The sequence below is a fragment of the Acinetobacter sp. Z1 genome (assembly GCF_024296945.1).
Taxonomy (GTDB): domain Bacteria; phylum Pseudomonadota; class Gammaproteobacteria; order Pseudomonadales; family Moraxellaceae; genus Acinetobacter; species Acinetobacter beijerinckii.
In genome coordinates this window covers 2,421,729-2,537,071 of the sequence record NZ_CP101115.1, presented here as the reverse complement: position 1 = coordinate 2,537,071, position 115,343 = coordinate 2,421,729, and the positions used below count along the sequence as shown (strand labels likewise).

Genomic DNA, 115,343 nt, shown 5'->3' with positions numbered 1-115,343 from the left:
AGTTAATATTAATAACTTGGCAGCCGTTCCTTCGATTGTCTTTGGTTTGCTTGGTGCTGCAATTTTCATTGGTTGGATGCAACTTCCACTTTCAGCTCCATTGGTCGGTGGTTTGGTATTAAGCTTAATGACCTTGCCGACAGTGATCATTACTACACGTGCATCATTAAAAGCAGTTCCACCTTCGATTCGTCAAGCAGCTCTTGGTTTAGGCGCATCAAAAGTGCAAACTGTTTTTCATCATGTATTGCCATTAGCTTTACCAGGCATCATGACAGGTTCAATTATTGGTGTAGCACATGCATTAGGCGAAACTGCTCCTCTATTATTGATTGGTATGAGTGCTTTCGTAGCAAGTGTTCCTGCAACACCGTTAGATCAAGCAACAGCATTACCAGTTCAAGTATATTTATGGCAGGGCAATGAGTTGCGTAACTTCTTTGAAGGAAGAACGGCAGCAGCGATTATTGTGTTATTAGCATTAATGATCGGTTTAAACAGCCTTGCAATTTGGCTTCGTAAGAAATTTGAAGTGCGTTGGTAGTTGAGGAGAGTACAATGAATACGATTGATATTATGAACGCCGTAGAAAAGGATAAATCAGTGAATCCACAGCAAAAAGAATTTACCTCATCTGAAGCTCAAGTTAAGCAATCTGATACTGCATTTGTTGCTCAGTTTGAAACGGCTTCATCGAATAAAAAGCCAAAAACGAGCGAAGTTAAAATCAGTACCAAAGATGTGCATGTTTACTATGGTGAAGCAGAAGCAATTAAAGGTATTGATTTAGATGTTTATAAAAATGAAGTGATTGCATTCATTGGACCATCTGGTTGTGGTAAGTCGACTTTCTTGCGTACCTTAAACCGTATGAACGATACGATTGATAGCTGTCGCGTTACAGGTAAGGTGACATTAGATAATCAAGACATCTATGATCCAAATCTTGACGTTGTATTACTTCGTGCTCAAGTCGGTATGGTTTTCCAAAAGCCAAATCCATTTCCGAAGTCAATTTTTGATAATGTTGCCTATGGTCCTAAATTACATGGACTAGCACGTGACAAGTATGACTTAGAAGAAATTGTTGAGAACAGTCTACGTAAAGCTGGTCTTTGGGATGAAGTCAAAGATCGTCTTAGTCAACCGGGTACAGGTTTATCTGGCGGTCAGCAACAGCGTTTATGTATTGCACGTACCATTGCGGTGAGCCCTGAAGTGATTTTGATGGATGAACCGTGTTCAGCATTAGATCCAATCGCAACAGCTAAGATTGAGGAGCTTATTTCGGAGCTTTCAGAGCAATTCACTATTGCGATTGTAACGCATTCGATGCAACAAGCAGCTCGTGTTTCTGATCGTACGGCTTATTTCCACTTAGGTGATTTAATTGAAGTAAACTCAACGGAAAAAGTCTTTACTCAACCAGATCATCAATTAACTGAAGCATATATTACGGGTCGTTTCGGCTAATAAAAAGTGAATTAGAAAAGAGCCTTCGGGCTCTTTTTTTGTTATATAGATGAAAATGAATCTATTTTGCAAAAACGCTATTGAATTTTAATTGCACAGACCGCATGTTAGTCCAATAAAGACGAACTCAAAGAGCACATATTTTATGTTATTCCATTTACCTAAATTTCCTGCTGAAATTCGTATTAGTCATTTAAATGCACGTGTGAATGAACAAAGAAAAAGAATCGCACAAACAACTGCATCTCGTTTGGAATTATTACAACTTATGCAACAGCTCGCTAAAGAAGCGAAAGTGCGTAAGAAAAATGATAAAAAAATATATGTACTCGATTTTAAAGGTGATATACAGGCATCAGCTGTAGATACAATTCGTGAAGAAATCACGTTGATTTTAGCAACTGCAAAAGCAGGGCATGATCGTGTTGTAGTTCGTTTAGAAAGTCCAGGTGGAATGGTACATGGCTATGGGTTAGCGGCTGCTCAATTGGTTCGTTTACGTGATGCAGGTTTTAATGTCACTATTTGCGTAGATAAAGTTGCTGCAAGTGGTGGCTACATGATGGCATGTATTGCGAATGAAATTGTATCTGCGCCTTTTGCTGTGGTTGGATCAATTGGTGTGGTTGCGCAAGTACCAAATTTTAATCGTTTATTGAAACAGCATAATGTTGATTTTGAGCTGTATACGGCTGGTCAATACAAGCGTACCGTAACGATGTTTGGCGAAAACACAGCTGAAGGTAAAGCGAAATTTGAAGAAGAGCTACAACAAACGCATGTATTGTTTAAGCATTTCATTGAAAAATATCGCCCACAGCTCGACGTTGAAAAGGTCGCAACAGGAGAGCATTGGTATGGTGAAGATGCTCTTACGCTAAACTTAGTTGATAAATTACAAACTTCAGATGAATATTTATTAGGTTTATTGTCTCAGCATGATGTTTATGTGATTAATACCCGTAAACGCCCAACATTTGGCGAAAAGCTTGGTTTACAAGCTGCGCAAATGGCTGAAACTTTAATACCTACTGTTTTAGGAAAAGTTGCTGATACACTTTCGAAAGCCAACAGTACATTAGTACAAATGCGAGATCCAAAGTTTTAAGCTTCAATTTTGTATTTTCAAAACCAGTCTAAAGTGACTGGTTTTTTATTTTTAGAACTGTATATTTTAATTCAGTATGTTTGTTATTTGAACATATGGTCAGTTAAACAAACTTGACAAAATTTTTAGAGGAATCGATTGTTGTTACTTCGATCATTTGATATTTTAACTGACAGATTAATTACTTAACGATTCATTAATCCATAATTTTTAAAAAATAAAATTGATCAGTGAGCATAATAATGACAAGAATTGTTGTTTCTTCAAAGCAAAACTTGAATATTTTACAAGATGGACAAATCAAAAGCGTGGTTTTAAACCAAGCCTCTATTATTCAAGTGAGTGTCAATCAACAAGATATTAAATCAATTGTTAAACAAGGCAATGACCTCATTATTACACTTAAAAATGGTGAAAAAATTGTAGTTAATGATTTTTTTAATGATGTAAATATAAGTAAACATACTCTTGCCTTACAGCAAACCGATGGAACGTATGCCGTTGCTCAATTTGATGATGCTGGCAAATTCATGCGCTATTCTCCTGCGACTCAATTATCTCAATTTGCTTATACAGAGGCACCTACACAGGTTGCTATCACACAGAATGATAATTCAGATGTGGGTATTAGTAAGGCACAATTAATTAAAGTGGGTTTAGTTGCTTTAGCAGCTGAAGGTGTATATCTATGGGCAGTGAAAGATGATGATAAAGATGATCAACCTAAAGAAGTTGATCGTACCGCACCTGTAATAAAAGCTACTTTATCTCCTGATGATTCGCAAACAATTTCAGTTAAATCAGAAGCAAATGTTAAAATTCAAATTGTTGATGTAACTGGAAAAATAATTGCCAATGGGCAAACAGATGCACAAGGAAATTATACATTCAAACTTGCTGAGCCATTGTCTGCTGGAAGTAAGCTTATAGTAACTGCCACTGATAATGCTGGTAATTCAGCAAAAAGTGAAGTGAGTGGAACAAAGGATTTAACAGCACCAGATGCGCCAAATGCTCAATTAAATGCTGATGGAACGATTCTTACTGGTAAAACAGAATCAAAAGCAAAAGTTTCTTTGTTTGATGCCGATGGAAATTTACTAGGTACAGTAACAGCAAACACAGATGGAATATATTCTATCAAAGTTTCTCCTGCTTTAACCAGTGATAAAGGGGGAACCGTGATTGCGGAAGATGCTTTTGGTAATAAATCAAACCCATCAAAAGTATTTGCTGGTAAAGATACATTAGCTCCTGACCAACCTTTAATTGAAGTGAGTAAAGAGGGAAACTCTATCCACGGTCGTGCAGAAGCAAATGCAAAAGTGAATATTAAAGATGCTGATGGAAAAATTATTGGAACAGGTGTTACTGATGCACAAGGTAAATTTGAAATTACTATTTCCCCTGCATTAACAACAGGTCAGAAAGGCTCGATTATTATTGAGGATTCTGCTGGAAATCAGTCTAAGCCTTTGGAAATTACCACAGGAAAAGATACCATTGCACCAGATAAGGCAACTGCACAATTAAATGCAGCCGGTGATTCGATTACAGGTACTGCTGAAGCAAATGCAAAAATCCAAATTAAAGATTCAGCTGGAAAATTGATTGGAAGTGGTACAGCAGATGCTCAGGGTAAATTTACGATTACGATTTCTCCTGAATTAACTGAGAAAAAAACAGCAAAGATATATGTCACAGACGCTGCAGGGAATTCTTCAGATGCAACAGAGATTGTCGGAACCAAAGATATAACAGCACCAACAAAACCTACTGTTCCTAAATTATTTGATGATGTTGGTGATATTAAAGGTGAAATTAAGGTCGGTGGAACAACAGATGATCTCAAACCAACAATTTCTGGAGGGGCAAATTCAGCAGAACCAAAAGCCTTAATAACGATTTATGATAATGGACAACCTATTGGAGTTGTGACGGTAGCAAATAATGGCAGTTGGAGTTTTAATATCGTTAACGATTTGAGTTTAGGTCTTCATAAGATTACATTGACTCAAACGGACGCTGCTGGAAATACCAGTGAATTGAGTGATCCTTTTATATTTACTGTAGTTGCACCAACAGCTTCTATGATGTTTCATACTGATGAGACGTCATCAAATGCTATAGAAATGCTGTTAAGTGATCATGTTGGATTGAATGGAATTGAATTAAATCTCAAGTCAGATCCACAGCCAACAGTGCTTGAAAATATTTCTGTACATGATCTTTTGTCATCTTCAAATGATTCATTAAATGAAATAGATACATTGCTCAGTCAATTTAGCCCAAATAATTCAGAATCTGTAGGTAGTGTAAAATCAAATTCAGCAGCTTTTGATGACTCACTCAGTGTGAAATCAGATTTAATCGAACAAATGGATATATTGCAGCACGCAATCGTTTAGAATTTTTATATCGATAAATTAAAACTCTTATTTTGCAATAAGAGTTTTTTCTTTGTAAAGTTGAAATATCCCGATTAGGATTGCGCCAATAGTAGCAAGGAACATATCTTTATGAGCATCCCAAACATCACCTTGTTGACCATTGTAGTTTTCTGCATCCTCAGGCGATAATCCGATTGCAATCCACCATTCAATTAACTCATAGAACATACTTGATGCCATAACAAATTGGATCACTAGCAGAAATAAAGTTAAAGTTTTGGCATTTGGTAACCAAACCTGAAAACAACGATAAAAAAATGGATAGAGTAATAGACCATAAGCAAAATGAACAAGTCGATCATACATATTGCGCGACCAACCCAAATATTCATTGAGATTAAAATTAAATAAACTGATCAACCACTCGTTATAAGGGACATAGGAATATAAATAGTGCGCACCAATGATATGAATCAATAAAAATAAAAGATATAGACAAAAACTAGGAAAAGATATGCCTATTTTCCACATTGTTATAACCAATACAGCCAACATAAAGACTGTACCTATTTGATGTAACAAATACGCTTCGAACTCAAGAGGGTGAATGCTAGCTAAAATTATGGTAAATGAAAGAACTAACAAAGTGATGTAATGTTTTAAGGTTAGTTTTTTTTCTATCATGTTAAGTCCATAAACAATCAAGCAAGTTAAGTGTATTTATTCACCGGCCTCAATTGCAATAGATTGATTGGTAGGTGAAATACCGCCTAAAGCCTGACAAGCTTGTATATATAATTGATACTTTTGTTGTACAACTTCATCTAATGGCATGTCAAAGAGATCTTCGCCATTTTTGTATTGTTCTACATAATGAGATGCTTTTTCTTTGTTCGCTGCGAGTGTTTGTTGATAAAAGTTAGATATCGACGAGGCGCCTAATTGGCTCGTTTCGATATTTTTACATTCAAAATCTTTTAGCAATTTTTCTGCACGTTTAACTTCGCTAGACTTACCAAAAATGCAACCTGTTAAACTTATAAAGACAATAAACAGCAGAAAAAACTTCATAATATTTTAAGTAAAATTTTAAAGATCCTATTATTGTATATAAGATTAATTTTATAAATGCGCTATTTATGTCTAACATGATAAAAAAATTAAATATTCAACTCCATTAAACTATTCGTATAAACAATAAACACAATAAGGCTAAAATTATGAACATTCGAAAAGCAGAACAAAGAGATGTCAACGAATGTGTCCCATTGATTTACAGCGCGGCAGTGCCATTGTTTGATCATATTTATAAATATAAGTACATCAGTGCAGAGGATTTTATTCGTAAAGAGTTTTTATCTGAGCGAGGCTACACTAGTTATAAATTACATTGGGTGGTCGAACATAAAAATAAAGTAATTGCTGTAGTTGCATGTTATGGAAAGAATGATCTGCTGCATATGGATCAGGGAAGTTTGAAAAATATCTGGATAACTTATAGGTTTGGATTTGCTCGGGTTTTGTCTAGAGCTTTGCAAGCAGGCTCTGTTATAACTAAGCCAAGTGATTCATGTTTGCATATCGCTAATTTTGGTGTTCATCCAAGTTATCAAAGTCAGGGTATTGGCTCCTTATTGCTACAGCATTTGAAAGTATTCGCTCAGCAACATGGTCATATTGCTTTGTGTCTAGACGTATCTCAACAAAACATAAGAGGACAGAAGCTCTATGAGCGAATTGGTTTTAAGGTCGTCAAGCAAACCATGTTTAAGGGTACAAATAACGATATCATTCCTAATAGTCGACGCATGGAATGGTTATTTTAAAAACGCTAATTTGTAATTACAGTATATAATGGTATTCAATCAATTGATAAAAAATATTTTTTAGCTGTTATGCTATGGTAATGAATAATCTAAATTTTAAGCAAATAATGCGGTGCTTTGTATTCGGACTATTAATGAGTTTTGCTTTAGATGTAAATGCAGAAAACTACAATTTTTTTGAAGAGATAGCCAATGATGATGAGATGTTCGATGCTGCTTATCCGCAAATGAAAACTGATTACTCTGCGTTGCATAATCAGTTTTTTCAAGATGAGCGTTGGAAAGTCTATAATTATACTGCCTATCAAACCAATCAGTTTAATCAAAAAATGTTAACTGGTGAGACCAATAATCTATCTCTAGATGATTTTTCGATTTCGCTTGGTTATGGCATTGTTTATCAATTAAATAGCGCCAATCGGATTGGCTATGAATATCTTTCAAGTTTTCCTTTTGATCGCGGGCAGCTCATCCGATTTTTTTGGTTACGTGTTTTCTAAATTATTTTTTGATAAAGACCTGCTCGTACGACACCTGCTTTTGTTTCTTTGATTTTTTTCCATGAATTTGGCAGTTGGAGCAGGGTGAGTTCTCGATCAGCTTCGACATAAATATATGCTTTATCAACGATCAAAGGATCAGCTAATTCTGCCAACTCTTGCCAAAGATCAAGACTATACGGGGGGTCAAGAAAAACGACGTCATACGTACCGCTTAACTTTTTTAAAGCTTGTTGTGCAGTTGATACGATAAGCTGACAATTCTCATTTTTAAATAATTGAATATTTTGCTTTAAGAATCGCGCTTGCGTTGTATCAGGTTCAATCATCGTGACTTGGCTAGCACCGCGTGATAATGCCTCGAATGCGAGAGCACCAGAACCAGTGCATAAATCTAACACATGTGCATTTTGTATGTCCCACATGAGCCAGTTAAATAAAGTTTCCCGAACACGATCAGGAGTTGGACGTAAACCATCAATCTCTGCAAAAGTTAAAGTACGTCGCTTGAACTCACCACCAATGATTCTGAGTTGATTTTTCATTATTCAGAGTCTCCATTAGTTGGTGTTGTTTGAACAGCGGCTGTAGAACTCACAGGACTGGATGCTGGCGTATTGTTGCTTGAAGCTAAATTAGCATTATTACTATTTGATAGTTCACCGGGTTTAATACCAGCCGTCATTAGACCACCACTTACTTGGTGATTTGTTGGGCGAATCGGATTCTTCTTGCGAGTCACTAACCAATAATCAAAAATAGGACGAGCAATTTGTGCGGCTGAGCCACCATGTTTACCATTTTCCCAAACCACTGCAATTGCGATCTCAGGATTATCGGCAGGAGCAAAGCCAACAAATAAGCCATGATCCCATTGTCTTGAAGAAAGAGCTGCCTCGTTATAACGTTTGCCTTGAGCAATACTTTTGACTTGCGCAGTTCCTGTTTTACCAGCTATTGAATATTGCAGTCCACCTTTAATACCTCGTCCCGTACCTGATTGAATAACATCAATCATTGCTTCATGCATATTGGTCCAGTCTTGCTCTGTTCCGTTGAATTGGATTTTGCCATCTGGTGCATTATGTACGGTGAATTTTTTTGAGCCTTTAGTATCACGAAGCACGTGAGGTGTAACATGTGAACCTTTATTTGCTGTGATCGCTGTCGCCATCGCAAGCTGTAAAGGGGTTGCTGTAAATGCGCCCTGACCAATACTGACTGAAATGGTTTCGCCTTTTAACCATTTCGAATTTCGTGTTCTCATCTTCCATTCAGGGCTTGGATATAAACCTGAACTTTCACTTGGTAAATCAACACCAGTTTTTTCTCCAAAACCGAATTGACGCATCCAATCATTCATTTTTTCTATACCCATCCGATAAGACAAGATATAGAAATAAGTATCACAAGACACGACCTGAGCTTTGTGTAAGTTCACAGCCCCGTGACCACTCTTTTTATGGTCACGAAAGCGATGGCTATCACCTGGCAGTGAAAAATAACCCGGGTCAGAAATTGCAGTGCCCCAATCGACTAAACCATAATGAATCCCACCAAGACCAAACATTGGTTTAATCGTTGAACCTGGAGGATAAGCACCTTGAACTGCACGGTTATAAAGCGGTTGATCTAGATTGTCACGTAAACCACTATAATCTTTTGTGCTGATGCCTGTAACAAATAGATTGGGGTTAAAGCTCGGACTTGAAACCAAAGCTAAAATTTCACCCGTACGAGGGTCCATCGCAACAATGGCGCCTCGACGATCAACTAATTGTTGAGCTGCAATAGTTTGCAAACCAAAATCAATGGATAAATATAAGTCATTGCCACGAACAGGGGATTGCTTACCTAAATTACGCAGTACATTTCCATGTGCATCAGCCTCAACCGATTCGAAACCTGGTATGCCGTGCAATAACTCCTCATAACTCTTTTCTGCACCAATTTTTCCAATCAGATTGGTACCTGCGTATAAATCTTTATCAATTGATTTAAGTTCTTTGTCATTAATTCGCCCGACATATCCAATCACATGCGCAAATAGCTCACCATGTGGATAGTAACGTGTCATTTGAGTTTCAATTTTTACGCCCGGAAATGCATATTTAACTTCACTAAACTTGGCAATATCTGCTTCAGTTAAGTTGAGTTTGATTGCAATCCGTTCCGTTTTTCGGGCAGTTTTAACACGACTTTTGAAACGTTCTACATCTTCTTGAGATAAATTTAAAATAGGAGTTAAACGAGAAATTGTTCCATCAATATCGCTGACATCTGCGCGGCTTAGAGTGGCTGTGAAAACAGGATAATTATCTGCAAGTAAAACCCCATTACGATCATAGATATAGCCACGAGCTGGAGGTAGAGGTTGCAGTCGAATACGGTTCTTATCAGAAGCTGTTGTAAAATCGTCATAGTGCACAATTTGCAAATATGCATAGCGACAGATAAGTAAAAGCAAGAAAATTACAACAACAAAAATAGCAAATAGAATTCGACCCTTATAAATGCGCTTTTCTTGCTGCATGTTTTTTAAAGGAAAGTGCTGTTTCATAAGGCGTCGACTTAATTACAAGATAGAGGAAATAATGCCGAGCATTTTAACGTAAGTTGCACGTTCATACTGTAGAATTTTCAACTGTTCATAAAAATGATACTGCGACAGCTTTTGACTTTGCAGACATTAAAATAGTACGGTCTTGTATATTAGAAGCAAAATAATTCTGTTAAAGTCACAAACTGTTTGAAATAGGATTGTCCAATATACACTCTTAGGGAAAATGGAGAAAATAATGAGAAAATTTCAAGTCTTACTGGCGGTTTTAGCTTTCACTGGTTTCGCTCATGCTGAAGAAAATGCATATATGCCTGAAGCGAAACTAACTGGGGCGAATGTTTCAACATGGAATATTGGTGCAGGTTTTACTAAAAAATTACTACATGCAAATCTTGAATGGGTGAATCCATATGGAATTGCTTATGCAAAAGCTGGTGCATTTCTAAATGATGAAAATCCAGCAGGTGGTCAAGTTGGATTCCGTTATCCATATCATTTAACAGGCACGGATAAAAATGGTTATTACATTGGTGCTTATGCTGGACATATTGAAAGTAAACAAATTGATGGTGAAGAAAAAGCACGCTTAGGTGCAGGTGTTGATCTTGCATATGTTTGGTTGAATTCAGAACGTATTAGTACTTTTAGTGTGGGAATTGGTGCTGGCGAACGCATGAAAAATGCAAATGGAGATCTTATTGAAAAGACCGAGCCAACACTTCAGTTCTCTTATACCTTAAGTTTTGGTTTATAGCAGGTGAATTACTTATTCACTTCGTAAGCTGAAATCTATTAATAACTTTGAGAGTCATGCATGTTTGATTACGTCAATGAATTGTGGCAGATTTTCTTAGCACGTCCAGATTTTTGGGCAGTTCTCAGTATTATACCTGTGACTGCTTTTGTGACTTGGGCACACGTGTGGATGGCCTTGAAAATGGTTTTCTACCCAATTAAATTTTGGGGATTCCATTTAGGGCCATTACCTGTAGGTTGGCAAGGAATTGTACCTCGTAAAGCAGGACGTATTTCAGGCATTATTACTGACAATACATTATCAAAATTAGGTTCGTTGCGTGAATTTCTAGAGGCAATGGATCCTGAAGATATGGCAATGATCATTGGTGAGCAAGTTGGTTTTGAGCTTGAACACCTGATTGATGAGGTTATGATTGATCGTAATGCTGTTTTGTGGGAAAACTTACCATTCTCAATCAAACGCCGTATTTATGCTCAAGCACAGAAACAGTTGCCAAATACTTTAAGGGAACTTGTGACTGAGTTGACCATGAACGTAGAGTCACTTGTTGACATGCGTGAAATGGTAGTGAGCCAAATGGAAGGTGATCGACGTTTAATGGTACGTATGTTCCTTAAAGTTGGTCAAAAAGAAATCAATTTTATTTGGCACATTAGTGCATTGATTGGGATGTTCTTCGGTATTTTCCAAATGATTGTTTGGTTTGTTGTGCCGTGGCATTGGACAGTTCCATTTTGGGCAGCAATTTGGGGTTTCTTAACCAACTGGATTGCAATTTGGATGGTATTCAATCCGATTGAACCGCACTATATACGTTATCCTCAGCTCTTTCGTTTGACTAAAGATCATAAATTTCCTTGGGTTGTACCTGTATTAAAAATTGGTACATACAACGTTCAAGGTGCGTTTATGAAGCGCCAAGAAGAAGTTTCAGATGTCTTTGCCAGTGTGGTGACAGAAGACTTAATTACGTTGAAATCAATCATGACGGAAATGATGTACGGCAGTAAAAAAGATAAAACTCGCCGTATTGTCAAGCGTCATATTAACGAAATTATGGAAACCCCATTAGTCAGAACCTCATTGCAGCTATCATTAGGTCCAAGAGAATATGCTAGACTCAAGACCGACTTGATTGATCGCTCAATTGAAATTACTATGGGGCCAGTATGTGACCCAGCTCTGAATGCAAGTCGTGCGCAGAAGATCTTTCAAATGTTTAGAGACCGCATCCGTGAACTAACGCCGAAAGAGTTCCAAAATTTATTGCGGCCTGCATTCCAAGAAGATGAGTGGATTTTGATTGTTTTGGGTGGAGTAACTGGCTTTTTTGCAGGTTTGATTCATCTATTTGTTGCTTTCTTATAATTAATTTGATGTTGGTTGAGCAATAAGTCTGTATTATATTGCTCAATTTAAGATTTATTGTTTTTAAATGAGGATGTTCTTTTATGCGCATTATTTTACTCGGACCACCTGGGGCAGGTAAAGGTACTCAAGCTCAGTTGATCTGTAAGCGCTACAATATCCCACAAATTTCAACCGGTGATATGCTCCGTGCTGCGATTCGTGAAGGAACTGAACTAGGTCTTAAAGCGAAAAGTGTAATGGAGTCTGGTGGTTTGGTATCAGACGAACTCATTATTGGTTTGGTACAAGAGCGTATTGCTCAACCTGATTGTGTAAATGGTTGTATTTTTGATGGTTTCCCACGTACGATTCCACAAGCTGAAGCTTTAGAAACAGCGGGTATTTCAATTGATCATGTGATTGAAATTGAAGTTCCAGATGAAGAGATTGTTCAACGTCTTTCAGGTCGTCGTCAGCATCCAGCTTCTGGTCGTGTTTATCATTTGGTTTATAATCCACCTAAAGTAGAAGGTAAAGATGATGAAACGGGTGAAGATTTAGTTCAGCGTCCAGATGACCAAGAAGAAACAATCCGTAAGCGTTTAGGATCATATCATAGTGAAACTGAGCAATTAGTTGGTTTCTACCAAGGTCGTGCAGTTTCTGGTGAGAATGCACCGACTTATAATAAATTGAACGGTTTGCGTGCAATTGAAGAAGTTCAAAACGAATTATTTGCGATTTTGGATAAATAATCTGAATTGTTAATATTAAAAAGGGCTCTACATATGGAGCTCTTTTTTTATTTGGAGCTGATCATGCTAAAGTTTGTGCTTATTATCGTGGTGATATTGAGTGTCCTTTTACTATTGTTTTTATTATATCAAAGCCAAAAAATGCTTCGTCATGTGCAAAAGCAACAGGCATTGGAAAATAAGCAAAATGGTAGACCTCGTCAGCTACATCCAAAATTACAACAAAATAAAAAACCTCAGGATTAACTGAGGTTTTTTATTGCAATTGATTTGACAGCACCAAATTCAAAACGATCAGGCCAATTACAAACATCGGATACGATACACTCTCCACATTTAGGCTTGCGTGCTATACAACAATAACGACCATGTAAAATTAACCAATGATGCGAATCGATAATAAATTCTTTAGGAATCACTTTAATTAAACGATGCTCAACCTCGAGAACATTTTTACCTACTGCCAAACCAGTTCTGTTACCGACACGAAAAATATGCGTATCAACTGCCATGGTCGGTTGTCCAAAAGCAGTATTGAGTACCACATTCGCTGTTTTACGTCCTACACCAGGTAAAGCTTCTAGTTGCTCACGTGTTTTTGGGATTTGACCTTGATATTGGTCTACAAGAATTTGGCAGGTTTTGATCACATTTTCGGCTTTGGAATTATATAAGCCAATGGTTTTGATATATTCTTTTAACCCATCAATTCCAAGCTTCAAAATAGCTTGAGCGGTATTAGCAACAGGATAGAGTTTATCTGTTGCTTTATTTACACTGACATCGGTCGCTTGAGCCGAGAGCAAAACGGCAATCAGTAACTCAAAGGGAGATGAGTAATTCAGTTCAGTCTGTGGATGCGGTCTTTGTTCACGTAAACGTTCAAAAAAAGTCTGAATTTGCTTTTTAGTCATATTCTTTACGGGCATTTAGATGTCCTGCAATTCATTTAAACGTTGTTGTAAAGCAAGCAATTGAACTTGTTTTGATTCATCGGCGCGAACGCTCAGCTGCTTTTCAAGCTTCTTGATCTGCGTGCGTAATTTCGCTAGCTCAATTGTCGTTTTTGCATCCAGTACTGGGCTATCTTTAGGTTTATCTATCAAAGTAATGACCGGCACATTGTTTTGCGATTGAGAGAATTGAGCAAAAAGCTCAACATCTATTTCAGCCCGTACAATTGGTCCTTTGCGATTTAAGCGTTGTTTTTCTTCACGTTGGATGTGTGCGTAATAGCGGTGTCTTAAATCATCCTGTTCAGCTAAACGTTGTTCAGCTGTTGGAATAGGTTTAGGGTCAGGAATCAAGTCAATACAATCCACAGGACAGGGTGGAATACATAATTCGCAGCCTGTGCATAGATCAGTCAAAATACTATGCATTAATTTACCACTACCAATAATGGCATCGACAGGACAGGCACTAATACATTTGGTACAGCCGATACATTCATCTTCTCGAATCACCGCTTTGATTCGTTGTGGTCGACCATCGAGTTGAATATCCCAAACACTGGGTTCTGCTGTTAAATTGGGTCGGTCTAATAATGCTGCCAAAGCATCAGCAACAGGTTGTCCACCAGGCACACATTTATTCGCTTCTTCTCCCTCAGCAATTGATTTTGCATATGGTAAGCAGCCATCACGATGCCCACATAAACCACACTGTGTTTGTGGCAAAAGCTGATCGATTTGGACAATAAGTGCATGTTGTGCAGTAGGTGACATGTATTGGAGTTGACTGGCGCAAAACTGGGTGCTCAGTATAGCAAATAATGCTTTAACACGGCGGAAGCAATCTAAATATATGCGATGCATATGGATACACTTATTGCTTAAAAATAGTGCTAATAATGTGTTATTTTAGTGCGTATTTGTATATAAGTCGATCTTTATAGCCAGAAATCAATCGATTTTTCTCATTTGCGGAGTGTTGTATAGATATTTATTATATAAATAACGAATATTTACCAATATAAGTTTTTGATTTTTAATAATAATAGTGAGTTTGTGTAAAAATAATATTGTGATGAAATCGCAATCTGTATTTAATATATGCAAAATCCTGTTTTGGTGCATTTTTAGCACCAATATAAAACACTTACTCGGGGGTGGATGTTGAAATACAGTAGCTTAAATGACTTTCTCAATTATGTTAAAGCTAGAGATCCAGATCAACCTGAATTTTTGCAAGCTGTTGAAGAAGTAATGACCAGTTTATGGCCATTTATTCAGAAGAATCCGAAATATGCTCAATATGCTTTATTAGAGCGTTTAGTAGAACCTGAACGAGCGATTCAATTTCGAGTCTCTTGGATGGATGATCAAGGCCAAACGCATGTGAATCGAGCTTTTCGTGTTCAATATAACTCAGCTATTGGTCCATTTAAAGGTGGAATGCGTTTTCATCCTTCAGTAAATTTATCCATTTTAAAGTTTTTAGGCTTTGAGCAAACTTTGAAAAATGCCTTAACCACACTGCCAATGGGTGGCGGTAAAGGTGGTTCTGACTTTGATCCTAAAGGTAAATCTGAAGCAGAAATTATGCGTTTCTGCCAAGCATTGATGCTCGAATTATATCGTCATTTAGGTGCAAATACGGATATTCCTGCTGGTGATATTGGCGTCGGTGGTCGCGAAGTGGGATACATGGCAGGTATGATGAAAAAGCTAAGCAATGACACGGCTTGCGTTTTCACGGGGAAAGGTATTTCGTTTGGCGGTAGTTTGATGCGCCCAGAGGCAACAGGCTATGGAGCAGTCTATTTTGCTGAAGAGATGCTAAAAACACGTGGTCAAAGTTTTAATGGCAAAACGGTTTCTATTTCGGGTTCTGGAAATGTCGCACAGTTCGCCGCAGAAAAAGCCATGTTCTTAGGTGCAAAAGTTGTTAGCTTGTCGGATTCGAATGGTACTGTCTATTTAAAAAATGGTTTTACTGATGAATTACTTGCAGAAATTATGACCTTGAAAAATGTCAAGCGGGGGCGTGTTTCTGAGTTTGCTTCAAAGCATGGATTTGAGTATTTCGAAGGTAAAACACCGTGGCATATTCCTGTGGATATTGCATTACCTTGTGCTACACAGAATGAACTGCTAGCTGAGGATGCAGAGCTACTTATACAAAATGGGGTAATCTGCGTTGCAGAAGGTGCCAATATGCCCTCTACACTCGATGCAGTTGAAAAGTTCATTGCTGCTAAAATTCTTTATGCTCCAGGTAAAGCATCGAATGCAGGTGGTGTAGCGACTTCTGGATTAGAAATGTCTCAGAATGCCTTACGTCTTGGCTGGAGTCATGGCGAAGTAGATGAGCGTTTGCATGCAATTATGAAAGATATTCATGCGAATTGTTTAAAATATGGCACGCAAGAGGATGGTACGGTAAATTATGTTGACGGCGCCAATATTGCTGGATTTGTAAAAGTTGCAGATGCCATTCTCGCGCAGGGTATTTATTAAAAATCTCCCAAAATCCCACTTTAATAAAGAGGGACTTTGTATAAAAAATCCGATGCAATTCACTTGCATCGGATTTTTTGAAAGCAATTAATTAAGGTTTTTTAACAATTTCTTGTTCAACAACCATATCTAACACATCAGCGAGACTCGATTGGTCAGCAGCAGGATTTTTAATTTCAAAACGCTTAACTCGTACAATCACACGTTGATTTGGATTGTGTTCAAAGCCTTCAATTTGACCGTAATAAAGTGACCAGTCTTTATCTGCATAAGTTTTGATGCCTTTGTCATCATACTTAATCTCACGAACTTGCATACAAGTTTGTGGTGCAACACCAACACAAGATTTAGTTTCAGGCGCAATTTCTAGGAAAACTGTTTTACCTTCAGACTGATACTTCGCTTCAGCTGTCATTTTTCCGACAAATGTGTATTTTTGACCATTCGCATCATTGATGGTTAAAGTTGGTTGATCTAAGTTCGTTGCGTTCACTTCAAATGGAATTTGACGTTTTTGTAAAAGAGTTCCTGCGAATTGCTCTTGTTTCATAAGTGCTGGATCACATGCCATCATTGTTGATGCACCATCACCTGTCGCGATCAAACCATTTTCAATTTTCCATGATGTATTTAAGCGATTACAACCTGTATCTACAGATAAGCGATCGTTGGCTAAGAAGCTTAATACGATTGGACGTTTGGTATCAGCAGGTTGATATGACCAAGTGTAGTTGGTTAACACGTTGCTATTCGTCACTTTTGCACCTGTAAATACGTGTTTTTGCCCTTTGCTATCAGTTACAGTCAAGATTGCTTGACCATTCGTCGTACTGATTTGAAATGGAACTTTTTTATCACTGAAAATATCAGCAGATAAACGTTCTTGTTGCATTAAATCATCTGCACAAGCCATTTTTGTTGACATAAGTGCCGAAGTTACAATGTTATTGCCTTCGACTTTCCAAGTACCACCTTGACCATTACAACCTGTTTGAATAGCAAGTCTTTGATTATCATTAAAAGATAAAACTAAGGGTTTTGAAGCTTTAGAACCTTGATAAGTCCAGTTATATTCAGCTAAAGTTTTTGCACTCGATGTTGTATTTATTTGAGAAATTACACCGTCAGTTACATTTTGTACGCTTTGACACGCCATTAAAGAAAGGGGAAGTAAGGCAAGAACTAAATATTTAATTTTCATATTTAAGACAACAGTAAATAAATAACAGTAATAAGCTTAAAGTATTCTTAAAAAAAGAAAATGTAATCCGTTTAGTGGTTAAGTGTGTTAAATGTATCTAATTGTAAAATTTAAAAAAGTATAGCAATTTAATAGACTTATTTAAAGAATATAAATAAGCCTATCATTTTTCTCTTTAAGCATGAGAATTAATCAAAACGATAAATATCCATGCCAAGTGAGCCCATTGAGAAACTACTATGAACAATATTAAATCGGTGACCCGTACCCATTGCAAAAAAAAGTGGTGCCAAATGTTCAATAGTCGGATGATTGTGTTGAATAAAAGGAAGTGATGGCCAATCTAACACGCCATCATAGTCTTGATGGCTAAGCTTACTAACAACTGTATTTCTAAACGTACTTGCCCAATTTGGTACATCTGCATCAGCTTGCCATGAAAGCTCAGCAAGATTATGGGTAATACTACCAGATCCAATCAACAAAATTTGTTGCTCACGTAAAGGGGAGAGAACCTTTCCAATTTTATAAATCTCATCAGCATTCATGTTCATGGGCAATGAAATTTCGATTACAGGAATATCTGCTTCAGGATACATGTGCAGCAAAGGCATCCACACGCCATGATCACGTGGGCGAGTACTATTTGCATGTGCTGAAAGACCAGCATTTTCAAATAAACTGAGTATTTTTTCTGCAAGTTGAGGTTCACCAGCGGCTGGGTAATGAATTTCATAAAGTTCAGGTGGAAAGCCACGAAAATCATGCCAAGTTCTTGGTCGAGTTGATGTACTGACCTCTAATGCTTGGCTTTCCCAATGGGCAGACATCACAATAATCGCTTGAGGTTTAGGGAGATTGGTACTCAAACGATATAATGCTGGTCCAACTTGCTCAGGATCAAGTGCAAGCATCGGTGAACCATGAGAAATAAATAATCCTGGTAAAGTTTGCACATTCATAACTCAATACCTGATTTGAAATACAGCTTTATCGTGACAAATTCATATCAATATTGACAGCCCTTTAATCTCAACAGATTGTTCTATAATCAGAACAAATCATAATGATCTAAGCGCGATGATATGGATGGTTGTGATTAATACTCATCGCTCGATATAACTGTTCAATGAGTAGAATACGAACCATTGGATGCGGCATGGTTAATTTTGAAAGTGACCAATGCCATGCCGCTGCTTTACGTACGGCATCTGAATGCCCATCCGGACCACCAATCGCGAGCGCAATATCATGACCTTCAAGCATCCACTGCTTCATGGTATCCGCTAATTTCTCTGTACTCAGTTCTCGACCGCCCACTTCCAATGCGATTAAAATTTCATTGGATTTGAGCGTATTTAAAATACTGTCGCCTTCAATTTGACAGTATTTCAAAATATCAGCTTCAGAATCATTTTTGCCACGTTTCGCCATGGGCAATTCAATAACTTGAGTTTGTACAAACGGCTGAATACGTTTGAAATAGTCCTCAAATCCAGTTAAGACCCATGCTGGCATTTTTTGACCAATGGTCAGAATACGAATTTTCATAAAATAGATAGGGTAAAAAATTATTCAGATTATAAACCCTAGCGATAGGTCGTGCGCTTAGTTCACGCTTTAAGTTGTCATAAAAAATACAAAGAGCGTATTTAGACTAAGAATAAAAAACGCAGCTCAAAAGAAGATGAGCTGCGATCAAAGAGTCATCTGTCTGGAGTTCAGATGGCTCTAGAAAAATGAGTTCACAAGTCAAATTAATCTTTATTTTTATCGACTCTATTTCATTATGCAATATATTGGTTGTTTTTCAATCAAATTGTGTAACAAAAAAAGAGAGCCGAAGCTCTCTTAATTTTATTGAGTAGAAGACTTAATGGCGTGCAGCCTTTGGCTCTTCTACTTGTTTTACAATTGGAGTCTTAGGTAATGGCTTAGGGGTATCCGTTAATGCTAAAGGTAGGATTTCATCAATACTCTTCACAGCTTTGATTTCTAAACCTTCTTTCACATTTTCTGGAATTTCAGCTAAGTCACGTACGTTGTCTTGTGGAATAAATACCAGTTTTACCCCACCGCGGTGAGCTGCAAGAAGTTTCTCTTTCAAGCCACCGATACGCATCGCACGACCACCTAAACTTGTTTCACCAGTCATCGCAATATCTGGACGAATTGGAATGCCTGTAAATGCTGAGACAAGCGCCGTTGTTAGTGCCAAACCAGCAGATGGTCCATCTTTTGGTGTTGCACCCTCAGGTAAATGAACATGGATATCGGTTTCTTCAAAACGAGTAGCTTCGATTCCAAGGTCATCCGCGCGAGTTCTTACAACAGTCATTGCAGCAGTAATCGACTCTTTCATGACATCACCGAGCGAACCCGTCGTAATGAATTTACCTTTACCTTTTACAGCAGCGACTTCAATTGTTAATAATTCACCACCCACTGATGTCCAAGCCAAGCCATTTACACGACCCACTTGTGCTTCATCTTCTGCAATACCAAAGTCAAACTTATGTGGACCTAAGTATTCTGGAAGATTCGCAGAGGTAACATCAACTTGTAAGTTTTTAGACTTCTTACTTACAGCTTCTTTGACGACTTTACGAGCAATTTTAGACACTTCACGTTCTAAGCTACGTACACCTGCTTCACGTGTATAACGTTGCACGATGTCACGGATCGCTTCTTCGTGGACGCTTAACTCTTTTGCACGTAAACCATTGTTCTTGATTGCTTTCGGAACAAGGTAGCGTTCAGCAATATTCACTTTTTCATCTTCGGTATAACCCGGAAGACGAATCACTTCCATACGATCTAACAACGCTTCAGGAATATTCATACTGTTTGCAGTACAGATGAACATCACTTCAGAAAGATCAAGATCAAGATCTAAATAATGATCGTTGAACTTATTGTTCTGTGATGGATCAAGCACTTCAAGTAGGGCAGAAGCTGGATCACCACGGTAGTCTTGTGCCATCTTGTCAATTTCGTCGAGTAAGAACAATGGGTTCTTCACGCCAACTTTTGTTAAAGACTGCACGATTTTACCTGGCATCGCACCAATATAAGTACGACGGTGACCACGAATCTCAGCTTCGTCACGTACGCCACCAAGCGCCATACGAACAAATTCACGACCTGTTGCTTTTGCAACTGACTCACCAAGTGAAGTTTTACCTACACCAGGAGGGCCAACTAAACATAGAATCGGACCTTTGAGTTTTTTAACACGAGACTGAACCGCCAAGTATTCAACAATACGATCTTTAACGTCATCTAAGCCGTAGTGATCTGTATCAAGAATCTCTTGAGCTTTCGCAAGGTTAATACTCACTTTGCTCGCTTTATTCCACGGCGTATCTAAAATTACTTCTAGATAGTTACGTACAACAGCCGCTTCACTGGATGCTGGTTGCATTGCTTTAAGCTTACGGAACTCAGCTTCAGCTTTTTTACGTACGTGTTCAGGTAAATCAGCTTCAGCAAGACGTTTTTCTATTTCAGCAACGTCATCTTCAGCACCGCCATTCATGTCAGAAAGCTCACGTTGAATGACTTTCATTTTTTCATTTAGAAAGTATTCACGTTGGTTCTTTTCCATTTGACGTTTTACACTGTCGTGCAAGGTTTGTTCAATTTGCTGTTCAGCAGATTGATTCATCAAATAGCTCATGAGCTCTTGCAAATGAGCTTCAAACTCGTCGTGCTCTAAAAACTTTTGTTTCACTTCAATATTTAAAGGTACACGAGTTGCGACGAAGAACATAAGCTGTAATAAGTCTTCGATTTTATTGGCCGCTGCAACAAGTTCACGTGCATTACGTAGTTTCGCTTCTGCATATTGAGCGAATAAAGTGCGTAATTCATTTAAACGAGTTTCTTGAGCTTCTTGATCCAATGGTAATGTAATTGGACTGAGGCTGTGCTCAGCAGTTAAGTATTCTTCACCATCAATAATGCGCTCTAATTTAGAACGATGTAGACCTTCAATCAGTACTTTGATGCAGTTTTCATCATTCTCATGATTCACCACTTGTACGATTTTAGCCACAGTTCCATATTGGTAGAGATTATCGTGATCAATTTCTTCTGTAAGCGAATCTTTTTGCGCAACTACAAATACTAGATTGTCACCGTTACGAGCTACATCCACTGCATTGATCGATTTTTCACGACCCACAAATAGCGCAATTTGCATGTGCGGATAAACCACAACATCACGTAATGCTAATAGTGGTAATACACTTGGAACCTGTGGCTCTAAGCTAGTTTCGTTATTTAAAATATATTCAGACATGAGCACTCCTAATGAGTGACAACGGTGTTGCCATGTTTTTATAGTGATGTGCATTTAAAAAATTACAAGGGTTTTTGCTAAGAAATTATTAAAAAAAGACTAAATTGCTCGGAATTTTTATAAAAACTCTTAAAATTTATGCAAATTATCTTAGAAATCATAACGTTTTTCTGGCGTTAACAAACTATCTAGTGGCTGATCCCATTTTTGTCTCATTATGGTCTGATCAATATATTGAAATGTGTGTGCAATGCCTAGGCGAAATGGTCGATGAGGTGCTGTTGCTAAAGTACGATCATAGTAACCACCCCCCATACCAATTCTTGTCCCTACATGATCGCATGCGACTAAAGGCATAATCAGTAAATCTAGTTTTGATACATGATAACCACGATTTTCCATCGGTTCTTTCATCCCTAATGGGTGATGTGAAAAACGCTTACTAAAATATTGATGTGGTGTGATTTTGACCCATACAAGTGTTTGGTTCATGTTGCAAATCATCGGTAGATAAACTTTTTTTCTATGTCTAAAACATAATTCAATGATTTTTTTAGTGTGAACTTCACCAAATGCATGTAAATACAAGCCAATTTTTTGGGCAGATTTGAAATGAATGAAGTATCTGAGTTGATTTAGTATGGCTTGTTCGATGTTTGCATGCTCAAAACGGTTTAAGCATTTTCTTTTTAATCGAATATGTTTTCTAAGCGTTTTTAAATGACTGTTCATATTCTTGGAATGTTAAATAAATTCAAGGATTGTATATTATTAGGGTGTGTTGACATTTCATAGCGGTAGCCAAATAAATATACAGGCTAAAGCAACTGAATTTTCGTAGTTCCGCTTTAGCTTGTCATAACGTGTTGCAATTCCCCTAAATTGCTTGAGTCTAGCAAAGGTATTCTCCACTAAGTGCCTGATTTTATATAAGTGCCAGTCCATATAATCATTGTTCGATCGTGTATTGGATTTCTTTGGAATATTTGCTTTAGTCGCTGTTTTTTCTATCTGCTCTCTCAATAATTCTGAGTCATATCCTTTATCTGCACAAAGCACATCGGTATCTTTTAAATCAATGCTATCGACTAATGCAGGTGCAACACTCACATCATGGGTGGTGCCATCATGAATGAGAAATTGGATTGGGTTCCCATTTGAATCCACAGCTAAATGGATTTTAGTACTGTTTCCACCGATGCTTCTTGAAATAGCTTGATCCTTGAGTCCTGTAGCATGTTGATGTGCTCGAATATGGCTAGCATCAATAAACACCCATTCTAGATCAGCATGTTTTGATAATAATTTAAATATTTTTAGTAGCTTATTATCTTTAGACCACCTGGTGAATCGTTTAAATATGGTGTTGGACTTACCAAAAGATTCAGGTAAATCTCGCCAAGGACAACCTGTTCTAATTCTATAGAGAATGGCTTCAATAAAATTTCGAAGATTATGTTTGAGGTAGATCCCCAAATTGTGGACAATAGATTTCAGCTTTAACCAGTGTTGATCATTCAGCATTGTACGAGTCATAGCGAGGAGTAAATTTGGTTTGGCGATTGAATTTTACTTTCTCGCTATTTTTTTGCACAGCAAATGTCAACAGACCCTAATTAATTTTGAAAGTATTTTTTTTGAATGTTTAAAACACAGACCAAACAAAGAACAAATTCCCATCCTAATTTAAGTTAGAGTAAGATAGTCTCCAAACATCAAGTCATTAAAAACTGATAAGGAATAATATTATGCAGCAACAAGTCATCATTGTCGGTGGAGGTATGGTTGGACTCAGCCTTGCTTTGATGTTGGCAAAATCTAATATCGCAGTAAAGTTATTAGAAGCTGTGAAATATCCGAATTTCGATGATGAAAATGTTGCGCCTTATCATTCTAGTTTTGATGCGCGTAATACCGCATTGTCACGCCGTAGCGTACAGATTTATCAAAAATTAGGCTTATGGGAAGCTTTACAGCAACATGCGACACCAATTCTACAAGTACATATTACTGAGCAGGGCAGCTTTGGTAAGGCTCGCTTAGTCGCAGAACAAGAAAAAGTAGAAAGCTTTGGGCAAGTGATCGAGAATGCTTGGTTAGGTCGTGTGTTGTTGACTCAAGTGCGTCAGCAACCTCTCATTGAGTTAATTGATGGTGTGCAAGTCACGTCTCTAACCCAAGATTCAGATGACGTGCAAATTCAAGCGATGCGTAACGGTGAATATATTCATTCATTAAAATCCAAGTTGGTAATTGCAGCTGATGGTCGGGATTCCTTCTGCCGTCAAGCGATTGGTGTGGGAGTTGACGAACATGATTATGACCAAGTGGCGATTGTGACTACCGTACAGACTTCTAAACCACATCAGCACGTTGGCTTTGAACGCTTTAGCGCATTGGGGCCATTGGCATTGTTACCATTACCGGGTGAATACCGTCGCTCAGTGGTTTGGCCTGTAAAAAAAGGCACTGAAGCAGATTGGTTGGGTGAAGAAAATGATCAGCACTTCCTTGATGCCTTACAGGAAACCTATGGTGATCGTGCTGGAAAATTTGAGAAAACAGGCAAGCGCTTTAGCTATCCATTGGCTCAGGTTTTGGCACATAAGCAGGCGGTTGGTCGTGTGGTGCTAATGGGTAATGCCGCACATACGGTTCACCCAGTGGCAGGGCAAGGTTTTAACTTGTGTTTGCGTGATGCAGATGTGTTGGTTCGTTTCCTGATGGAGCAGTTAGCAAAATCAGAGGATATTGGCGCGCCTGAAAATTTATTGGCCTATGAACAATCCCGTTTAAAAGATCAGCAACGAGTGATTAAGTTCTGTGATTCAGTGGTACGTGGTTTTAGTAATCAAAATCCAATTCTCAAGTTATTACGTAATACAGGACTGATCGCATTTGATGTGATTCCTGGGGTTAAGCCTTTGGTTGCCAACTATGCAATGGGGCTAAAAGCATGAGTGAGCTGTTAGATGTTGTGATTGTGGGCGGTGGCTTAGTCGGTGGATTAACCGCTTTATTGTTGGCCCAAGGCGGTGTACAAGCGACGGTATTGGATGCTGCACCTGTGCTAGATCAAGAAAAGACATTGGCTGTAATGAATCCTCGAGTATTGGCACTGAGTCAGGCGACGATTCACTTACTTAAAACAGTCGATGTTTGGGATGATTTAGCACGTCAAATGCCATATTCAGGCATGCAAGTCTGGAATAAAAATGGCTATGGTGAAATTAATTTTGGCCATGCCTCTGAACAGCAACCTCCGCCAGATCAAGCTTTAGGTTCAATGGTTGAGCCAAGCGTTTTGAATGTCGCGATTCAACAAAAAATGCTGCAACGACTTAAAGACTATCGTACTCAAGTCAAAGTTATTCGGATCGAACAAATTCCACAAGGTTGGTCTATTCAATTGGCGGATGGAACAACATTGAAAACCAAGTTACTCATTGGTGCTGATGGTGCGAATTCTTTTGTGCGTGAACAAGCTTATATTGATTTAGATGTATTGGATTACAAGCAAGCTGCGATCAGTTGTGCAATTAAAACTACTCAGCCGAATCAATATGTAGCTCGTCAAATTTTCCTACCGACAGGTCCACTGGCATATTTACCAATGGCGAGTTTGGATTCACAAGAGAATGGTTATTGGCAGTCGATTGTTTGGACTTTACCTGATGATTATGCCGATGAGTATTCAGCACTGACTGATCAGGATTTTATGCGATTGCTCACTCAGGAAAGCCTGCAAATGTTGGGTGAGGTCGTTGATGTTCGCTCTAGAGCACAATTTCCACTTAAAGCGCGTGCAGCGCAGCGCTATATCAAATCAGGCTTGGCATTGATTGGTGATGCTGCCCACGTCATTCATCCTTTAGCTGGACAAGGTGTGAATATTGGCTGTCTAGATGCTGCGGTACTGTGCGATGTGTTACTACACGATTTAAAGCGTGGTGCATGGGCAAACGATCAAACTTTATTACGCTACGAATACCTGCGTAAAGGGCAGAATGATGCGATGATGCATAGCATGTCTGTGATTGGTTGGTTAGAAAGTTCGGAGCTATTTCCATTTGTTTGGGCAAGAAATTTTGGGCTGAAACAGGTTGAACAATTCGATTGGTTTAAAGATCGCTTTATGAACCAAGCCAATGGATTAGTGGCATTACGAGACACAAGATACGCTTGTTAAAAAAGAGTAGATATTTTTTAAACAATCATTTATAAATCAGAGTGAATTTGGTTATAAAATACACAATTTTGCAAATATTTTGCTTTGATAAATGTGAAGAGCTTGCTAAATTTCACCAAGTTCTGATGACCAAATAACGATGATGAGAGTTTAGTCATTGTGGGGAGAGTAATATGACGGAAATGAATGATTACGACGAAAACACAGAAGATTCTGCTGTAGACGATGAAGAGGCGAAAGCCGCAGAAAGTGGTGCTGATAATGAAGAATCAAGTGCCAATGATGCTGATCTTGCTGAAGCAGAAACATTGACTGTCACTGCAAAGCAGAAACAACGTCAAGCTTTAGAGGACGAAATAGCTGCATTTCTTGCACGTGGTGGACGCATTACAGAAGTTCCACCAGGCGAAAGCCAAGAATAAGTTTAAATAGATTCAAAAAGCATCACGATCGTGGTGCTTTTTCTGTTGCTCAAAGACTTAGATTAGAGAAGCAACGATGTAGCAATACTCCACATGATACAGCCAATAATAAAGTCTAAAATTTTCCATGCTTTTGGGTTAGTGAATAGCGGTTTTAAGAATTTAGATCCATAACCTAAACTAAAAAAGAACATCCATGAGGCAACGATACTGCCTAAAGCAAAACTCATTTTATCCTCAAATTGAGTAGCTAATGAGCCAATAAGTACAATGGTATCTAAGTAAACGTGAGGATTTAACCATGTAAATGCAAGCCCAGTTAAAAGTACTTGGGTTAATGTTTGATGATGATTTTGGTTGAGTTGCATACTGTGAGTCGTTTTAAATGCAGCATAGAATGATCTAGCACCATAAACAAACAAGAAAATTGCACCAAAATATTGAGCAAGTGTCATCAAAATTGGAGATGCGGTGATAATTTCAGCAAAGCCGAATACACCTAATCCAATTAAAATAGAGTCAGAAAGTGCACAGATAAAACATAACCAAAATACATATTGCTGTTTGAGCCCTTGTTTTAGGACTAAGGCATTTTGAGCACCAATAGCGACAATCAGACCGCTGCCGATTCCAAAACCTTTGAGAAATACACCAAGAGAGATCATAAAAAAAGAAGAGAAAATAAGATGAGAGAATTATCTGACTTTTAAGCTTAAAATAAGTAAAATTAAGAATATTTAGGTTTGACTAAAAATAATTAAGGTTAATATGCTCGATAGTAAGCAATGTGAAGCTTTTCTTGCGGTGGCTGAATTGGGAAGTTTTGATGCTGCTGGTGAATTTTTATTTATTACACCTTCGGCTGTGTCATTACGAGTACAGGCCTTAGAAAAATATCTTGGACAAGTTCTAATCCTTCGTGGTCGTCCATCTACGCTTACATATGCAGGAGTAACCTTACTCGATCATTTGCGGCATACCCGATTAATGGAGCAAAATTTATTACAAGGTTTAATGGGTAAAACGTCTGATTCTGAATTTTATAAAATTGCCTTGGCTTCAAATGCCGATTCATTGGCAACATGGCTTTTACCCTCAATTCAATCAACACTTATTAAAGAAAAGATCGTACTGGAATTGAAAATTGATGACCAATCTCACACACATGCTTTGTTAGAAACAGGTCAAGTCAATGCGTGTATTTCTGCTGAGGCTGATGTGATGTCGGGTTGTTTAGCTCAACCACTTGGCAAAATGCGTTATAAAATGTTGGCTTCGACGGACTTTGTTAAATATTGGTTTAGAAAAGGGGTTAATAGGGAAAGTTTGAGATCTGCACCCGCGGTTATTTTTAATCATAAAGATCTGATGCATTCAGACATATTATTAAAGTATTTTGGATTATCGATGCAAAGTTATCCCTTTCATTTTATTCCATCGACAGATGCATTTGTTAAAGCAATCCAATTAGGTTTAGGCTACGGAATGGCACCAGAGATTCAAGTTCAATCCTTACTCGATAATGGTTCGCTTGTAGAACTTATGCCTGAAGCTGAACTTGATATTCCTCTGTATTGGCATCATTGGAAACGACAGTCGCAACAATTAGAAATATTGACTGAAACGATTATCCAAGCAGCTCAGAAAATACTGAGATAGATGTGTTTTTTTAATTGTGATGAATGTTGTCTAAAGCTAAGTAAATGATAGGTTGCAACTATTCACATTGTTAATTATTTGTAAGGCAATCTATCCAAAATCAATTGCCTTGCATCTTGCTCGTTATTCGGCTTGGGTTAATTCCAAAGCGCGTTGATATGCGATTTTTTTCTTAATACCGGTTAAATCTGCTGCTAATTGAGACGCGGCTTTGACCGATAAATCTTGTAGTAAACGTTTCAATAAATGATCTAACTTTTCTTGCTCCAAATCTTTTTCTACTGTCGCACCACCGACAATTACTACAATTTCGCCTTTTTGTTGATTATGATCATTTTCAATGAAAGTAACTAAATCTTTTAAAGTCATTTTTTTGATTGTTTCAAACGTTTTGGTAATTTCACGCGCAAAACCAACAGGGCGATCTTCACCAAACACTTCAGCCATATTTTTAATACTCTCTAAAATACGGTGTGGTGCTTCATAGAAAATTAATGTTTGAGTTTCATCTTTTAATTTTTCAAGTTGGCTAATGCGTTGTGATGATTTAGATGGCAAAAAACCTTCAAAACTAAAGCGATCACTCGGTAGCCCAACAGCACTTAATGCTGCGATTGCGGCGCATGCTCCGGGTACAGGAATGACACGAATCCCTTGTTCTTGTGCAGCGCGAACAAGTTTAAAACCAGGGTCGCTAATAAGAGGCGTACCAGCATCACTGATTAAAGCAATACTTTCACCTTTTAACATTCTTTGTATAAGTTGATCAATTTTGTTACTTTCATTGTGATCATGACACGCTGTAAGTGGAGTTGAGATATTATAGTGTTTGAATAATTGAGCAGATTGACGAGTATCTTCTGCTGCAACCACCGATACAGACTTTAAAATATCAATTGCACGAAAGGTCATGTCATCTAAGTGCCCAATCGGGGTTGCTACAACAAATAATTGAGCACTCATAAAAGGTAACTCCCACATGTATAAAAAAATTTGGCTACTTTTTAGTTTGGCAGCAATAATGAGTCCAGCCTACGCGGACGTATTGGTAATTCTACCTGAATCTGGTGCAATGGCGCGAGCAGGTCAGAGTGTCAAACGTGGCTTCTTGAGTGCTTATACAGCATCTGGTAGTAAAGAAAAAATCATTTTTGTAGATTCGGCAAAAAATAGCATAGATACAATTTTTAAAAAAAAATTAAATGGCAAGACGAAATTAATTGTCGGACCTTTGGCGAGGTCAGAAATAGAAGCCGTTATGCAGCTAAATCCTGTGATTCCTGTGCTTGCATTAAATGATTTAAATCAGCAATCGAATAATGTTTGGCAATTTAGTCTCTCAAAGCAACAGGATGCTGTGGCGTTAAATCAATTACTGAAGAAAGATAAAATAAAAAAATTAATGGTTTTTCGTGAGTCAGGAGTCGAATCAGCTACAGAACTTTTGCTTATGTCACTAGCAAGTGAATTTGGTTCTGGACTTCATTTTGTCAATGAACTACCTAAAAAAATATCCAATAAAGAAGGATTATTACTACTCGGAAGCCACCAATGGTTGGAACAATTAGGATCATTACCTGAAAAGAATATTTATGCTACCCCGATCAGTATTGAACAAGGGAAAACTATTCCGCTTGGATTAAGTTTTTGTGATACGCCTGCTTTATATAATGGGCAGTGGAATGACGTAATTAAAGCTTATAAAGAACAACCAGAGAATATGGCATTTCAACGACTCCTCGCATTTGGTGGTGACGCATGGACAATCAGTCAACAATTTTTGAATACTTCACAACCTGAGTTTTCCTTTGAAGGTCGAACGGGGGCAATCTATGTCAATCATGGCAAAATTGACAGGCAACCTTATTGTTATCAACAACAAAAACATGGCATCCAACTTTTAAAATGAGAATCTAGCCAAGATGGAGCTTCACAGACAAAAGCTAGGTGAGTGGGCTGAGCTCACAGCTTTAGTTTTTTTACAAACACAACAATATCATTATGTAAGTAAAAACTATCATTCGAGGTATGGTGAAATAGATTTAATCGTAGCAAAAGGAAAGGAGTTGATCTTTGTTGAAGTAAAAGCAAGAACTGCGGGAAGTTACGCGGAATCTTGTGAGGTTATATCTCAGGCTCAACAACGTAAAATCATTAAAACTGCTCAATTATTTTTACAAAAAAATCCACAATATGATGATTTTGATTGTCGTTTTGATGTGATTTGTTTTGATTTTCCACAGAAAATTGCAAAAACAGTACAACCAGATTTTTCAAAATTGCAGTATGATCAGCAATGGATAGAGCATGCGTTTACTTTAGACTGAATGATAGTTTGAGCTTTTTTAGATAAATGCCGAAGATTTAACAAGTTTGTAGATAGGGAGTCTTGCCAAGTGTTAAAACGTTTAACGATTACGTTGATTTGCGCTGCAAGTTTATCGGGATGTGCGAGTTTTATTTCTGGTGGTACAGGTAGTTCGCCTGTAGGTAAAGAGAGCGGTGAGCGTAGTTTAGGGCAGGTTTTTATTGATTCTTCAATTAAAAGAACTGCGAACATTAATTTGTATAAATTAGATCATCGTTTCAAACAATCACGCATCAATATTGAAAGTTTTCATAGTAATGTTTTATTAACTGGGCAAGTACCTGATCCGTATTTAAAGCAACTGGCAGAAGATAATGTACGCGCTATGACTGACGTAAAAGCAGTGCATAATTATATCACTGTCGGGGATAAAGTTGGTTATAACACAATTATGCAAGATTCAACTGTGACTGCTAACACGCGTGGTTTGCTTATGCGTGCGCCTGTAGTGTCAGATAGTAAAGTTCTTGTACATACTGAAAATGGTGTGCTTTATGTGATGGGACGTCTAAATAGTGCTGAACAGAGAGATTTAGATGATGTCTTACAAAAAGTGGGTAATGTGAGTAAAATTGTCACTCTGATTGATAATATTGACCAGCCTTCAGGAACAATAGCAAGTTCAACTGCTGCAACGCCAATGGTGGGAACGGCAACGGCACAACCTTTAGTTGAAACGCCTGTGGCAATTGATCCTGATCAGGTTGAACCTGCGACCATAACACCGACTACACCTTAATTTATGAAGCAACTTATTCAACAAGTACAACAAAATGTTATACGGGCGAAAAACTTTTATCAGGATTTTCGCCTTTATGATTTAGCAAGTTATTCGATGAACTATCTCACACCAAAAGATACGTTTGAGAAAGACGAGCATCTTGCTTATGGCTTAAAAGCTAGACAACGTTTGGACTTATACCGAACAAAAAATCCGAAAAAGCAAAGACCATTAATTGTTTTTGTTCATGGCGGTTCTTGGCAACACGGCAATAAACGAGATTATTTATTTTTGGGGGAAACATTCGCTCGAGAAGGATATGATGTTGCAGTAATCAATTACCATCTTGCGCCAGAACACATATTCCCCGCATTTATTGATGATATTGCTCAGGCGATTCATTATTTAACTCAAAATCAAAGCAAGCTCAATATTTCAACCGATAATATAATCCTGATGGGGCATTCTGCTGGTGCATTTAATGTGATGTCTGTGGTTTATTCACCACAATCGCAAGGATTCAAATATAAAGATAAAATTAAGGCAATTATTGGTTTAGCAGGTCCTTATCACTTTGATTATAAAGGCGATCCACTGGCTGAGCATGCGTTTGATTTGAAAGTTTCATATCAAGATGTAATGCCTTATTATTTTATTAATTCTAATCAGATCAAACACTATTTGCTCATGGCTGAAAACGACCAATTGGTCGGTAGTCACAATAGCTTTGACCTTGACCGTGCATTGAGGGAAAAGGGCAACCATAGTCATATTGCAGTTATTCCCAAAACTGGACATTTAACGATTATTGCGACTTTAGCAAGTTTTGCCAGCCACTACTTCAAAACCAAACGAACGATTATGCACTTCTTAGATGAAGCATTAGAAGGTTAAATAAATGAAAAGGCATCTTTTAAGATGCCTTTTCATTACTCTCAATGATTTCAGTAATCATGGCGTGTGCGATACTACCTTTGAATGGAATCTCTGGTAGTTGGTCAAATTTGAAAAATTGAGCATCACTGATTTCCTCAATCTGTAGTTCAATCTCACCAGAATCATATTCTGCATGAAACGCAATCATTAAATTACTTGGAAATGGCCACGGTTGGCTTGACATGTAGCGAATATTTTTAAGTTTTAGCCCAACTTCCTCAAGAGTTTCACGTTGTACAGCTTCCTCAAGAGTTTCACCAACCTCAACAAATCCTGCAATCAGTCCGTACATATTGCCATAATGCTTGTGTGCTGATTTTGCTAACAGCACCTCATCCTTACCTTTGGTGATAATGGTAATCACGCAGGGCTGTACGCGGGGATATTGATGATACCCGCAGGCAGGGCAAACCATTGCATATTCTTTGGGATGAATTTCGGTGTGATGTCCGCAATGACTACAAAACTTATGGTTACGTCGCCACTCAAGTAGTTGAACGGCACGACTCGCTTGAAGGAACGCTGTCGTAGGCCATGACTGAATCAGTTCCCGAATTGGTACAAGTTGATAGCCTTCAGGAATGATTTCATCATCGAGGAGATCACGAGCAATGACATGATCATTGTGATGTATGGGTAAATCACTTGCTAACTTTTCAACTCTTGGTAGTTCTAAATTTTGATCGACTAACAGTTTTTGATGTTGAAAAATATAAGCAAGTGATAGTTGAGTCATTATGCAGCCGCAGTAATTTGTAATCGTTGACTGCTTGATAATGCCACATCAAACATAGATTGCAACACTGGCTGTTTATTCTTTAAGTTATCTACGAGTAAATCTAAACCAGCAACAACATTTAGAATACAATTCACATGTTCAGCATTGAAACTTTCATTTTGACTTAAGCGATATTGAGCAAAATGAGCAGCACCTAATAGTGCAGTTTGTTGTGTAGAACTGCCTAAGAATAAAGCTGCACCCGATAATTCATTCAGATAAACAGGCAAGGCTTCTAAGTTATGTGCAGTCGGGTCTTGTGCATATAAACTAAGTGTTTCCGTTAACGTATCAATTAGCGTTTTTGTTTCAACAATCAATGCTTTGTGCGCTTCATCTAATCGATCTAGAGAAATTTGCATATTGTTTACACGTAGTTGTAAACGACTAGAGGTGTAATTACGCTCTAAAATTCCAATAGAATTCATAGACGCTAAAATACTGTTCATTAACTGCTGAATCGATGTTGCATCCGTTAGTGTATTCGGTTGGCTCAGCTTTTCAGCTTGCTGATCTAATTCTTTAGCTGCTTCATTTAGATTTAATACTTTAAATACATTCGCAAGTTGATTCAATTTTTGCTGTAATTCTTGCGTTTTTTCAGCCGACATATTTTGATGGTTGTACTCAATTTCATTACGAATTTGAGCCATTTCATCCGTCATTAACTGGCTAATCGTATGTACTGTTTCATAATCTGGACCATACAAGTGACGACTTAAAACTTGAAGTTGAGTGTCACTGAGAAGCTCATCACCAATATTCAGTTGTTCACGAATGTGATGGGATAAGTCATCTTCTTGGCTAATACAAATACTTAAAATATCTGCAAGATCGGCAATATTACTTTGGAATGTTGCAGATTGATTTAGGAATTTGCCAATATTAGTTTCAATTTGAATTAGTGTTCTTAAACGCGCTTCAGTGATTAAGAGCTCATCAATATGACCTAAACCAACATTAACCAGTTGCCAATATTGTTGGCTTGGTTGGTTAGTCGCTAAACCCGCTAAATAAACGCCAACCAATTTAATGCCTTGTAAATCTAATGGTGTCTCAGCTTGCTTGATGAGCTTGTTCAAACACAATTTATATAACTGATGAATATATTGAGATTGTTCTAAACTTGGTGCTTGCGGTAAGTTAAAGCTAGGCGTAATACAATCGAGTAAGGGGTGAATCGTTTGACCTTCTTTCGTGATTGGTTTACCGAGAGCTTTTTCCAAACGATTTAAGGTATCAATTAAAAATTGAGGAACTTTTACTTCACGTAAACAAATAAACTCAATGTAACGTTTAAGCATAGTCGTGCCTTCGCTCAGTGCGATGACATCACTGGTTTTAATTTGCTGTGGTTGAGCCATGATTTGGCGCATGAGTTCAGCAGAGTATTCAGTGATTTGCGCGAGGTGGGGCATATCAATCAATTTAAGAACTTGAGTGCACTGTTCAAATTGATTGAGTGCATCATCAATACCGAAAGGTAAGGCTTGTTCTTCAGCAAGCGTATTAACTGCCGTCTCTACTAATTTAATCGAATTGTCGATCTCATTTTTTATTATTAATAATGCAGTTGGGTCGAAATGAATCGAGGTTTGGTAAGACATATGACCTACACCTTTCCTAAGTTGTTATATCCATGAACCTCCCATCATAGGAGGTTAAAATCATTAATGGTTAATATAACTTAACTTTGAAAGCTTGAAATACAAAAACTTATATTGCAGAACAAATTTATTTTGCAAAAAAGCAAGCGCTTCCATGTTTTTGCTCAAATTGTTTGACCCATGTCTCATGTTCATTTAGCTCATGCTCTGAAGGGCGAATCACGGGTAAATCCACTTGGACACGTTGGCGAGTCATTTTATTTTGATTTTGCTCCGATTGGGAGTGTGAATCCATATCAAAAGAGACTTGCCCACCTGTCATTGCAAGATAAACATCTGCCAAAATTTCAGCATCAAGTAAGGCACCATGAAAAGTACGATCTCTTGCTGGAATTTCATAGCGACGCACTAAAGCATCAAGTGAGTTTTTTTGACCTGGATGTTTATTTTTAGCAAGTGCTAAAGTATCGGTCACTTCACATACATCTGAAAGAGCAGTTAATCCGACACGTTTGAACTCCATATTTAAGAAGTTCATATCAAATGTTGCATTATGCGCAATAATTTCAGCGCCTTTTAAATAGTCAAAAAGTACATCGGCAATTTCTGCATATTTCGGTTTGTCTTTGAGAAAGTCATCGCTGATACCGTGGACATTCTCAGAATCACCTACAGGTTTTTCAGGATTAATATAAATATGAATAGAACTACCTGTAAGCTTTCGGTTGATCATTTCAATCGCACCGACTTCAATAATACGATCACCATCTTGGAAGTAAAAACCAGTGGTTTCAGTATCTAGAATAAGCTGGCGTGGACCTTGAAGTTTGACTTTTGCTTTAGTGATCACAATGTGTGGATGTTGAGTCATTTGATTGCTTTCCAATGTCTCAGTTGGTGATTCAATGAGCTTTACATCTGCTTCAAGTTCTATTTCTTCTTCAATCATTTCATCCACATCATCATGAATATCTAAGCCAAAAGGATCGTTCAAGAGCCAATCAGCTTCAGGCTTTTTTGTATCAGCGTTAGCCTGCGTCGAAGATTTTAATTGTTTAGCAGTCTGTTCGACACCGAGGTTGGCTAATTGATCAGCCATTTCATTTCCAGCGTGACCAGCATGACCTTTGATCCAGTTCCATTCAATTTTACGATTTGCACAGACTGCATCTAATTTTTGCCATAGGTCAGGGTTTTTGACATCTTTCCAGTTTTTCTTTTTCCAACCATGAATCCATTCTGTAATCCCTTGTTTTACATAATTGGAATCAGTCCAAACAATCAGATGTGCATCAATAGGGCAGAATGAAACACCTTCAATGGCTGCCTGAAGCTCCATTCGATTGTTGGTTGTATCTGGTTCACCGCCACAAAGCTTATGTTCACCTTGTTCGGTAATGATATATGCCCCCCAACCACCTAAACCTGGATTGCCTTTACATGCACCATCGACATAAAGTGTGATTGTTTGAGACATAATTGAACCTAAAATGAAGAATCTGAGTAGTAAAAAAGATGAGATTTTGAGTGTATGACTTTAAAAGTTTATCACCCTCATCTGATAAGTTGTATTCTAAATCTAAATTTGACGGTTAAACCGTTACAAAACTCATATTTTTTAATTTCTTGTAACATTTCCATGCAAATCACGTTAAATTATTGCCTTGTCTAAGTGACATGCTTTACTACAATGGCAAATCGAAGAAATAAACTAGCGCGAGTTGACTGGAAGATTTTATGTATAAATCGAGCACATTGATGTGGCAAACATCTGCAACATCATTATTCAAAATTACTGTACTTACTTCTGCTCTAGCTGCGTTGGGAATTACAACAGGCTGTTCATCAACTCCGCAATCAAGTAAAGCTTCTACTTCAAAGCAAGTAGGTTCTGGATATTTAGATGCTGGAAGCTTAGATTCACTTGAAGATTTACTTTCCGCTACCGATATGCGAGCTGTGGAAGGTGATCGTTTATTAGTACTCAAACATGGTGATGTGTGGAAGCGTATGACCGTGGGTTTCAAGATGGATTTGAACCATTGGGACTCTCGTATTGAAGCGCAACGTGGTTGGTTTATTTCTCGGCAACCTTATCTAGATCGATTAAGTGCGCGCGCCAGCCGTTATTTATACCACACTGTAAAAGAAGCAGAACGTCGTGGGATGCCAACCGAATTGGCGTTATTACCTGTAATTGAAAGCTCATATGACCCTGCTGCAACAAGTAGTGCAGCCGCTGCGGGTTTATGGCAATTTATCCCAAGTACAGGACGAATTTATGGATTACAGCAAACGGGCTTGTATGATGGTCGCCGTGATGTGGTTGAGTCTACTCGTGCTGCTTATGAATTCTTAGGTAGTTTATATAACCAATTCGGTTCTTGGGAGTTGGCATTAGCGGCTTATAACGCTGGCCCTGGTCGTATCCAACAAGCAATTAACCGTAACCGAGCTGCTGGCTTACCAACAGATTATTGGTCACTCAAGTTACCTCAAGAAACGATGAACTACGTGCCACGATTTTTAGCTGTTGCACAGATTATTAAAAATCCAAGTCATTATGGGGTTGCATTACCGCCAATTGCGAACCGTCCGCATTTCCGTGAAGTTGCATTGTCAGCACCTTTAGATTTAAATCAGATTGCTTCAATTACTGGTTTGAGTCGTGCTGAACTGTATGCATTGAACCCAGCTCATCGTGGTGAGAGTGTCGATCCTTCAAGCCCGATGCGTATTTTGATCCCAGCAGATTTGAGTCCTTCGATTGATGCAAAACTACGTGGCGGTAAGGCAAGTTCAGGTGGTTTCTGGGCAAGTAATAATACTCCACCAGCGATGAATAATACGTTGAATACATCAACAACAATTCGTACCAATACAGGTCAATCCATCACGCCATCAGTAAAAACACCACCAGCTTTAACGGCGAATAATACGACGCGTCCATCGGCAACAACTTCGGTTACAGGTGTAAAATTAAATACCCCGCGAGGTTCTGATGCACTTGCTTCATTTGCTGCCGCTGCTGATGTCCCAAGCGCACCGCGTATTCCAGTTGCAATTACGCCAGCCGCAAATGTTAAACCTGTCAAAATAGAGCCACCTATTTCGCTGAAAGAACGTGAGCAAATTATTGCTGCTGTCAAACAAGATGGTGAAAAGAAAACAGTTGCTCAAGTTTTAGAACCTCAAGCAACACAGGCTGAAAAAGATCAAGTGGTTGCTGAGATCAAAGCGATTGCACCTAAAGGTACTGAAATCGTTGATCCATTCGATGGCAAAATTAAATTAACAGCAATTCAAACTAGTCAGTCTGTAGCGGATGAAAAAGGGCAAGAAGTTACGCGTGGATTCGCTTATCCAAAAAATTTAGTTGAAGATACAGCTACGGCGAATAGTGAAGATGCTAAACGAAACCAAGGCAAACCGTATATTAAAACGGATACAGATGTGGTTGTCGTTGCTCCTAAAGGTAAGCGTAGTACCTATGTTGTACAACCAGGAGATACATTAGCTGTTATTGCGCAAAAAAATAATGTGAGCTGGCGAGATATTGCTCAATGGAATCAAATTGATCCAAACGGAACTTTATTCGTTGGTACAAGTTTGTACCTCTATGATGCTAAACCTCAAGCTGAAGCGCCTAAAGCGGCAGAAAAGAAACCTGAAAGTTATGTGGTGCAATCAGGCGATAGTCTTACGAATTTGGCAGGTCGTTTTGATTTAAGTATTAAACAATTAGCAGATTTTAATAATTTGTCTGTAACTGACGGTCTATTTGTTGGGCAAAAACTTACACTGATTGAGCCAAAAAATACAACTCGTGCGACACGTACATCAGATACTAAAACGACGACATATCAGAAAGTAGCGACCAAATCTTATACCGTTAAACGTGGTGAATATCTGAAATTAATTGCAGATCGTTATGCTTTATCGAATCAGGAACTTGCTGATTTAACAATAGGTTTAACTGCCAGTAGTAGTTTGTTTGTTGGGCAAAAAATTAATGTTCCTTTAAACGAAGTTTCTGAGACTGAAAGTGTTGCTGAAACTAAAACATCAGTTAAATATGACAATGTAACAGCCTCGATAGGGGTTAAGACTGAGAATTATACAGTTCAGCGTGGGGATACATTATCAAGTATTGCGACCAAATCTAAGCTAAGTCTAAATGAGTTAGCTGAACTGAACAATATTAAATCGAATAGCGGTGTTCGTTTAGGTCAAACCTTAAAAATTCCGGCAGGTTCTACAGTTCCAGAGCAGTATGTGGTTCAGTCTGGTGATAGCTTGAATGCAATTGCGAATAAATATGATTTAAGCGTAAATTATATTGCTGATTTGAATGGTCTACAGCGTACTGCCGGAGTACGTGTCGGTCAGCGCTTGAAACTTACGGGTGATGTAGAGAGTAAAACTAATCAAAGTACCAAATCAAAAGATAAAGATGAAACTGCACCAGATGTATATACGGTTAAATCTGGAGATACTTTAAGTAATATTGCTAGTCGTTATTATTTGCAACTGGATTATGTCACTGCATTAAATGGTTTATCTCGTAATAGTAGTGTTCGGGTAGGGCAAAAGCTGAAACTAACAGGTGATGTTCCAAAGGCTGATGCTGAAAAAGTTGAAACTCGTAAGAATAGCTCTAAATCATCAAATCGAAATACAGAGCAATATACAGTTAAAGCTGGCGAGTCTTTAAATAGTATTGCAAATCGCTTCTCGATTTCTGGACGTGAGTTAGCAGAATTAAATGATCTAAAAGCAAATGCAAGTTTACAACGTGGTCAAACGATTGCAGTACCGAAAGTAGTTACTGAATATAAAGTGAAGCGTGGTGATACTTTAATTGGTTTGGCAAGTAAATATGGTTTGGAGACAAGTGCACTTGCCGAAATGAATGATTTGACCCCAAGTACGCAATTACGAATTGGTGATGTGATTAAAGTTCCAAACTTGTAATTGCCGATGAGCTTCGTAATTTCATTAAAAAGGCTTAGTCTATTTTATGGATTAAGCCTTTTTGTACATTCTGCATATGCTCTGATGCAAACTACACCTTATTTAGCGATGCATGTACAACCGAAATATGCCAAGTTAAATGCAATGCCATATGCGAATCCAAGTGCCCCAAAGGGTGGAATACTCAGTCAATCCAGCTTAGGTACTTTTGATAATTTAAACAGTATGAATGGAAAAGGGAGTTCGACTGAAGGCGTAAATTATCTATTTGATAGTCTAATGGATCGCTCATTGGATGAACCAAGAGTGATGTATCCTTTGTTAGCTGAAAAGGTAAGTTATGATCCTAAACAACTGAAAGACATAACCTTTCATTTGAATCCTAAAGCACGTTTTAATAATGGTCAGCCTGTAACCGCCGAAGATGTCAAATTTACTTTTGATACTTATCAAACCAAAGCTAATTTAGGTTTTCAGATGTATTTGTCTGATTTAGTGAAAACTGAGGTGTTATCTAAACATCAGATCAAATTTATTTTTAAATCTAAAAATAATGTTGAAATGCCGTTGATTGTGGCAAGCCTTCCGATTTATTCAAAACTAGATTGGAAGAATAAAGATTTTACCCGCGTCACGCTTCAACCGATTGTTGGTTCTGGACCGTATATTGTTGATCGAGTCGATGCAGGGCGCAGTATTACTTATAAACGTAACCCAAATTATTGGGCAAAAGATTTGCCAGTCAATAAGGGGCGCTATAATTTTGATCAACTCAAATACATATATTATCGAAATTTAGATGTCAGTTTTGAGGGTTTTAAATCTCGGCAATTTAATTTGTATGAAGAAAAAAATATTCGTAATTGGGTCACGGCATATAATTTCCCTGCAATACAGGCTGGGCAGATCAAAAAATACAAAGCTCATTTAGGTACACCACTCGACATTCAAAGTTTGGTATTTAATATTCGCCGTTCGCCATTAAATGATATTCATCTACGCAAAGCACTGACATATGCATATGATTTTGAATGGCAAAATAAGGCTTTATTCTTTAATCAGAATCGGCGACTTCAAAGTTATTTTGACAATACTGATTTAGCTGCAAAAGGTCGTCCAAGCGCCTCAGAACTTAAAGTTTTACAACCCTTTTTAGCACAACTCAGTCCGATTATGCGTCAAGGTGTTTTGGCAGATTGGCGTTATCCTATTTCTGATGCAACAGGTTTTAATCGACAAAATTTATTGATTGCACAGAAAATTTTAAAAGATTCAGGTTATACCATTCGTCATAATCAATTGTACGACCGTCAAGGTAGAGCCGTGCAGCTTGAATTATTAATGCAGCAAGAGAATCCTCAAAGGGAATTGATGCCATTTGTACGTAATCTAAATCGATTGGGGATACGCGTTAATCTTCGACAAGTTGATGTGCCACAATATATGGAACGAATTCGCCGTCAAGATTTTGATATGATGGTACTGAAATTGCCGCAGACTTTAACACCTGGACAAGAGCAAGCTCAATTTTGGGGGAGTGCTGCAGCAAATGAATCGGGAAATTATAATTATTCTGGTATTCAGAACCCTGCAATTGACCAGATAATTGCGAAGATTGTAGCGGCAAAAACACGGGAAGAGGTGGTTTTGTACACGCGTGTACTCGATCGTTTGTTACGTGCCGGTTATTATCAAATTTTGACTTATGGAAAACCTGAACGATGGTTTGCATATTGGGACATTTATCAGCAACCTGAAATTAAACCGAAACTTTCGGTCGGTTGGGAATATTGGTGGGTCGATGGGACTAAAGCTAAGAAACTCGATCAGTCTATGACAAAGCACTCATTAAAATAATCAAGGATCTTTTTCATGGTTCACTATATTCTGAAAAGAATGTTACTGATGATCCCTACATTATTTTTCATTCTATTGATTAATTTTATTATTGTGCAAATTGCGCCCGGTGGACCTGTCGAGCAGGCAATTCAACAAATTCAAAATGCGCAAGGTTTAGGTGTGGGGAATAATGCGCAATCAAGTTTGAGTCGCTTGGCTCAATATCAGGGTGCACGGGGATTAAGCCCTGAGATGATTGAAAAAATTAAAGCTCAATATGGTTTTGATCGCCCTGCATATGAGCGTTTTTGGATGATGCTTAAAGGTTATTTAACTCTTGATTTTGGCACCAGTTTTTTCAAAGATAAACCTGTAACACAACTCCTATATGAAAAATTACCCGTAACGCTGTCTTTGGGAATATGGAGTACATTTCTCATTTATTTGATTGCGATCCCATTGGGAATTAAAAAAGCCAAAAACAATGGTTTGCTGTTTGATCAATCTACTTCGTTATTACTAGCGGTGAGTTATTCGATTCCATCTTTTATTTTCGCTATTGTACTGATTGTTTTTTTTGCAGGTGGAACGTATTTACAATGGTTTCCCTTACAGGGTTTGGTATCTGAAAATTTTGAGCAATTGAGTTTATTGGAAAAAATAAAAGACTATCTGTGGCATATGTCTTTGCCAATCTTAAGTATGGTGTTGGGAAGTTTTGCTGCGCTTACTTATCTGACTAAATATTCTTTTGTTGAAGAGTTAAATAAAGCTTATGTATTGACAGCGCGATCAAAAGGGCTGAGTGAAAATCAGGTTTTGTATAGACATGTATTTCGTAACGCAATCTTAACGGTCGTAGCGGTTTTACCGGAAGCATTGGTTGCCATTTTCTTTGTGGGTAATCTTTTTATTGAAATTATTTTTAATCTGGATGGCATCGGTTTACTAGGCTTTGAAGCGATCACGCAACGTGACTATCCCGTGATTTTTGGAACATTATTTTTATTCACTTTGTTCGGATTGATCTTACGCCTGATTGGTGATTTGCTCTATCACATGATTGATCCACGTATTGATTTTGAATCAAGAGGTGGAAAATGATGTCACCTTTGATGCGTGCACGATTTTATCGTTTTAAGCAAAATAAACTAGGATTTCGTTGCTTTATTCTATTTTTGATTATTTTTACCTTATCAATGTTGGCTGAGTTGATTGCCAATGATAAGCCTCTATTGGTTCGTTATCAGCAATCTTTTTATTTGCCGATAATTCAAGATTATCCAGAGACTACTTTTGGCGGTACTTTTGAAACGGCCACAGATTATCAAGATCCTGTTGTGAAACAATTGATTCAAAAACATGGATGGATGATTTCGCCAATCGTTCCTTTTTCCTATCAATCACCCAATTTATCGCTCAGTGTACCTGTTCCATCACCACCGAGCGCACAAAATTGGTTGGGGACAGATGATCAAGGTCGAGATGTATTTGCTCGTATTCTTTATGGTCTACGTATTTCTTTATTGTTTGGTTTTATTTTAACTTTCTTCTCGGCGGTGATCGGTATCATTGTTGGAGCGATACAGGGCTACTATGGCGGTTGGATAGACCTTATCGGGCAGCGTATTTTAGAAGTATGGGGTGGTTTGCCCATGCTGTTTATAGTGATGATATTGGTCAGTATGTTTAGTCCAAGCATGTATTGGTTATTGCTGATTATGTTGTTATTTGGCTGGACTGAATTAGTTGGGGTGGTGCGAGCAGAGTTTTTACGTGCTCGAAATTTTGACTATGTACGCGCTGCAAAGGCTTTGGGTGTACGTGATTATAAAATCATGTTCAAACATATTTTACCAAATGCGATGAGTTCTAGCCTTTCACAAATCCCCTTTATGCTGACCGCAAATATTATTGCATTAACTGCTTTGGATTTTTTAGGTTATGGGTTGCCACCTGATGCTGCATCTTTAGGTGAATTATTATTACAAGGTAAAAATAACCTTGATGCGCCGTGGTTGGTATTGTCAGGTTTCTTTAGTTTGACGATTGTTTTGTCTTTATTGATTTATATTGGGGAGGCTGCACGTGAAGCATTTGACCCAAGAAGATAATCAACCTCTACTGAGTGTGCAGCAATTTAATATTCGTCAGCAAACAGGACAATATTTAGTTGAGAATTTGAACTTTGATTTATACCCACAGCAAACCCTTGCGATTGTCGGTGAAAGTGGTTCAGGGAAGACCATAACCGTTTTAGGATTACTTGGATTACTTCCTGAAACACTCGTGATCAATGGTGTTGTTGAATTTAAAAATCATAATTTACTTCAATTGAGTCAGAAGCAGTTACAGCATATTCTTGGCAAAAAAATTGCCATGATTTTTCAGGAACCGATGACAGCTTTAAACCCATTACATTCGGTTGAGCAATTGGTTGGTGAGAGTCTTGTTTTACAAGGATATTTAAAACTAGAACTTAAAGAAAAAATCATAACCTTATTACATGATGTTGGGTTGTTGGAAGCTATTCAGATTCTCAAGCGTTATCCACATGAGCTTTCTGGAGGACAAAGACAACGGGTGATGATCGCAGTGGCATTAGCTTTGGAACCAGATATTCTAATTGCAGATGAACCTACGACAGCGCTTGATGTTGTGTTGCAGACACAAATTTTGCAACTATTAAAAAAATTACAGCTTCAACGAAATATGGCGATGATATTAATCAGCCATGATCTTAATTTAGTTAAACACTATGCAAATCACGTCTTAGTTTTGAATCAAGGAAAAGTAGAAGAGCAGGGAACAATTTCAGAAATTTTTATCGCCCCAAAAACTGTTTATACACGCAATTTGCTGAATCATGATTTTGGTAAAGCTTTAGTGATACAAACTAATCAAACATTATTGAAACTCAAAAATCTCACAGTCAAATATCCGATTAAACATGGTTTATTTAATCGAAACAAAACTTATAAAGTTGCAGCAGAGTCGATCAATTTCGAGTTGTTTGAGGGTGAGGCGATCGGAATTGTTGGAGAAAGTGGTTCTGGCAAATCATCATTGGCTTTGGCAATTGCACGATTGATTTCTAGTGAAGGTCTAATTGAATTGCAGTCACAAGATTTGAATCAACTTAATCAGAAACAACTTCGAGAATTACGTTGTGATTTTCAAATTATTTTCCAAGATCCATTTAGTAGTTTAAATCCTAGAATGTCGGTTGCACAGCTGATTGCAGAAGGTTTAGAACTCAAGTCTATTTCAAAACACCAAGCGCATTCAGAAATTGAAGCAGTATTAACAAAAGTTGAATTATCTATAGAGGATAAACATAAATATCCACATCAGCTTTCTGGTGGACAACGACAAAGAGTAGCATTAGCAAGAGCATTGGTTTTGAAACCAAAGTTATTGATTTTGGATGAACCGACTTCTGCTTTGGATCGAACCACCCAAAGAACAATGATTGAATTATTACGTCGTATACAGCAGCAAGATGGTATGAGTTATATTTTTATTAGTCATGACTTACAAGTCATTAAAGCCTTGTGCCAGAAAGTTTTAGTGATGCATCAAGCGAAAGCCTTGGAATATCAGGCGACTGAACTGTTATTTAATCAACCACAAGCGGAGTACACTCGTCAGCTGATTGCTGCAAGTGAATATTAGCATTGTAATTAAAATGACATATGATATTGTCAATTTATCGGATGATCTCTTGACTTCAACAATAAACAGATTAAATTAGAGTAAATGCTCTAATTTTGGCAGAGGATGACCATGAGTCAGATTGCAGACAGTATCAAAATTCGTAATACCACATTTAAAAATCGCATTATCAAAGGTGCAATGAGTGAGGCACTTGCCAACCACGATGGGCAGCCAAATGAATTGCATATTGGTTTATATGAAGCATGGGCAAAAGGCGGTTTAGGTTGTGCGATTACAGGCAACGTTATGGTCAATATTGCTGCTAAAAATGAACCAGGTGTTGTTGCGATTGAAACTGAACGTGATTTGAAAAAATTACAGCAATGGGCTGAAGTAGGTAAAAAACATGGCATGGTGCAATTGATTCAATTGTCTCATCCAGGTCGTCAGTGTCCTAAAGGCTTAAATAAAGAAACCGTTGCACCATCAGCAGTTCCTTTTAGCCCTATGCTTGCAGCAATGTTTGGTACACCACGTGAACTTAAACATGAAGAAATCCTAGATATTATTCAGCGTTTTGCTACGGCAGCAGCAGTATGTGAAAAAGCTGGATTTGAAGGTGTACAACTTCACGGTGCGCATGGTTATTTGATTAGTCAATTTTTGTCGCCATTAACCAATAAGCGTACCGATGAATGGGGTGGATCGATTGAGAACCGCATGCGTTTCTTAGTAGAGATTTATAAAGCTGTTCGTGCGGCAACCTCTGAAAATTTCATTATTTCGGTGAAATTAAACTCCGCAGATTTCCAACGTGGTGGAATCACTGAAGAAGATGTGATTACCGTCTTTAAAGCAATTGATGAAGCAGGTATCGATATTATCGAGATCTCAGGTGGAACATATGAAGCACCAGCGATGGCCGGTGCAAAAGCAGAGTCTCGTAAAGCAAGTACTATTGCACGTGAAGCATATTTCTTAGAATTTGCTGAAAAAATTCGTCAGCACGTTGCTTGTAAATTAATGGTAACAGGCGGCTTCCGTACGGTTGCAGGTATGAATGCTGCACTTGAAAGTGGTGCATGTGATTTCATCGGTATTGCTCGTCCATTGGCAGTTGAAACGGATTTAACAGATCGTTTAATTGCTGGGAATGATGTTCGTTATGCAGTGAATCAAATTAAAACAGGAATTCCATTTGTCGATAAAATGGCAATTATGGAAATTATTTGGTATGCGGCTCAATTTAAAGCCATTGGACAAGGTAAAAAACCGAATCCTAAGTTATCGCCTTTGATCGTATTCTTGAACTACGCAAAAGGGAATATCAAGGCAGTCGTAAAAGGGCGTGTGAATTCACGCAAATCGGCTTAATTTTTATATCTCTGTTTAAAAGGGCTCTTTATAGAGTCCTTTAATTTTTCAGCTAAGCACGCTTTTTTATTTCAATAATTGCTGGTAATGGGTTTTCTGTACCCATCATATAAGGATAGTCAGCAAGAGAAAGCATTTCTAAATCTTCCTCACTATTTCCATAAGCATAGATATATTGATAATCATCTAGATTATATTGCTGTTGAATACGTATTTTTTTTTGTTCACAACTACAATCTTCGGAAATGTAATTTCCAGTGATTAAGCCTGATTTAATTTCGATCTGAGTACATATCAATTCAATATTGAGAAATTTACAAATTGGTTTTAAATAGAGATCAACCGATGCGGATACCAAAACGACTTGATCACCTTTTTGTTGATGAAGTTGTAACTGTTTAAATAGTTTCGGATCTAAATTCTTTACTATTTTCTGAGCATATTCTTCAGCTAATTTGTCTACAAAATCAGCTGAAATATTTTTAAACATGCTCTGAAAAAGTCGAGGTCTCATCGAATGTGCAGGATAAAGACTTAAATAATAGGCTTGTATCCATGGAAGAATTTGCAAGCCTTTGCGTACAATATGGCGTTTAGATAGAGTATAAAAAATGAAACCGGTAAAACTATCTTTTGGATAAAGTGTTCCATCAAAATCAAATAAAGCAAGATTTATAGTTTTATTCTTTTCGCTTTTTGCATGCATGTTTCATATCTTCCATTTACTCGGCTTGCAAACCAATTGGTATTGTAGTCACGACTTAATTTAGGTCCTGAAATGACGACCTGAGGCATGACCGCATAAATTGGTTCTTTGTTAGTTTTGCTTTGGTAAAGCTTTTGTACTGCAATATAGGTTTGAGTATTTTCAAAACTTTGCTCTTTTTCTTTTTTAAGATCAGATCGAATTTGGCGAGGTGTAACCAAAATATTATTTTTTGCGAAGACCGTAATGAGCACTTTTTCTGTCTGACTTTGAGTCGGTTTAATGTCTCCATTTTTACTATAAAGTAATAAATCCCCATCCAAACTAATCTCAGTTTCAGTTAAAGCATTCAACATCGTTTGAAAAGCTGCATTACGACTCGAATACATGCCAGAGTTATAATCCGCAAAACGATAGATTGCTTTATCGTAATCAGCAGGATATTCCATTAGGCGATGAATACCATAGTATAAACCACCATACTGGGTATAAAGATCATTACGCAATTCAGCAATATTTCCACTTTGACGTTTATGCTCTTTTGCATAATTAATATGAACTTGCATTGATCCCAATGTGGTAATTGGGTTCATTTTTTCGCCAATATCTTGTCCAACTAATTTTGCAGCACCAGTTAAAGCACTTACATGATAATGCTTTGACATATAGTCAAAAATTTCTCGATATAATAAATCTAATTCTCGCTCAGTTTTGACTCTGCGCATTTGACTCATATAGTTGTCTTCTGGTGACGGTTGATTTTTGAGTACATCCTCAAAATAACCAGCGACTGTGCCGCCAATGGTTTCACCCAATTTTGCTTCGAATTTTTCTTTTAGGCGGGTATTAATTTCTTCAACTGCTTTTGCCCCAAGACCTGGTACGGTTGGATCTGCGACAAAGTTCGATTCCTGATCGACAACAGCCACAATACTGCACACATTTTGTTTGGTTTTCGGAATTTTTAATTCTTGCATAATATCAAAAATATCTTGTGCCCAAGATTGACGGTCATTTACCCGAGTAGGAATGACCTTTTTAATTTGCTCAGCTTCCATCTCAGCTTCTTTATTATTTGACCACCAAGCGTTGTCTCCACAAGCAGTCAAAGCTAGACATGTAGCCAAGATACTGATTGATTTTAAAAAATTAGGATTTGTAGAGGCTTTATTCATAATGAGGACAACACCACATAAAAAGATGAGTCAAATGGGCGAATGAAGTATACTATGTTGCTCAGAATTTGTAAGAAAATATATGTATATTGGTTCATACCAACTCTCAAATAATTTGATTGTTGCACCGATGGCGGGCGTCACTGACAGACCGTTTAGAACACTCTGTAAATATTTCGGTGCAGGGCATGCGGTCAGTGAAATGATGACTGCTGATAAAACTTTGCGCATGAGTAAAAAGAGTTTATATCGGGCTAACTTTGATGGTGAGCTTGCACCTATTTCTGCGCAAATCGCAGGTTCTGATCCTGAGCAACTCGCTGAAGCTGCACGTTATCAAGTGGCAAATGGTGCGCAAATTGTTGATATTAATATGGGCTGCCCGGCCAAAAAAGTATGCAACAAACTTGCGGGTTCAGCATTACTACAAGATGAAGATTTAGTTGCTCGAATTTTAGATGCTGTGGTGGCTGCGGTTGATGTGCCAGTGACTTTAAAAACTCGATTGGGTTTTTTAAATGGACATGAAAATATTTTACGTGTTGCAAAACGTGCAGAAGAATCAGGAATCGCTGCACTAGCTTTGCATGGCCGTACTCGTGAAGATATGTACTTGAATACAGCACGCTATGATCTGATTAAACAGGTCAAAGAATTGATTGATATTCCTTTGATTGCGAATGGCGATATTGATAGTCCAGAGAAAGCCAAATATGTATTAGATTATACAGGGGCAGATGCCATAATGATTGGTCGTGCTGCTCAAGGTCGACCATGGATTTTTCGAGAAATAGCACATTATTTAAAAACAGGTGAACATTTGCCTGCTCCTGATATTCAAGAAGTAAAAGACGTACTCTTAGGACACTTGGCAGAATTGTATCAATTTTATGGTGAATATTCGGGTTGTCGAATTGCACGTAAACATATCGCTTGGTATACCAAAGGTTTACGTTCAAGCAATGAGTTTCGTCAAAATATGTATAAGGTCGAAAGCACTGTCGATCAGGCAAGGGTTGTAGAGGCTTATTTTGAGCAGTTGCTTGATTTAGGACAGCGTATGAGCGATGTGCAAGTAGAACAAATCAATTTATTAGAAATTAAATAATTTTAAGCTTTAAATACCTGCAATGAATTTGATCATTACAGGTATTTTATTTATTCCAAATGTGCAGTGATTTTCTGCAAAATTTGTAAAATAACATCAAACTCACTTTGTAGTGGCGTACTTTTACGAGTCACTAGAGCCAAGGTGCGGCTAGGTGCATCAGTAATAGGCTTTACAGCAATTTCTTCATTAAAGTGAATCATACTGTTTTTTAAAGCAATTTCTGGCAATAGAGTAAAACCTAAGTCAGAAGATACCATTTCAACTAATGTTGGCAATGAGCTTGCTTTTAAACGATGATCATTTTTACGTTCACCCACTGGGCAAGCACTCAATGTATGATCGCGTAAACAATGACCTTCTTCCAAAAGCATTAAACGAGATAAATCTAGATCGTCTAATGAGTTAGCTTCAGCAGCATTTTTGTCTTTTTTATTGTAAACAACAAATAGATTTTCTTTCGCAATCTCAGAGACTTTTAAACCACGTGTGTCAAATGGAAGTGCAAGAACAATCATGTCTAAATTGCCATGCTCAAGCTTTTCTACAATTTTTTCACTTTGTGCTTCATGTAGATGAAGTTGAATTTTAGGCAATTGCTGATGCACTTCATCAAGTAATTGAGTCAAAATAAAGGGTGCAATGGTCGGAATAATGCCAAGATGCAAATCACCCGTTAATGGTTCACTCATTTCTCGACTTAAACGCATTAAGTCCTGTGCATCGGCAAGTAATACTCGTGCTCGTGCAACAACTTGCTCACCCAAAGGCGTTAAACGGACGTTTTGACGATCACGTTCAACTAAGACGCCACCTAATAGACGCTCCAGTTCCATAATCCCACCCGATAACGTTGATTGGGTGACAAATGAACGGCGTGCTGCTTCGGTAAAATGTAAAGTTTCTGACAACGTAACTAAATATGATAGCTGTCTTAATGAAGGTAATGCAGCCATAGTGTCCTAGTGTGATGATCTAAAGTGATTAGCAAACAAACCGCTAAGTTGTGGAATGAAATGTGCAGGAATATCATGCCCCATTCCATGAATTAATTCAAACTTAGCACCAGAGATCGCCTTTGCAACAGCTTTCCCATGACTTGGTGGTAGCAAACGGTCTTTGGAACCGTGAACAACCAAAGTCGGTTGAGTAATGTTCTTGTTTAAAGGTAATAAAGAACCTGTACATAATATTGCTAAAAACTGTTGAAGTACACCCGCTGGATAGAAACTACGACGATATAATTTACGAATCGTCTGTATTGCCTCAACTTGATTGACATATCCAGGTGAGCCAATGATATGAAATACTTTCAAACTATGATTTACAATCGCATCTTCATCATGTGCTTCTGGTTTTCCGATTAAACTAAATAATTGCTTAGGGAAGGGAGGTGGTAAAAATGGTTGATTATTGCTGGTGAATAATAAACCAATTTTTTCAACTTTTTCTGGATATTTAGCAGCGACGATTTGCGAAATCATACCCCCCATAGAAGCACCTAAAATATAGGTTTTTCCCAATCCAAGTTGATCTATTAACATCGCCACATCATCAGCCATATCATAAAGTGTATATGGTGCACCTTCATTTCCAAGCCCAAACATAAAACGTCCCATCAGTTTCATGGTGTTCAGTCTTTGTCTTTTATTACGGATCTTTGAAGATAAGCCAATATCTCTATTGTCAAAACGAATAACGCGATAACCTTGATCAATCAATGATTTACAAAAGAAATCAGGCCAAAACAGCATCTGAGCACCCAAACCCATAATCAATAGAATCGTGGGGTGTTCAGGATTACCACCCATTTCAACATGCAATTCTATGCCGTTTCCCAAGGTAACTTTGGTTTCTTGCATAAATGCAGCATAGGGTGACACGTTAAATTGGAGAGCACTGTTCATGGTTTTCATTCCAAGTTGAATTCTTTTTGTATTCTAAGAGTTTGTTATACATCATATCTATAACAAACTCATGTATTTCAAACTTAAATTTGAGCTGGAATCAAATCTGGTACCAGTTTAGTTAAGCTCAGACGTTGCTTACCAGCCGATGCACCTAAAAGCACAAAACCTCTTAGTGTACCTTCGCTGTCAGTCGCTTTAGCGAGCATACCATCATCAAATTCTTCAGTTTCCCAGTTTACTTCAACTTCTAATGGCGCAGGTAACACCGTTAAAGGCGCTGCTGGTGTTTTCACGGCAACAGGCATTGCAGGGTAGTGTACTGCTGTTGTTTGACCACTCAAGGTTTTTGCTAAAGCACGTGCTTGTTGCATGATTGGCATTACAAACGGTAATAATGTTCCATTCACTTCTGCGCAGTCACCAACAGCATAGATATCGGCTTGGTTAGTTTCCAATAATGTATTGGTGATGATTCCGCGACTGGTTTGAATATTTGCAGCTTTTGCTAAAGATGTATTTGGCTGTAAACCAATCGCCGAAAGCACGATATCCGCAATTAAAGTCTGACCTGTTGCCAAAGTTACTTCGTAATCTTCACCATTATTAATTTTCGTTACTTTCTCAACAGTGGTTGATAGAGCGAATTTAATACCTGCTTGTTCTAAATTTGTTTTAAAAGCATCAGCGACATGATGTGGTAATAAACGACCCAATGGCTGAGGTGCAAGGTCAATTACAGTTACATCATAACTGCTATGTAATAAGTCATTCGCAAATTCGCAACCGATTAAACCTGCACCTAAAATCACCACACGTTTATCTTTACGCTTGGCTAAATTTTCACGGAATAAACGATAGTCAACTAAAGAGTTTACGACATGAATATCTTCACTGCCATCACCTGAAATTGCTAAACGAATTGGATTTGCGCCAACTGCAAGTACCAGTTTTGAATACGGCTGAGAAAATGTCTCACCATTTTTTTCTAATGTAATTTTATGCTTTTCGGCATCAATTTCTTTAACCCAAGTCTCAGCTTCAATACGCATATTGAGTTGAGTGCCCATTTTTGCAGCATCACCCAATGCAATTTGTTCAGGTGCTTTATTTCCTGCAAAAGCATTAGATAGGGTCGGTTTTGCATAGTTTACTGCATCATCCCCACAAATCATCACGAGTTCATGTTCTGGACTGAGTTTCCGAAATTCTCGTGCAACGGTATATCCTGCCATGCCCGATCCGATGATGACGATAGGATGCATTGTAATCTCCACTATATTTTCATTTAAAACAAACAATAGGAAAAAAAAGACCATGATCATTGTCATGGTCTTTAGTATCTATTTAGATTTCAACCATTTCAAAATCTGCTTTTGAAACGCCGCAATCTGGGCAAGTCCAATCATCAGGAATATCTTCCCATTTAGTACCTGCTGCAATGCCGTCTTGTGGCCAACCATCTGCTTCGTCGTAAATCCACCCACAAACGATACATTGATATTTTTTCATGTGACTCTCCAAACTGATAGGTGTGATGTCGTGCCTTTCAGTAAACTATTCCATAATGTCGCTACGATCGCTGCAATAGAACAAACTTGTGTTGATCAGGAGTTGATTTTTACGCAGAACGACTTTTAAGTAAAGTAAATGCAAGAGTTTAATCATTTATAAAAAAACTAATATGGCAATTCAATCTGAAACTATTGTAATTTGAGCAATTACTCTAATTTTTTATTGTGTTTTTAGTCGATTGTTACGATAAAAATAACCAATGTATGAGTTTGGTTTGAATAAAAAATAAACATTTAGAATTGTAATATGATGGATTATGAAAATAAAAATGGAGAATAATTTATGGAAACCTTGTCGTTTGATATAAAAATTTATGCATCCCCACAACGCGTATGGGACATTTTATGGACCAAAGAAACCTATCAAGATTGGACTAAATTTTTCTCATGTAGTTCGACTATGCAAAGTGATTGGACTGTTGGCGGTCAGACACGTTTCTTTGATGGAGAAGGAAACGGTATGATTTCAACCATTGAAAGTATTGATCAGCCTAAAGAAATTGTCTTTAAACATTTAGGCATGATCCAGAATGGTAAAGAAGACTTTGATAGTGAGGAAGTTAAGTCATGGGCTGGCTCATTGGAAAAATATTTATTATTTGATTTGGATGGGATAACCCAATTGCATGTCGAAGTGGATATTCAGCCTGAATATACTGAAATGATGAATAAAGGATTTGATCAGGGGCTAGCACTCGTCAAACATTTAGCTGAGAAAGATAGTTAAGTAAATTCAAAAATTTTAAGAAAATGCAGATATTAAAGTTATCCAATAGATACAAATATTTGCTTTTTTCTTATTAATGTCATTCAAATGCTGCGAAAATAGCTTTTGATCTGTTATTCTATGCGACTTCAAATTTACTTAGATCGAGGCAGAGATGACGCAACAAAACGCTCAATCGACTTCAGAACAGACACTTTCCGAAAACGATTTAATCGCACAGCGTCATGCCAAATTGAAGCAAATTAAAGAGAATGCAAAACAAACGGGTAAGAGCCCTTGGCCAAATACCTTTAAACGTGAGCATTATACTGGCGATTTGCAAGAACAATTTAAAGATCAAGATAAAGTTCAAATCGAAGGCGCTGAAAAAGTTTATGTCAAAGTTGCTGGTCGTGTGATGTTAAACCGTGGGTCATTCATTGTGATCCAAGACATGACAGGTCGTATTCAACTTTATGTAGATCGTAAAGGTTTACCAGCTGATATTTTAGAAACGATCAAAAGTTTAGACCTTGGCGATATTATCGCTGCTGAAGGCTATATTGGTCGTTCGGGCAAAGGTGATTTATATGTTCATCTTGAAGGTTTTGAATTACTGACTAAATCATTACGCCCACTCCCAGACAAATTTCATGGTTTAACCGATACTGAAGCGAAATATCGTAAACGTTATTTAGATTTGATCGTAAACGAAGAAACGCGTAAAACCTTTGAAATTCGCGCCAAAGTCGTTGCAGGTATTCGTGCCTTTTTGACCAATGAACGTTTCATGGAAGTTGAAACGCCAATGATGCATGTGATTCCAGGAGGTGCTTCAGCAAAACCATTTGTAACGCATCATAATGCTTTAGATATGGAGCTTTACTTACGTATCGCGCCAGAACTTTATTTAAAACGCCTTGTGGTGGGCGGTTTTGAACGTGTGTTTGAGATTAACCGTAACTTCAGAAATGAAGGGGTTTCAACACGTCATAACCCTGAATTTACCATGATTGAATTCTATCAAGCTTATGCAGATTATAAAGACTTGATGGAACTGACTGAAAACATGCTTGAGAAATTGGCAGTAGATATCTTAGGTTCTACTGATGTGCCTTATGGTGAAGAAGTATATAGCTTCAAAGGTCCATATAAGAAAATCTCAATGTTTGATGCCATTCTTGAACATAATCCTGACTTTACAGCTGAAAATGTCAATGATCGTGAGTTCTTGGCAAAATTCACACAAGACGTATTGAAAGAAAAAGTTAAGCCTGGTTTCGGTTTGGGTAAGTTACAGACCATCGTTTTTGAAGAAACGGTAGAAACGAAACTACGTCAGCCTACTTTTATTACTGAGTATCCTGCTGAAACTTCACCGCTTGCACGTCGTAATGATGAAAATCCACATATTACAGACCGTTTTGAGTTCTTTATTGGTGGACGTGAATTGGCAAACGGTTTCTCTGAGTTAAATGATCCAATTGATCAAGCAGAACGTTTCCAAGCACAAGTTGAAGAAAAAGATGCTGGTGATGATGAAGCAATGCATTATGACGCAGACTTTATCGAAGCTTTAGAATATGGTTTACCGCCAACAGCGGGTCAAGGGATCGGTATTGATCGTTTGGTGATGTTATTCGCTAATGCACCAAGTATTCGCGATGTACTGTTATTCCCGCATATGCGTCGTAAAGATTAATAGTTTTAAATAATTCAAAAAAGCCACTCAATTCGAGTGGCTTTTGTTTATTCAGTTAAGAATTGTAATTGTTTGGTTTGAAGATTGAAAAGTCAGCTCAAAAAAACGATCATGTGTCCATAAATAAATTTGAGAACAGTCTGGACATGTTTTTAAAAAAATCGCTTTATATCGCATTATTTGCGTCTCTTTCTTCTACAGTATTTGCACAAGGCATTGTGTTAAATGATGAAAATTTAAGAACAGACCTGAATTGGTTAAACCAGCAAGGTGTTATTCAAGTCAGTACATCAACTTGGCCGATGAGTGGTGACGAAATTAAACGTGCGCTATCGCAAGCAAAGGTGAGCAATAATACGCAACAGAAAGTGATTGATTCGGTTGTACATGCATTACAGGCTGATAATGCAACCGTCAAAGTAGGTTTGCATGCAGGCACTGATGTCAAAACAGTTCCTCAAGCATTTGGAGATAGTCGAAAATCACAATATCAACTTGCTGCTGAATTGAATGTTGGTGGTGAAAACTGGGATGCAAAACTGCGTGTTAATGGTGAAAAAGATCCATTAATTGATAATGGAAATGATGCCAATGTCGAAGGTTCGTATATCGCAGGCAAAATTTGGAATCAGTGGATAATAGCAGGTCAAATCCCAACTTACTGGGGACCTGGACATGATGGTAGTTTGATCCGTGGTGATGCAAGTCGTCCTGTTTATGGTGTGACAGTGCAACGTGCTGTACAAAATGCTTTTGAAACAAAGTGGTTGTCGTGGATTGGACCTTGGCAATATCAAGCATTTGCAGGGCAGCTTGATGACTATAAAGCTGTGCCAGATGCGAAATTAATTGGGCTACGATTAACTGCTCAACCTTTACCTTATTTAGAATTGGGTGCTTCTCGAGCTATTCAATGGGGCGGTGAAGGACGTTCTGAAAGCTTAGATTCTTTGTGGAATGCAATTAAAGGGAATGACAATTTTGACACGTCGGATCAAGATATATCAAATCAGATTGCAGGATTTGATGCTCGATTATCATTACTGCCTTTATTAAATGTACCAATAAGCTTATATACTCAATTTGTTGGTGAAGATGAAGCTGGTGGGCTACCTGCTAAATATATGTACCTTGGTGGTGCTGATTTTTCATCAAGCTATAAAAATATGCCATACCAACTTTATGCTGAATGGGCGGATACTCGTACCAATGGTGAAGTAAAACGTATTTCTTATAGCCACCACGTTTATCGAGATGGGTATTACCAACATGGTTTTCCGTTAGGTCATGCGATGGGCGGTGATGGCCAAATGTATACAGTCGGTGGTGATATTCGTTTTGATGTCATGAATCGTATAAATGGACGTGTTATATATGCAAAAGTCAATCAATCTGACTTAGCAATCAATGCTGCATTTTCGAAACAAGATACTGTAAAAGGTCTGGACTTAACTTGGACACATTATTTAAAACCAACAATTCCATTAAAAGTGAATGGCTGGGTCAGTGATTCTGATGTAAATGGAAGTGATGGCGGTGTTTCAGTTGGCGTGGAAATTCCATTGGAAAAAAATATGTTCCGCTTTTAAGCAATATTAATAAAAAAGAAGCCGTTATGGCTTCTTTTTTATGTCAATTAATCTGAAATAAAATTTTGGTCATCATCTTTTTTATATCTATACATATCACAATTTTGCATATTCATATGAAAAAACAAGCTAAAGAACTCGATCTAAATTATTATAATAGATAAACTTTACTAGATTGCTCATTTGTTCACTAGTAAGAATATCGATATCACGAAAAATTGGAGTTGTTATGATACTCGTTCCTCCACACGGTCTTCCAAGTGGTGGTTTAATACCACTTATAGATTTTATGGGTAACATTGATAAGGGGGGATATGTACATGACTGAAAATAGATTAACGCACCTCAAGCAACTTGAGGCAGAAAGTATTCATATTATTCGTGAAGTTGCAGCTGAATTTGAAAATCCTGTGATGCTTTATTCAATTGGTAAAGATTCAGCAGTCATGCTACATCTTGCAATGAAAGCATTTTACCCTGCAAAACTTCCATTTCCACTCCTGCATGTAGATACGGGATGGAAGTTTAAAGACATGATCACATTCCGTGATAACATGGCAAAAACTCATGGCTTTGATTTGATTGTACATCAGAACAAAGAAGGTCGTGATGCAGGGATTAACCCTTTTGATCATGGTAGTTCAAAATATACCGACATCATGAAAACTCAGGGTCTAAAACAAGCATTAGATAAATACCAGTTTGATGCTGCATTTGGTGGTGCACGTCGTGATGAAGAAAAATCACGTGCGAAAGAGCGTGTTTATTCATTCCGTGATACGAAGCATCGTTGGGACCCAAAGAACCAACGTCCAGAACTATGGAATCTTTACAATGGTAAAGTGAACAAAGGTGAAAGTATCCGTGTTTTCCCTTTATCTAACTGGACTGAGTTAGACATTTGGCAGTATATCTATTTAGAAAATATTCAACTTGTTCCTCTTTACTTCTCGGCGGTACGCCCAGTTGTAGAGCGTAGCGGTACGTTAATCATGGTCGATGATGAGCGTATGCGTTTAAAAGAAGGTGAAGTTCCTCAAATGAAATCGGTACGTTTCCGTACACTTGGCTGTTACCCATTAACAGGTGCAGTTGAGTCAGAGGCGGATACATTACCTGAAATTATCCAAGAAATGCTTTTGGCTACCAGCTCAGAGCGTCAGGGTCGTATGATTGACCATGATGAAGCTGGCTCAATGGAAAAGAAAAAGCAGGAAGGTTATTTCTAATTTCCTTAAGCAAGTCCCTCTTTTAACAGAGGGATTTAGGGAGATTACAAAATTCGATTTCAAATTTTGTGGAGTTTTGAGCAATGTCTCATCAATCAGATCTTATTAGCCAAGATATTTTGGCATATTTAAAACAGCACGAAAATAAAGACCTTTTGCGCTTCTTGACTTGCGGTAACGTCGATGATGGTAAGTCAACGCTAATTGGTCGTTTGCTTTATGATTCAAAGTTGATCTATGAAGATCAATTACAAGCAGTAACGCGTGATAGTAAAAAAGTAGGTACAACAGGCGATGCACCTGACCTTGCATTACTTGTTGACGGTTTACAAGCTGAACGCGAGCAGGGAATTACGATTGACGTAGCCTACCGCTATTTCTCTACAGAAAAGCGTAAGTTCATCATTGCTGATACCCCAGGACATGAACAATACACACGTAACATGGCAACGGGTGCATCAACGGCTGATCTTGCGATTATCTTGATTGATGCACGTTATGGTGTGCAAACCCAAACTCGCCGTCATACTTTTATTGCAAGCCTACTTGGTATTAAAAATATTGTTGTTGCGATCAATAAAATGGACTTGGTTGAGTTTTCTGAAGCTCGATTCAATGAAATCCAAGTTGAATATGATGCATTCTTGAATCAACTCGGTGATCGCCGTCCAGAGAATATTTTATTCGTTCCGATTTCAGCATTGAATGGCGACAACGTTGTTAACGCATCTGCAAGTACGCCATGGTACAAGGGTCAAACCTTGATGAGCATTCTTGAATCAGTGGAAATTAAGCGTGATTCAAATAAAAAAGAATTCCGTTTTCCAGTTCAGTATGTGAACCGCCCAAATCTTGATTTCCGGGGTTTTGCGGGTACGATCGCGCTTGGTGAAATTAATGTTGGCGATGAAATCGTTGCTTTGCCTTCAGGTAAAAAGTCGACTGTTAAAGAGATTGTTACTTTCGATGGAAATCTTGAGCAAGCAGTTGCAGGTCAAGCGGTTACTTTGACCTTAAATGATGAAATTGATATTTCACGTGGTAACGTTTTGGTTCGTGCAGGTGAGCAACCGCTTATTTCACGCAGTGTTCGCGCATCTGTGGTATGGATGAATGAACATCCTTTAGTGAAAGGTAAACTGTACAACGTCAAAATTGGTACGCAAACTGTTCCTGCAAAAGTGAGTGCGATCAATTACCGTGTCAATGTAAATACACTTGAACATACTCAGGTTGAGGAGCTTGAATTAAATGCAATTGCAGATATTGTAATTGAGTTTGATGCTCCAGTCGTGTTTGACCAATATCAAGACAGCCGTTATACGGGTTCATTCATCTTTATTGACCGTCTAAGCAACGTTACGGTTGGTGCGGGTATGGTTGAAGCTGCTGTAGAGTGGAATGCACATAATAATCCAGTCACTGCGGAAGATCGTGCTGCTCGCTTAGGTCAGAAACCAGCTGTGATTGGAGTTTCTGCACAGTTAATCGGAAATGCACAAGCTTTAGAAAGCTTATTGATCCAACAAGGTGTAGTTGCGATTGCGAAAGCAAATTTAACTGCTGAGCAAATTGGATTGTTACGTGAAACAGGTGTTGTAGTTATTACGACAACTGTTGAAGGAACCGATACTGAAATCACTGCTGAAACGATTGAAGAAGCCGCTGAAAAAGTTGTGGAATTGGTTCGTCTTTAATTGACTGAATTGATTTCGAAAAACCCGCGTAAGCGGGTTTTTTATGTGCAGAATATGAATTAATTAGAATGCATAAGTTGATAATTTGAGAATATATTGATGGATTTCCTTTGGATAATCTTGAATCATCTTTAAAAAGACTTCCCGATCACCTTGATATAAAGCACGGGCTGCCTCTTCATAATTTGGCATATTACCTGACATGGCAGACATAAAGCGGTCAGTGGCTTGTCTAGCGAGCATGATATTGCTTTCAGAAGCTGGATTATTCAGCTCTTTATCAATCAATTTACGAATTACAGCAGATGCACTGGAATTCTGTTGATCTAACCAATCCCAATGTTTTTTCTGTAAGGTAACTTCACGAGAGATAACACCAAGTTTTGGTCGTCCAACCTTTTTAGCTGGCTCAAGTTCACTGTAACGCTGCTGAATCTCTTGATCAGAACCAATAATATCGAGATCAATCTGTTGACCAGTCTGATCATTAAAAATCAAAATATTCTGAGTGGTTTCTGAATTCTTTTTAATCTTTAACGCAACTTCCGCAATGCATCCATTGGTGAAAAATGTATGACCTAAAAAGGCAGTATAAGTTGTTATTTCGGTATTCATTTTCTTTGGGTTATTTTATACGGGTAAAATAATATTATCAGGGTAAAAATAATTATGCAAATAAATAAGGCTTAAAAAAATTGATTACATTGGAGAGCAAGTTCTGGAATCGGACATAAAAAATGATGCAGATAGAATGCCAATTTTTAATTTTGTTCTGCTTTGATATCGCTTTTATGAGACAATGTTCTTTTATTTTTGTGTATTAGGACTCCTATGATTGAGCAATCTCCTGAATCTTTAAGCGATATCGAAATTTTAGACATTTTACAGTCTATGAAAAAAGATAAGCTGGATACGGAAGCAAATGAGATTATCCGTAATGGGGGAAAGGCAGGGCGTCAAGAAGCACATAAACAAGCATTGGTTGCGCTGAATACAAGTTTTGAAGAAAAATTTGTAGAAGCTGTAACACTAGCATTAGGTTTAAATGCGGGACAGGCAAAAAAAATTCGTTATAAAAAAGACCGTATTCGTATTTTAAAAGTACGTGGGATTGATTATCTTGCAATTGATGGTGCTGAAACAGCACAAGTTTTATCTCAAGTTGCCCAAGCCATCAGTCGTGAAGATGCAATTGTAACTGAAGGTTTGCACAATATTTTTCCATTTTGGAAAGAAGGGTGGCCTATGGTTCAGTTCGATAATGCATATAAAATTCTATCTGAAGATATTGCGATACATTACCAAGCAACGTTAGATGATTTAATTTCACTTTACGGCGGAAATTAAATTTTTAAAATTGATTTAATTTAATCAATACAGATGAATTTAAAATAACAAGGATGTTAATTTGATGAATCCAAATCCAGTCATTCCTAATGAAGCTTTACAGGCATTAAGATCAGGTCAATTGATCGATGCAATAAAAATAACCCGAGAAAAAACAGGTCTGGGCTTGAAAGAGTCAAAGGATTTGGTAGATCAGTATTTAAAAGAGCATCCGCAGGAGCAAACCCAAATTCAAGAGCAATTAGCTCAGCGAAGTCGTGGGGGTATTAAAATTATTGTATTGATGATATTTATCTTGGTTATATTGATTTGGTATTTTAATTAAATTTTCTGAAACCTAATAAAAAAGCCACTGTTCAGATTTAGACAGTGGCTTTTTAGAATTTGGCGTCCCTACGGGGATTCGAACCCCGGTTACCGCCGTGAAAGGGCGATGTCCTAGGCCTCTAGACGATAGGGACTTCTTGAGGTGGGTGTATATTAGGGCTCTGTCACCAAAGTGTCAAGAAGATGAGGAGATAGTTTGTTCAAAATATAGCAAAACAGTTCAGCAGTCTTCTGTGTATCGTATAAAGCAGAGTGGGCTTCTTTACCATCGAACTCAATTCCAGCTTGAATACATGCTCTAGCTAAAACAGTTTGTCCAAACATTACTGCACTTAAAGTCACCGTATCAAATACAGAAAAACTATGAAACGGATTTTGATTTTTAGTACCAGTTCGTTGAATTGCGGCTTGTAAAAATCCTAAATCAAAATGAGCATTATGCCCGACTAAAACAGCATGGGTACAATGCTGAGCCTTACGAACTTCATTTAATGATTTAAAAATGCGTCGTAAAGCGCCGCGTTCATCTTCAGCCATAGCAACACGCATTGGATTAAATGGATCAATTCCAATAAAATCCAACGAACGGCGATCTAAATTAGCCCCTTCAAAAGGGTTGATATGCGCCTGAAATGAGGGACCTGGAACAAATTGTCCATGTTCATCGTAGACAATTGGAATACAGGCAATTTCAAGTAGGGCATCGGTTTGGCAGTTAAAACCTGCTGTTTCTACATCAACAACAACAGGTAAAAAACCACGAAAACGCTGACCAATGACGGGAGCTTTGTTTTCTTCTGTCACACTTTTCTCCATTGCAGTGTTTTTCCTGCATGAAGTGGAATAATTTTTTGATCATCGAGATAATCAAGTGATTCAACCACAGTATTTTCTTCTTTCACTAAGGTAATGGTTGACGTATTACGTGGTAAACCATAGAAGTCAGCACCGAACATGCTAGCGAAGCCTTCTAAACGTTCTAACCTGCCTACTTGATCGAAAGCCTGAGCGTAAAGTTCTATCGCATTTGGTGCACTATAACAGCCAGCGCAACCGCATGCATTTTCCTTAGCATGTTGCGCGTGAGGTGCGCTATCAGTGCCTAAGAAGAATTTTGGATTACCACTCGTTGCCACTTCAAGTAACGTTGTTTGGTGTGTTTGGCGTTTTAAAATAGGTAGGCAATAGAAGTGAGGTTTAACACCACCCACTAACATATCATTGCGATTGAATAATAAATGTTGGGGAGTAATGGTTGCCGCAACATTACGATCTTGTTCAAGTACAAAATTTGCAGCTTCACTCGTGGTGATATGTTCTAGAACAACTTTTAATTGAGGAAACTGTTTTAATAAGGGTGATAAAACTTCATCGAGGAAACGCTTTTCACGATCGAAAATATCAACATGATTGTGAGTAACTTCGCCATGTAATAATAATGGTACTTGGTGTTCTTCAAGTTGTTCAATAACAGCATAAACCTTGCGAATATCACTAACGCCATTATCCGAATTTGTTGTTGCACCAGCAGGATAAAGTTTAATTGCATTTACAAATTCAGATTCTTTGATTTTGCGTACTTCATCAGGTGAGGTGAAGTCGGTAAAATAAAGTACCATTCGAGGGTCAAAATTAAGCCCTTCTGGTACATGTGCAAGAATACGTTCACGGTATGCAACTGCTTCTTCAACAGTTTTTACAGGTGGAACGAGATTAGGCATACAAATTGCGCGTGCAAATTGTTTAGCAAGATCTGGAACAGTACGTTTTAATGCTAAACCATCACGCAAATGCGCATGCCAATCATCAGGTTGCAAAAGAGTAATCGTATTCAAGGTGCACTTCAAACTTAAAAATAATACAAATAATAATGCATATAGGGGGAAAATGGTAACTACAATTACGGATAAGTGGTTAAGCAAAGTGCATGACAACAGCAGAAATTGTGTTATTTTTATGCGGCGTAAGAAAACAGTATTATAAGAAGAGTAACAGGGATGGAAAATCAATATGATCTTGAGCAGCTACGGAGGTCAAAAGAAGATCTAGAACAGCTTGTAGCTAAACATTATCAGGGGAAAAAGACACAGAAAACGTTGCCGGCTTTATTAGAAAAGGAGTTTTGGCGATTTAATATTGATCGAACACGTATCAACGCAATTCAATTTTTTGCTCAAGGTGTAATTACTTATACAATTTTCGTATTGTTGATTCTGCCATCCAATTTTTTAGTTATTCGTAATAGCCCCGATTACGCCTTAGACCTTGTCTACAGTATATTGAGTCTACTGGTGGTTGGCGCTGCGCTTTTTTTATTTTGGGCATTCTCGAGATTTAAAAAATTAAATCAATTATTTTATCCTGCTGCTTGTTCGATTGTTTTTTGTACTATTTTTTTTCCTTCTTTACTCATGATGTGTGTATCGAATAGAGTTTTACAAAACCAATCAATGGTTCTAATTGCATTTATATATATGTTGGGTTTTATTCTAAGCGGAATTAAACCAAAACACATGCTGTGGATTGGTTCTTCTGCCGCAGTCATGATTTTATTGTGTTTATACTTTTTAAATATTCCATGTGATTTTCTAATGTTAGGTCGAACTTTTATTGGAAGTCTATTATTGGGATTTTCAATTAGTATTATGCTGTCGACCAAAGAGCGAAAAATATTTTTAAAAACAAAAATCTCAGAAATCGATGAGAAAATTCTCCGTCTACAAGCATCTGAGCTTTTGCATTTAAGCCAACATGATGAGTTAACTACTGTATCAAATAGACGGACATTTGAAGAAATGTTTAGTTATTACTATGAGATGGCATGCAAAGAAACAAAATCAATGTCAGTCTTATTTATTGATATAGATTATTTTAAAAACTATAACGATTATTACGGACATCAAATGGGCGATCAAGTGATTTCTACCATTGCTAAATCTATTAAAAGTTCAATTCGTCATATGGATTTTATTGCACGTTATGGTGGTGAAGAGTTCGTGGTATTGTTACCAGAAACATCTGCTCAAGGTGCTTATGCGGTAGCAACGAATATTTACCGTGCGATTGATCGCTTAATGATTCCACACGAAAAGTCTTTAGTGTCTAATCATGTCACTATCAGTTTGGGTATTACTGTTTTTAATGGCAACTCTAAAATCAGTCAAGAAGTGTTAATTGATACCGCAGATAAAGCATTATATAGAGCAAAACAGTTAGGTCGAAATCAAATTTATTATCAACCATTACCCATCATTGACTAAATTTGAGATATTAAGAAACCGAATATATTGATATTCGGTTTTTTAATATCTATCGTATTGTACTAAAAAATTATTCTAAGAATTTTACTGTAACCCCAGAACGCACCTTAGCACCTAAGTCATTCGCATCCCAGTTGGTCAAGCGGATACAACCATGCGATGCAGTCTTAGAGATTAAAGATGGATTTGGAGTCCCGTGGATACCAAAAGACTTTTTGCTCAAACCAATCCAAATATTACCTACTGGTGCGTTCGGACCAGGCGGTAAAGAAAGAGGTTTTAAGTTTTTACCTTGAATAAAGTTTGAAGGTGAGTAGCTATACCAAGGGTTTTTAGCAACGCCGACTACTTTATACGTACCCGTTGGAGAAGGCGTGTCAGTACTACCAATTGTTGCAGGAAATGAAGCAATCATTTGGTTGCGACTGTTGAATAAATAAAGTTGACGAGCGCCTTTATGCGCAACAATCAAATGAATGTCTTCTGGTAAATCATTACGAACATTCGCAACGATAATTTTTTCGCCTGCTTTTTTAAAGGTTGCGGTCGGATTTAATTTCTTCAAGAAATTTTCATCCATATGGAATTTTTCGCCTAACATTTCAGTTACACGGGTATAGTACAAGCCTTTCATTTTTGCTTGTAAAGCATAGTCCGAAGGGATCGAATCTGCGTATGGACCCTTCAAGTCTGCATCGGTAATGGTGTACTCAACATAAGCAGGCTTGGTTTGTTTTGCAACCAAGGCATCCCATGTTTCTTGAGTTAACTGACCTGTTGGTGTTAATCCATTCATCTGTTGGAATGAAGCAATCGCTTTTAAAGTATTCTTACCGTTTGCACCATCAATTGCGCCAGGTGATGCGTGTGCATTATTCAGCATTACATGAGCACGTGCGTAGGCAGGAAGCTGACCTTTTGGTAAGCCTTCAGGCCACTCTGCATTATTCATGCTATCCAGTGTCCATGAAACTTTTACAGCAGGCGTAACATTATTAGCGGTAGATGATTCAGGAGTAGTTTCTAATTTTGAAGAAACTGCTGAAGCAACGCCTGTATTTACTTGAGGATCAGAAACTGCATTATCGGCAACACTTGATGCAGGTTGTGCAACAACGCTTGAAGCAGCTGAATGTTCTACTGCTAAAGGATCAATCGGATCTTGGACAGATGCCGAAATTTTTTTTGGATTTAAAGGTTGCTCAGTTGTTGGGGCAGCAAAAGCAACATTGGCAATAATACAACTTAAACTCATAGCGAGTAATGAGCGAACAAACATGTAATTCAACCTTAAGAATTATTCATATTGAGATATAAGATATTGCAAGTATTACAGAAAATCAGTGACCTTGCAGTAGCAGTTTTGTGTCTAAGTAAAAAATAATGTAGGAAGTCTGATTTTTTGTATGGATTTGGAATTATAAAAAAGGGGTGAACTTTGTTATCATGCGCTTCACATGAAAAAATTTAGAGATTGGTAATGACAACGTTAAAAAATGATCGTTTTTTACGAGCTTTGCTACGTGAACCTGTAGACACCACGCCAGTATGGATGATGCGTCAAGCAGGACGTTATTTACCAGAATACAAAGCAACTCGTGCGCAAGCAGGAGACTTTTTATCTCTATGTAAAAATACAGAATTTGCTTGTGAAGTCACTTTACAACCATTACGCCGCTATGATTTAGACGCTGCAATTTTGTTTTCTGACATTTTAACGATTCCTGATGCACTTGGTTTGGGATTGTATTTTGAAACAGGTGAAGGTCCAAAATTTCATAAAACAGTTCGTACTGAGCAAGATGTCGCTAACTTACCGAAATTAAATTCAAAATCTGATTTAGCTTATGTTATGAATGCAGTATCGACAATCCGATCTGCATTAGGTGGTCAGGTACCTTTGATAGGTTTTTCTGGTAGTCCTTGGACTTTAGCGACTTATATGATTGAAGGCGGTTCGAGTAAAGAATTCCGTTTCACCAAAAATATGATGTACGCTCAGCCAGAAGTGTTACATGCATTATTAGATCATCTTGCTGATTCAGTGATTGATTATTTAAATGCACAAATTGATGCAGGTGCTCAAGCAATTCAAATCTTTGATAGTTGGGGCGGGGCATTAGCTCATCGCGAATATCTTGAGTTTTCTTTGAACTACATGACGAAGATTATTGCTGGGCTTCAACGTGAAAAAGATGGTTGCCGTATTCCAATCATTGTATTTACCAAAGGTGGCGGACAGTGGTTAGAAACGATGCTGACCACCGGGGCTGATGCATTTGGTTTGGATTGGACGACACCACTTTATACTGCTCGCGAAATTGTAAATGGTCGAGCAGCATTACAAGGAAATTTAGATCCAGCGGTATTGTATGGATCAGCAGCTTCAATTGAAAAATCTGTGAAAGCAATGCTAGATGATGCCTATAAAAATGGTGAAAAAACAGGATATATCGCAAATCTTGGTCATGGTATTACTCAATGGGTCGATCCAGCTCAGCCGAAGATTTTTGTCGATACAGTACATGAATACAGTGCGAAATATTTAGGTTGATACTTTTAATCCTTCAAGACTAAATATTAGGACTAGGTTTGTGCAATTGATTGTATTACTTTCAAATTTTATGATTAAGGCAGCTTCAGCTGCCTTATTTGGATTATTGCTTTTAATTGCATTTGCAATCACTGCACCTATGGGAAGCCAAGATTATTATGGTTTCTTCCGTTATGATTATTTATTGTTTTATGCTCTGATTATTCAAGTTTGCTTAATTTATTTAAAGTTAGAGTCATGGGCTGAGGCAAAAGTGATTGCTATGTTTCACATTATGGCGATGGGGATGGAAATTTTTCTAACTCATCCAGCAATTGCTTCTTGGCAATATCCACAACCTGCGATCTTTAAATTATTAACTGTGCCTTTATTTGCAGGATTTATGTATTCGGCTGTGGGTAGTTTCTTTGCCCGATCTTTAAGATTATATACAGTTTCTTTTGAGAACTTGCCTACCTTCAGAAATATGATGTGTTTAGCTGTTCTTTCTTATTTAAATTTTATGACTAAATTTTTTCTTCCAGATATTCGCTTGATTTTATTTAGTTGGAGTGTGGTTGTTTTCTGGAAAACGAAATTATATTTCCAGTTGAAAAACATGCGCTTCAAGGTACCAATGCTTCCAATTTTATTATTGCTTGCATTTTTGATTTGGATTGCAGAAAACATTAGTACCTTTTATAAAATTTGGCTTTATCCAAGTCAAGTCAATACTTGGCATATGGTTGGCTGGGGAAAACTTGGCTCATGGTACCTATTGTTATTATTAAGTTTGGTTTTAGTTTTAAAAATTTTAGGAACACGCAATCACAATGGAACTTGGCAATTAAATAAGTGAAAAGTTTTATTCATGGTTATTTTTTTAAATACGCTTTATAAATATTTCAGCTTTATTTCAAATTTTAATTGCTAAAAGACTTTAACCTCGCTATTTTAATTTACGTGTAATAAGTGTTACACAACACAATAGTGATAACAAATACCAAAAAATAATTGATCCTGGAGATTATTTCTATGTTGAAAAAAATTGCATTAGCAGCGCTACTCGCAGCTGGTTCAAGTGTCGCAATGGCTGATAATGATGTTGGTTGTGGTGCTGGTACCCAAATTTGGGCTGGTCAAAAAGGTATTGCACCTAAAATTCTAGCTGCAACTACAAATGGTATTTTTACTAACCAATTATTAGGTATTACTTTCGGTACTTTAGGATGCCGTCAAGGTGGAACAGTTACGGCTCAAGTCGTTACTTTTACAAATGAAAATGCTGAATCTTTAGCGCGTGATATGGCTGTAGGTCAAGGCGAAAGCTTAAACGTACTTGCTGAACTTATGCAAATTAAAGCAACAGACAAAGCACGTTTCTTCGCAGTTTCTAAAGCAAACTTTGCTGAAATTTATTCAAGCAAAAATCAAAATACACTTCAAGTATTAGATTCATTACAAGGTGTAATGGCAAAAGACGCTGTACTTAAAGCTTACGTTTAATACGTTTGAATATAAAACCCTGTCTCAATGGCAGGGTTTTTTATAGATCATTTAATCTTAATAATCTTAAAATTTGCGGCTGAATGAAATTAATAACCTGCACCCTCGCTTCTTTAATGTGCCACTTTGCACATGCCTCAGTTGAAACCGATATACAAAATTATTTGCAGATTGCTGAACAGAAACAACTGCAGCAAAACATCACCTGGCAACGCTTAATGTATGCAGACCAATCGCAAAATAGTGAGGTTGCTTATGATGGATATTTTTATGCAAAAGATGGAAAAAATAATTTAAAAGGTGAATTAGAAGCTGATGTAAAAGCTCTATTTATTAATACTGCTGAGAATCAATCGATTCGTTGCAAATTTCCTGCTCGTAGCCGTTGGTTGATCCAACAACTCAATATTGATACCGAAAAGCTTCCAATCGTGAAGTGTCCTGAGTTTGATCAATGGATTAATCAAATTAAACCACATAAAGCCACGTTGATTTACGCAACTGACTTTATGGGTAATCCAAGTTCGATGTTTGGGCATACCTTACTGCGTTTAGACCCTAAAGATCAGAAACAACTAAACTTAGTTTCATACGCAGTAAACTATGCAGCGACAGTTAGTGGTGAGGATAATTGGTCATATGCATGGAAAGGTTTAACAGGGCAGTATCCGGGTGAATACTCTTTAATGCCTTACTATCGTAAAGTAAAAGAATATGGCGACTTTGAAAGTCGTGATTTATGGGAGTATGAGCTCAATTTAACACCTGAAGAGACTCGTTTCTTAGTCGAACATATTTGGGAAATGCAGCATGTCAGTTTTCCTTATTATTTCGTCAGCGATAACTGTGCGTATCGTTTGCTTGGATTAATTGATTTAGTTCGTCCAAATTTAGACTTAAAAAAACAATTTAATTATGCTGCAATTCCGATTGAAACGTTAAAGGCTGTAGATCAACAAGACTTAGTCAAAGAGGTGGTCTATCGTCCAGCCTTGGAAACTCAATTATTATCACAAGCAAAACAACACGGTACACCGCTGGCTAAAGTTGCTCATCAAGTTGCATTTCAAGATGTTGGCAAAGCTCAACCATTATTAGAAAAATATAATCAACACGATCAAGCAAAAATCTTAGAAATGGCATATGACGATTTATATTTGCAATATATCAGTCGTCAGATTGATGCAGATTTTGCCCAGCCGCAGTTAAGACAGCTTCTTGCCGAAAGAAGCCAAAATGATGTTGAAAAACAGCGTCAAGAGCCTGAGCGTCCTAAAATGCAACCTGTGGAAGGACACCATGCACGAAATTTATCTATAAATGTCGGTGAAGTACAAGGACAGAAGTTTATCGAGTTAGGACATCGTCAGGCTTATCATGATCTGATTGATCCCCAAGGTGGTTATCGTTTAGGTACTCAATTACTATTTCTAAATGGCAATATTCAATATCGTGATGATCATCTTAAGCTCGAACATTTAGATTTATTGACAGTGAATTCGTATAACCCTATTCAACCTTTTAAATCACCGATTACGTGGGGATTTAATTTAGGGTGGAAGCAAGAAGCACTAGATCATGGAAATTTCAGTGATGATCAGCAGCATGGTGTTGTGAACCTTAATATGCAAGTCGGCTACAGCTTAGCCGATTATGATCGTCGACATTTATGTTACGCCCAAATGCAAAGCCATATTCAAGGTGGTCGTTCGCTCGATAAAGGTTGGCGCGTTGGTGTAGGACCAACAGTTGGGTGTATGAATATCTGGACGGATAAGATTAATAGTGTTGTACAAATTGAATTGCCGTATTGGGAAGATCAAAGTCAGTGGAATCTAAGAGTCGGTTCTCAACTCCAATATAGTTTAAATTCAAATAATTCTTTACGGTTGAATTGGGATTTTGAACAGCAAGATCATAAAGACTGGAGTAAAGTCGGTTTGGGTTATGTTTGGTTTTTTTAATGATGAATGATATTGATCAAGAACAAGAATTTGAAAAATTACAACAACGATTGGATGAGGTCCAAGAAAGTATCTCTGACCCAAAAAAATGGAGAATTTCTCAACCGGGATCTTTAAGCCATTGGAATGATATTAGAGAGCAAGTCTCGGAGTATAGAGAAAATGAAAGTTTATACTTTGATCCGTATGCAGTTGATGATCTTGATGTCTATCAGTTATTAGAGCAGGAAATATATTTTAAAATTTTTTGTTTGGAGCTGACCTATCTCATTCGTCTTGCCTATGATTTAGGTGTAGATTCGACAAAAATTCGAGAAATTTATTTGTCTGTTTATCAGTTTTGGTTAGCGTATGCTGACTTATTATCTCTTATTCAGTCGTATGAACAACGGCTCGGTGTTGCTGCAATAGAACTGACGACAGATTACAGCCATGCATTGTTTTTGCTTTGTTGCGCAATCTGTTATGGCGATGAGGCTGATATTATAAAAATAATCGATGGATTATTGGTTTACCCTTCAGATCGGCTCATTGATTTGATTAGCTATCCCTATTTTGAGGTTGAAACGATTAGTGAAACCTATGCTGTTGATTATCCATTTAGACAGTTAGATGGCTTGTTGAATACAACAGTCGATGCGTCTGCGATGAGTTTGTATTTACAACAGCTTGAACATGATCAGCAGCAAGGTAAATATTGGGAAAAGAAATTTTTCCACAAAATTGCGTTGTTGGGGAAGTGGCGTTTTGAAGCGTTGATTATCTGTAAATTATATGGAATTGAACTGGGTGAAATGAAAAAATTCGAGAGTTTTCCAGATGAGTTTGAAATTTAAAGAGGATTGATCAAACTTCAACAATCACAAAGTATTTTTTTACAGCTTCAATCACTTCAAACGTACCAACAAATGAGGGTGGGATAATGCCTGCATGACCCGCAGAAACTTCAATATATGAATCTGTTTTGGCATCGTGAATACGCACAACACCTTCAATGACTTGAAAGAACTCTTGTTTATTGTCTGCAAACTGAATATTCCAAGCACCGACTTCACATTGCCAAATTCCACAACCCATATGAGGATGTGTATATAAGTCATAGGTAAGACGTTGTGGATTGCCTTTAACCAAGCGATCAGGACGAGGATAATCAACACTGGCTTCAGCTTGAATTAACTCACCAAAGCCTGCTAACTGAATGGAAGACATGACAATGCTCTGATTAATAACTTTCAGGAACAGCGCTTAAAAATTCACGACGTGCTTCTTTGTCCGTTTTAAAATCACCAACAAAAGAAACCGTACGAGTGGTTGATTCTTGTTTGCCAACGCCGCGCATCATCATACACATATGAGCAGAATCAATTACAACAGCAACACCACGAGCTTGAGTTACTTCTGCAACTGCTTCAGCAATTTGTTGCGTTAAGTTTTCTTGAATTTGCAAACGACGCGCAAACATTTCTGTAATACGTGCAAACTTAGATAAACCTAAAACCTGACCTTCAGGCAAATATGCAATGTGGACACGACCGTAAAAAGGGAGTAGGTGATGTTCACAAAGTGAATAAAATTCAATATTTTTAACCAATACCATTTCATGGTTATCGGATGGAAAAACCGCACTATTTGTAACTTCTTCAAGTGTTTTACTATAACCAGAAGTTAAAAAAGAAAAAGCTTTAGCCGCACGCATAGGCGTATCTTTGAGGCCTGGACGATTCAAATCTTCGCCAACGGCAGTTAAGATATTTGCGTACGATTGCTGCATAGACATAACAATGTTCACTTAGGTGGGTTGAACAAAACGGGAATTGTATCAGAAAACGATTCAAAAACTTACTTTTGAGTCAAATGCCGATTATTGTTTGTACTTTGGGTTCTTTTCTGCACGTTTTAGGAGCACAAGAACAGCACCAGTACCACCTTGATTTTCTGGCGCACTGACAAAGGCAAGTACATCACGATGTTGTCTAAGCCAGCCGTTTACATAGGTTTTTAAAATCGCTTCTGGACCTTTACCGTGAACAATTTTGATGACATTTTGATTTTCATCTTTAGCAATTTGAATAATTTGCAGTACAGCTGCGCGCGCTTGTTCAACGGTACAACCATGTAAATCAACAGCTTCAAACCAGCGAATTTTACCTGCTTTTAAGTCTTCAAACACTTTGTGCTGTAAAGTTGCAATTCGATAGCTTAATGCAGCTTGGCTTGCCACAGGATTTAAAATCGCTTGAGTATCTGAAATCTCTGTGAGCTCTTGCTCCGCACCACCTTCAGCCGCAGCCCGTTTTGCTAATGTTTGAGCATCTACTTTTTTTGATCGTGCGGTCTGAATCTGTGCAATATTGCCATTATCAATGGGCTTAACCCCCGATAATGCTTTTTTAAAAAGCTCTGTATCTTCCAGCTCTTCAACAGCAGTAGCCTTTTGTGACTCAGCTTGTTTTGTAATCGTGTTGGATTGAGGGTTTGAGATTTGCTTTTTAAAAGCTTTCAGTAAGTTAAACTGATCTTTAGAAAGCGAGGAATCATGTTTACTCATAATTTTAAGAAAATATATAAGATACGAGAGGGATGGAAAATTATAGTCTGAAACCGTGTTGATTTGAACTGAATCAGATTCATATAATTTTTTTGATCAATGAAAGTTTAGTCGTGGTCTACTTTAAGAACAATGATTGGTTATCTAAATCACCTTATTTCATATTGAGGGCTTATATAGTCTATATTTTATAAAACATTCACCACTAAGCATAATTTCACTTTCAAACTCAAATCCTAATAAATAAACTCTTTTTAATTTATTTCTTGTAGGGGGTAATAAAATCGTGATTGATTCTATACCCATTTCATTAAATGCTTTTCTTATAATTTCATTAAATATTTTCTTGCCTAATCCCCAGTACTTAGGATGCAACACTAGTGCTAAATCAGCATCTCCATCTTCATATTGTAAGCCACCCCAACCTGCAAATTTATTGTCGACTAGAAATGCCCAAGGACCATAACCATGCTCTTGCCATTGTTTTTCTTTTCCCTTAACCCAATCGAGACATTGTTTTTCATCAAATAGGCTATCTTTAGCCAAAGGCATATGTTTGAGCACTCGGTCGTTAGTAAGTAACGAAATAATGTCAGCGATTTCAATATTACTTAGATGACAAAACTCAATATTCAATGTTTATTCCTAAAAATATGAATGGTTCCTTATTATAAAATTTAAATGATTATTCATAATTATTCTTTTTCAAAATAAGATTGAGATATGAAAAAAGCCCAATCATAAAGAATTGGGCTTTGTATCGAGCTATAAATTTAAATCTGCTCAGGTGTTCCAAACAATTCATTAAATGCCTGATTTGGTTTAGGCTGTTTCATAAAGCTTTCACCAACAAGGAAAGTATGAATATCATTTGCCTGCATCATTTGCACATCCGCAGGAGTAGCGATACCACTTTCAGTGACTAATACACGAGAAGCAGGTAACAACTTCTTTAAACGAATAGATGTATTCAAATCCACATCAAAAGTTTTAAGGTTACGATTATTGACACCTAAAATGCATTGTTCAGATAATTTTAACGCACGTTCTAACTCATATTCATCATGTACTTCAACTAATACATCTAATTGATGTTCAAATGCTGTTTTAGACATTTCTTCTAGTTGTTGGTCAGATAAACATGCCACGATTAATAAAATACAATCTGCATGTAATGCACGTGCTTCAACAACATTGTAAGGATCAATTAAAAAGTCTTTACGTAAAGCTGGTAGGGCACAATGCTGACGCGCAATTGCAATATTCTCATCAGCGCCTTGGAAAAAGTCCACATCTGTTAAAACAGAGAGGCATGCTGCACCTGCTCGTTCATATTGTTGTGCAATTTCCGCAGGATTAAAGTCCGCACGAATCACACCCTTTGAAGGTGATGCTTTCTTAATTTCAGCGATCACAGCAGGGCGTTTATGCTGTAAAGCATTCGCAAAACCACGAACAGGTGTTGCTTCTTTTGCCCATTGTTCTACATCATGCAAACTACGTTGTTTTAAACGTGCAGTAAGCTCCTCATGTTTGCGGTCAACAATTTTACCTAAAATGGTATTTTGAATATCGATCATGAGAAATCCTTAGTCAGCCTGATATTGTTTCAATGTTTTAGTAAATTCAGCCAAGATGCTCATTTTTTCCAAGGCTTGACCGCCGTAAAGAATATCCTGAGCAAACTCAACTGCTTGTTTATAAGTTTTGGTAATGCCAGCCACGTAAATGCCAGCAGCAGCATTGAGTGCAATCATATTTGCTGCCTTTTCGCCAATTTCAGACTTATCTCGACTTAGCGCATCTTTAATCAATTTTAAGCTTTCATCTGAACTATTAACGACCAAACCCGTTAGTGTTTGCGATGGGATACCTACTTCATCAGGAATTAGTGCCCACTCTGTAATTTCACCATCTTTAAGTTCAGCAACAGTGGTTGGCGCTGCAAGACTGATTTCATCTAAACCATCTTTAGAATGTACAACCATTACGTGCACAGCACCGAGTTGTTTTAGAACTTCTGCGATTGGTCGGCAAAGTTCATCAGAGAACACACCAATAACAAAACGATTTACACCTGCAGGATTTGTCAGAGGACCAAGTAAATTAAAAATACTGCGAATACCTAGCTCACGGCGTGGTGCAACGGCGTATTTCATAGCTTTATGATGATTCGGCGCAAATAGAAAGCCTACACCAATTTCACGTATGCAACGTTCAGTTTGCTGCATATCTAAATCAAGTTGGATACCCATCTGTTCAAGGACATCAGAAGAACCTGATTTGCTCGATACCCCACGATTGCCGTGCTTAGCAATTGTTGCGCCAGCGGCAGCAATTACAAAGCTAGATGCTGTAGAGACATTAAATAAATTTTGCCCATCGCCACCTGTGCCAACAATATCAACCAAATGTGGGATATCACTGACATCAATTTTAATCGCGAATTCACGCATGATACGCGCAGCCGCAGTTATTTCATCAATACTTTCGCCCTTCATACGCAAGCCCATCATTAATGCGCCTATTTGGGCATCAGTGGCTTCACCTTGCATGATGCCGCGCATCACATCTTCCATTTGAGGTTGGGTGAGATGAATATTTTTAGTAATGTGATTCAGTGCCTGTTGGATATTCATAGTCATGAGTTACAGTATTAAGAATTGATTAAATTTGAAAATAGTTTGATTTGGTCGCAATTGGTTCTGTACGACGAAGGAGTAATACTTGAGCTAAAAGCTAGTGAGTTATGTTATCAGAAAATAATGTGGATTTTATATGCTTTAAATAAAAACCTGATGTGCTCTAAATTTAGACATATTGCTATAATTTTCTACTATCATAATCAATCAATAACAAACTTTATTTATAAATTTCTGCCTTGATGAGAATTTCGATATGTACGTCAGCCAACTTTTAAATTATCCCGTGAAATCATGTAAAGGCAATCAGCTATCTGAAATGGAAATTGATAGTTTTGGGCCAAAATGGGATCGTCGATGGATGTTGGTTGATAGCGATGATCGTTTCGTGACTCAGCGACAAATTGCAGAAATGGGACAAATAGGGGTTAGCGTTTCTTCGGAAGATGTTTGTTTTGATTATCAGTCTGAACATATTGAGCTCAGTTTAATTGAGGCTCAAGGACATAAAGATGAGCGTCTAGTGACCGTATGGCAAGATCAGGTTAAGGGAAATCGAATTGATCATCCAGTGAATGATTGGCTCAGTGAAAAGTTAGAGAAAAAGGTACAACTGGTATATATGCCACTTGAAACGGTTCGTCAGGTCGATCCTGAATATGCGCAACTTGGTGAGCGGGTTGGTTTTGCTGATGGTTTTCCTTTTTTGATTATAAGCGAAGCCTCTGTCGAGTTTCTTTCTGAAAAAGTTGGCTATGCATTGGATGTACAACGTTTTAGACCAAATATTGTTATTTCAGGATGTGATACTTTTGCTGAAGACAAATGGCAGCAAATTCAAATTGGTGAGATTGTATTTGATTTAGTTAAACCATGCTCTCGCTGTGTTATTCCGACTATTGATTTAGTTACAGGACAAAAACAGCCTGAAGTCATGCGAGCGATGCTCATGTATCGCAAACAAGGAAATAAAGTCATGATGGGGCAAAATGCATTACATCGTGGAGAAGGCGTTATACAAGTTGCACAAGAAGTTAAAATTCTCGGCTAAATACATGATTGAATACAGATTAGATAGTAAAAAAAGCCAATCATTGAATGAATGATTGGCTTTTTTATGAGTGAATCATCTTAATCGTTATTTGTAGTCTCTCTAACACCGAGTAATTGGCTTGTTGCAACACCAGCGGTCATTGAGCCATTTACGTTTAGCGCCGTACGCCCCATATCAATTAGGGGTTCAATTGAGATAAGTAGAGCGACCAATGTAACTGGCAGCCCCATTGCAGGTAAAACAATCAAAGCAGCAAATGTTGCGCCACCACCGACACCTGCAACCCCAATTGAGCTTAAAGTCACAATCACAACAAGCTGTGCAATCCATAAAGGGTCTAAAGGGTTGATACCAACTGTTGGTGCTACCATGACTGCGAGCATTGCAGGATATAACCCCGCACATCCATTTTGACCAATGGTTGCTCCGAAAGAGGCTGAAAAACTTGCAATGCCTTCAGGTACGCCCAGTTGTTTTGTTTGGGCCTCAATGTTCAGAGGAATACTAGCGGCACTTGAGCGGCTGGTAAATGCAAATGTTAAAACAGGAAAAACTTTCTTGAAAAAATCGATTGGATTTATACGGACAAACAGTAAAATCAACGCATGGACGATGAACATAATCGCAAGACCGAGATAGGAAGCGACAAGAAATTCACCTAGTTTAACGATATCAGCAACATTCGCCGTCGCAACCATTTTCGCCATTAAAGCGAATACACCATACGGTGTAAATTGCATCACTAAGCGAACTAAACCAATGATTAATGCTTGTAGAGCTTCAATTCCATGTCGAATTCTTTCGCCGTTGATTGGATCTTTATCCATCAGTTTAAGTGCTGCAACCCCTAAAAAAGCAGAGAAAATTACAACACTAATAATCGCGGTTGGACGAACCCCAGTCAGATCAGCGAAAGGATTTTGAGGTAATAAAGACAGAAGTAGTTTAGGCACATCGAGGTTGGTTACTTGACCAATGTAGTCGGTTTGTAGCGCTGCAAGACGAGCAGTTTCCTGAGAGCCTTGTACTAACCCCTCAGCCGTTAAACCAAATAAATTGGTCACACCAATCCCAACGAAAGCAGCAATTGCTGTGGCAAATAATAAAATACCGATAACGAAGCTGCTAATTTTACCTAATGACGTGGTTTGATGAAGTTTGACAACAGCACTCAAGATCGAGATGAAAATAAGTGGCATGATCACCATTTGTAATAGTTGAACATAACCATTTCCAACTAAATTAAACCACGTCACTGACTCTGCAATAATAGAACTGTCTGCATAAATCGTTTTTAAGCCTAGACCATAAACGATACCGACACCCATACCGATGAGCACTTTTTTTGCAAGGCTCCAATCTGGTCGATAAGTAAAAAACAATCCTGCCATGAGCAAGAAAAATACAATAATATTCAATAAAACCAAGGTATTCACAATAAGGCTATCCTGATTGATATTTCAGGGGGAGATATCTAAAAAAATAATTTTCAGATTCTATCATCCAGTTACCCTGAAGCTTAATCATTCCTATGACTATACTTAATCTAAAAAATTAAAAAGGCGTTTAAATCATCTGAAGCCTGTGTTTAAACGTCCTTTTAAAAACATGTGAAAAGTCGATTAATTATTGAAAAAGAATGAATTGTTTTAAATAAATGTTTGTTGTTTAATTTTAATGCTGAAAATATGATCAGTATGTATAAGTTATATATTGATTTTAGATGTTCAAAATAAAAACAGCCTACAGCCTATTCATTAAAATAGGCTGTTTGAAGACTGAGAATTTTTAATTCTTGAGTTTAAGCATAAATATCTAAGAAGTTTTTAAAAATTTGATGACCATGTTCGCTTAAAATTGACTCAGGATGAAATTGAACACCTTCAACAGGTAGTGTTTTGTGTTTCACCCCCATGATTTCTTCAATGGTTCCATCAGCTTGATTGGTCCAACAGGTAACTTCTAAACATTCAGGTAAGCTTTCTTGTTCGATTACGAGAGAGTGATAGCGAGTTGCAGCAAAGGGTGAAGGTAAATTGCTAAAAATTCCTTTATCACTATGGTGCATATCTGACAAACGACCATGCATGACTGTTTTCGCACGGATAATATTGCCACCAAAAGCTTGTCCTATTGCTTGATGACCTAAGCAAACACCGAGCAATGGAATTTTTCCTGCAAAATGATTAATCGCTGGTATAGAAATTCCTGCTTCACTTGGAGAGCATGGGCCAGGACCAATCACTAAATATTTTGGCTGCCATCGTTCAATGTCCTCTAATGTCACTTGATCATTACGAACTACTTTTACTTCTTGATTCAACTCGCCAAAATATTGAACGATGTTGTAAGTAAATGAGTCATAATTGTCAATCATTAGAAGCATGATTATAACCTTTTGAAAATATGCACTTAACTGTGCTATTGAATTCGATAAACTAATCCGAACGCTATGTAATTTCATCTCTCTTTAACAAAAGAAGGATTATTCTAGCGATTACGTGAAATCATCATATCAAAACAGACCATGAATGTGGAAATTTTTGAAACAACTAGTTATTTTAGACCGAGTGATTTTCTTAAATTAAAATAAGTAATTAAGTATGAATAATTTTTGTAATTATACACTTGAGAAAAAAAGAACAAGGTGAATGGAAAGTCTAATTGAATTGATTGGAATGATTCTAAAAAGAATGATATAAAAAGCCAATTTATGCTAAGAATAATGGCGTAATTAGCACTACATTAGTTCTTTGTTATTTATATTGCACTGTTTTGGTACATTTTGTCTTTTTTAGGGACTCTTGTGGAATAGTAATGTATAAATATGGTGCATTACTAAATGCAAACATTATAGTAGACATAGGACATGGAGCTTAAAGCATTTTTTCTGCAAAGAATTTCAATGTTTTAGGTATGCTTTAAAATTGTTGGTATGATAATTGCTAATTATATATCAACAACTAACACGCACTTAACAAGTGCACAAAAATTTCATTGGAGCAAATGAGCATGGCGAACAAGGTCCTTCAACTCATCAAAGAAAGTGGCGCAAAATGGGTCGATTTTCGCTTTACTGATACTAAGGGTAAAGAGCAACACGTAACTTACCCAGCTGACACGATTGATGAAGATACATTTGAAGATGGTAAAATGTTCGATGGTTCTTCAATCGCTGGTTGGAAAGGCATTGAAGCTTCAGACATGATCTTACGTCCGGATGCTGAAACAGGTTTTCTTGACCCGTTCTTTGCTGAGCCAACAGTTGTTGTGACTTGTGACGTTATTGAGCCATCTACTGGTCAAGGTTACGAGCGTGACCCTCGTTCGATTGCTCGTCGTGCTGAAGAGTATTTAAAATCTACAGGTATCGGTGATACTGCATTCTTTGGTCCAGAACCAGAATTCTTCGTTTTTGACGAAGTGAAATGGGATATCGATATGTCTGGCGCTCGCCATACATTAATCGCTGAAGAAGCTGCATGGTCTACAGGTAAAGATTACGAAGCTGGTAACTCTGGTCATCGTCCACGCGTTAAAGGCGGTTACTTCCCAGTTCCTCCAGTTGACTCTCATCAAGATATGCGTGCTGAAATGTGTGCACGTATTGAAGACATCATGGGTCCTGGTCGTGTAGAAGTGCATCACCACGAAGTTGCTTCTTGCCAATTAGAAATTGGTGTGAGCTTTAATACCTTAGTTCGTAAAGCGGACGAAGTTCAACAATTCAAATATGCAGTTTGGAACGTTGCTCACCAATATGGCAAAACAGCGACATTTATGCCTAAGCCAATGGTAGGTGATAACGGTTCTGGTATGCACGTTCATATGTCAATCTCTAAAGATGGCAAGAACTTGTTTGCTGGTGATGAATATGCTGGTTTATCAGAAATGGCATTATTCTTCATCGGTGGTGTAATCAAACACGCTCGTGCGTTGAATGCGATTACGAATCCAGGTACAAACTCTTATAAGCGTTTAGTTCCGCATTATGAAGCTCCGATTATGCTTGCTTATTCAGCACGTAACCGTTCTGCTTCTATCCGTATTCCTTACGTTTCTAGCCCTAAAGGCAAGCGTATTGAAGCACGTTTCCCTGATCCATTAATGAACCCGTACTTAGGTTTTGCTGCATTGTTAATGGCTGGTCTTGATGGTATTCAAAACAAGATTCACCCAGGTGAAGCTGCTGATAAAAACTTGTATGATCTTCCTCCTGAAGAAGAAGCAAAAATCCCAACAGTTGCTCATAACTTAGAAATGGCAATTGCTGCGCTTGAAGCTGATCATGAGTTCTTATTAAAAGGCGGTGTATTCACTAAAGAAATGCTTGATGCATATATCGAACTTAAAACTGAAGATGTACGTCGTCTTAACACGACTACTCACCCAGTTGAATTTGATATGTACTACAGCCTGTAATACATCCCAAATAAAAAAAGCTCGCTTCGGCGAGCTTTTTTTATGCATTTGATTCAATTGAAAGTCATACGCTTTTTCTAAAAAAAATCATGTAAACTAATCGCGATGTTTTTAGTGAGCCAAGCATGCGAAATTTACGACCAAACAGAATAAATGGGAGCGAAATTCCTAAAGAATTAAAAAAATGGTTATATGCATCTGGTTCATTAACACAACAACTCACTGATCTTGGTGGTGGCGCGTTTCATGTTGAGCGAACGAAAGAACATTATCAGCGTTTAACAATGAAAGATGGTCGATGGATGAATATGCCAATACATCATATTGCATGGGTCCGAGAAACAAATTTGTATGGAGGTGAAGAGCAGCCATGGGTAAAGGCCAAAAGTATATTTCCTATTCTTAGTCTACAAAAGAAAGCTCGATTATTTAAACATATCCGTAATAAGCCAATTGGTTGGTTTTTATTTCAACGTACTAATCCTGCATGTCAAAGACGAGTAATCTATCTTGAAGAGGGATGGACTAGACAAAGTTGTTATACTTGGCATGGATGTAAGTTCATAGTACAAGAAACTTTTTTACCAGCATTTGAACAGTTTATTAGACAGCATTGACTCTAAGGATTCATCATGGAAACAGTGCAACACACAACATGGCGACAACGTTTAGAAGCCTATTACTATTTATGCCGTTTTGATAAGCCAATTGGAACTGAATTGGTTTTTTGGCCAACAATGTGGGCTTTATGGATTGCATCTAAAGGTACGCCAGACCTTAAAATTTTACTTGTTATGATTCTAGGCGTCATTTTTATGCGTGCAGCAGGTTGCGCTATTAATGATTTTGCTGATCGTAAAGTGGATGCCCATGTTGAGCGAACCAAAACTCGTCCATTAGCAACAGGCATAATTCGTGCGCGTGAAGCTGTTTTTGTTTTTTTTGCATTAGTTTTTGCAAGCGCTTGTCTATTATTTTTCTTGCCTATAGAAACTTTTTATTGGTCATTTGGCGCATTATTTTTAGCTTTCATCTATCCCTTTATGAAACGCTATACCAATTTACCTCAAGTGTTCTTAGGGGCTGCTTTTTCTTGGTCGATTCCAATGGCATATACCGCTGTTGGACAGACACCTGACTTAACTTGTTGGCTATTATACTTCGGTAATTTAGCATGGACTGTCGCTTATGATACGCAATATGCAATTACAGATCGTGAATATGATTTAAAAATTGGTGTGAAATCTACAGCCATTTTATTTGGTCGATATGACATACAAATTATTGCCTTGTTGCAAATCTTGAGCCTGCTCTTAATTGGTTCTACACTCTATATTGAAAATATTCTTATACCATTTGGAATACTTTCATTGATTGTCGTTGCAGCTGATTTTATTTATCAAACATTCAAAACAAAAGATCGTGAACCGCAAATTTGTTTTTGGGCATTTCGTCACAATAGATGGGTTGGAATGATAATTTTTCTAGGAATCTTTTTGCAATTAACATCTTAAAATGACCGATTAGTTGAAAAGTGTTCTATGCAGAGCACTTTTTTTATGCCTTAATAAAGTCGCGCGTAGTTTCGTGCACACAAAAACAAGACTAAAAGGACATTTTATGAAACGGTCAAATATTGCTTTAGCAATAACTTTCTCAATTTCTGCTTTATTTCTATCAGCGTGTAACGACAGTAATGATGATTATTCAAGCAGCAATAAAGATAAAACATTTATCTCAGAAAGTAGTTATTCAAAAGATAGTTTGAATTTTGCTACTTCAATTAAAGTTATGACTTATAACATGACGAATGTGCAGGGTAAAACAGCAAAAGCTACCGCTATGGTTATGTTCCCTAAAGTTGCTGCACCAAGCGATGGTTATCGTGTAGTGGTATGGGAGCATGGAACAGTGGGAATCGCAGATAGCTGTGCTCCTAGCAATAATGTGCTTAATCCACGTTTTAAAATTTTAGCTGAAACACTCCTAGCTGCTGGTTATGTCGTTGTTGCACCTGATTATGAAGGTTTAGGAACTGCGGGTATTCATCCATATCTGAATTTAGGAAGTGAGGCAAAATCTGCGATTTCTGCAATGCAAGCAGTTAAAGATCATTACAATACTAAATTAAATGGTGCTTGGATGTCGGTAGGGCAGTCGCAAGGTGGTCAAGCTTCTATAGGAACTGCTGAGTATGCAAATGCTGATATATCTTATAAAGGCGCTGTTGCAGGCGCTCCAGCATCAAGTTTAGGTAAGATTATTCTTGAAGTTGCTCCAGCTGCATTAGCTGAAATAGAAAAGGCTGAGGTATTGAATAATGTGCCATTAGCAAATCGTGTTTCTGTAGATTCTTATGCAACACTACTGGCATATGCTGCATTAACTGGTGTTGGTATTAAAGCTTATGAACCAAGATTCGACTATCGAGATATTTTCCAAGATCGCGCTAAATCATTGGCAGAGTTCGCTGAAGGTACGACAGGTGAAAATGGTTTATGTCTTGATAATGATAGTGATTCAAGTGCGAGCCTTATTGAGAAATTTAAAGCCGACATCATCAAATTTATGACGGATAATCCAGATAAAAAAGTGATGGATTATCCCGGCTTAGATACCAACAATTTCAAAACGAACACAACTGTTCAGAAGTTTTTGATAGATAATCAGCCAGGGACTAAACGTATTGATAAACCAGTCTTGGTTGTGCAAGGTACAGCAGATACCAATGTTCCTTACCCTGTTACTCAGACATTGGTTGCTAATTTGAAAGCATTGGGTTCGGCTGAAGTTGAATTAAAAGCTGTAGTTAATGCATCACATACACAAGCGATTGTTTGTAAAAACTTAGATATTTATAACTTTATTCAAGCAAAAATGCCTGCGAAGACAAATGTGGTGATTGATCCTGCAAAAATTGATGCAAGTAAAGACCCTCAGTGTACGGGTAAGTTTTAAACTCAAAACTTAATTTTTAATGTTAAAAGAGTCTCTTTATAGAGACTCTTTTTTGTTATATTGTTGCATCGCTTAGAACAAGTATTTAGGTTTGATAGATATGAGCCAGCAAGTGGTGGAAAAAAAACGAGTACCGTGGTTATTAATGGCTTTAGGATTATTGATTCCGATTTTTATTGTTGGAATGGCTTTTCTTGCTGCAAGAAGTGATGCTGAAACCAAGAAAAAATATGATCAGCAACGTGCTGAAATTGCAAAAAAGTTTGAACAACAAAAACAAGTTGAACCAACAACTCAGGCTGAATAATTCAGCTGAGGATGATGTATTATCGGATATCCATCTGTAATTGTTTTATAGATGGAATTTCACTATAGCGTTGTATTCGATATCCAGCTTCCTGTAGCATTTTATCTCTTTTTTCATCTTCTTTTTCTTTTCCAATATGACTCGGATCATCGAGTTCAATCACAGCTAAAACATTCATTGATTGGTCTAAAATAACAAAGTCGGTGACTTTACGATTGAACTTACTTCGAATTTTATAATGACTACTGGTAATTAAAGCGCTAAAAGCGACTTGGGTTAATATGTGATGTTGTGGAAAGGCGTGTTGAAGGCGTATAAACATTTTTGATTCAAATGATGTAATCACTGGTCGAGCAAAGAATTGTTGTTTATGGAAAAAGAGTGGGCGTAAATAGCTTAATAAAAGCAATACTGTACTGATAGTGCCAATAATGAGAAATAGATTTGATTCAAACATGTTTTTATCAATACTTAATAAAAAACCCACTCAATGAGTGGGTTTTTAGAATCTTGGCTCTCCAACCTGGGCTCGAACCAGGGACCTGCGGATTAACAGTCCGTCGCTCTACCGACTGAGCTATTGGAGAATCTTGGTACGCATTCTATGCATGTCGTGGGTTGCGGTCAAGCAATTCATTCGAAAAAATTTAAATATTGATTTAATTGTATTTTTTATCATCATTTTATGGATTTTAACGATAGAAAAATGAAAACTTATTTTATTTGACAGATTTTGGGAAATAAAAAAGCCTACATCAATGATATAGGCTTTTTCGAATCTTGGCTCTCCCACCTGGGCTCGAACCAGGGACCTGCGGATTAACAGTCCGTCGCTCTACCGACTGAGCTATGGGAGATTAGTAGATTGGCTCTCCAACCTGGGCTCGAACCAGGGACCTGCGGATTAACAGTCCGTCGCTCTACCGACTGAGCTATTGGAGAATCTGATGCGCATTTTATGCATGAAATTGATATGCGTCAATAAGAATAGTAAATAAAATGAATCGTTTGCTTGATAAATATTCTTTTATTGTTTTATGCATAAAAAAACTGCCCTTAGTGGGGCAGTTTTTATTCAAGAAATAAAAATTATTTCTCAACACCGGCTGGTTGACCCGCAAGTTTTGCATTTGCGTAGTCCCAGTTCACTAAACTTTCTAAGAAAGTCGCGATGTATTTTGGACGTAAGTTACGGAAATCGATGTAGTAAGCATGTTCCCAAACGTCGATTGTTAATACAGCAATTTGACCGTGAGCAAGTGGAGTATCAGCATTTGCAGTTTTAGTAATTGATAATTTACCATTTACTTCATCAGCTACTAACCAAGCCCAACCTGAACCAAATTGAGTTGTTGCAGCAGCAGTAAATTCTTCTGCAAATTTTTCGTAGCTACCAAAAGCTTCTTCGATTTTCGCTGCAATCGCGCCAGTTGGTTTACCACCACCATTTGGTTTCATGCTGTTCCAATAGAACGTGTGGTTCCATACTTGTGCAGCATTGTTAAAGATACCTGCTTTAGATGCATCACCAGCAGAAGCTTTGATGATTTCTTCTAAAGTTTTACCTTCAAGGTCAGTACCTTTGATTAAGTTGTTTAAGTTAACAACGTAAGTATTATGATGTTTGTCGTGGTGGTATTCTAAAGTTTCGCGAGTAATGTGCGGAGCTAAATCATCATAGCCATATGGAAGTGCAGGTAAAGTAATGGTTGTCATGTTTCAATCCTTGCATTTGCTGGGTTTTACATTAAGTGGCTCTATTGTAAATGATTCTAAAGACAATAGAACAGTCTTTTAAAGAACTATACACAATAACGACTTAATTTAAATGTATAACCCAAATGGAAAAAAGATTTAACAAAATCGGTTTCTTCAATTTTATTAAATCGGATTATTTAATTCAAAATATGTTGTATCTATCGAAAATTCGCTTGCGATTACTTGAGCTAAACGTTGTACACCGTAACGTTCAGTTGCATGATGGCCACATGCAAAGTAATGAACACCAAGCTCTTTTGCTTCATAGAAAGTACGTTCACTCACTTCTCCAGAAATATATGCATCACATTTTTCTTGAGCAGCTTTATGAATAAAATCCTGAGCGCCGCCTGTACAGAAGCCAACTTTTTGAATTGTGGTTTTATGGCAAGGTAAATGGATGACTGAAAAATCGAAGATTGATTGGAGCTTGGCTTTAAAGTCATCAGGATGTATTGGATTATTTAAATACCCAATATTACCAATCGGATGTTTCTCTGTTGAGTCTAAAGCTTCTATATTCTGTAGACCCATTAAATCGGCAATTGCTGCATTATTACCTAGCGTTGCATGTGAGTCTAAAGGCAGGTGATAGGCAATTAACGAAATATTGTTTTGAATCAATTTTTTTATACGGTTACCACGCATCCCCGTAATCGGGTAGGATTCACCTTTCCAGAAATAACCATGATGTACAAGTAATGCATCTGCATTCTGCGCTATTGCAACATCAATGGCATCTTCGGATGCTGTTACGGCACAAACTATTTTATTGACCTCAAGTTTGCCTTCAATTTGCAAACCATTCGGTGCATAGTCTTTGAACTCATTTGCTTTTAATGTTTGATCACACCATTGCACAATATCATGCAAATTTGCCATGGACTTCCTCAAATAATTACATCTTTTATAACAGTCAATAAAAACATATTTTTAAATGTAACTAAAGCTAGACAAAACTTTTTTAACTTTTGCATTGATTTTAAGCAATTTACATTACAATAGTGGAAACTTTTAGTTCTTCAATAAATTAACTCGTTACATAACTAAATTTCTCCTAGAGGATAATTAACGTGCGCCGTGCATTTACATGGTTACCTTGGGTATTACTCATTCTTGTTACATTAAGTTTTCTGGTTTGGCAGAAATCACATCAACCAAAACCTACTGTTGCGGCTGATGGCGTAAAAATGCCTGCGGAAAAAGTTGAACCGCTGATTGATACAACACGAACGGGTGGGGTGGTTTCTTACAGCGCTGCGGTTAAAGTAGCTGCGCCTGCTGTCGTCAATATTTTCACAACCCAAAAAGTAAAACAGATGAATCATCCATTATTGAATGATCCTGTTTTCCGTGAATTTTTTGGCAATCAAATGCCACAGCAACCTCAAAATGAAAATAGCTTGGGTTCAGGTGTGATTGTTCGTGCTGATGGTTATATCTTAACGAACAATCACGTGATTGCTCAGGCTGAACATATTGTCGTGGCATTGCAAGATGGTCGTCGTGCTGAGGCGAAAGTAATTGGCACAGATCCTGATACTGACTTGGCTGTGATCAAAATTGAGTTAGATAAACTTCCTGTTTTACCATTTAAATTGAGTGGTAATGAAGTGGGTGATGTTGTACTCGCAATTGGTAATCCATTTGGTGTAGGACAAACTGTTACTCAAGGAATTATTTCTGCGACAGGTCGTTCAGATTTAGGTATTAATACCTATGAAGATTTTATTCAAACTGATGCAGCAATTAACCCAGGTAACTCAGGTGGTGCATTAATTGACGTTGCAGGTAATCTAATTGGTGTAAACACTGCTATTTTCTCGCAGTCAGGCGGTTCGTTAGGTATTGGCTTTGCGATTCCTGCTAAAGTTTGTCAACAAGTTTTAAATTCCATTTTGAAAGATGGTCGTGTCGTTCGTGGTTGGTTAGGTATCAGTCTGATTCCAAATACTTTGGATGAAGATGTCTTACAATCAAAACCAGTGGGCGTTATCGTTGCAGATGTATTACGTGATGGACCTGCTGATGCGGCTGGTGTAAAACGTGGTGATAAGATTATTCAAGTGAACAATGAGCAAATTTCATCTGCTTCACATTTGATTAATTATGTGGCGTTGCAAGCACCTGAAAGTTTAATCAATGTCGTGATTGAGCGTGATGGTAAGCAGCAAACGGTAAAAGTGAAAGTAGGTGAGCGTAAGGTGCAACAAAATGCTCAATCTCAGTACATTCCACTACCGAAACATCAACAATAATTTATCAGTTTAAACTCATAAGGGTTGCTTTGTAAGCAACCCTTTTTTTGAAAAATAAAAAAGCTTGCTGAAAAAGTTTTATCAGCAAGCGCTTTGCAATTTCTATTGTTTTTTATTTTTTATTAAATCATCTAAATTTGATGGTTTAATGACAGTTTTCTGAAAGTTAAATGACAAGCAAAAATTCATTATCTTTTCATCTTATTCAAAAAGTTGCTTTTTAGTATTTATAATCAAGCTGTAACCATAATTTTTGCGTATCTACACCAAAATCATTTGCTTGATAGTCTGAATATTTTGCTAAAGCAGACAAGCCTTTAATTGGTAGCGTATGGCTATAAGAAATTGAATATTCTTGACCATAATCTATATTCTTTTCCTCACTACGATATTGATGTAATTCCGTACCCAGTTTGCCTTTGCTAAAAATGTTAAAATTAGAGGTGATGTATAAGTCTTTCAAACCATTAGCAGGAGTTGTTAGGAACATATCCGTCCAACCATTAAATTTGTGCTTTGTTGCTAATGGCGTTTGGAATGCAATCTTTCCATCGTCACTACTCAGAACTTCGTAACCAATAGAAATTTCCCCAATAGTTGTTGATTGACTCGATATATTATAACCCAGCTCAAGTGCATAATAGTCAGCATCATAATTGGTTGGTTGATCTGCATATTCTGTTTGATTTGCATACTCTGCTGAATATTTGAAGTCATTTTTCTTACCTGTCACTCTCAAACCATAGGTTTGATTTGACCATGCAGTAAGATCTTCAAAGTCCATCAAATAACCATAAACCACGGCATTTAAAAGAGGGTTGTAATTGATTTTGGCTTGAATCAGATGAATTTTACTTTCTTGTTTGCTCGCTTGAGCTTGAATAAACTTCGGCTCAGGTTCTTCGCTTCCAAAAATCGTATTGACTTGATCAATATATGAATAAAATAATCCAAATTCTTTGCATGGTTTATAATTCAAGCTTACAGCATCAAAGGTTTGGTCATTCTGTCGCCAAGCCACTGCGCCTACAAAACGTTGGTTATCTAAATTAATTATTTGACGACCTACAGTTAAATCAAGCTTAGGGTTGTAAACATATTTTAAATACGCTTGATTGAGCTGTAAGCTCTCAGCATCAGGAACGGTACTGTATTGAGTTTGACTATTTCGAGTGCTATTAAATTCATCATTAATCTCGACTGTACCTTCACCTTGAATGAATACACTTAGACCGTGCCATGAACCCGTTTGAAGTGCTGGTCGAATGCGTAATGTCCATGCATCCGCATTTTTGAGCGCATTATTTTGATCGACAAGCTCATAACGTAAACGAGTATCTAAACTAAGTTTTGTTTGAGAGAAAAAATCATCCGATGCTGAAGCTAGAGTCGATAAACATGCAAGCGTGATTAATGAATACGAAAATTTATTCATCGCAGTATCCTTTATAAAGTATTTGAATTTGGAGTAGGGGAGGATGAGAAAGCCTCATCCTCTAAAGTAAGCGTTTAGGTTGTTAAATTACGTTCAAGTAAAGCTTGCTCGTATAATTCTTTTTCTTTGTCTTTATGTTCAACTGAGAAGCGAATGAGAATGACACTAAATGCAGCCACAGTCACGAGGCAACCCAAAATCATCAAACAGGTTTGAACATCGAGTAATCCTTTGAGTAAGAAACCTGCGGCAACCGCACCTACGTTTCCGCCTGCACCAATGATTCCTGCTACGCCACCCAGTGCATTGCGATCAATAAACGGGACTAATGCGTAAGTTGCACCACATGACATGTGTGTAAATAGTGCAAATACAGTCATGGTGATAATCGCCAAACCAATCGTATTCATTTGAGAGAATAAAATTAAGAACAAGCCTTCTAGTAAAATGAGGATAAATAAAATTTTAGTACGACCATCTAAGCCTTTGGTAAGCGCGACTTTATCCGATACGATTCCACCAAGTGCACGAGCAAATAATGCAAGCAAACCAAAGATACCAGCAGTTAAACCTGCTTCTTTTAAACCCATGTTGAAATGGTCAACGTAGTACATTGCAGCAATGTTATGAATGAAGATTTCGATGCCAAAACATGCAGCATAAGACACGAATAGAATCCAAACGCGATAGTTACGTGCAGCTTGCATCAAAATAGCCATGCCACCCTTTTTACCACTACCAACTTCTACACCATTTGCACGTAACTCTTTGAAATCACCTTGTGGGCAGTCTTGAGTAAATTTCCAATAAAGCACACCAACAATGAGCATCATTACACCAGGGACAAGCAGCGCAATTCTCCAGCCCATTGCTTGCTCAACACCAAACATCACGATCACACCTAAAATTAATGGCATGATTGCTTGTGTCGCACCGCCACCTGCATTTCCCCAACCCGCAGATGCCGCGTTAGCTGTACCGACTACGTTTGGAGCAAACATAACGCTAGTATGGTATTGAGTGATTACAAAACTTGCACCAATCGCACCAATCAGAAGACGGAAGAATAAGAAAGATTCATAGGTGTTTGCTGCTGCAACACCGAATACAGGAATACTGCCTAAGATTAATAATGCGGTATAAGTTTTGCGAGGACCATATTTATCACATAGCGGACCGACGATAAGGCGAATGAGGATTGTGATTGCAACAGCAGCGATATTGATGTTGGCGATTTGATCTTTCGTTAAATTAAATTCCCCTTTAATAACGGGCATCAGTGGTGCGCAAGCAAACCATGCGAAGAAGCAAACAAAGAATGCAAGCCAAGTCATATGGAAGGCACGCATTGCAGGAGTTGAAAAGCTAAATAATTTTATTTCAGTGGCTTTTTTTGCATTTAAATTCATTTTTGAAGACATGGCCTTCTCCTGAACTGTACGTTATTAATTTTTGCTTAGTAAAATGTTTACAAAAGCAAATCGAACAGAGCGGACATCGTTGGCCGTCATCAAAATTTTGTGAATCATCGTTGATCCAACATGTTTGATATAAAGCAAGTGCCATGCCAAAACAAATTATTAACCAAATGAATAATTTAAACTACTCATTATAATTAGGATAATGAATTAATTTTATCAACCTGATGTATCTTCGCTATAACATTTGAGTTTAATAAAATAAATAAATGAAAGTTTTGTTTAACAAAATTATTAAAACTGACTGTTCTTGGTGCGTGATTTTTATTCAGATTGATTTAAAAAGTTGCGAAAATAAAAAAGCAGCACGAGCTGCTTTTTTCTTGATCTTGGTTTAGAAGCGGTAGCCAACACCGACATAAGTAATTAGAGGATCAATATCAATTTTTGTATTTGCTCTGATCAATTCTTTGCCTGTATTGCGGTCAGTTACAGAAATTTTGGCCTCATTATTCATTTTTGAATAAGACACAGAGCCAACAGCAAACCAATTGGGATTAAAGTCATAGGTAGCACCTAAAGTCACAATCGGTGCAAAGGTATCTGTTGCTTTGAGTTTGACAATAGGATCTGCGGATGAGGTTTTACCATCTAAGGCTGCGCCAGCTTTTCCATCATGAATGTTTTGAATCATATGACCTGCTTTGATGAGATCGGATTCAATACCAGAATTCATTTTTAATGAGTTGAAGTATGCGTACATGACACCAGCTCCAACGTAGGGGCGGAATTTATTGACACCAGACTTACCAAATTGATAATGGAGTTCTACGGCTGGTAGCCAAGCACGTGCAGATGCAGCTTTATCACCTTGTGTGAGGTCTGTAATATGAATGTCTTGTTTTAAAGGGATATCACCCAGAACTGCACCGATACCTCCTGGTTTATCTACACCAGTTAATGGTGCGTAAATATCACCTTTCCCTTTGATATCGACTTTTGGCGGAACACCTGCTTTTACTTCTAGAGAAAGATTATCTGTGAAATGATAATTCATCATTATACCAACAGTATCAACATCGTCGGCTTCTAACCCCGTACCTTGAGCTTGCCAGTTTGATAATCCATTGATTGTAGCTTCACCAGAAATATTACTTCTTAAATGGGTAACACCATCTATCTGCTCAGAAATAACACTTGAAACGATAGGGGTTTTAAGTAATGTCGATAAAGTATTATATTTAGTCTGACCTTCTTCTGTAGAGCGATCAATTGCATTTAATACTGAATCTGCGGTCACTGATCCAACCTTAGATTTAGACCCTTCTGCAACACTGGTATTGATATTGATTGGATTAGCACTTCCTTGTGGCATGGCATGCAACCAGCCAGCAGAGACAGAAAAACGTTTAAACCCATCTCCATCTTTCAAACTAAAGTAAGGTGATTCAGCGAAAGTGATTGTTGGTAAGGTTGCAGCAATACCTATAGCAACACAAAGGATGTGTTTTTTCATAAGGAGGACTCCATGTCCGATTTATAAGGAACTTTTTATTCCCCTCAAAATAACCCTTTTTACTAAATGGTTTGTTTAGTTAGAATTTATAATTGTTATGCTTATGAATACTTTTGTTTGATTTAGATAAATTGATGAAGAAATTGTGAATGCATAAAAAAAGCCACCGAAGTAGCTTTTTTTAAATGAAATAAATTACATAAAGCGAGATAAATCTTCTTCAGGGCGTGCAGTTAACACTTCAATGCCTGTTTTAGTTACCAAAATCGTATGTTCATATTGAGCAGATAACTTGTGGTCTTTTGTGACAACAGTCCATTTATCACCTAAAAGTTTCGTTTGCCAAACACCAGCATTCACCATCGGTTCAATGGTAAAGGTCATGCCTGCTTCTAAACGCATGCCTGTACCTTTTTGCCCATAGTGTAAAACTTGTGGTTCATCATGGAATACATTACCAATACCGTGACCACAATATTCACGCACAACACTGAAACGTTCGGATTCAACATATTGTTGAATGGCATGGCCCACATCACCTAAATATGAGCCATCTTTAACCGTTGCCATACCACGATACATTGCTTCTTGAGCTACAGAACAAAGACGGCTAGCTAAAATAGAAGTTTCACCCCCTATGACATACATCATATTGGTATCACCGTGATATCCATCTTTAATAACAGTCACGTCAATGTTTAAAATATCACCATTTTTTAAAATTTTATTGTCAGAAGGAATGCCATGACAAACAACATGGTTGACTGAAGTACAAATCGAATGTTGAAAAGCAGGGCGACCCGGTGCAGCACCATAACCCACACATGCGGGTATAGCGTGTTGCACATTTTCAATATGATTGCGACAGATTGTATCGAGTTCTAAAGTACTCACTCCCGCTTTAATATGCGGCTTAATCATGTCTAAAACTTCAGCCGCCAATTTACCTGCAACACGCATCTTTTCAATTTCTTCAGGTGTTTTGATTAATCGACGAGGAGCTGTATAAGTTGTATTCATGATCTCTAAAAACTTTTGGTAATTTGCAAGTGTCTATGGTATAAATAGCCGCCTATTTTATCAAATGCTTTTCGTGATAATTTTCTGTTTAGAAATTGTCCGTGAAACGTTGTGAAATAGTTTTACAAAATCCGCACATATATCGTCACATTACTCTGGGTGCCTAGCAATAGGTGGAGAATGCGGATATATGGAGGCCTAACCCAAACTTAAGGTAAAGAAAATGGCAGATTACAACGTAAGCATGCGCGACCTTCTTCAAGCAGGCGCACACTTTGGTCACCAAACTCGCTTCTGGAACCCAAAAATGCGTCAATACATTTTTGGCGCGCGTAACAAAATTCACATCATCAACCTTGAGCACACTGTTCCTGCGTTAAATGATGCATTGAACTTTGTAAACAATCTTGCAAGCAAAAAGAACAAAGTATTGTTTGTTGGTACTAAACGTGCTGCTTCAAACATCATCCGTGAACAAGCTCAACGCGCTGGTCAACCATATGTAGATCACCGTTGGTTAGGTGGTATGTTGACGAACTGGAAAACACTTCGCCAATCTATCAACCGTTTAAAAGACCTTCAAACTCAAGCTCAAGATGGTACTTTTGCTAAACTTACTAAACGTGAAGCTTTAGAACGTACTCGTGAGATGGAAAAACTTGAACGTGCTTTAGGCGGCGTTAAAAACATGGGTGGTTTACCTGACGCATTATTTGTAATTGACGTTGATCACGAAGCAATTGCAATTAAAGAAGCTAAAAACTTGGGTATTCCTGTAATCGGTATCGTTGATACAAACTCTAACCCAGATAACGTTGATTATGTTATTCCTGGTAATGACGATGCGATCCGTGCAGTTACTTTGTATGCTTCAGCAATGGCTGATGCGATTCTTGCTGGTAAAGAATACGCTCAATCACAAGCAAATGCACAAGCTAAAGGCGAAGAAGCTGCGAAAGAAGCTCCTGAGGCTTAAGGCGTTTTGACGCAAGCTTGTCATTTTTGTGATTTAAAATGATGACAAATTGAGCGTCGAGAAAGCAGAGCGGCCCAGAGAAAACTTTGGGCCGTTTTTGTTGAAAAGATTCATATTCTACCGATTTTAGGAGATCAACATGACTGCAGTTACTGCGAGCATGGTAAAAGAATTACGTGACCGTACTGGTCTTGCAATGATGGAATGCAAAAAAGCATTAACAGAAGCAGGCGGTGACATCGAACTTGCGATTGATAACCTTCGTAAATCAGGTCAAGCAAAAGCTGCTAAAAAAGCAGGTAACATTGCTGCTGATGGCGCGATCACAATTATTCAAAACGGTAACAAAGCGATTCTTGTTGAAGTTAACTGTCAAACTGACTTCGTTGCTAAAGACGAAAACTTCAAAAACTTCTCTGATAAAGTTGCTGCTGCTGCACTTGCTGCAAACGAAACTGATGCTGCGAAAATTGCTGAATTGAAACTTGAAGACGGTGCTACTGTAGAAGAAGCTCGTGTTGCACTTGTTCAAAAAATCGGTGAAAACATTCAAGTTCGTCGTGCTCAAATCGTTGAGGGCGAAAACTTAGCTGTTTACAAACACGGTTTAAAAATTGGTGTTGTAGTTTCTTACACAGGTGATGCTGACACTGGTAAAGGTATTGCAATGCACGTTGCTGCGTTCAACCCAGTTGCTGTAAGTGCTGAAGCTGTTCCAGCTGACTTGATCGCTAAAGAGAAAGAAATTGCTGAAGCAAAAGCTTTAGAATCTGGCAAGCCTGCAAACATCGTAGAGAAAATGGTTTCAGGTTCAGTTGATAAATACTTGAACGAAGTTGCTCTTGATCGTCAAATGTATGTTATCGACAACGATAAGAAAGTTGCTGATGTACTAAAAGCGACTGGTACAGTTGTAGCTCAATTCGTTCGCTTCGAAGTAGGTGAAGGCATTGAGAAGAAAGCTGAAATGAGCTTTGCTGATGAAGTTGCTGCTGCTCAAGCTGCTGCTGCTCAATAATTTTTACTGATTCAGTAAAAATGAAAAAACCCAGTCGATTTGACTGGGTTTTTTATTGATTGAGACATTTAAATTTTCTTACTCAGTATGCTGTTCTTTAAATTTAGCCAATGCTTCAATGCGGTATTGAATCAGCATTTCACCAATTTCCGCACCTTGAATATGATCAGGCAAATCTTGTGCTCTAATATTTCTCACGATTTCCATCGCATCCAAAACATACTGTGCTTGCGGGTAGGGGCGATCTTCTAGACCTAAACGACCTTTAGCATCACATTCACAGGCTTGGACAAAAGCAAGGACCTTTTCAGGTCTACGTAATACATCTAAACGTTGCAATAAACGCCATAATGTTCCTGGTTTAAGATTTTTAACTTGATGACATTTCAAATGTTCTTTACAAACAATTAGCGCTAAATTTTTAAGATATGTTGGTACTCTTAAACGATCTGATATCTCAGTTACAGGTTGTATACCACGTTCTTCATGTAGGATATGCCGTGGTAATTCATCAACGGGTGTAAGGGCTTTGCCTAAGTCATGAACCAATACAGCAAAACGGACTTCAAGTGGATAGTTTGCCACACAAGCCTGTTTAAGTGCCATTAGGGTATGGATACCACAGTCGATTTCAGGATGGTACTCAGGACGTTGAGGCACGCCAAATAAAGCATCGATTTCAGGGAAAAGAATTTTTAAAGCATCACAGTCCTTCAATGTTTGAAAATAGAGATCTGCATGATCTTCCATCAATGCTCTTGATGTTTCTTTCCAAACACGCTCAGGCGTTAAAGCATCTAACTCACCTGATTGTGCAATATCTTTCATGAGTTGCAATGTTTCATCAGCAATACGAAATCCATAGCTAGCATAGCGTGCAGCAAATCGAGCAACACGGAGTACGCGAAGAGGATCTTCAGTAAAAGCATCTGAAACATGACGTAAAATTTTATGATCTAGGTCTTTTTGACCACCATATGGGTCATAAACTTTACCAGAGTCATCCATTGCCATCGCATTAATAGTGAGATCTCGGCGAATCAAATCTTCTTCTAATTTTACGGTTGTATCTGTAAAAAACTGAAAACCATGGTAACCCATCCCAGATTTACGTTCTGTGCGCGCAAGTGCATATTCTTCTTTTGTTTTCGGATGCAAAAAAACGGGGAAATCTTTTCCAACGGGTTGGTAACCTTCAGATAATAATTGCTCGGGTGTTGCTCCAACCACCACATAATCTTTTTCGTGATAGGGGTGACCGAGCAAATGATCTCGAACAGCACCGCCTACTAAATAAACTTGCATGAAAAGACCTCTATTCTTCACACAATCATGCTACAGAATAGAGGTTTTCTCAAGTCTTAAGCGAAGCTTTTATAGGCAAGCTTCACTAAAGGTTATTAGTTTTGGCTTTGTTGAATTTCAGCAACAGTAAGTGCTGTCATATTCACTAAACGACGTGTAGTCGCTGTAGGTGTTAAAATATGGACAGGTTTAGCTGCACCTAAAAGGATCGGCCCAATGGTTACATTATTGCCTGAAGTTGCTTTCAATAAATTGAAAGAAATATTTGCAGAATCAAGGTTTGGCATAATTAATAGATTAGCAGAACCTTTGAAACGTGAATTTGGATAGGCAAAATGACGGATAGTATCATCTAAAGCTGCATCACCATGCATCTCACCCTCAACTTCAAGTTCAGGTGCTTGTTCAGTCAGTAAGCGGTAAACTTCACGCATTTTTTGAGCGCTAGGATCAAATTGATCACTACCAAAACTTGAATGAGAAAGTAGAGCAACACGTGGAGTGATACCAAAACGACGAACTTCTTCAGCTGCTAAAATTGTCATTTCAGCAAGTTGTTCAGCAGTAGGATTAGTATTTACATACGTATCTGCAATAAACAAGTTGCGATCTTCAAGCATCAATGCATTTAAGGTAAAGAATGTGCTGCGACCTTCTTTTAAACCAATCACGTTTTTTACGAAATCTAAATGGATGTCGTAGCTTGAATAGGTACCACATAACATACCATCTGCTTTACCGAATTTTACCAATAAAGCTGCAATCAATGTCGAACGACGACGTGCTTCGCGTTGAGCATATTCAACGGTTACGCCTTTGCGTTGCATCGTGTTGTGGTAGTCTTTCCAAAAATCATCATATAAAGGATTGGTTTCTTGATCAACGATCTCAATATTTACGCCGTGTTGTAAACGTAAACCCAGTTTCTTGATGTTGTCTTCAATAACGGCAGTACGACCAATAAGAATAGGTTTAGCTAAACCTTCGTCAACAACAATTTGTACTGCACGTAATACGCGTTGATCTTCGCCTTCAGCATAAGCAATGCGCTTAGGATCTGTTTTTGCCTGAGAGAAAATTGGCTTCATCAAGAATGCAGAGTTATAAACAAACTCAGAAAGTCTTTGACGATATGCAGAGAAATCTTCAATTGGGCGAGTTGCAACACCAGAATCCATTGCAGCTTTCGCAACAGCAGGTGCAATTTCTAAAATCAGACGTTGATCAAGTGGGCGAGGGATAAGGTAATCACGACCAAATGATGCAGATTTTTCACCATAAGTTGCTGCGTCTGCTTCAACATGTGCCATGCGTGCAATTGCGTGTACACAGGCAATTTTCATTTCTTCGTTAATCGTTGTTGCACCAACATCGAGTGCGCCACGGAAGATATAAGGGAAGCAAAGCGCGTTGTTTACTTGGTTCGGATAGTCTGAACGACCCGTTGCCATAATCACATCTGGACGAACTTCATGAGCATGTTCAGGTAAAATTTCAGGATCTGGGTTCGCAAGCGCAAAAATAATTGGATTTTCAGCCATTACTTTAACCATTTCTTTGGTTAAGATTCCTGCGGCAGAAAGACCCAAGAACATATCAGCGCCCGTCATTACTTCATGTAATTGCGATGCTTGAATGTCTTGAACATAACGTTTTTTAGACTCATCAAGTCCTTCACGAGATGTAGTCAGCAAACCACGTGAGTCTGCAACAACGATATTCTGTTTATTTACACCGAGAGCGCAAAGTAAATCTAAGCAAGAAAGTGCGGCAGCTCCTGCACCAGAAGCGACAATTTTAATTTCATCGATTTTCTTATTAACGAGTTGTAATGCATTGAGTAATGCAGATCCAACAATAATACTGGTACCATGTTGGTCATCATGGAATACAGGAATTTTCATGCGTTCACGAAGTTTCTTTTCAATGTAGAAACATTCTGGCGCTTTGATATCTTCTAGGTTAATACCACCAAATGTTGGTTCTAATGAAGCAACAATATCCACAATTTTGTCTGGATCATTTTCAGCAATTTCGATATCGAATACATCAACTCCAGCGAACTTTTTAAATAGAACGCCTTTACCTTCCATAACTGGTTTAGAAGCAAGAGGACCAATATTTCCTAAACCAAGCACTGCTGTACCATTACTTACGACGGCGACTAGATTTCCACGTGCTGTGTATTTCGCAGCAGCAGAAGGGTCACGTTCGATTTCCAAACATGGAGCGGCAACACCAGGGGAATATGCAAGCGCTAAATCTCGTTGGTTAACGAGCTGCTTGCTAGGTGTCACACTGATTTTTCCTGGTGTTGGAAATTCATGGTAATACAAAGCGGCTTGTTTTAAAGATTGATCGTCCATCTGAGTCTCGATTGTTCCGATAACCACCAAGTCTATATACCTGATGATTATATTAAAATAAGTGCACAAGAATATAGCACTAGTTCATGCATTCGCACAGTCAAAAAAGCTTATTTTCACTGAACGTTAAAGCTTATTGACAATTTTATTTGTGCCCAAATTAACAGCAAAAAAGCTTGAAAATGCTATTAAATGGAATATCTTGCGGTTGACAGTCGCATGTGTTGTTGAAGATATTTGGTTGCATGTACAGCTGTTAATGGTTTTGCAAATAAGTAACCCTGTAATATGTCACAGTTTTGTCGTTTCAAATATTCCCGTTGCTGTTCTGTTTCTACACCTTCCGCAACAACTTTTAAGCCAATCGTTTTACCCATAGCAATCATGGCATTAACGATCGCATCTTGTTTAGGATTACCGATTTTTGAAATAAAAGCACGATCAATTTTAAGGATGTCAATTGGATATTCGGTTAAGTAAGCGAGGGATGAATAACCTGTTCCAAAGTCATCAAGTGCTATCGAGATATTGCGTTCTTTAACAGCATTTAGAACCGTTTTCACACTTTCTGTATTTTCCAAAAATGCAGATTCTGTAATTTCTAATTCTAAATTTTCACCCGAAATTGCATACTGTTCTAAAACGGCATCAATATCGTGAAGTAACTGACCACGTAATATCTGTTGAGCAACAATGTTTACACCAATATGGATATGATGAAATCCTAACTTTTTCCATGCTTGTATTTGCTTGGCTGCTTCATAGAGTACGAATCGACCGATATCGGAAATGAGACTTGTACTTTCTGCTAAAGGGATAAAGATATCTGGCATGATCAAACCCTTCGTTGGATGTTTCCAACGAATCAGGGCTTCAAAACCGTTGATTTGACAATCTTTAGCAAAAATTTTAGGTTGATAATAAACAACCAACTCATTATTTTGAATGGCTTTTCTTAGATCTAACTCTAAATCAGTATGTTTCGCAACGAAATTAGTTCGTTCACTAGAATAGTAACGAATGGTATTACCACCCAATCGTTTTGCTTCAGTTAGCGCTTGTTCAGCATGAGTATTTAAATTATCAACTTGTCGACCATGTTCAGGATAAATGGCAACACCAATTGAAATACTCACCACATATTCTTGATCTGCAATATAGAACGGTTTACTAAAGGCTTCGACAATATTGCTGCACAGTTGATTGATTGGTGGATGTAGTGGTGACATTTCATAAATGATTGCAAAATCATCGGCGCTTAAATGTGCAACCAATAGCGCATCAATATTACTAATTCTCAGTCTTTGCGCGACTTGTTTTAATAATTCATTTCCTGCTTGATTGCTCAACAATTCGTTGAGTGCTCTGAATCTATCAATATTTAAACGAATAACAGCAAGATGCTGAATAGAGGCTTCATTAACTAAATATTGGTGGAGTTGTTGATGATAATAAAAACGATTCGGTAGATCAGTCAGGGTGTCATAATTGGTTAGATAAGATAAACGCTGTTCTTGATGTTTACGTTCTGTCTGATCGGAAACAATCCCGATATAGTTAATCACTCTATCTGATTCATCTTTTACGGCATTGATATGCATCCATAAAAAACATGATTTTTCAGAAAGATAGGTTTCCTGGAATTCGCCTTCATACTCGTGTTCTTCGTGTAAAGTATCAAGAATAGAGAGATGGAAGTTATGATGGTGTTGTTTATTTTGTTTAGTAATTTCAAATAATTGCTTTTTTAAAATAAATTGCTTACTCAATCCTGACAATTGTTCATATTTAGGATTCACTTCAATAAAATTGAAATTTTCATCTAGAATGAAGATACCTTCAGAAGCTTGCTCAAATACACTTGCAGCGAGTTTTAATCTTTCTTGATGTTTCTTTTCTTGGTTGATATCGCGATGAATACCGACCATTCGTAAGGGTGTTCCGTCTTTTTTATTACGAAGAATGACTTGTCCTACATCATGAATCCACGTCCATTCACCAGTAGGGCGTTTAATACGAAAAGTTTCTTCATAACGGTCAGTTTGTCCACAGAGATGAGCGTACAAAGTGTTTTTTACACGTTCGACATCATCAGGATGTACGATTTTATGTAGAAGCGAGTAGTGATTACTAGAATCTCGAGTAACTTCTTTACAATGAGAGTTTGTGATACCAACGGTATTATTTTCTAAGTTCCATTCCCAAGGTCGAATGCCTGCTGTCTCATGTGCAAAGGCTAAGTTTTGACGATGTTCTTGTAAGCTTTCATTCATCTCAGTCAAGTCATAGGTACGTTCTCTAACTTTCTGTTCTAATAAATGATTATTAAATTGTAGCTGGGCTTCAATATCTTTTGATTTGTTAACTTCTCTTTGCAGTTGTTGGCAAAGCTCTTCAGTCCATTGATTATGTTGTTCTGCAATGTCAATTAATTGTTTATTTTTCTCTAACACTTGCGAAAGACGTTGATGGATTTTGAAGGTGGCTTGAGCGCAGAGTAATGTCGCTAAAAAAGAAGAATAATAGGCGAGATAAAATAAACTATGTTCTTGATCACGATGAATAAATTGTGAAATGACTAAAGGTGTAATGCTTGGAATAAAAAAAAGGAAAAAATAACGAATATGCTGAGTTAAAAATGTCAGTGCAATAATGTGAGATGAGGTCAGTAATAGCGCAGTTAAAGTCAGTATGTGTGAAGCCGATAACGTAGGAACATCTTTTATGAGAAATGAATTAATAACGATGGTACTAATTCCCAATAATAATCCAGTTAAAAAGCATATGATTTGAAAGGTAATATTGGTTTTCTGAGCAAAGCGTACTGATGAATAATGTTTTAATGAGAAATGACAAATCGTATAGAAACACAACAGAGAGATGAGCGTGATTGCCATCCAAACTGAAAAGACATTACTATCAAACGAATAAAAAAAACCAAATAAAACATAGTCTAATAGTGAAATACAAAACACGCTTAAAACAAATAGGCGCACATGATTAGGATAGTTAATTTGATCCGTATAAACAAAATTTGACAAATTTTTTTCCTGAACCCCTAACATATAAAGAATAATCCTTTTCATTTTTATCTCTGTTTACAGTGTTTGTTTTTGTGTAAACATGATTGTATTTTATTTTAAATTACCGCTAAACCCAGCTGAAAGCAATCCAAAACTTTAATTGCTAGCGAAGTGATAATTTAAAATAGATAAGGCTACAACTGGAGCGGTTTCAGTCCTTAAAACACGGTCTCCAATACACCAGTTTTTAAAATGATTTAAATTTGCAGTGTTAATTTCTGCTTCACTTAAACCACCTTCAGGTCCTATGAGTAAAGCTAAATTATTTTGGCTGTTTTGCAATACATTTTCTTGATTTTTGTTTGGTGCTAAAACAAAACGAGATTCAGGCAGATTAGAACTGAACCATTCATCCAAACTAATTGGTGCTAACACTTGGGGAACACGATTCATTCCACATTGTTCACATGCCGCAATTGCAACCGATTGCCAATGATCCAACTTTTTTTGATCACGATCATATTTAAGTCGCATTTCACAGCGTTCACTGGTCAATAACTGAATCGTCGTAACACCAAGTTCAGTGGCTTTTTGAATCGCATAATCCATACGATCACCTTTGCTCATAACTTGACCTAAAACAACAGTAAAAGGTGCAGTACGATCTACTGAATCAAATTGATCAATAGAAACAAACGCATTTTTTTTATTAATTTCAGTGAGTGTTACAACATACTCACCACCTTTTCCATTGAAAAAGATGGCTTGTTCTTGCTCTTTCGCGCGTAGTACACGCACCCAATGATGAAATACCGATTCAGTTAATTCAATGGTATTGCCAGTATTAAGTTCGGTTTCGATATAAAAACGATTCATGTTTGGGAGCGGCTCGTACAAATTAATTTAAACCCAGATCAACAACGAGTTGTCGAGTTGGTTCAGTTTGGTTCATAGAATAAAAATGGAGTGTTGGTGCACCACCAGCAATCAAGCGTTCGCAAAGCTTTACAATGACTTCATGACCGAATGCTTTGATGCTCGCGCTGTCATCCCCATAAGCAGCGAGTTGCTTGCGAATCCAACGTGGGATTTCTGCACCTGTACCATCTGCAAAGCGAATTAGATTACTTGCATTGGTGATCGGCATAATACCTGGTGCAATAGGGATATTCACACCTGCTTTAGCAATGCGCTCGATGAAATAGAAATAAGCATCTGGATTGAAGAAAAATTGGGTAATACCAGCATTCGCGCCTGCATTTACTTTTTCAACAAAACGCTGAATGTCAGCATCAAAGGTATCAGCTTGAGGATGCATTTCTGGATATGCTGCAACTTCAATATGAAAGTGATCACCAGAATGTTCACGAATAAAGCGAACTAAGTCCTGTGCATAAGGCAACTCACCTAAACCAACCTGACCCGATGGTAAATCACCACGCAAAGCAACGATGCGATCAATGCCTTGTGATTTGTATAAATCTAAAAGTTCAGCGATACGCGCTTTGTCATCACCGATACATGAAAGGTGAGGGGCTACTGGTGTACCTTTGCCATTGAAATCATTAATTGCAGCTAAAGTACGTTCACGTGTAGAACCGCCCGCACCATAGGTAATCGAGAAGAATTCTGGATTTAATAGTTGTAGTTCTTGATGAACAGTTTTTAACTTTTCCGCACCTGCATCAGTTTTTGGTGGGAAAAACTCAAAAGAAATAGGAACACGTTTTGTCATTTCAAATCCTTTTTAAAATCGCTTGGAAATTTTAGAAAAAAGGGCAGTCCGTCAAACGCCTGCCCTAGTTTTCTTAGTATTTATAAGCGTCAGATTTGAATGGACCTTCTACAGGCACACCAAGGTAATCGGCTTGTACTTGAGTCAACTGAGTTAACACGCCACCAAAGCCAAGAACCATTGCCGCAGCTACTTCTTCATCTAATTTCTTAGGAATTAGTTCTACACGGATTTTCGCAGCTTTTTGATCTTCAGGAAGATCGGCAAATTTCTCAGCGAACAAGTGCATTTGACCCAACACTTGGTTAGCAAAAGAACCATCCATAATACGTGATGGGTGACCAGTTGCATTACCTAGGTTAACCAAACGACCTTCAGAAAGAAGGATTAAGTAATCATTTTCATTTTCTGAACGATACACTTGGTGAACTTGAGGCTTAACTTCAACCCATTTGTAACCACGAAGGTAGTTCGTGTCGATTTCAGTATCAAAGTGACCGATGTTACAAACTACTGCGCCTGCTTTTAATGAATCAAGCATTGCTGCATCACAAACGTGGTAGTTACCCGTTGTCGTTACGATAAGGTCAGTGTTTTGAAGAAGGTCAAAGTTGATGTCTTCTTTCTTGCCTGTTTGAACGCCATTTTTGTATGGAGATACAACTTCGTAACCGTCCATGCATGCTTGCATTGCACAGATTGGATCTACTTCAGTTACACGTACAATCATGCCTTCTTGACGAAGTGATTGCGCAGAACCTTTACCTACATCACCGTAACCGATCACAAGTGCACGACGACCAGATAACAACATATCTGTACCACGTTTGATCGCATCATTTAGAGAATGGCGGCAACCATATTTGTTGTCGTTTTTAGATTTCGTTACAGAATCATTTACGTTGATTGCAGGAACTTTTAAAGTACCATCACGTAACATTTCATACAGACGTTGAACACCTGTTGTTGTTTCTTCAGTTACACCATGGATTTTTGCAATCACTTCAGGGTATTTTTCGTGAACAAGTAGTGTTAAATCACCACCATCATCAAGAATCATGTTGGCATTCCAAGGTGTGCCATTTACATTAATTTGTTGTTCAAGACACCACATGTATTCTTCTTCAGTTTCGCCCTTCCAAGCAAACACAGGAATACCCGCAGCAGCGATAGCAGCAGCAGCGTGATCTTGAGTAGAGAAGATGTTGCATGATGTCCAACGAACTTCTGCACCAAGTTCAACCAATGTTTCGATGAGTACAGCCGTTTGGATTGTCATATGAATACAACCCAAAATTTTTGCACCAGCAAGTGGTTTTTCAGCCGAATAACGCTTACGTAAACCAATCAAAGCTGGCATTTCTGCTTCAGCAAGTTTGATTTCTTTACGGCCATAATCAGCGAGTGAAATATCAGCAACTTTATAATCTGTAAATGAAGCAGTAACCGCGTTCATCAGGATCTCCTAGAAAAATAGTATGGATCATTCTGTTCGCGGATGCCGTTGTTGGTTAAAGCGAGTGTCTAACCGATGGTCGAGCCTGGCAAATTGATCTTTAGTACCAATCAATCGTCGCAGCATCCCTCGACTACCGCGATATAATACTTGGAATTCAAGTTTGTTCCAATGTTATTTTATGAGAGATGGTCAGAAAATGAAGGGTTAATCAGGAGAAAATTTAAATATTGGGAACTTTAGAGATTAAGGATTCCAAATCCATTTGGAACCCTGATTGCATATCTATTGCTAAGATCATGCTTTTAAATGATCTTCAAATTCTTCACCGAGTTGCATTGCTAAAGCATTACCAGATAAGTCGCAGGTGACTAAACCATATTCTTTTTTAAAACTAAATGTAAAGCCACGATTATCTGTAAGATTTTTAACAGAGTATCCTAATTTTTCCAACCAAATACGAAAAGCCAATACGTTTTTTGCTTTAACAACTCTATTTTTCATATCTGAACTCCATGTGAATGAATATTTATTTATTAATAAGGGTCAACTAAAATTTTTTAAAGGGGTGTTGCATATATTTATTTTTCTTCATGTAAGTAATGTAATAATAGATTAATTGAAACTGAAGCAAAACTTAATTTTTAAGTAAAAAATTTTTTAATTTAATGAATTATTTAAATATTTTAATAATAGAGTTTATTGGGCTTTAGATTGAATTAAATGTAAAAAATAATTTCATTTTCCACTTTTTTAAAATGGAAAATAACAAAGTTAAAACTTAAAAATTTACTTAAAATTGATCTTTAAGACCGCGGATATGCGCAAACTCTTCAACACTTTCAGTGCGTAAAAAAGGGTTGGTTGCCAATTCTAATTCGATATTGCTTGGTAAAGTCATTTTTTCTGTTTCCCTAAGCATTTTTACTTCTTTATACCGATCTTGAAGCGCTACGTTATGAGGTTCCACAGTTAAAGCAAACTCAGCATTGGCAAGGGTATATTCATGTGTGCAATATACTTTAGTTTGGATTGGTAGTGCTGCGAGCCGATTTAGTGAGTGATACATTTGCTCGGCTGTACCTTCAAATAAACGACCACAGCCCATTGCAAATAAGGTGTCTCCACTAAATAAGGTATCAATTTCTTCAATAAAATAGACAATATGACCGAGCGTATGACCTGGGGTGGCAATAATCTCGACTTTTAAATCGTTGAAATAAAAATGATCGTCGTTTTGCAATGGATTTGATACAAATGACATTTTACTTAATTCTTCTCTAGGTCCGTAAACAGAAATATTTTGATCAGCCAACAAACCTTGCACACCTTCAGTATGGTCACGATGCCAGTGTGTGAGCCAAATTTGTTTAATTTGAAGTTGTTGTTGCTCACAAAAAAGAGTAACTAAGCTTGCTTCAGTTGGATCGACTACAACAACCTCTTTTGTGGAGGTATCTTCCAATAACCAAATATAGTTTTTTAAGGCGTTTTTTACGTCAATAGCATGAAATTTATAATGCATATCCGAGTCCTAAATCTTTGTTTAATGTGGTTATTGCTATTGAATGAGATTAATACATTCATTATTTACAGTGTAAGTGCAAAAAGTAAAGAGTGCAAAGCACTTGGAGATTTAGCTTTGAGTATTGACTGTTTAGGGCAGATTGTGACTGCTTATGCAGCTCTTTATTTTTATGATTGACAAGTAAAGTATTTTCTATGAGTATGATATAAAAGTTTTATAAGTTAATGATTTATATTCATCTTTACGATTATAACGATATTTAATTAAAGCTAAATAATTTAAAAAATTAGATTTAACAATATAAGTACATATCGTTTAGCAAGGATGAAGCATTTATAAATCAAAGAAGAAGAGAGGGAATTATGTCTGATTTGATAGATCATGAAGTGGTCACTATTTTCAAAAAATATTTATATCCTCTATCCAACAAACTTACTGAAATGCTGAATGAACATTTTAGTCATCAAACAGAGCGCCGTGGATGTGGATATACTCAAGCCACTCGTGTAATTGCAGAATATGTTTCTCAGCAACGTGATCTTTTGGGTTTCCAAGATCTTCGCATTTTTGAAGATTATGATACGAAAGCACTTAAAAATATTTTGAATCAATCTTCTTCGTATGGTTTGGTTTTAGATACTTGGAGAAATTTAGATATCAATCCAGAAGTACAGAAAACTTTGGAACATTTAAATCCACAGGAAATATTTACCCAAAATTTGCAGCAAGAATCTGATTTTCAAGCTGGTTTAAGAAAAATTTATGAGCACGCTGAACTTGAAGAAAGTATTCTCATTTGTCAGTTGCTCGCTGACATTATTCTTCCTCAAGATGTACACAATATTAGGATGATCGAATGCCATGCTTTAGAAGAAAAACCCAAAGTAGGCTCTTGTCCGATGGCGGAAAAGTTTTTTCTTCGAATTGCACATCACCGTTTACTTAGACAAGGTGAAATCAATATATTTGTTGATGAAAACGATCAACCGATTATGATGGAAAAACTGAATATGGGAGATAACCATTCCTGTATTAGCTTAGTTCCCTTAATGATGAATGGTGTAAGGCTACCTGCGGGAAGTTTATTTTCTGCAAACTACGAAATTGATCAACTCGAAAAACATCAAAACAAACAATATAAAGGATTTGTGATTCCAATTTCTGCGATGAATGGTTTTTGGTTTTTAAGGCTAACGACCTTGGCGATCTCTCCTAAAAATCGTGCACGCGCATTTGGATATCATTTTAAACAACAGGTTGATAATGGATTATTTCGACCAGATACGACTGAATTGAGCCAATTGATGGAAATTGCTCATGATCAAATCTATGTAGGACATCCATGCTAAAAGCTTGTTATTCGCCACGCTATTATGCTCAAACGCATACCAATAGTATGGAAAAACTCACGGCAGTTGCGGATGTATTGCGGACTGAAAAATTGGTTGAGTTAATAGATCCTGGATTAATCGATGTCGAGATATTAAAGAGATTACATCATCCGCAATTTGTTGAAGCTTTTTTATCTGGCGAAACTGCTTTCGCAACAATTCAAGGATTTAAACCTTGGAATGAGCAATTGCGTGATGCCATTCTATCTGTGCAAGCTGGGCAGTTAATTGGAGCTGAAATCGCACTGAAAGAGGGAATTGCTTCGAATATTGCGCAAGGTTTCCATCATGCGAGTTATGAATCTGGTGCAGCATATTGTACTTTTAATGGTTTAGCTTTGGTTGCAAAACAAAATCCTGAAAAACGGATTTTTATTTTAGATTGTGATCAACATGGTGGTGATGGCACAGCAATTTTTACCAATCGAATGACCAATTTGATCAATTTTAGTATTTTCGGTATTCGGTTTGGCTGTAAGGCTGGTGAACGCAGTTTGACGCGCTATATCCATCCTAAACAAGGAAATTTTGATTTATACCGTGAGGCTATTTTTGAGGCTTTTCAGTATGCGTCTCGTTGGGAGGCAGATTTAATTATTTATCAGGCCGGTATGGATTGCCATCAACATGATAAATATGGCTCAAAATGGTTTACCACTGAACTGCTTTTTGAAAGAGATCGTATCGTCTTTGAAATGGCAAAAAAAATGAAAATTCCTTTACTGTTTGTGTTGGCAGGAGGATATCAAGCACTGGATGATTTAGTACCTTTGCATGTCAATACATTTAAAGCAGCAAATGAAATTTACTTTCCCAAGAAGGGCTAAGATATAAAAAACGCTCGAAGTGAGCGCTTTTTACAACGATGAACTAGCGTAATTTGGCTAACCAATCGCCAAGCATTTGCACCATTTGTACCAAAAGTAGTAAGACAATAACCGTTAAGATAACCACACTAGTATCAAAACGTTGATATCCATATGAAATCGCCAAGTCTCCGATTCCACCAGCACCAACAGCACCAGCCATTGCAGTTGCACCGATTAAGGAAATCGTACCTGTGGTTAAATTCAGAATAAGAGAACTGCGGGCTTCTGGAATAATAAATTTAAAAATAATTTGCCAAGGTGAGGCACCCATTGCTTGTGCAGACTCGATAATACCTTCATTCACTTCGAGTAAAGACGTTTCAATTAAACGACCTAAATACGGACCGACATAAATTGTTAAAGGTACAATTGCTGCCCATGTTCCAATTGAAGTGCCGACAAGCATTTTTGTTAAAGGAATAACAGCAATCAATAGGATGATAAAGGGAAGGGAGCGAAGTGCGTTGACAATAGGATTGAGAAAGTAGTAAATCGCTCGATTTTGTAAGATACCACCAGTACGCGTCACAACAAGTGTAATGCCTTGTATTAAGCCCCAAATACAGCCAAATAACAGAGAGAAGAACACCATTTGAAAGGTTTCTTGTAGAGCTGTAACGAATTGGTCAATTGATAGTGAGCTATGCCAAAATGGAGCTGTCACTTGAGTGAGCCACTGTACTATGAATTCTCTCATTGACTGACTCCAGATTGCTCAACTTTCACACCTTGAAGTTCTAGAAACTTAATTGCGTCTTCAATAATAATCGGATCACCTAAAAGCTGTATAAACATTTGTCCTATCACGGTGCCGTTAATTTCAGTCATATTGGCGAACAAAATATTTAAACTCAGATCAAACTGTTTAATAACCGCTTGAATTACTGTTTCTTGAGCTGAAGTACCTAAAAACTGCAAGCTATAAATACTATTATGATGTTTGTGCTCAAGATTATTCAAAATATTGATTGGTAGCTGTTGCTGTAAAACTGTTTGGATAAATGTTTTAGTCGTTGAATGTTGTGGTTGACTAAAAATGCTTAAGGTTGGACCTGTTTCAATGACGTGCCCAGCTTCCATTACAGCAACATAATCACACACTGATTCGATCACATCCATTTCATGCGTTACCATGACAATAGTGATATTTTGTTCCTGATTAATTTTCTTTAATAGTGCTAGAACAGACTTCGTGGTTTGTGGATCAAGTGCAGAAGTTGCTTCATCACAAAGTAGGATTTTAGGATGATTTGCTAAAGCGCGGGCGATACCGACACGTTGCTTTTGACCACCTGAAAGTTCATCAGGGTAAGCATCTTTTTTATGTTTGAGGTCAATAAAATCCAATAACTCGGCAAGTCGTTTTTCACGTTCAGCTTTGCTATGCCCCAGCAATTTCAATGGCATTTCAATATTTTCAGACACAGTTTTGGTCTGGAGTAAATTAAAGTGCTGAAAGATCATGCCAATGTTTGCACGTTCTTGACGAAGAGTGCGCGCATCTAAAGCGGTAAAGTCTTTCTGATTAATAATGACTTGACCTTGAGATGGGCGCTCAAGCAAATTAATCAAGCGGATTAACGTACTTTTACCTGCACCACTATAGCCAATAATGCCAAAGATACTGCCTTCTGGAATCTCTAAATTAATTTGATCCAGGGCTTTGATCGTTTGACCTTTAAGCTGATAGTGTTTCGAAATGTTTTTAAATTGGATCATGTTCGTCAATACTAAGCAGAAAAGAAAAAACAGGCAAAGTCACTTTGCCTGTTTCATTGAGAAGATTATATTACGAATTCGCTTCTGTGAGATAGCTTGTCGGTTTATTTACGTCGACTTTAGTGCCCGCGAAATGCTCTTGTACATATTTCTTCACAGCTTCAGTGTGGTAAAGCGCGCCAACCTTTTGTAATACAGCATCATCTTTACGAGATTCAGCAGTAGCTAAAACATTGACGTTGAGCTTTGTACTTTGGTCAATTGGCTCATAGAAAATAGCATCTTTTAGAACGTTTAAACCACCTTCCATCGCAAGTGTATTACCTAACAAAATCGCATCAACTTCGTCTTTAACACGAACTGCTGTCGCCATTTGAATAGGTTTGATTACGATTTTTTTCGCATTTTCAATAATATCAGCAGGCGTACCTTTTACTGGATCAAAGTCAGCTTTAAGTTTGATTAAACCTGCGCTTTGTAAAAGTAATAGAGCACGTGACTCGTTTGCGCCGTCATTTGGAATAGCAATTGTTGCGCCTTGAGCAAACTCTTCAACTTTTTTAACTTTGCTCGAGTAAATACCCATCGGCTCTAAATAAGTTGTTGAAACAGGAGCGATCTTATCTTTATTTGCAGCATTAAAAGCAACAAGGTAAGCATAAGATTGGAAAGCATTTAGATCAACTTCTTTATTGGCTGCGGCAGTGTTCATTGCTACATAGTCAGTGAAGTTTTTAATTTCGAGTTTAATACCAGCAGCTTTAGTTTCAGGCAAAGTTGCAATATAACGCCAAATATCAGCATCAGAACCAGTAGACGCGATAACAACTGTTTGAAGTCCAGCAGCATCACTTTTTTGCTCAGTTGAAGTTGCATCAGGTTGCTTACTGCATGCTGCGAGTAATAATACCGATACACTTAAAAAAAGACTAATTAGCTTTTTCATGTATAAATCCTAATCGGAAATAATGTCGAGGAAATTATCATTTCACTAGCATTAATGATTGCAATGGGTTTTTATGTTGTAAATTGGCATTGCACTTAAATCATTACTTGCATGACTTAGAAGTACTGAAAGAAGTGCGTGGTGTTACAACATCATAAAAATTGATGAATATTCATGTTCTAAATCAGTATATACATCTAGGATGTGAAGTACTCATCAATTTCAAAACTAAATTGGGTTTAGATACCGTTGATATTTTTAAAATTGATAATTCAATCAACTGAAAATACTTGAAAAAATATCTTTTAACAAAAAAGAGCATCTAAAATTTCGGCAATCATAGCAATAATTTTAGTTGGGTTATAGTGGGAAAAAAATTACAACTAAGCATAAGAATATGATTAATTGAGGAAATTAAGTTCAGAGTAAATATAAATCAATGAAAATTTTATGTATTTTCTTGAAAGAGTACTGAGATAAATCAATTGAATAGTAAATATATAATTTTCTGAATTTTATATTTAAAAAATGAATATAGAACTTAAGTTTGTGCGAAATAAGGAATAAAAAAGCCTTCCGAAGAAGGCTTAGATTTCAATGAGATTATTCTACTTTTTCACGTGCAATTGCACGATAGCCGATGTCACCACGATATTGCATACCTGTAAATGTGACTTGACCACATACTTCTAATGCATTGATTTGAGCTTCTAGAACTGTATCACCAAGTGCTGTAACGCAAAGTACTCGACCACCTGAAGTGATGACATGACCATCATCACTCATGGCTGTACCCGCATGGAAAATTTTGGTGTCTTCAGGTGATTGACCAATACCAGAAATTACATCACCTTTACGCACTGTATCAGGATAACCTCCTGCTGCAAGCACGATGCCGATAGATTTACGTTCGTCCCATTCAGCTTCATTTGGTAAATTACCTGCAATACCAGCTTCAACCAAATCAACTAAAGATGATTTTAAACGCATCATAATCGGTTGAGTTTCAGGATCACCAAAACGACAGTTAAACTCGATCACACGTGGTTGACCTTGCTCATCAATCATCAAACCAGCATATAAGAAGCCAGTATAAACATGACCATCCGCAGCCATACCATCAACGGTAGGACGCATCACTTCGTTCATGACACGCTCAAACACTTCAGGTGTTACCACTGGAGCAGGGGAGTAAGCACCCATACCACCTGTGTTTGGACCTTGGTCACCTTCAAAAATACGTTTGTGGTCTTGAGAGGTCGCCATTGGCAAAATATTGTTGCCATCGATCATACAGATGAAGCTTGCTTCCTCACCATCAAGGAATTGTTCAATTACTACGCGAGAACCAGCATCACCAAACTTATTACCAGCGAGCATGTCGTCAATCGCAGCAAAAGCTTCTTCATTGGTCATTGCTACGATCACACCTTTACCTGCCGCTAAACCATCAGCCTTGATAACGATTGGTGCACCATGTTGTTCAATATAAGCTTTTGCCGCATCTACATCAGTAAATACGTCATAAAAAGCAGTTGGAATGTTGTGACGCTTTAAGAAATGTTTAGCAAATGCTTTTGAACCTTCAAGCTGTGCTGCATATTGAGTTGGTCCCCAAATTTTTAGACCAGCTTCGCGTGCTGCATCAACAACACCATTCACTAATGGTGCCTCAGGACCCACGATCACTAAAGCAACATCGTTTGCCTTTGCAAAAGCAATGATTGCTGGATTATCTAAAATATCAAGTTCAACATTTTCACATTTGTCTTCTATTGCGCTACCCGCATTACCTGGGGCAACAAAGACTTTAGTCACTTTCGTATCTTGTGCGATTTTCCATGCAAGTGCATGTTCACGGCCACCGCTACCCAAAACTAAAATATTCATTATTAAGTTATTTCCCTTTTCCGTATTTAAGAATATACCTGTTCAGAATAAAAAAGTCCCTCTAATGCGACTATAGCATCGCAGAAAAGAGGGACTTCGGGGTATTAATGACGGAAGTGACGCATACCCGTGAATACCATTGCAATACCAGCTTCGTCAGCGGCTGCAATTGTTTCTTCATCACGCATAGAACCGCCCGGTTGGATGATACATTTGATACCTACTTTTGCAGCGTTATCAATACCATCACGGAATGGGAAGAATGCATCAGATGCCATAACCGCACCCTCAACCACTAAACCAGCATGTTCAGCTTTGATCGCAGCAATACGAGCGGAGTTGACACGGCTCATTTGACCTGCACCTACACCAATCGTTTGACGGTTTTTTGCATAAACAATAGCGTTTGATTTTACGTATTTTGCAACTTTCCAAGCAAAGATCATGTCATCAATTTCTTGTTCAGTCGGCGCACGTTTAGTCACAACTTTAAGGTCATCTTTAGTGATCATACCTAAGTCTTGATCTTGAACTAATAAACCGCCGTTTACGCGCTTATAGTCAAGTTGAGCAGCACGTGCATCAATTGCAGGGAGTTCACCACACACCAACACGCGTACATTCTTTTTCGCGCCAGTGACTTCAAGTACGCCATTAGCAATACTTGGAGCAATAATCACTTCAACAAATTGACGATCAACAATTGCTTGAGCAGTCTCTACATCTAATTCTCGGTTAAATGCAATAATGCCACCAAATGCAGACTCTGGATCAGTTGCATAAGCAAGATCATAAGCCGCTTTGATACCATCTAGAGAAACCGCTACACCGCATGGGTTCGCATGTTTAACGATCACGCAAGCAGGTTTCGCAAATGATTTTACACATTCTAATGCAGCATCTGTATCAGCGATATTGTTATAAGAAAGCTCTTTACCTTGTAATTGCTTAGCAGTTGAAACTGATGCTTCTTGAGCATTTTCTTCAACATAGAACGCTGCATTTTGGTGTGGATTTTCACCATAACGTAAATCTTGTGCTTTATTTAACTGGGTGTTGAAGGTGCGAGGGAATAAATCTGCTTCACCTTCAGTTTTGCCAACACGCGCACCTAAATAAGAAGCAATCATGCCGTCATATTGCGCAGTGTGCTCATAGGCTTTTACTGCTAAGTCGAAACGAGTCTCGTAAGAAAGGCCACCATTTGCTTTTAATTCATCAATAACAGCATCATAGTCAGA

The 115,343-nt window shown here is 37.7% G+C and carries 104 protein-coding genes, 4 tRNA genes and 1 pseudogene (2 of these 109 cut by a window edge); 50 read left to right on the top strand and 59 right to left on the bottom strand.

The features are described from left to right. The 4 genes from pstA to blp2 form a co-directional block, all read left to right on the top strand. On the top strand, positions 1-544 hold the end of the coding sequence (pstA, locus tag NGC85_RS11910; RefSeq protein ID WP_005056239.1) for a phosphate ABC transporter permease PstA. Its footprint begins 851 nt before the window's first position; 544 of the gene's 1,395 nt are visible here — the last part of the coding sequence; the start codon falls outside the window, past its left edge; the stop codon is at positions 542-544. A 14-nt stretch (positions 545-558) separates the two neighbouring features. Continuing rightward, a complete protein-coding gene (gene pstB, locus NGC85_RS11905) occupies positions 559-1,473 on the top strand; it encodes a phosphate ABC transporter ATP-binding protein PstB (RefSeq protein ID WP_254731448.1) in 915 nt (304 codons plus the stop codon). Positions 1,474-1,618: 145 nt separating this feature from the next. Further along, a complete protein-coding gene (sohB, locus tag NGC85_RS11900) occupies positions 1,619-2,581 on the top strand; it encodes a protease SohB (protein WP_169109021.1) in 963 nt (320 codons plus the stop codon). Positions 2,582-2,823: 242 nt separating this feature from the next. After that, on the top strand, positions 2,824-4,989 hold the full coding sequence (gene blp2, locus NGC85_RS11895) for an Ig-like repeat protein Blp2 (RefSeq protein WP_254731445.1): 2,166 nt from the start codon (positions 2,824-2,826) through the stop codon (positions 4,987-4,989). Between the two features lie 27 nt (positions 4,990-5,016). On the opposite strand, the gene NGC85_RS11890 is transcribed toward blp2, so the two are convergent. Beyond that, entirely contained in the window at positions 5,017-5,655 is a 639-nt protein-coding gene (locus tag NGC85_RS11890; protein WP_254731442.1) for a DUF2238 domain-containing protein, read from the bottom strand. Positions 5,656-5,691: 36 nt separating this feature from the next. Further along, a complete protein-coding gene (locus NGC85_RS11885; protein WP_254731439.1) occupies positions 5,692-6,042 on the bottom strand; it encodes a hypothetical protein in 351 nt (116 codons plus the stop codon). A 149-nt stretch (positions 6,043-6,191) separates the two neighbouring features. Between NGC85_RS11885 and NGC85_RS11880 the strand changes: the two genes are divergently transcribed. Further along, complete coding sequence (locus tag NGC85_RS11880; RefSeq protein WP_254731436.1) at positions 6,192-6,797, top strand: GNAT family N-acetyltransferase; 606 nt, start codon at positions 6,192-6,194, stop codon at positions 6,795-6,797. Positions 6,798-6,904: 107 nt separating this feature from the next. Further along, positions 6,905-7,297 carry a hypothetical protein gene (locus NGC85_RS11875; RefSeq protein ID WP_254805597.1) on the top strand — a complete coding sequence of 131 codons (393 nt, stop codon included), beginning with the start codon at positions 6,905-6,907 and terminating at the stop codon, positions 7,295-7,297. Here NGC85_RS11875 and rsmD read toward each other — a convergent pair. Further along, on the bottom strand, positions 7,294-7,842 hold the full coding sequence (rsmD, locus tag NGC85_RS11870; protein WP_254731433.1) for a 16S rRNA (guanine(966)-N(2))-methyltransferase RsmD: 549 nt from the start codon (positions 7,840-7,842) through the stop codon (positions 7,294-7,296). The genes NGC85_RS11875 and rsmD overlap by 4 nt on opposite strands. Continuing rightward, positions 7,842-9,857, bottom strand: a complete 2,016-nt coding sequence (mrdA, locus tag NGC85_RS11865; protein ID WP_254731430.1) for a penicillin-binding protein 2 — start codon at positions 9,855-9,857, stop codon at positions 7,842-7,844. The genes rsmD and mrdA overlap by 1 nt, the downstream gene beginning before the upstream one ends. 238 nt (positions 9,858-10,095) lie before the next feature. Between mrdA and NGC85_RS11860 the strand changes: the two genes are divergently transcribed. From NGC85_RS11860 to NGC85_RS11845, 4 genes are all read left to right on the top strand, one after another. Then, positions 10,096-10,614 (top strand): hypothetical protein, encoded by a 519-nt coding sequence (locus NGC85_RS11860; RefSeq protein WP_254731426.1) that lies wholly within the window; start codon positions 10,096-10,098, stop codon positions 10,612-10,614. Positions 10,615-10,674: 60 nt separating this feature from the next. After that, positions 10,675-11,988 carry a hypothetical protein gene (locus NGC85_RS11855; protein ID WP_254731424.1) on the top strand — a complete coding sequence of 438 codons (1,314 nt, stop codon included), beginning with the start codon at positions 10,675-10,677 and terminating at the stop codon, positions 11,986-11,988. A gap of 83 nt (positions 11,989-12,071) precedes the next feature. Continuing rightward, positions 12,072-12,725, top strand: a complete 654-nt coding sequence (gene adk / locus NGC85_RS11850; RefSeq protein ID WP_254731421.1) for an adenylate kinase — start codon at positions 12,072-12,074, stop codon at positions 12,723-12,725. A 63-nt stretch (positions 12,726-12,788) separates the two neighbouring features. Continuing rightward, positions 12,789-12,971: a hypothetical protein gene (locus tag NGC85_RS11845; protein WP_254731418.1), complete on the top strand. Its 183-nt coding sequence runs from the start codon at positions 12,789-12,791 to the stop codon at positions 12,969-12,971. On the opposite strand, the gene nth is transcribed toward NGC85_RS11845, so the two are convergent. Further along, positions 12,968-13,654 (bottom strand): endonuclease III, encoded by a 687-nt coding sequence (nth, locus tag NGC85_RS11840; RefSeq protein WP_254731415.1) that lies wholly within the window; start codon positions 13,652-13,654, stop codon positions 12,968-12,970. The genes NGC85_RS11845 and nth overlap by 4 nt on opposite strands. Beyond that, complete coding sequence (locus tag NGC85_RS11835) at positions 13,655-14,542, bottom strand: RnfABCDGE type electron transport complex subunit B (protein WP_277560066.1); 888 nt, start codon at positions 14,540-14,542, stop codon at positions 13,655-13,657. 297 nt (positions 14,543-14,839) lie between these two features. On the opposite strand from NGC85_RS11835, the gene gdhA reads away from it, so the two are divergent. Further along, positions 14,840-16,186, top strand: coding sequence for an NADP-specific glutamate dehydrogenase (gene gdhA / locus NGC85_RS11830; RefSeq protein WP_254731412.1), 1,347 nt, complete (start codon positions 14,840-14,842; stop codon positions 16,184-16,186). 91 nt (positions 16,187-16,277) lie between these two features. Here the strand turns inward: gdhA and NGC85_RS11825 are convergent, their stop codons facing one another. From NGC85_RS11825 to NGC85_RS11800, 6 genes are all read right to left on the bottom strand, one after another. Continuing rightward, positions 16,278-17,387 (bottom strand): META and DUF4377 domain-containing protein, encoded by a 1,110-nt coding sequence (locus NGC85_RS11825; protein WP_005057237.1) that lies wholly within the window; start codon positions 17,385-17,387, stop codon positions 16,278-16,280. A 188-nt stretch (positions 17,388-17,575) separates the two neighbouring features. Further along, positions 17,576-18,349 (bottom strand): class III extradiol ring-cleavage dioxygenase, encoded by a 774-nt coding sequence (locus NGC85_RS11820; protein WP_169109011.1) that lies wholly within the window; start codon positions 18,347-18,349, stop codon positions 17,576-17,578. Positions 18,350-18,458: 109 nt separating this feature from the next. Next, positions 18,459-18,938 carry a 23S rRNA (pseudouridine(1915)-N(3))-methyltransferase RlmH gene (gene rlmH, locus NGC85_RS11815; RefSeq protein WP_005057233.1) on the bottom strand — a complete coding sequence of 160 codons (480 nt, stop codon included), beginning with the start codon at positions 18,936-18,938 and terminating at the stop codon, positions 18,459-18,461. 322 nt (positions 18,939-19,260) lie between these two features. Next, positions 19,261-21,690, bottom strand: a complete 2,430-nt coding sequence (gene lon, locus NGC85_RS11810; protein ID WP_254731409.1) for an endopeptidase La — start codon at positions 21,688-21,690, stop codon at positions 19,261-19,263. A 150-nt stretch (positions 21,691-21,840) separates the two neighbouring features. Further along, the gene (locus NGC85_RS11805; RefSeq protein ID WP_254731406.1) at positions 21,841-22,422 is read right to left on the bottom strand and encodes a 5-formyltetrahydrofolate cyclo-ligase; all 582 of its coding nucleotides are present in this window, start codon (positions 22,420-22,422) and stop codon (positions 21,841-21,843) included. A gap of 57 nt (positions 22,423-22,479) precedes the next feature. After that, entirely contained in the window at positions 22,480-23,226 is a 747-nt protein-coding gene (locus NGC85_RS11800) for an IS5 family transposase (protein ID WP_254730381.1), read from the bottom strand. A 212-nt stretch (positions 23,227-23,438) separates the two neighbouring features. On the opposite strand from NGC85_RS11800, the gene ubiH reads away from it, so the two are divergent. The 3 genes from ubiH to NGC85_RS11785 all read left to right on the top strand — a co-directional run bounded on the left by ubiH (position 23,439) and on the right by NGC85_RS11785 (position 26,301). Further along, positions 23,439-24,650, top strand: coding sequence for a 2-octaprenyl-6-methoxyphenyl hydroxylase (ubiH, locus tag NGC85_RS11795; protein ID WP_254731403.1), 1,212 nt, complete (start codon positions 23,439-23,441; stop codon positions 24,648-24,650). Further along, positions 24,647-25,879, top strand: coding sequence for an FAD-dependent monooxygenase (locus NGC85_RS11790; protein ID WP_254731401.1), 1,233 nt, complete (start codon positions 24,647-24,649; stop codon positions 25,877-25,879). The genes ubiH and NGC85_RS11790 overlap by 4 nt, the downstream gene beginning before the upstream one ends. Before the next feature lie 173 nt (positions 25,880-26,052). Continuing rightward, positions 26,053-26,301 (top strand): hypothetical protein, encoded by a 249-nt coding sequence (locus NGC85_RS11785; protein WP_005052958.1) that lies wholly within the window; start codon positions 26,053-26,055, stop codon positions 26,299-26,301. A 62-nt stretch (positions 26,302-26,363) separates the two neighbouring features. Here the strand turns inward: NGC85_RS11785 and NGC85_RS11780 are convergent, their stop codons facing one another. Next, positions 26,364-26,966: a LysE/ArgO family amino acid transporter gene (locus NGC85_RS11780; RefSeq protein WP_254731398.1), complete on the bottom strand. Its 603-nt coding sequence runs from the start codon at positions 26,964-26,966 to the stop codon at positions 26,364-26,366. Positions 26,967-27,069: 103 nt separating this feature from the next. Between NGC85_RS11780 and NGC85_RS11775 the strand changes: the two genes are divergently transcribed. Next, positions 27,070-27,960, top strand: a complete 891-nt coding sequence (locus tag NGC85_RS11775; RefSeq protein WP_254731395.1) for a LysR family transcriptional regulator ArgP — start codon at positions 27,070-27,072, stop codon at positions 27,958-27,960. Between the two features lie 123 nt (positions 27,961-28,083). On the opposite strand, the gene rsmI is transcribed toward NGC85_RS11775, so the two are convergent. Further along, positions 28,084-28,923: a 16S rRNA (cytidine(1402)-2'-O)-methyltransferase gene (gene rsmI / locus NGC85_RS11770; protein WP_254731392.1), complete on the bottom strand. Its 840-nt coding sequence runs from the start codon at positions 28,921-28,923 to the stop codon at positions 28,084-28,086. A gap of 16 nt (positions 28,924-28,939) precedes the next feature. Between rsmI and NGC85_RS11765 the strand changes: the two genes are divergently transcribed. The 4 genes from NGC85_RS11765 to NGC85_RS11750 all read left to right on the top strand — a co-directional run bounded on the left by NGC85_RS11765 (position 28,940) and on the right by NGC85_RS11750 (position 31,943). Continuing rightward, entirely contained in the window at positions 28,940-29,869 is a 930-nt protein-coding gene (locus NGC85_RS11765; protein ID WP_254731389.1) for a penicillin-binding protein activator, read from the top strand. 13 nt (positions 29,870-29,882) lie between these two features. After that, entirely contained in the window at positions 29,883-30,287 is a 405-nt protein-coding gene (locus NGC85_RS11760) for a YraN family protein (RefSeq protein WP_254731386.1), read from the top strand. 69 nt (positions 30,288-30,356) lie between these two features. Continuing rightward, positions 30,357-31,067, top strand: a complete 711-nt coding sequence (locus tag NGC85_RS11755) for a BON domain-containing protein (RefSeq protein WP_254731383.1) — start codon at positions 30,357-30,359, stop codon at positions 31,065-31,067. Positions 31,068-31,070: 3 nt separating this feature from the next. Continuing rightward, positions 31,071-31,943, top strand: a complete 873-nt coding sequence (locus NGC85_RS11750) for an alpha/beta hydrolase (protein ID WP_254731380.1) — start codon at positions 31,071-31,073, stop codon at positions 31,941-31,943. Between the two features lie 19 nt (positions 31,944-31,962). Here NGC85_RS11750 and nudC read toward each other — a convergent pair whose 3' ends face one another. The 3 genes from nudC to dnaQ all read right to left on the bottom strand — a co-directional run bounded on the left by nudC (position 31,963) and on the right by dnaQ (position 35,847). After that, positions 31,963-32,721, bottom strand: a complete 759-nt coding sequence (nudC, locus tag NGC85_RS11745) for an NAD(+) diphosphatase (protein ID WP_254731377.1) — start codon at positions 32,719-32,721, stop codon at positions 31,963-31,965. Further along, the gene (locus NGC85_RS11740; RefSeq protein WP_254731374.1) at positions 32,721-34,370 is read right to left on the bottom strand and encodes a chemotaxis protein; all 1,650 of its coding nucleotides are present in this window, start codon (positions 34,368-34,370) and stop codon (positions 32,721-32,723) included. Before NGC85_RS11740 ends, nudC begins: the two co-directional genes overlap by 1 nt. A 127-nt stretch (positions 34,371-34,497) precedes the next feature. Next, complete coding sequence (gene dnaQ / locus NGC85_RS11735) at positions 34,498-35,847, bottom strand: DNA polymerase III subunit epsilon (RefSeq protein WP_254731371.1); 1,350 nt, start codon at positions 35,845-35,847, stop codon at positions 34,498-34,500. Between the two features lie 260 nt (positions 35,848-36,107). On the opposite strand from dnaQ, the gene NGC85_RS11730 reads away from it, so the two are divergent. The 6 genes from NGC85_RS11730 (at position 36,108) to NGC85_RS11705 (ending at position 46,214) form a co-directional block, all read left to right on the top strand. Further along, complete coding sequence (locus NGC85_RS11730; protein ID WP_254731368.1) at positions 36,108-39,344, top strand: LysM peptidoglycan-binding domain-containing protein; 3,237 nt, start codon at positions 36,108-36,110, stop codon at positions 39,342-39,344. A gap of 6 nt (positions 39,345-39,350) precedes the next feature. Next, positions 39,351-41,201 carry an extracellular solute-binding protein gene (locus NGC85_RS11725; protein WP_254731365.1) on the top strand — a complete coding sequence of 617 codons (1,851 nt, stop codon included), beginning with the start codon at positions 39,351-39,353 and terminating at the stop codon, positions 41,199-41,201. 15 nt (positions 41,202-41,216) lie between these two features. Beyond that, on the top strand, positions 41,217-42,287 hold the full coding sequence (gene yejB / locus NGC85_RS11720; protein ID WP_254731362.1) for a microcin C ABC transporter permease YejB: 1,071 nt from the start codon (positions 41,217-41,219) through the stop codon (positions 42,285-42,287). Further along, a complete protein-coding gene (locus tag NGC85_RS11715; RefSeq protein ID WP_254805595.1) occupies positions 42,287-43,297 on the top strand; it encodes an ABC transporter permease in 1,011 nt (336 codons plus the stop codon). The genes yejB and NGC85_RS11715 overlap by 1 nt, the downstream gene beginning before the upstream one ends. After that, positions 43,272-44,858 carry a dipeptide ABC transporter ATP-binding protein gene (locus NGC85_RS11710; RefSeq protein ID WP_254731359.1) on the top strand — a complete coding sequence of 529 codons (1,587 nt, stop codon included), beginning with the start codon at positions 43,272-43,274 and terminating at the stop codon, positions 44,856-44,858. Before NGC85_RS11715 ends, NGC85_RS11710 begins: the two co-directional genes overlap by 26 nt. A 111-nt stretch (positions 44,859-44,969) precedes the next feature. Then, positions 44,970-46,214: an NADH:flavin oxidoreductase/NADH oxidase family protein gene (locus tag NGC85_RS11705; protein ID WP_254731356.1), complete on the top strand. Its 1,245-nt coding sequence runs from the start codon at positions 44,970-44,972 to the stop codon at positions 46,212-46,214. Positions 46,215-46,266: 52 nt separating this feature from the next. On the opposite strand, the gene NGC85_RS11700 is transcribed toward NGC85_RS11705, so the two are convergent. Continuing rightward, positions 46,267-46,920: an HAD-IB family hydrolase gene (locus NGC85_RS11700; protein WP_254731353.1), complete on the bottom strand. Its 654-nt coding sequence runs from the start codon at positions 46,918-46,920 to the stop codon at positions 46,267-46,269. Beyond that, the gene (locus tag NGC85_RS11695; protein ID WP_254731350.1) at positions 46,887-48,095 is read right to left on the bottom strand and encodes a DUF1615 domain-containing protein; all 1,209 of its coding nucleotides are present in this window, start codon (positions 48,093-48,095) and stop codon (positions 46,887-46,889) included. The genes NGC85_RS11700 and NGC85_RS11695 overlap by 34 nt, the downstream gene beginning before the upstream one ends. Before the next feature lie 82 nt (positions 48,096-48,177). Between NGC85_RS11695 and dusB the strand changes: the two genes are divergently transcribed. Beyond that, a complete protein-coding gene (gene dusB / locus NGC85_RS11690) occupies positions 48,178-49,203 on the top strand; it encodes a tRNA dihydrouridine synthase DusB (protein ID WP_005058069.1) in 1,026 nt (341 codons plus the stop codon). A gap of 50 nt (positions 49,204-49,253) precedes the next feature. Here dusB and oxyR read toward each other — a convergent pair whose 3' ends face one another. The 4 genes from oxyR to rubA form a co-directional block, all read right to left on the bottom strand. Next, on the bottom strand, positions 49,254-50,159 hold the full coding sequence (gene oxyR, locus NGC85_RS11685) for a LysR family transcriptional regulator OxyR (RefSeq protein WP_254731347.1): 906 nt from the start codon (positions 50,157-50,159) through the stop codon (positions 49,254-49,256). Positions 50,160-50,165: 6 nt separating this feature from the next. Then, positions 50,166-51,110, bottom strand: a complete 945-nt coding sequence (gene estB / locus NGC85_RS11680; protein ID WP_005053066.1) for an esterase EstB — start codon at positions 51,108-51,110, stop codon at positions 50,166-50,168. Positions 51,111-51,193: 83 nt separating this feature from the next. Further along, entirely contained in the window at positions 51,194-52,375 is a 1,182-nt protein-coding gene (rubB, locus tag NGC85_RS11675) for a rubredoxin reductase RubB (protein WP_254731344.1), read from the bottom strand. Between the two features lie 82 nt (positions 52,376-52,457). Then, positions 52,458-52,622 carry a rubredoxin RubA gene (gene rubA, locus NGC85_RS11670; protein ID WP_005053068.1) on the bottom strand — a complete coding sequence of 55 codons (165 nt, stop codon included), beginning with the start codon at positions 52,620-52,622 and terminating at the stop codon, positions 52,458-52,460. Positions 52,623-52,967: 345 nt separating this feature from the next. Between rubA and NGC85_RS11665 the strand changes: the two genes are divergently transcribed. The 5 genes from NGC85_RS11665 to cysN all read left to right on the top strand — a co-directional run bounded on the left by NGC85_RS11665 (position 52,968) and on the right by cysN (position 59,607). Continuing rightward, the gene (locus NGC85_RS11665; protein WP_169111812.1) at positions 52,968-53,411 is read left to right on the top strand and encodes an SRPBCC domain-containing protein; all 444 of its coding nucleotides are present in this window, start codon (positions 52,968-52,970) and stop codon (positions 53,409-53,411) included. Positions 53,412-53,565: 154 nt separating this feature from the next. Further along, the gene (lysS, locus tag NGC85_RS11660) at positions 53,566-55,092 is read left to right on the top strand and encodes a lysine--tRNA ligase (protein ID WP_254731341.1); all 1,527 of its coding nucleotides are present in this window, start codon (positions 53,566-53,568) and stop codon (positions 55,090-55,092) included. Positions 55,093-55,238: 146 nt separating this feature from the next. Beyond that, complete coding sequence (locus NGC85_RS11655) at positions 55,239-56,681, top strand: capsule assembly Wzi family protein (protein WP_254731338.1); 1,443 nt, start codon at positions 55,239-55,241, stop codon at positions 56,679-56,681. Between the two features lie 320 nt (positions 56,682-57,001). Next, positions 57,002-57,910 carry a sulfate adenylyltransferase subunit CysD gene (cysD, locus tag NGC85_RS11650; RefSeq protein WP_005053074.1) on the top strand — a complete coding sequence of 303 codons (909 nt, stop codon included), beginning with the start codon at positions 57,002-57,004 and terminating at the stop codon, positions 57,908-57,910. An 83-nt stretch (positions 57,911-57,993) separates the two neighbouring features. Next, positions 57,994-59,607, top strand: a complete 1,614-nt coding sequence (gene cysN / locus NGC85_RS11645) for a sulfate adenylyltransferase subunit CysN (RefSeq protein ID WP_254731335.1) — start codon at positions 57,994-57,996, stop codon at positions 59,605-59,607. Between the two features lie 63 nt (positions 59,608-59,670). On the opposite strand, the gene NGC85_RS11640 is transcribed toward cysN, so the two are convergent. Further along, positions 59,671-60,222 carry a DUF2239 family protein gene (locus NGC85_RS11640; protein ID WP_254731332.1) on the bottom strand — a complete coding sequence of 184 codons (552 nt, stop codon included), beginning with the start codon at positions 60,220-60,222 and terminating at the stop codon, positions 59,671-59,673. A 216-nt stretch (positions 60,223-60,438) separates the two neighbouring features. Here NGC85_RS11640 and NGC85_RS11635 point away from each other — a divergent pair, with 216 nt between their 5' ends. Together NGC85_RS11635 and NGC85_RS11630 are read left to right on the top strand one after the other, a co-directional pair. After that, positions 60,439-60,954 (top strand): hypothetical protein, encoded by a 516-nt coding sequence (locus tag NGC85_RS11635; RefSeq protein ID WP_005053077.1) that lies wholly within the window; start codon positions 60,439-60,441, stop codon positions 60,952-60,954. A gap of 64 nt (positions 60,955-61,018) precedes the next feature. Next, positions 61,019-61,279: a ribosomal protein L7/L12 gene (locus NGC85_RS11630; protein ID WP_254731329.1), complete on the top strand. Its 261-nt coding sequence runs from the start codon at positions 61,019-61,021 to the stop codon at positions 61,277-61,279. 60 nt (positions 61,280-61,339) lie between these two features. Here NGC85_RS11630 and NGC85_RS11625 read toward each other — a convergent pair. The 3 genes from NGC85_RS11625 to pyrC form a co-directional block, all read right to left on the bottom strand. Beyond that, positions 61,340-61,415, bottom strand: a tRNA-Glu gene (locus tag NGC85_RS11625). Between the two features lie 19 nt (positions 61,416-61,434). Continuing rightward, positions 61,435-62,097, bottom strand: coding sequence for a ribonuclease T (gene rnt, locus NGC85_RS11620; protein ID WP_169111320.1), 663 nt, complete (start codon positions 62,095-62,097; stop codon positions 61,435-61,437). Further along, positions 62,082-63,116, bottom strand: a complete 1,035-nt coding sequence (pyrC, locus tag NGC85_RS11615; RefSeq protein WP_254731326.1) for a dihydroorotase — start codon at positions 63,114-63,116, stop codon at positions 62,082-62,084. Before pyrC ends, rnt begins: the two co-directional genes overlap by 16 nt. A 162-nt stretch (positions 63,117-63,278) precedes the next feature. Between pyrC and NGC85_RS11610 the strand changes: the two genes are divergently transcribed. Beyond that, positions 63,279-64,541, top strand: coding sequence for a diguanylate cyclase (locus NGC85_RS11610; protein WP_254731322.1), 1,263 nt, complete (start codon positions 63,279-63,281; stop codon positions 64,539-64,541). A 70-nt stretch (positions 64,542-64,611) separates the two neighbouring features. On the opposite strand, the gene NGC85_RS11605 is transcribed toward NGC85_RS11610, so the two are convergent. Next, positions 64,612-65,820 carry a L,D-transpeptidase gene (locus tag NGC85_RS11605; RefSeq protein WP_254731319.1) on the bottom strand — a complete coding sequence of 403 codons (1,209 nt, stop codon included), beginning with the start codon at positions 65,818-65,820 and terminating at the stop codon, positions 64,612-64,614. Positions 65,821-66,021: 201 nt separating this feature from the next. On the opposite strand from NGC85_RS11605, the gene hemE reads away from it, so the two are divergent. The 5 genes and pseudogenes from hemE to NGC85_RS11580 all read left to right on the top strand — a co-directional run. After that, positions 66,022-67,095 carry a uroporphyrinogen decarboxylase gene (gene hemE, locus NGC85_RS11600; protein ID WP_254731316.1) on the top strand — a complete coding sequence of 358 codons (1,074 nt, stop codon included), beginning with the start codon at positions 66,022-66,024 and terminating at the stop codon, positions 67,093-67,095. A 40-nt stretch (positions 67,096-67,135) separates the two neighbouring features. Then, on the top strand, positions 67,136-67,933 hold the full coding sequence (locus tag NGC85_RS11595) for a DUF817 family protein (RefSeq protein ID WP_254731314.1): 798 nt from the start codon (positions 67,136-67,138) through the stop codon (positions 67,931-67,933). A 176-nt stretch (positions 67,934-68,109) separates the two neighbouring features. Then, positions 68,110-68,580: a DUF3015 family protein gene (locus tag NGC85_RS11590; protein WP_005052936.1), complete on the top strand. Its 471-nt coding sequence runs from the start codon at positions 68,110-68,112 to the stop codon at positions 68,578-68,580. 83 nt (positions 68,581-68,663) lie between these two features. Beyond that, entirely contained in the window at positions 68,664-70,544 is a 1,881-nt protein-coding gene (locus NGC85_RS11585) for a DUF4105 domain-containing protein (RefSeq protein WP_254731311.1), read from the top strand. Between the two features lie 2 nt (positions 70,545-70,546). Further along, positions 70,547-71,377: pseudogene (locus NGC85_RS11580) on the top strand (PoNe immunity protein domain-containing protein); the annotation flags it as partial. 13 nt (positions 71,378-71,390) lie between these two features. Here NGC85_RS11580 and NGC85_RS11575 read toward each other — a convergent pair. The 6 genes from NGC85_RS11575 to trpD all read right to left on the bottom strand — a co-directional run bounded on the left by NGC85_RS11575 (position 71,391) and on the right by trpD (position 75,731). After that, the gene (locus tag NGC85_RS11575; RefSeq protein ID WP_005058006.1) at positions 71,391-71,753 is read right to left on the bottom strand and encodes a cupin domain-containing protein; all 363 of its coding nucleotides are present in this window, start codon (positions 71,751-71,753) and stop codon (positions 71,391-71,393) included. Between the two features lie 13 nt (positions 71,754-71,766). Further along, positions 71,767-72,315: a GTP cyclohydrolase I FolE gene (gene folE / locus NGC85_RS11570; protein ID WP_171065748.1), complete on the bottom strand. Its 549-nt coding sequence runs from the start codon at positions 72,313-72,315 to the stop codon at positions 71,767-71,769. Between the two features lie 90 nt (positions 72,316-72,405). Then, positions 72,406-73,092, bottom strand: coding sequence for a Smr/MutS family protein (locus NGC85_RS11565; protein WP_254731308.1), 687 nt, complete (start codon positions 73,090-73,092; stop codon positions 72,406-72,408). A 159-nt stretch (positions 73,093-73,251) separates the two neighbouring features. Continuing rightward, positions 73,252-73,728, bottom strand: a complete 477-nt coding sequence (locus NGC85_RS11560; RefSeq protein WP_254731305.1) for a GNAT family N-acetyltransferase — start codon at positions 73,726-73,728, stop codon at positions 73,252-73,254. 137 nt (positions 73,729-73,865) lie between these two features. Further along, positions 73,866-74,672 carry an indole-3-glycerol phosphate synthase TrpC gene (gene trpC / locus NGC85_RS11555; RefSeq protein WP_254731302.1) on the bottom strand — a complete coding sequence of 269 codons (807 nt, stop codon included), beginning with the start codon at positions 74,670-74,672 and terminating at the stop codon, positions 73,866-73,868. A gap of 9 nt (positions 74,673-74,681) precedes the next feature. Continuing rightward, positions 74,682-75,731: an anthranilate phosphoribosyltransferase gene (gene trpD, locus NGC85_RS11550; protein WP_254805593.1), complete on the bottom strand. Its 1,050-nt coding sequence runs from the start codon at positions 75,729-75,731 to the stop codon at positions 74,682-74,684. A 259-nt stretch (positions 75,732-75,990) separates the two neighbouring features. On the opposite strand from trpD, the gene NGC85_RS11545 reads away from it, so the two are divergent. Continuing rightward, the gene (locus NGC85_RS11545; protein ID WP_005052948.1) at positions 75,991-76,785 is read left to right on the top strand and encodes an MOSC domain-containing protein; all 795 of its coding nucleotides are present in this window, start codon (positions 75,991-75,993) and stop codon (positions 76,783-76,785) included. Positions 76,786-76,865: 80 nt separating this feature from the next. On the opposite strand, the gene NGC85_RS11540 is transcribed toward NGC85_RS11545, so the two are convergent. Together NGC85_RS11540 and NGC85_RS11535 are read right to left on the bottom strand one after the other, a co-directional pair. Beyond that, on the bottom strand, positions 76,866-78,224 hold the full coding sequence (locus tag NGC85_RS11540; protein ID WP_254731299.1) for an L-cystine transporter: 1,359 nt from the start codon (positions 78,222-78,224) through the stop codon (positions 76,866-76,868). Positions 78,225-78,589: 365 nt separating this feature from the next. Then, a complete protein-coding gene (locus tag NGC85_RS11535) occupies positions 78,590-79,174 on the bottom strand; it encodes an aminodeoxychorismate/anthranilate synthase component II (RefSeq protein ID WP_254731296.1) in 585 nt (194 codons plus the stop codon). Between the two features lie 620 nt (positions 79,175-79,794). Here NGC85_RS11535 and glnA point away from each other — a divergent pair. The 5 genes from glnA (at position 79,795) to NGC85_RS11510 (ending at position 84,475) form a co-directional block, all read left to right on the top strand. Then, positions 79,795-81,210 (top strand): type I glutamate--ammonia ligase, encoded by a 1,416-nt coding sequence (gene glnA, locus NGC85_RS11530; RefSeq protein WP_171057879.1) that lies wholly within the window; start codon positions 79,795-79,797, stop codon positions 81,208-81,210. A 125-nt stretch (positions 81,211-81,335) separates the two neighbouring features. Further along, complete coding sequence (locus NGC85_RS11525) at positions 81,336-81,827, top strand: chorismate lyase (protein WP_254731293.1); 492 nt, start codon at positions 81,336-81,338, stop codon at positions 81,825-81,827. Between the two features lie 15 nt (positions 81,828-81,842). Beyond that, positions 81,843-82,724 carry a 4-hydroxybenzoate octaprenyltransferase gene (gene ubiA / locus NGC85_RS11520; RefSeq protein WP_254731289.1) on the top strand — a complete coding sequence of 294 codons (882 nt, stop codon included), beginning with the start codon at positions 81,843-81,845 and terminating at the stop codon, positions 82,722-82,724. Between the two features lie 106 nt (positions 82,725-82,830). Beyond that, positions 82,831-84,168 carry a prolyl oligopeptidase family serine peptidase gene (locus tag NGC85_RS11515; RefSeq protein ID WP_254731286.1) on the top strand — a complete coding sequence of 446 codons (1,338 nt, stop codon included), beginning with the start codon at positions 82,831-82,833 and terminating at the stop codon, positions 84,166-84,168. A gap of 100 nt (positions 84,169-84,268) precedes the next feature. Then, on the top strand, positions 84,269-84,475 hold the full coding sequence (locus tag NGC85_RS11510) for a hypothetical protein (protein WP_005062567.1): 207 nt from the start codon (positions 84,269-84,271) through the stop codon (positions 84,473-84,475). Positions 84,476-84,494: 19 nt separating this feature from the next. Here NGC85_RS11510 and NGC85_RS11505 read toward each other — a convergent pair whose 3' ends face one another. The 6 genes from NGC85_RS11505 to NGC85_RS11480 all read right to left on the bottom strand — a co-directional run bounded on the left by NGC85_RS11505 (position 84,495) and on the right by NGC85_RS11480 (position 87,115). Beyond that, positions 84,495-84,932: a DUF2726 domain-containing protein gene (locus tag NGC85_RS11505; RefSeq protein WP_254731283.1), complete on the bottom strand. Its 438-nt coding sequence runs from the start codon at positions 84,930-84,932 to the stop codon at positions 84,495-84,497. A 54-nt stretch (positions 84,933-84,986) separates the two neighbouring features. Continuing rightward, positions 84,987-85,062: transfer RNA gene (locus NGC85_RS11500), tRNA-Asn, on the bottom strand. A gap of 194 nt (positions 85,063-85,256) precedes the next feature. Continuing rightward, a tRNA-Asn gene (locus NGC85_RS11495) sits at positions 85,257-85,332 on the bottom strand. A gap of 9 nt (positions 85,333-85,341) precedes the next feature. Then, positions 85,342-85,417 (bottom strand) — tRNA-Asn (locus tag NGC85_RS11490). 147 nt (positions 85,418-85,564) lie between these two features. After that, complete coding sequence (locus NGC85_RS11485; protein ID WP_004670542.1) at positions 85,565-86,191, bottom strand: superoxide dismutase; 627 nt, start codon at positions 86,189-86,191, stop codon at positions 85,565-85,567. A 165-nt stretch (positions 86,192-86,356) separates the two neighbouring features. Further along, positions 86,357-87,115: a Nif3-like dinuclear metal center hexameric protein gene (locus NGC85_RS11480; protein ID WP_254731279.1), complete on the bottom strand. Its 759-nt coding sequence runs from the start codon at positions 87,113-87,115 to the stop codon at positions 86,357-86,359. A gap of 191 nt (positions 87,116-87,306) precedes the next feature. On the opposite strand from NGC85_RS11480, the gene NGC85_RS11475 reads away from it, so the two are divergent. Continuing rightward, positions 87,307-88,491: a trypsin-like peptidase domain-containing protein gene (locus NGC85_RS11475; protein WP_005054865.1), complete on the top strand. Its 1,185-nt coding sequence runs from the start codon at positions 87,307-87,309 to the stop codon at positions 88,489-88,491. A gap of 220 nt (positions 88,492-88,711) precedes the next feature. Here the strand turns inward: NGC85_RS11475 and NGC85_RS11470 are convergent, their stop codons facing one another. The 4 genes from NGC85_RS11470 to map form a co-directional block, all read right to left on the bottom strand. Continuing rightward, a complete protein-coding gene (locus NGC85_RS11470) occupies positions 88,712-89,926 on the bottom strand; it encodes an alginate export family protein (protein WP_254731276.1) in 1,215 nt (404 codons plus the stop codon). Positions 89,927-90,000: 74 nt separating this feature from the next. Continuing rightward, the gene (locus tag NGC85_RS11465) at positions 90,001-91,347 is read right to left on the bottom strand and encodes an MFS transporter (RefSeq protein ID WP_254731273.1); all 1,347 of its coding nucleotides are present in this window, start codon (positions 91,345-91,347) and stop codon (positions 90,001-90,003) included. Between the two features lie 391 nt (positions 91,348-91,738). Next, complete coding sequence (locus NGC85_RS11460; protein ID WP_254731270.1) at positions 91,739-92,860, bottom strand: OmpW family protein; 1,122 nt, start codon at positions 92,858-92,860, stop codon at positions 91,739-91,741. 195 nt (positions 92,861-93,055) lie between these two features. After that, entirely contained in the window at positions 93,056-93,880 is an 825-nt protein-coding gene (gene map, locus NGC85_RS11455) for a type I methionyl aminopeptidase (RefSeq protein WP_254731267.1), read from the bottom strand. Between the two features lie 223 nt (positions 93,881-94,103). Between map and rpsB the strand changes: the two genes are divergently transcribed. Then, complete coding sequence (gene rpsB / locus NGC85_RS11450) at positions 94,104-94,856, top strand: 30S ribosomal protein S2 (RefSeq protein WP_005054855.1); 753 nt, start codon at positions 94,104-94,106, stop codon at positions 94,854-94,856. Positions 94,857-94,995: 139 nt separating this feature from the next. Then, the gene (gene tsf / locus NGC85_RS11445) at positions 94,996-95,874 is read left to right on the top strand and encodes a translation elongation factor Ts (RefSeq protein ID WP_005062559.1); all 879 of its coding nucleotides are present in this window, start codon (positions 94,996-94,998) and stop codon (positions 95,872-95,874) included. A gap of 78 nt (positions 95,875-95,952) precedes the next feature. Here tsf and NGC85_RS11440 read toward each other — a convergent pair whose 3' ends face one another. The 8 genes from NGC85_RS11440 to gloB form a co-directional block, all read right to left on the bottom strand. Then, positions 95,953-97,179, bottom strand: coding sequence for a multifunctional CCA addition/repair protein (locus tag NGC85_RS11440; RefSeq protein WP_169111275.1), 1,227 nt, complete (start codon positions 97,177-97,179; stop codon positions 95,953-95,955). Positions 97,180-97,274: 95 nt separating this feature from the next. Further along, positions 97,275-99,545: an NADP-dependent malic enzyme gene (locus NGC85_RS11435; protein ID WP_005054849.1), complete on the bottom strand. Its 2,271-nt coding sequence runs from the start codon at positions 99,543-99,545 to the stop codon at positions 97,275-97,277. A gap of 188 nt (positions 99,546-99,733) precedes the next feature. Continuing rightward, a complete protein-coding gene (locus tag NGC85_RS11430) occupies positions 99,734-102,610 on the bottom strand; it encodes an EAL domain-containing protein (protein WP_254805592.1) in 2,877 nt (958 codons plus the stop codon). A gap of 114 nt (positions 102,611-102,724) precedes the next feature. Continuing rightward, positions 102,725-103,444, bottom strand: coding sequence for a 16S rRNA (uracil(1498)-N(3))-methyltransferase (locus NGC85_RS11425; RefSeq protein WP_254731264.1), 720 nt, complete (start codon positions 103,442-103,444; stop codon positions 102,725-102,727). Between the two features lie 22 nt (positions 103,445-103,466). Further along, positions 103,467-104,303: a methylenetetrahydrofolate reductase [NAD(P)H] gene (gene metF / locus NGC85_RS11420; RefSeq protein WP_005062554.1), complete on the bottom strand. Its 837-nt coding sequence runs from the start codon at positions 104,301-104,303 to the stop codon at positions 103,467-103,469. A 73-nt stretch (positions 104,304-104,376) separates the two neighbouring features. Continuing rightward, positions 104,377-105,759 (bottom strand): adenosylhomocysteinase, encoded by a 1,383-nt coding sequence (gene ahcY, locus NGC85_RS11415; protein WP_254731261.1) that lies wholly within the window; start codon positions 105,757-105,759, stop codon positions 104,377-104,379. A gap of 297 nt (positions 105,760-106,056) precedes the next feature. Next, positions 106,057-106,263 carry a hypothetical protein gene (locus NGC85_RS11410; RefSeq protein WP_004654498.1) on the bottom strand — a complete coding sequence of 69 codons (207 nt, stop codon included), beginning with the start codon at positions 106,261-106,263 and terminating at the stop codon, positions 106,057-106,059. Positions 106,264-106,552: 289 nt separating this feature from the next. After that, positions 106,553-107,284, bottom strand: coding sequence for a hydroxyacylglutathione hydrolase (gloB, locus tag NGC85_RS11405; RefSeq protein WP_254731258.1), 732 nt, complete (start codon positions 107,282-107,284; stop codon positions 106,553-106,555). A 365-nt stretch (positions 107,285-107,649) separates the two neighbouring features. Between gloB and NGC85_RS11400 the strand changes: the two genes are divergently transcribed. Both NGC85_RS11400 and NGC85_RS11395 read left to right on the top strand, forming a co-directional pair. Further along, a complete protein-coding gene (locus tag NGC85_RS11400; protein ID WP_254731254.1) occupies positions 107,650-108,636 on the top strand; it encodes a hypothetical protein in 987 nt (328 codons plus the stop codon). Then, positions 108,630-109,505 (top strand): histone deacetylase, encoded by an 876-nt coding sequence (locus tag NGC85_RS11395; RefSeq protein ID WP_254731251.1) that lies wholly within the window; start codon positions 108,630-108,632, stop codon positions 109,503-109,505. The genes NGC85_RS11400 and NGC85_RS11395 overlap by 7 nt, the downstream gene beginning before the upstream one ends. A 43-nt stretch (positions 109,506-109,548) precedes the next feature. Here the strand turns inward: NGC85_RS11395 and NGC85_RS11390 are convergent, their stop codons facing one another. The 5 genes from NGC85_RS11390 to purH form a co-directional block, all read right to left on the bottom strand. Then, a complete protein-coding gene (locus NGC85_RS11390) occupies positions 109,549-110,244 on the bottom strand; it encodes a methionine ABC transporter permease (protein WP_254731248.1) in 696 nt (231 codons plus the stop codon). Beyond that, positions 110,241-111,266 carry a methionine ABC transporter ATP-binding protein gene (locus tag NGC85_RS11385; protein ID WP_254731245.1) on the bottom strand — a complete coding sequence of 342 codons (1,026 nt, stop codon included), beginning with the start codon at positions 111,264-111,266 and terminating at the stop codon, positions 110,241-110,243. The genes NGC85_RS11390 and NGC85_RS11385 overlap by 4 nt, the downstream gene beginning before the upstream one ends. Before the next feature lie 70 nt (positions 111,267-111,336). After that, a complete protein-coding gene (locus tag NGC85_RS11380) occupies positions 111,337-112,212 on the bottom strand; it encodes a MetQ/NlpA family ABC transporter substrate-binding protein (RefSeq protein WP_254731242.1) in 876 nt (291 codons plus the stop codon). Between the two features lie 603 nt (positions 112,213-112,815). Then, a complete protein-coding gene (purD, locus tag NGC85_RS11375) occupies positions 112,816-114,102 on the bottom strand; it encodes a phosphoribosylamine--glycine ligase (protein WP_254731239.1) in 1,287 nt (428 codons plus the stop codon). 104 nt (positions 114,103-114,206) lie between these two features. Then, positions 114,207-115,343, bottom strand: the 3' portion of a protein-coding gene (gene purH, locus NGC85_RS11370; RefSeq protein WP_254731236.1) for a bifunctional phosphoribosylaminoimidazolecarboxamide formyltransferase/IMP cyclohydrolase. 438 nt of this gene lie beyond the right edge of the window; only the last 1,137 of its 1,575 coding nucleotides appear in the window; the start codon falls outside the window, past its right edge; its stop codon occupies positions 114,207-114,209.

Coding starts and splice junctions, on each gene's coding strand:
- nth (WP_254731415.1), bottom strand. CDS start 13,654: ATGCCCGTAAAGAATATGACTAAAAAGCAAATTCAGACTTTTTTTGAA.
- NGC85_RS11880 (WP_254731436.1), top strand. CDS start 6,192: ATGAACATTCGAAAAGCAGAACAAAGAGATGTCAACGAATGTGTCCCA.
- NGC85_RS11470 (WP_254731276.1), bottom strand. CDS start 89,926: ATGAATAAATTTTCGTATTCATTAATCACGCTTGCATGTTTATCGACT.
- NGC85_RS11565 (WP_254731308.1), bottom strand. CDS start 73,092: ATGAGTAAACATGATTCCTCGCTTTCTAAAGATCAGTTTAACTTACTG.
- ahcY (WP_254731261.1), bottom strand. CDS start 105,759: ATGAACGCGGTTACTGCTTCATTTACAGATTATAAAGTTGCTGATATT.
- NGC85_RS11785 (WP_005052958.1), top strand. CDS start 26,053: ATGACGGAAATGAATGATTACGACGAAAACACAGAAGATTCTGCTGTA.
- NGC85_RS11425 (WP_254731264.1), bottom strand. CDS start 103,444: ATGAATCGTTTTTATATCGAAACCGAACTTAATACTGGCAATACCATT.
- NGC85_RS11775 (WP_254731395.1), top strand. CDS start 27,070: ATGCTCGATAGTAAGCAATGTGAAGCTTTTCTTGCGGTGGCTGAATTG.
- sohB (WP_169109021.1), top strand. CDS start 1,619: ATGTTATTCCATTTACCTAAATTTCCTGCTGAAATTCGTATTAGTCAT.
- NGC85_RS11665 (WP_169111812.1), top strand. CDS start 52,968: ATGGAAACCTTGTCGTTTGATATAAAAATTTATGCATCCCCACAACGC.
- rubA (WP_005053068.1), bottom strand. CDS start 52,622: ATGAAAAAATATCAATGTATCGTTTGTGGGTGGATTTACGACGAAGCA.
- NGC85_RS11515 (WP_254731286.1), top strand. CDS start 82,831: ATGAAACGGTCAAATATTGCTTTAGCAATAACTTTCTCAATTTCTGCT.
- NGC85_RS11885 (WP_254731439.1), bottom strand. CDS start 6,042: ATGAAGTTTTTTCTGCTGTTTATTGTCTTTATAAGTTTAACAGGTTGC.
- cysD (WP_005053074.1), top strand. CDS start 57,002: ATGACTGAAAATAGATTAACGCACCTCAAGCAACTTGAGGCAGAAAGT.
- NGC85_RS11505 (WP_254731283.1), bottom strand. CDS start 84,932: ATGTTTGAATCAAATCTATTTCTCATTATTGGCACTATCAGTACAGTA.
- NGC85_RS11400 (WP_254731254.1), top strand. CDS start 107,650: ATGTCTGATTTGATAGATCATGAAGTGGTCACTATTTTCAAAAAATAT.
- trpD (WP_254805593.1), bottom strand. CDS start 75,731: ATGAATATCCAACAGGCACTGAATCACATTACTAAAAATATTCATCTC.
- NGC85_RS11390 (WP_254731248.1), bottom strand. CDS start 110,244: ATGAGAGAATTCATAGTACAGTGGCTCACTCAAGTGACAGCTCCATTT.
- NGC85_RS11440 (WP_169111275.1), bottom strand. CDS start 97,179: ATGCAAGTTTATTTAGTAGGCGGTGCTGTTCGAGATCATTTGCTCGGT.
- NGC85_RS11695 (WP_254731350.1), bottom strand. CDS start 48,095: ATGAATAAAGCCTCTACAAATCCTAATTTTTTAAAATCAATCAGTATC.
- NGC85_RS11700 (WP_254731353.1), bottom strand. CDS start 46,920: ATGCATGCAAAAAGCGAAAAGAATAAAACTATAAATCTTGCTTTATTT.
- estB (WP_005053066.1), bottom strand. CDS start 51,110: ATGAACAGTGCTCTCCAATTTAACGTGTCACCCTATGCTGCATTTATG.
- map (WP_254731267.1), bottom strand. CDS start 93,880: ATGAATACAACTTATACAGCTCCTCGTCGATTAATCAAAACACCTGAA.
- nudC (WP_254731377.1), bottom strand. CDS start 32,721: ATGACTCAACTATCACTTGCTTATATTTTTCAACATCAAAAACTGTTA.
- NGC85_RS11730 (WP_254731368.1), top strand. CDS start 36,108: ATGTATAAATCGAGCACATTGATGTGGCAAACATCTGCAACATCATTA.
- NGC85_RS11385 (WP_254731245.1), bottom strand. CDS start 111,266: ATGATCCAATTTAAAAACATTTCGAAACACTATCAGCTTAAAGGTCAA.
- NGC85_RS11610 (WP_254731322.1), top strand. CDS start 63,279: ATGGAAAATCAATATGATCTTGAGCAGCTACGGAGGTCAAAAGAAGAT.
- NGC85_RS11435 (WP_005054849.1), bottom strand. CDS start 99,545: ATGGACGATCAATCTTTAAAACAAGCCGCTTTGTATTACCATGAATTT.
- rsmD (WP_254731433.1), bottom strand. CDS start 7,842: ATGAAAAATCAACTCAGAATCATTGGTGGTGAGTTCAAGCGACGTACT.
- NGC85_RS11825 (WP_005057237.1), bottom strand. CDS start 17,387: ATGAAAATTAAATATTTAGTTCTTGCCTTACTTCCCCTTTCTTTAATG.
- lysS (WP_254731341.1), top strand. CDS start 53,566: ATGACGCAACAAAACGCTCAATCGACTTCAGAACAGACACTTTCCGAA.
- pstB (WP_254731448.1), top strand. CDS start 559: ATGAATACGATTGATATTATGAACGCCGTAGAAAAGGATAAATCAGTG.
- metF (WP_005062554.1), bottom strand. CDS start 104,303: ATGACAAAACGTGTTCCTATTTCTTTTGAGTTTTTCCCACCAAAAACT.
- NGC85_RS11590 (WP_005052936.1), top strand. CDS start 68,110: ATGTTGAAAAAAATTGCATTAGCAGCGCTACTCGCAGCTGGTTCAAGT.
- NGC85_RS11465 (WP_254731273.1), bottom strand. CDS start 91,347: ATGTCTTCAAAAATGAATTTAAATGCAAAAAAAGCCACTGAAATAAAA.
- NGC85_RS11410 (WP_004654498.1), bottom strand. CDS start 106,263: ATGAAAAATAGAGTTGTTAAAGCAAAAAACGTATTGGCTTTTCGTATT.
- glnA (WP_171057879.1), top strand. CDS start 79,795: ATGAGCATGGCGAACAAGGTCCTTCAACTCATCAAAGAAAGTGGCGCA.
- NGC85_RS11525 (WP_254731293.1), top strand. CDS start 81,336: ATGCGAAATTTACGACCAAACAGAATAAATGGGAGCGAAATTCCTAAA.
- NGC85_RS11890 (WP_254731442.1), bottom strand. CDS start 5,655: ATGATAGAAAAAAAACTAACCTTAAAACATTACATCACTTTGTTAGTT.
- NGC85_RS11395 (WP_254731251.1), top strand. CDS start 108,630: ATGCTAAAAGCTTGTTATTCGCCACGCTATTATGCTCAAACGCATACC.
- NGC85_RS11380 (WP_254731242.1), bottom strand. CDS start 112,212: ATGAAAAAGCTAATTAGTCTTTTTTTAAGTGTATCGGTATTATTACTC.
- blp2 (WP_254731445.1), top strand. CDS start 2,824: ATGACAAGAATTGTTGTTTCTTCAAAGCAAAACTTGAATATTTTACAA.
- gdhA (WP_254731412.1), top strand. CDS start 14,840: ATGTTGAAATACAGTAGCTTAAATGACTTTCTCAATTATGTTAAAGCT.
- dusB (WP_005058069.1), top strand. CDS start 48,178: ATGTATATTGGTTCATACCAACTCTCAAATAATTTGATTGTTGCACCG.
- NGC85_RS11705 (WP_254731356.1), top strand. CDS start 44,970: ATGAGTCAGATTGCAGACAGTATCAAAATTCGTAATACCACATTTAAA.
- tsf (WP_005062559.1), top strand. CDS start 94,996: ATGACTGCAGTTACTGCGAGCATGGTAAAAGAATTACGTGACCGTACT.
- NGC85_RS11640 (WP_254731332.1), bottom strand. CDS start 60,222: ATGAATACCGAAATAACAACTTATACTGCCTTTTTAGGTCATACATTT.
- NGC85_RS11750 (WP_254731380.1), top strand. CDS start 31,071: ATGAAGCAACTTATTCAACAAGTACAACAAAATGTTATACGGGCGAAA.
- NGC85_RS11605 (WP_254731319.1), bottom strand. CDS start 65,820: ATGTTTGTTCGCTCATTACTCGCTATGAGTTTAAGTTGTATTATTGCC.
- NGC85_RS11835 (WP_277560066.1), bottom strand. CDS start 14,542: ATGCATCGCATATATTTAGATTGCTTCCGCCGTGTTAAAGCATTATTT.
- NGC85_RS11860 (WP_254731426.1), top strand. CDS start 10,096: ATGAGAAAATTTCAAGTCTTACTGGCGGTTTTAGCTTTCACTGGTTTC.
- NGC85_RS11765 (WP_254731389.1), top strand. CDS start 28,940: ATGTATAAAAAAATTTGGCTACTTTTTAGTTTGGCAGCAATAATGAGT.
- rlmH (WP_005057233.1), bottom strand. CDS start 18,938: ATGAAAATTCGTATTCTGACCATTGGTCAAAAAATGCCAGCATGGGTC.
- NGC85_RS11780 (WP_254731398.1), bottom strand. CDS start 26,966: ATGATCTCTCTTGGTGTATTTCTCAAAGGTTTTGGAATCGGCAGCGGT.
- gloB (WP_254731258.1), bottom strand. CDS start 107,284: ATGCATTATAAATTTCATGCTATTGACGTAAAAAACGCCTTAAAAAAC.
- rpsB (WP_005054855.1), top strand. CDS start 94,104: ATGGCAGATTACAACGTAAGCATGCGCGACCTTCTTCAAGCAGGCGCA.
- NGC85_RS11575 (WP_005058006.1), bottom strand. CDS start 71,753: ATGTCTTCCATTCAGTTAGCAGGCTTTGGTGAGTTAATTCAAGCTGAA.
- NGC85_RS11485 (WP_004670542.1), bottom strand. CDS start 86,191: ATGACAACCATTACTTTACCTGCACTTCCATATGGCTATGATGATTTA.
- purD (WP_254731239.1), bottom strand. CDS start 114,102: ATGAATATTTTAGTTTTGGGTAGCGGTGGCCGTGAACATGCACTTGCA.
- NGC85_RS11480 (WP_254731279.1), bottom strand. CDS start 87,115: ATGGCAAATTTGCATGATATTGTGCAATGGTGTGATCAAACATTAAAA.
- NGC85_RS11510 (WP_005062567.1), top strand. CDS start 84,269: ATGAGCCAGCAAGTGGTGGAAAAAAAACGAGTACCGTGGTTATTAATG.
- NGC85_RS11630 (WP_254731329.1), top strand. CDS start 61,019: ATGAATCCAAATCCAGTCATTCCTAATGAAGCTTTACAGGCATTAAGA.
- NGC85_RS11585 (WP_254731311.1), top strand. CDS start 68,664: ATGAAATTAATAACCTGCACCCTCGCTTCTTTAATGTGCCACTTTGCA.
- NGC85_RS11820 (WP_169109011.1), bottom strand. CDS start 18,349: ATGAATGTGCAAACTTTACCAGGATTATTTATTTCTCATGGTTCACCG.
- rsmI (WP_254731392.1), bottom strand. CDS start 28,923: ATGAGTGCTCAATTATTTGTTGTAGCAACCCCGATTGGGCACTTAGAT.
- NGC85_RS11760 (WP_254731386.1), top strand. CDS start 29,883: ATGGAGCTTCACAGACAAAAGCTAGGTGAGTGGGCTGAGCTCACAGCT.
- NGC85_RS11460 (WP_254731270.1), bottom strand. CDS start 92,860: ATGAAAAAACACATCCTTTGTGTTGCTATAGGTATTGCTGCAACCTTA.
- cysN (WP_254731335.1), top strand. CDS start 57,994: ATGTCTCATCAATCAGATCTTATTAGCCAAGATATTTTGGCATATTTA.
- NGC85_RS11715 (WP_254805595.1), top strand. CDS start 42,287: ATGTCACCTTTGATGCGTGCACGATTTTATCGTTTTAAGCAAAATAAA.
- NGC85_RS11655 (WP_254731338.1), top strand. CDS start 55,239: ATGTTTTTAAAAAAATCGCTTTATATCGCATTATTTGCGTCTCTTTCT.
- NGC85_RS11790 (WP_254731401.1), top strand. CDS start 24,647: ATGAGTGAGCTGTTAGATGTTGTGATTGTGGGCGGTGGCTTAGTCGGT.
- NGC85_RS11725 (WP_254731365.1), top strand. CDS start 39,351: ATGAGCTTCGTAATTTCATTAAAAAGGCTTAGTCTATTTTATGGATTA.
- lon (WP_254731409.1), bottom strand. CDS start 21,690: ATGTCTGAATATATTTTAAATAACGAAACTAGCTTAGAGCCACAGGTT.
- rnt (WP_169111320.1), bottom strand. CDS start 62,097: ATGGAGAAAAGTGTGACAGAAGAAAACAAAGCTCCCGTCATTGGTCAG.
- adk (WP_254731421.1), top strand. CDS start 12,072: ATGCGCATTATTTTACTCGGACCACCTGGGGCAGGTAAAGGTACTCAA.
- dnaQ (WP_254731371.1), bottom strand. CDS start 35,847: ATGTCTCAAACAATCACACTTTATGTCGATGGTGCATGTAAAGGCAAT.
- trpC (WP_254731302.1), bottom strand. CDS start 74,672: ATGATCGATATTCAAAATACCATTTTAGGTAAAATTGTTGACCGCAAA.
- NGC85_RS11740 (WP_254731374.1), bottom strand. CDS start 34,370: ATGTCTTACCAAACCTCGATTCATTTCGACCCAACTGCATTATTAATA.
- ubiA (WP_254731289.1), top strand. CDS start 81,843: ATGGAAACAGTGCAACACACAACATGGCGACAACGTTTAGAAGCCTAT.
- ubiH (WP_254731403.1), top strand. CDS start 23,439: ATGCAGCAACAAGTCATCATTGTCGGTGGAGGTATGGTTGGACTCAGC.
- NGC85_RS11875 (WP_254805597.1), top strand. CDS start 6,905: ATGCGGTGCTTTGTATTCGGACTATTAATGAGTTTTGCTTTAGATGTA.
- NGC85_RS11855 (WP_254731424.1), top strand. CDS start 10,675: ATGTTTGATTACGTCAATGAATTGTGGCAGATTTTCTTAGCACGTCCA.
- NGC85_RS11800 (WP_254730381.1), bottom strand. CDS start 23,226: ATGACTCGTACAATGCTGAATGATCAACACTGGTTAAAGCTGAAATCT.
- hemE (WP_254731316.1), top strand. CDS start 66,022: ATGACAACGTTAAAAAATGATCGTTTTTTACGAGCTTTGCTACGTGAA.
- mrdA (WP_254731430.1), bottom strand. CDS start 9,857: ATGAAACAGCACTTTCCTTTAAAAAACATGCAGCAAGAAAAGCGCATT.
- folE (WP_171065748.1), bottom strand. CDS start 72,315: ATGCAGCAATCGTACGCAAATATCTTAACTGCCGTTGGCGAAGATTTG.
- oxyR (WP_254731347.1), bottom strand. CDS start 50,159: ATGGCTGCATTACCTTCATTAAGACAGCTATCATATTTAGTTACGTTG.
- NGC85_RS11805 (WP_254731406.1), bottom strand. CDS start 22,422: ATGAACAGTCATTTAAAAACGCTTAGAAAACATATTCGATTAAAAAGA.
- yejB (WP_254731362.1), top strand. CDS start 41,217: ATGGTTCACTATATTCTGAAAAGAATGTTACTGATGATCCCTACATTA.
- NGC85_RS11535 (WP_254731296.1), bottom strand. CDS start 79,174: ATGCTTCTAATGATTGACAATTATGACTCATTTACTTACAACATCGTT.
- NGC85_RS11845 (WP_254731418.1), top strand. CDS start 12,789: ATGCTAAAGTTTGTGCTTATTATCGTGGTGATATTGAGTGTCCTTTTA.
- NGC85_RS11635 (WP_005053077.1), top strand. CDS start 60,439: ATGATTGAGCAATCTCCTGAATCTTTAAGCGATATCGAAATTTTAGAC.
- NGC85_RS11545 (WP_005052948.1), top strand. CDS start 75,991: ATGTACGTCAGCCAACTTTTAAATTATCCCGTGAAATCATGTAAAGGC.
- rubB (WP_254731344.1), bottom strand. CDS start 52,375: ATGCATCCTATCGTCATCATCGGATCGGGCATGGCAGGATATACCGTT.
- NGC85_RS11430 (WP_254805592.1), bottom strand. CDS start 102,610: ATGTTAGGGGTTCAGGAAAAAAATTTGTCAAATTTTGTTTATACGGAT.